This window comes from Pristimantibacillus sp. Z349TD_6 (assembly GCF_056173205.1).
Genome location: NZ_CM149662.1, coordinates 7,723,870 through 7,839,212 on the forward strand (window position 1 = coordinate 7,723,870; position 115,343 = coordinate 7,839,212).

General features: G+C 43.4%; 96 protein-coding genes and 3 pseudogenes (2 of these 99 only partly in view). 26 read left to right on the forward strand and 73 right to left on the reverse strand.

Features of this window, described 5'->3' with window-relative positions; translation table 11 throughout:
• A protein-coding gene (locus AC0VYE_RS33485) for an amino acid deaminase/aldolase (protein WP_475445158.1) crosses the window boundary here: on the reverse strand, window positions 1–125 show its beginning. Its footprint begins 1,207 nt before the window's first position; the window shows 125 of its 1,332 coding nt (coding positions 1–125); its start codon is at window positions 123–125; its stop codon lies off the left edge, out of view.
• A 70-nt stretch (window positions 126–195) separates the two neighbouring features.
• Window positions 196–1,053, reverse strand: a complete 858-nt coding sequence (locus AC0VYE_RS33490; protein ID WP_054025684.1) for a class II fructose-bisphosphate aldolase — start codon at window positions 1,051–1,053, stop codon at window positions 196–198.
• A gap of 411 nt (window positions 1,054–1,464) precedes the next feature.
• On the opposite strand from AC0VYE_RS33490, the gene AC0VYE_RS33495 reads away from it, so the two are divergent.
• Window positions 1,465–6,321, forward strand: coding sequence for an S-layer homology domain-containing protein (locus AC0VYE_RS33495; protein ID WP_475445160.1), 4,857 nt, complete (start codon window positions 1,465–1,467; stop codon window positions 6,319–6,321).
• Between the two features lie 309 nt (window positions 6,322–6,630).
• A complete protein-coding gene (locus AC0VYE_RS33500) occupies window positions 6,631–7,677 on the forward strand; it encodes a bifunctional transcriptional activator/DNA repair enzyme AdaA (protein WP_475445162.1) in 1,047 nt (348 codons plus the stop codon).
• 108 nt (window positions 7,678–7,785) lie between these two features.
• On the opposite strand, the gene AC0VYE_RS33505 is transcribed toward AC0VYE_RS33500, so the two are convergent.
• Window positions 7,786–8,085 carry a hypothetical protein gene (locus AC0VYE_RS33505; protein ID WP_339205687.1) on the reverse strand — a complete coding sequence of 100 codons (300 nt, stop codon included), beginning with the start codon at window positions 8,083–8,085 and terminating at the stop codon, window positions 7,786–7,788.
• A gap of 901 nt (window positions 8,086–8,986) precedes the next feature.
• Between AC0VYE_RS33505 and AC0VYE_RS33510 the strand changes: the two genes are divergently transcribed.
• Window positions 8,987–10,633, forward strand: coding sequence for a glycoside hydrolase family 19 protein (locus AC0VYE_RS33510; RefSeq protein ID WP_475445164.1), 1,647 nt, complete (start codon window positions 8,987–8,989; stop codon window positions 10,631–10,633).
• A 363-nt stretch (window positions 10,634–10,996) separates the two neighbouring features.
• On the opposite strand, the gene AC0VYE_RS33515 is transcribed toward AC0VYE_RS33510, so the two are convergent.
• From AC0VYE_RS33515 to AC0VYE_RS33545, 7 genes are all read right to left on the reverse strand, one after another.
• Window positions 10,997–12,136 carry an efflux RND transporter periplasmic adaptor subunit gene (locus AC0VYE_RS33515; protein ID WP_475445165.1) on the reverse strand — a complete coding sequence of 380 codons (1,140 nt, stop codon included), beginning with the start codon at window positions 12,134–12,136 and terminating at the stop codon, window positions 10,997–10,999.
• A 21-nt stretch (window positions 12,137–12,157) separates the two neighbouring features.
• A complete protein-coding gene (locus AC0VYE_RS33520; RefSeq protein WP_475449817.1) occupies window positions 12,158–12,991 on the reverse strand; it encodes a carbohydrate ABC transporter permease in 834 nt (277 codons plus the stop codon).
• Between the two features lie 52 nt (window positions 12,992–13,043).
• Window positions 13,044–13,940 carry a carbohydrate ABC transporter permease gene (locus AC0VYE_RS33525; RefSeq protein ID WP_475445167.1) on the reverse strand — a complete coding sequence of 299 codons (897 nt, stop codon included), beginning with the start codon at window positions 13,938–13,940 and terminating at the stop codon, window positions 13,044–13,046.
• On the reverse strand, window positions 13,933–15,333 hold the full coding sequence (locus tag AC0VYE_RS33530; protein WP_475445168.1) for an ABC transporter substrate-binding protein: 1,401 nt from the start codon (window positions 15,331–15,333) through the stop codon (window positions 13,933–13,935). Before AC0VYE_RS33530 ends, AC0VYE_RS33525 begins: the two co-directional genes overlap by 8 nt.
• A gap of 284 nt (window positions 15,334–15,617) precedes the next feature.
• A complete protein-coding gene (locus AC0VYE_RS33535; RefSeq protein ID WP_475445170.1) occupies window positions 15,618–16,385 on the reverse strand; it encodes a hypothetical protein in 768 nt (255 codons plus the stop codon).
• Window positions 16,382–17,821 carry a sensor histidine kinase gene (locus tag AC0VYE_RS33540; protein WP_475445172.1) on the reverse strand — a complete coding sequence of 480 codons (1,440 nt, stop codon included), beginning with the start codon at window positions 17,819–17,821 and terminating at the stop codon, window positions 16,382–16,384. The genes AC0VYE_RS33535 and AC0VYE_RS33540 overlap by 4 nt, the downstream gene beginning before the upstream one ends.
• Before the next feature lie 4 nt (window positions 17,822–17,825).
• Window positions 17,826–18,482, reverse strand: coding sequence for a response regulator transcription factor (locus AC0VYE_RS33545; RefSeq protein ID WP_076266487.1), 657 nt, complete (start codon window positions 18,480–18,482; stop codon window positions 17,826–17,828).
• A 165-nt stretch (window positions 18,483–18,647) separates the two neighbouring features.
• Here AC0VYE_RS33545 and AC0VYE_RS33550 point away from each other — a divergent pair, with 165 nt between their 5' ends.
• The 3 genes from AC0VYE_RS33550 to AC0VYE_RS33560 are packed head-to-tail and all read left to right on the forward strand — an operon-like array spanning window position 18,648 to window position 20,156.
• The gene (locus AC0VYE_RS33550) at window positions 18,648–19,355 is read left to right on the forward strand and encodes a hypothetical protein (protein WP_475445174.1); all 708 of its coding nucleotides are present in this window, start codon (window positions 18,648–18,650) and stop codon (window positions 19,353–19,355) included.
• 10 nt (window positions 19,356–19,365) lie between these two features.
• Window positions 19,366–19,917 (forward strand): RNA polymerase sigma factor, encoded by a 552-nt coding sequence (locus AC0VYE_RS33555; RefSeq protein ID WP_475445176.1) that lies wholly within the window; start codon window positions 19,366–19,368, stop codon window positions 19,915–19,917.
• On the forward strand, window positions 19,914–20,156 hold the full coding sequence (locus AC0VYE_RS33560) for a hypothetical protein (RefSeq protein ID WP_475445178.1): 243 nt from the start codon (window positions 19,914–19,916) through the stop codon (window positions 20,154–20,156). The genes AC0VYE_RS33555 and AC0VYE_RS33560 overlap by 4 nt, the downstream gene beginning before the upstream one ends.
• Before the next feature lie 69 nt (window positions 20,157–20,225).
• Here the strand turns inward: AC0VYE_RS33560 and AC0VYE_RS33565 are convergent, their stop codons facing one another.
• Window positions 20,226–20,759 (reverse strand): cysteine hydrolase family protein, encoded by a 534-nt coding sequence (locus AC0VYE_RS33565; protein ID WP_475445180.1) that lies wholly within the window; start codon window positions 20,757–20,759, stop codon window positions 20,226–20,228.
• Between the two features lie 150 nt (window positions 20,760–20,909).
• On the opposite strand from AC0VYE_RS33565, the gene AC0VYE_RS33570 reads away from it, so the two are divergent.
• Window positions 20,910–21,971 (forward strand): phosphatidylglycerol lysyltransferase domain-containing protein, encoded by a 1,062-nt coding sequence (locus tag AC0VYE_RS33570; RefSeq protein WP_475445182.1) that lies wholly within the window; start codon window positions 20,910–20,912, stop codon window positions 21,969–21,971.
• A gap of 112 nt (window positions 21,972–22,083) precedes the next feature.
• Here AC0VYE_RS33570 and AC0VYE_RS33575 read toward each other — a convergent pair.
• Window positions 22,084–24,869: pseudogene (locus tag AC0VYE_RS33575) on the reverse strand (glycoside hydrolase family 3 C-terminal domain-containing protein).
• A gap of 461 nt (window positions 24,870–25,330) precedes the next feature.
• Here AC0VYE_RS33575 and AC0VYE_RS33580 point away from each other — a divergent pair.
• Window positions 25,331–25,732, forward strand: a complete 402-nt coding sequence (locus tag AC0VYE_RS33580) for a RidA family protein (RefSeq protein ID WP_475445184.1) — start codon at window positions 25,331–25,333, stop codon at window positions 25,730–25,732.
• 115 nt (window positions 25,733–25,847) lie between these two features.
• On the opposite strand, the gene AC0VYE_RS33585 is transcribed toward AC0VYE_RS33580, so the two are convergent.
• Entirely contained in the window at window positions 25,848–26,498 is a 651-nt protein-coding gene (locus tag AC0VYE_RS33585) for an MBL fold metallo-hydrolase (RefSeq protein ID WP_076266496.1), read from the reverse strand.
• 69 nt (window positions 26,499–26,567) lie between these two features.
• Window positions 26,568–27,773, reverse strand: a complete 1,206-nt coding sequence (locus AC0VYE_RS33590) for a multidrug efflux MFS transporter (RefSeq protein ID WP_475445187.1) — start codon at window positions 27,771–27,773, stop codon at window positions 26,568–26,570.
• Window positions 27,774–28,021: 248 nt separating this feature from the next.
• Here AC0VYE_RS33590 and AC0VYE_RS33595 point away from each other — a divergent pair, with 248 nt between their 5' ends.
• Entirely contained in the window at window positions 28,022–28,630 is a 609-nt protein-coding gene (locus AC0VYE_RS33595; protein ID WP_475445189.1) for a TetR/AcrR family transcriptional regulator, read from the forward strand.
• An 87-nt stretch (window positions 28,631–28,717) separates the two neighbouring features.
• Here the strand turns inward: AC0VYE_RS33595 and AC0VYE_RS33600 are convergent, their stop codons facing one another.
• The 8 genes and pseudogenes from AC0VYE_RS33600 to AC0VYE_RS33635 all read right to left on the reverse strand — a co-directional run bounded on the left by AC0VYE_RS33600 (window position 28,718) and on the right by AC0VYE_RS33635 (window position 38,539).
• A complete protein-coding gene (locus AC0VYE_RS33600; protein WP_475445190.1) occupies window positions 28,718–29,662 on the reverse strand; it encodes a hypothetical protein in 945 nt (314 codons plus the stop codon).
• 45 nt (window positions 29,663–29,707) lie between these two features.
• Window positions 29,708–31,282 (reverse strand): sigma-70 family RNA polymerase sigma factor, encoded by a 1,575-nt coding sequence (locus AC0VYE_RS33605; RefSeq protein ID WP_475445192.1) that lies wholly within the window; start codon window positions 31,280–31,282, stop codon window positions 29,708–29,710.
• 95 nt (window positions 31,283–31,377) lie between these two features.
• Entirely contained in the window at window positions 31,378–33,792 is a 2,415-nt protein-coding gene (gene helD, locus AC0VYE_RS33610; protein ID WP_475449819.1) for an RNA polymerase recycling motor HelD, read from the reverse strand.
• 554 nt (window positions 33,793–34,346) lie between these two features.
• Window positions 34,347–35,006 (reverse strand): annotated as a pseudogene (locus tag AC0VYE_RS33615) (3-hydroxyacyl-CoA dehydrogenase); the annotation flags it as partial.
• Between the two features lie 177 nt (window positions 35,007–35,183).
• Window positions 35,184–35,603, reverse strand: a complete 420-nt coding sequence (locus tag AC0VYE_RS33620; protein WP_076266502.1) for a MarR family winged helix-turn-helix transcriptional regulator — start codon at window positions 35,601–35,603, stop codon at window positions 35,184–35,186.
• 68 nt (window positions 35,604–35,671) lie between these two features.
• Window positions 35,672–36,406: an SDR family NAD(P)-dependent oxidoreductase gene (locus tag AC0VYE_RS33625; protein WP_475445194.1), complete on the reverse strand. Its 735-nt coding sequence runs from the start codon at window positions 36,404–36,406 to the stop codon at window positions 35,672–35,674.
• A 115-nt stretch (window positions 36,407–36,521) separates the two neighbouring features.
• Complete coding sequence (locus tag AC0VYE_RS33630; RefSeq protein ID WP_076266504.1) at window positions 36,522–37,328, reverse strand: SDR family NAD(P)-dependent oxidoreductase; 807 nt, start codon at window positions 37,326–37,328, stop codon at window positions 36,522–36,524.
• Window positions 37,329–37,588: 260 nt separating this feature from the next.
• Window positions 37,589–38,539, reverse strand: coding sequence for an alpha/beta hydrolase (locus AC0VYE_RS33635; RefSeq protein ID WP_475445196.1), 951 nt, complete (start codon window positions 38,537–38,539; stop codon window positions 37,589–37,591).
• A 97-nt stretch (window positions 38,540–38,636) separates the two neighbouring features.
• On the opposite strand from AC0VYE_RS33635, the gene AC0VYE_RS33640 reads away from it, so the two are divergent.
• Window positions 38,637–39,359: a DUF4386 domain-containing protein gene (locus tag AC0VYE_RS33640; protein ID WP_475445198.1), complete on the forward strand. Its 723-nt coding sequence runs from the start codon at window positions 38,637–38,639 to the stop codon at window positions 39,357–39,359.
• Between the two features lie 5 nt (window positions 39,360–39,364).
• On the opposite strand, the gene AC0VYE_RS33645 is transcribed toward AC0VYE_RS33640, so the two are convergent.
• Window positions 39,365–39,949, reverse strand: coding sequence for a Crp/Fnr family transcriptional regulator (locus AC0VYE_RS33645; protein ID WP_475445200.1), 585 nt, complete (start codon window positions 39,947–39,949; stop codon window positions 39,365–39,367).
• Window positions 39,950–40,035: 86 nt separating this feature from the next.
• Complete coding sequence (locus AC0VYE_RS33650) at window positions 40,036–41,298, reverse strand: MFS transporter (protein ID WP_475445202.1); 1,263 nt, start codon at window positions 41,296–41,298, stop codon at window positions 40,036–40,038.
• A 135-nt stretch (window positions 41,299–41,433) separates the two neighbouring features.
• On the opposite strand from AC0VYE_RS33650, the gene AC0VYE_RS33655 reads away from it, so the two are divergent.
• On the forward strand, window positions 41,434–42,030 hold the full coding sequence (locus tag AC0VYE_RS33655) for a TetR/AcrR family transcriptional regulator (RefSeq protein ID WP_475445203.1): 597 nt from the start codon (window positions 41,434–41,436) through the stop codon (window positions 42,028–42,030).
• A 93-nt stretch (window positions 42,031–42,123) separates the two neighbouring features.
• Here AC0VYE_RS33655 and AC0VYE_RS33660 read toward each other — a convergent pair whose 3' ends face one another.
• Window positions 42,124–43,623: a DHA2 family efflux MFS transporter permease subunit gene (locus tag AC0VYE_RS33660; protein WP_475445205.1), complete on the reverse strand. Its 1,500-nt coding sequence runs from the start codon at window positions 43,621–43,623 to the stop codon at window positions 42,124–42,126.
• A gap of 229 nt (window positions 43,624–43,852) precedes the next feature.
• Here AC0VYE_RS33660 and AC0VYE_RS33665 point away from each other — a divergent pair, with 229 nt between their 5' ends.
• Window positions 43,853–44,464, forward strand: coding sequence for a TetR/AcrR family transcriptional regulator (locus tag AC0VYE_RS33665; RefSeq protein ID WP_076266511.1), 612 nt, complete (start codon window positions 43,853–43,855; stop codon window positions 44,462–44,464).
• Between the two features lie 107 nt (window positions 44,465–44,571).
• Here the strand turns inward: AC0VYE_RS33665 and AC0VYE_RS33670 are convergent, their stop codons facing one another.
• From AC0VYE_RS33670 to AC0VYE_RS33680, 3 genes are all read right to left on the reverse strand, one after another.
• Window positions 44,572–45,069, reverse strand: a complete 498-nt coding sequence (locus tag AC0VYE_RS33670) for a DUF2798 domain-containing protein (protein WP_475445207.1) — start codon at window positions 45,067–45,069, stop codon at window positions 44,572–44,574.
• Window positions 45,070–45,142: 73 nt separating this feature from the next.
• Window positions 45,143–45,715 carry a TetR/AcrR family transcriptional regulator gene (locus tag AC0VYE_RS33675; protein WP_475445209.1) on the reverse strand — a complete coding sequence of 191 codons (573 nt, stop codon included), beginning with the start codon at window positions 45,713–45,715 and terminating at the stop codon, window positions 45,143–45,145.
• 89 nt (window positions 45,716–45,804) lie between these two features.
• A complete protein-coding gene (locus AC0VYE_RS33680) occupies window positions 45,805–47,058 on the reverse strand; it encodes a helix-turn-helix domain-containing protein (protein WP_475445210.1) in 1,254 nt (417 codons plus the stop codon).
• 152 nt (window positions 47,059–47,210) lie between these two features.
• On the opposite strand from AC0VYE_RS33680, the gene AC0VYE_RS33685 reads away from it, so the two are divergent.
• Entirely contained in the window at window positions 47,211–47,966 is a 756-nt protein-coding gene (locus AC0VYE_RS33685) for an SDR family NAD(P)-dependent oxidoreductase (protein ID WP_076266514.1), read from the forward strand.
• Window positions 47,967–48,151: 185 nt separating this feature from the next.
• On the opposite strand, the gene AC0VYE_RS33690 is transcribed toward AC0VYE_RS33685, so the two are convergent.
• On the reverse strand, window positions 48,152–48,898 hold the full coding sequence (locus AC0VYE_RS33690; protein ID WP_475445212.1) for a glycoside hydrolase family 16 protein: 747 nt from the start codon (window positions 48,896–48,898) through the stop codon (window positions 48,152–48,154).
• Window positions 48,899–49,045: 147 nt separating this feature from the next.
• Here AC0VYE_RS33690 and AC0VYE_RS33695 point away from each other — a divergent pair, with 147 nt between their 5' ends.
• The 6 genes from AC0VYE_RS33695 (at window position 49,046) to AC0VYE_RS33720 (ending at window position 58,993) form a co-directional block, all read left to right on the forward strand.
• Window positions 49,046–49,966, forward strand: a complete 921-nt coding sequence (locus AC0VYE_RS33695) for an ABC transporter permease (RefSeq protein ID WP_475445213.1) — start codon at window positions 49,046–49,048, stop codon at window positions 49,964–49,966.
• Between the two features lie 18 nt (window positions 49,967–49,984).
• Window positions 49,985–50,869, forward strand: a complete 885-nt coding sequence (locus AC0VYE_RS33700) for a carbohydrate ABC transporter permease (protein WP_475445215.1) — start codon at window positions 49,985–49,987, stop codon at window positions 50,867–50,869.
• Between the two features lie 79 nt (window positions 50,870–50,948).
• Window positions 50,949–52,613, forward strand: a complete 1,665-nt coding sequence (locus tag AC0VYE_RS33705; protein ID WP_475445218.1) for an extracellular solute-binding protein — start codon at window positions 50,949–50,951, stop codon at window positions 52,611–52,613.
• Between the two features lie 144 nt (window positions 52,614–52,757).
• Window positions 52,758–54,596 carry a sensor histidine kinase gene (locus AC0VYE_RS33710; RefSeq protein ID WP_475445220.1) on the forward strand — a complete coding sequence of 613 codons (1,839 nt, stop codon included), beginning with the start codon at window positions 52,758–52,760 and terminating at the stop codon, window positions 54,594–54,596.
• A 3-nt stretch (window positions 54,597–54,599) separates the two neighbouring features.
• Window positions 54,600–56,171 carry a response regulator transcription factor gene (locus AC0VYE_RS33715; protein WP_475445221.1) on the forward strand — a complete coding sequence of 524 codons (1,572 nt, stop codon included), beginning with the start codon at window positions 54,600–54,602 and terminating at the stop codon, window positions 56,169–56,171.
• 194 nt (window positions 56,172–56,365) lie between these two features.
• Window positions 56,366–58,993: a family 16 glycosylhydrolase gene (locus AC0VYE_RS33720; protein ID WP_475445222.1), complete on the forward strand. Its 2,628-nt coding sequence runs from the start codon at window positions 56,366–56,368 to the stop codon at window positions 58,991–58,993.
• A 125-nt stretch (window positions 58,994–59,118) separates the two neighbouring features.
• Here AC0VYE_RS33720 and AC0VYE_RS33725 read toward each other — a convergent pair whose 3' ends face one another.
• The 4 genes from AC0VYE_RS33725 to AC0VYE_RS33740 form a co-directional block, all read right to left on the reverse strand.
• A complete protein-coding gene (locus tag AC0VYE_RS33725; RefSeq protein WP_475445224.1) occupies window positions 59,119–59,721 on the reverse strand; it encodes a hypothetical protein in 603 nt (200 codons plus the stop codon).
• Between the two features lie 151 nt (window positions 59,722–59,872).
• Entirely contained in the window at window positions 59,873–62,212 is a 2,340-nt protein-coding gene (locus AC0VYE_RS33730; RefSeq protein WP_475445226.1) for a glycoside hydrolase family 3 C-terminal domain-containing protein, read from the reverse strand.
• A gap of 24 nt (window positions 62,213–62,236) precedes the next feature.
• Window positions 62,237–65,002: a glycoside hydrolase family 3 N-terminal domain-containing protein gene (locus AC0VYE_RS33735; protein ID WP_475445228.1), complete on the reverse strand. Its 2,766-nt coding sequence runs from the start codon at window positions 65,000–65,002 to the stop codon at window positions 62,237–62,239.
• Window positions 65,003–65,145: 143 nt separating this feature from the next.
• A complete protein-coding gene (locus AC0VYE_RS33740) occupies window positions 65,146–67,419 on the reverse strand; it encodes a helix-turn-helix transcriptional regulator (protein ID WP_475445230.1) in 2,274 nt (757 codons plus the stop codon).
• Between the two features lie 246 nt (window positions 67,420–67,665).
• Between AC0VYE_RS33740 and AC0VYE_RS33745 the strand changes: the two genes are divergently transcribed.
• Window positions 67,666–68,517, forward strand: a complete 852-nt coding sequence (locus AC0VYE_RS33745; protein WP_475445232.1) for a hypothetical protein — start codon at window positions 67,666–67,668, stop codon at window positions 68,515–68,517.
• Window positions 68,518–68,655: 138 nt separating this feature from the next.
• Here AC0VYE_RS33745 and AC0VYE_RS33750 read toward each other — a convergent pair whose 3' ends face one another.
• From AC0VYE_RS33750 to AC0VYE_RS33785, 8 genes are all read right to left on the reverse strand, one after another.
• Window positions 68,656–69,096 carry an SRPBCC family protein gene (locus AC0VYE_RS33750; RefSeq protein WP_076266526.1) on the reverse strand — a complete coding sequence of 147 codons (441 nt, stop codon included), beginning with the start codon at window positions 69,094–69,096 and terminating at the stop codon, window positions 68,656–68,658.
• A gap of 4 nt (window positions 69,097–69,100) precedes the next feature.
• Window positions 69,101–69,541: an SRPBCC family protein gene (locus tag AC0VYE_RS33755; RefSeq protein WP_475445235.1), complete on the reverse strand. Its 441-nt coding sequence runs from the start codon at window positions 69,539–69,541 to the stop codon at window positions 69,101–69,103.
• Entirely contained in the window at window positions 69,538–70,044 is a 507-nt protein-coding gene (locus AC0VYE_RS33760) for a MerR family transcriptional regulator (protein ID WP_076266528.1), read from the reverse strand. The genes AC0VYE_RS33755 and AC0VYE_RS33760 overlap by 4 nt, the downstream gene beginning before the upstream one ends.
• Before the next feature lie 277 nt (window positions 70,045–70,321).
• Window positions 70,322–70,840 (reverse strand): DinB family protein, encoded by a 519-nt coding sequence (locus tag AC0VYE_RS33765; RefSeq protein WP_076266529.1) that lies wholly within the window; start codon window positions 70,838–70,840, stop codon window positions 70,322–70,324.
• Window positions 70,841–70,896: 56 nt separating this feature from the next.
• Window positions 70,897–71,907 carry a helix-turn-helix transcriptional regulator gene (locus AC0VYE_RS33770; RefSeq protein ID WP_475445237.1) on the reverse strand — a complete coding sequence of 337 codons (1,011 nt, stop codon included), beginning with the start codon at window positions 71,905–71,907 and terminating at the stop codon, window positions 70,897–70,899.
• 167 nt (window positions 71,908–72,074) lie between these two features.
• Window positions 72,075–72,758: a hypothetical protein gene (locus AC0VYE_RS33775; protein ID WP_076266531.1), complete on the reverse strand. Its 684-nt coding sequence runs from the start codon at window positions 72,756–72,758 to the stop codon at window positions 72,075–72,077.
• Between the two features lie 153 nt (window positions 72,759–72,911).
• The gene (locus AC0VYE_RS33780) at window positions 72,912–73,985 is read right to left on the reverse strand and encodes a phosphotransferase enzyme family protein (protein ID WP_475445239.1); all 1,074 of its coding nucleotides are present in this window, start codon (window positions 73,983–73,985) and stop codon (window positions 72,912–72,914) included.
• Window positions 73,986–74,074: 89 nt separating this feature from the next.
• Window positions 74,075–74,956: a helix-turn-helix domain-containing protein gene (locus tag AC0VYE_RS33785; protein ID WP_475445241.1), complete on the reverse strand. Its 882-nt coding sequence runs from the start codon at window positions 74,954–74,956 to the stop codon at window positions 74,075–74,077.
• A 244-nt stretch (window positions 74,957–75,200) separates the two neighbouring features.
• On the opposite strand from AC0VYE_RS33785, the gene AC0VYE_RS33790 reads away from it, so the two are divergent.
• The gene (locus tag AC0VYE_RS33790) at window positions 75,201–75,521 is read left to right on the forward strand and encodes a hypothetical protein (protein ID WP_475449823.1); all 321 of its coding nucleotides are present in this window, start codon (window positions 75,201–75,203) and stop codon (window positions 75,519–75,521) included.
• Window positions 75,445–75,647, forward strand: a pseudogene (locus AC0VYE_RS33795) (transposase); the annotation flags it as partial. The gene AC0VYE_RS33790 and the pseudogene AC0VYE_RS33795, both read left to right, overlap by 77 nt.
• A gap of 195 nt (window positions 75,648–75,842) precedes the next feature.
• Here the strand turns inward: AC0VYE_RS33795 and AC0VYE_RS33800 are convergent.
• On the reverse strand, window positions 75,843–76,304 hold the full coding sequence (locus tag AC0VYE_RS33800) for a phage tail protein (RefSeq protein ID WP_441910918.1): 462 nt from the start codon (window positions 76,302–76,304) through the stop codon (window positions 75,843–75,845).
• Between the two features lie 235 nt (window positions 76,305–76,539).
• On the opposite strand from AC0VYE_RS33800, the gene AC0VYE_RS33805 reads away from it, so the two are divergent.
• Window positions 76,540–77,262 (forward strand): YheC/YheD family protein, encoded by a 723-nt coding sequence (locus tag AC0VYE_RS33805; RefSeq protein WP_475445243.1) that lies wholly within the window; start codon window positions 76,540–76,542, stop codon window positions 77,260–77,262.
• An 87-nt stretch (window positions 77,263–77,349) separates the two neighbouring features.
• On the opposite strand, the gene AC0VYE_RS33810 is transcribed toward AC0VYE_RS33805, so the two are convergent.
• The 14 genes from AC0VYE_RS33810 to AC0VYE_RS33875 all read right to left on the reverse strand — a co-directional run bounded on the left by AC0VYE_RS33810 (window position 77,350) and on the right by AC0VYE_RS33875 (window position 91,621).
• The gene (locus tag AC0VYE_RS33810) at window positions 77,350–77,673 is read right to left on the reverse strand and encodes a hypothetical protein (protein ID WP_076266536.1); all 324 of its coding nucleotides are present in this window, start codon (window positions 77,671–77,673) and stop codon (window positions 77,350–77,352) included.
• A 296-nt stretch (window positions 77,674–77,969) separates the two neighbouring features.
• A complete protein-coding gene (locus tag AC0VYE_RS33815; RefSeq protein WP_475445245.1) occupies window positions 77,970–78,413 on the reverse strand; it encodes an SMI1/KNR4 family protein in 444 nt (147 codons plus the stop codon).
• 59 nt (window positions 78,414–78,472) lie between these two features.
• The gene (locus AC0VYE_RS33820; protein WP_475445247.1) at window positions 78,473–79,552 is read right to left on the reverse strand and encodes an ankyrin repeat domain-containing protein; all 1,080 of its coding nucleotides are present in this window, start codon (window positions 79,550–79,552) and stop codon (window positions 78,473–78,475) included.
• Window positions 79,553–79,576: 24 nt separating this feature from the next.
• On the reverse strand, window positions 79,577–80,326 hold the full coding sequence (locus AC0VYE_RS33825; RefSeq protein WP_475445250.1) for a hypothetical protein: 750 nt from the start codon (window positions 80,324–80,326) through the stop codon (window positions 79,577–79,579).
• A 72-nt stretch (window positions 80,327–80,398) separates the two neighbouring features.
• Entirely contained in the window at window positions 80,399–80,971 is a 573-nt protein-coding gene (locus AC0VYE_RS33830; RefSeq protein ID WP_475445252.1) for a hypothetical protein, read from the reverse strand.
• A gap of 293 nt (window positions 80,972–81,264) precedes the next feature.
• Window positions 81,265–81,798 (reverse strand): YceI family protein, encoded by a 534-nt coding sequence (locus AC0VYE_RS33835; protein ID WP_475445254.1) that lies wholly within the window; start codon window positions 81,796–81,798, stop codon window positions 81,265–81,267.
• 206 nt (window positions 81,799–82,004) lie between these two features.
• Window positions 82,005–83,192, reverse strand: a complete 1,188-nt coding sequence (gene deoB, locus AC0VYE_RS33840; protein WP_475445256.1) for a phosphopentomutase — start codon at window positions 83,190–83,192, stop codon at window positions 82,005–82,007.
• A 32-nt stretch (window positions 83,193–83,224) separates the two neighbouring features.
• Window positions 83,225–84,406 carry a NupC/NupG family nucleoside CNT transporter gene (locus tag AC0VYE_RS33845; RefSeq protein WP_475445258.1) on the reverse strand — a complete coding sequence of 394 codons (1,182 nt, stop codon included), beginning with the start codon at window positions 84,404–84,406 and terminating at the stop codon, window positions 83,225–83,227.
• A gap of 2 nt (window positions 84,407–84,408) precedes the next feature.
• Window positions 84,409–85,725: a purine/pyrimidine permease gene (locus tag AC0VYE_RS33850; RefSeq protein WP_475445260.1), complete on the reverse strand. Its 1,317-nt coding sequence runs from the start codon at window positions 85,723–85,725 to the stop codon at window positions 84,409–84,411.
• Between the two features lie 33 nt (window positions 85,726–85,758).
• Window positions 85,759–86,475, reverse strand: a complete 717-nt coding sequence (deoD, locus tag AC0VYE_RS33855; protein WP_475445262.1) for a purine-nucleoside phosphorylase — start codon at window positions 86,473–86,475, stop codon at window positions 85,759–85,761.
• Window positions 86,476–86,688: 213 nt separating this feature from the next.
• Window positions 86,689–88,125, reverse strand: a complete 1,437-nt coding sequence (locus tag AC0VYE_RS33860; RefSeq protein ID WP_475445264.1) for a helix-turn-helix domain-containing protein — start codon at window positions 88,123–88,125, stop codon at window positions 86,689–86,691.
• Window positions 88,126–88,463: 338 nt separating this feature from the next.
• Window positions 88,464–89,555 carry a toll/interleukin-1 receptor domain-containing protein gene (locus AC0VYE_RS33865; protein ID WP_475445266.1) on the reverse strand — a complete coding sequence of 364 codons (1,092 nt, stop codon included), beginning with the start codon at window positions 89,553–89,555 and terminating at the stop codon, window positions 88,464–88,466.
• Window positions 89,556–89,862: 307 nt separating this feature from the next.
• Window positions 89,863–90,951 carry a toll/interleukin-1 receptor domain-containing protein gene (locus AC0VYE_RS33870; protein ID WP_475445268.1) on the reverse strand — a complete coding sequence of 363 codons (1,089 nt, stop codon included), beginning with the start codon at window positions 90,949–90,951 and terminating at the stop codon, window positions 89,863–89,865.
• A gap of 100 nt (window positions 90,952–91,051) precedes the next feature.
• Window positions 91,052–91,621, reverse strand: a complete 570-nt coding sequence (locus AC0VYE_RS33875) for a TIR domain-containing protein (RefSeq protein WP_475445270.1) — start codon at window positions 91,619–91,621, stop codon at window positions 91,052–91,054.
• Between the two features lie 110 nt (window positions 91,622–91,731).
• On the opposite strand from AC0VYE_RS33875, the gene AC0VYE_RS33880 reads away from it, so the two are divergent.
• Together AC0VYE_RS33880 and AC0VYE_RS33885 are read left to right on the forward strand one after the other, a co-directional pair.
• Complete coding sequence (locus tag AC0VYE_RS33880; protein ID WP_475445272.1) at window positions 91,732–93,606, forward strand: SLOG domain-containing protein; 1,875 nt, start codon at window positions 91,732–91,734, stop codon at window positions 93,604–93,606.
• 15 nt (window positions 93,607–93,621) lie between these two features.
• On the forward strand, window positions 93,622–94,485 hold the full coding sequence (locus AC0VYE_RS33885) for a type II toxin-antitoxin system PemK/MazF family toxin (protein WP_475445274.1): 864 nt from the start codon (window positions 93,622–93,624) through the stop codon (window positions 94,483–94,485).
• 380 nt (window positions 94,486–94,865) lie between these two features.
• Here the strand turns inward: AC0VYE_RS33885 and AC0VYE_RS33890 are convergent, their stop codons facing one another.
• From AC0VYE_RS33890 to AC0VYE_RS33905, 4 genes are all read right to left on the reverse strand, one after another.
• Entirely contained in the window at window positions 94,866–97,010 is a 2,145-nt protein-coding gene (locus tag AC0VYE_RS33890) for an RNA-directed DNA polymerase (protein WP_475445275.1), read from the reverse strand.
• A 69-nt stretch (window positions 97,011–97,079) separates the two neighbouring features.
• Window positions 97,080–97,559, reverse strand: a complete 480-nt coding sequence (gene rlmH, locus AC0VYE_RS33895; protein WP_339205773.1) for a 23S rRNA (pseudouridine(1915)-N(3))-methyltransferase RlmH — start codon at window positions 97,557–97,559, stop codon at window positions 97,080–97,082.
• A gap of 201 nt (window positions 97,560–97,760) precedes the next feature.
• On the reverse strand, window positions 97,761–97,928 hold the full coding sequence (locus tag AC0VYE_RS33900) for a CxxH/CxxC protein (RefSeq protein ID WP_063847536.1): 168 nt from the start codon (window positions 97,926–97,928) through the stop codon (window positions 97,761–97,763).
• Between the two features lie 269 nt (window positions 97,929–98,197).
• Window positions 98,198–99,577 (reverse strand): S1C family serine protease, encoded by a 1,380-nt coding sequence (locus tag AC0VYE_RS33905; protein WP_475445278.1) that lies wholly within the window; start codon window positions 99,575–99,577, stop codon window positions 98,198–98,200.
• Window positions 99,578–99,736: 159 nt separating this feature from the next.
• Here AC0VYE_RS33905 and AC0VYE_RS33910 point away from each other — a divergent pair, with 159 nt between their 5' ends.
• Complete coding sequence (locus tag AC0VYE_RS33910) at window positions 99,737–99,958, forward strand: hypothetical protein (RefSeq protein WP_076266549.1); 222 nt, start codon at window positions 99,737–99,739, stop codon at window positions 99,956–99,958.
• On the opposite strand, the gene AC0VYE_RS33915 is transcribed toward AC0VYE_RS33910, so the two are convergent.
• The 13 genes from AC0VYE_RS33915 to AC0VYE_RS33975 form a co-directional block, all read right to left on the reverse strand.
• A complete protein-coding gene (locus AC0VYE_RS33915; RefSeq protein WP_475445280.1) occupies window positions 99,927–100,733 on the reverse strand; it encodes an MBL fold metallo-hydrolase in 807 nt (268 codons plus the stop codon). The two genes, AC0VYE_RS33910 and AC0VYE_RS33915, sit on opposite strands and share 32 nt — an antisense overlap.
• Before the next feature lie 33 nt (window positions 100,734–100,766).
• A complete protein-coding gene (gene yycI, locus AC0VYE_RS33920) occupies window positions 100,767–101,522 on the reverse strand; it encodes a two-component system regulatory protein YycI (protein WP_339205778.1) in 756 nt (251 codons plus the stop codon).
• A gap of 32 nt (window positions 101,523–101,554) precedes the next feature.
• Window positions 101,555–103,012, reverse strand: a complete 1,458-nt coding sequence (locus tag AC0VYE_RS33925; RefSeq protein ID WP_475445283.1) for a YycH family regulatory protein — start codon at window positions 103,010–103,012, stop codon at window positions 101,555–101,557.
• Complete coding sequence (gene walK, locus AC0VYE_RS33930; protein WP_076266553.1) at window positions 103,009–104,859, reverse strand: cell wall metabolism sensor histidine kinase WalK; 1,851 nt, start codon at window positions 104,857–104,859, stop codon at window positions 103,009–103,011. The genes AC0VYE_RS33925 and walK overlap by 4 nt, the downstream gene beginning before the upstream one ends.
• A complete protein-coding gene (gene yycF, locus AC0VYE_RS33935; protein WP_475445285.1) occupies window positions 104,856–105,611 on the reverse strand; it encodes a response regulator YycF in 756 nt (251 codons plus the stop codon). The genes walK and yycF overlap by 4 nt, the downstream gene beginning before the upstream one ends.
• Before the next feature lie 227 nt (window positions 105,612–105,838).
• On the reverse strand, window positions 105,839–107,413 hold the full coding sequence (locus tag AC0VYE_RS33940) for a M23 family metallopeptidase (RefSeq protein WP_076266555.1): 1,575 nt from the start codon (window positions 107,411–107,413) through the stop codon (window positions 105,839–105,841).
• 140 nt (window positions 107,414–107,553) lie between these two features.
• The gene (locus AC0VYE_RS33945) at window positions 107,554–108,228 is read right to left on the reverse strand and encodes a hypothetical protein (protein ID WP_475445287.1); all 675 of its coding nucleotides are present in this window, start codon (window positions 108,226–108,228) and stop codon (window positions 107,554–107,556) included.
• A 216-nt stretch (window positions 108,229–108,444) separates the two neighbouring features.
• A complete protein-coding gene (locus AC0VYE_RS33950) occupies window positions 108,445–109,731 on the reverse strand; it encodes an adenylosuccinate synthase (protein ID WP_076266557.1) in 1,287 nt (428 codons plus the stop codon).
• 190 nt (window positions 109,732–109,921) lie between these two features.
• Window positions 109,922–111,283, reverse strand: coding sequence for a replicative DNA helicase (dnaB, locus tag AC0VYE_RS33955; protein ID WP_076266558.1), 1,362 nt, complete (start codon window positions 111,281–111,283; stop codon window positions 109,922–109,924).
• 167 nt (window positions 111,284–111,450) lie between these two features.
• Entirely contained in the window at window positions 111,451–111,894 is a 444-nt protein-coding gene (gene rplI / locus AC0VYE_RS33960) for a 50S ribosomal protein L9 (RefSeq protein WP_076266559.1), read from the reverse strand.
• On the reverse strand, window positions 111,891–113,852 hold the full coding sequence (locus tag AC0VYE_RS33965; RefSeq protein ID WP_475445290.1) for a DHH family phosphoesterase: 1,962 nt from the start codon (window positions 113,850–113,852) through the stop codon (window positions 111,891–111,893). Before AC0VYE_RS33965 ends, rplI begins: the two co-directional genes overlap by 4 nt.
• 18 nt (window positions 113,853–113,870) lie before the next feature.
• The gene (locus AC0VYE_RS33970) at window positions 113,871–114,776 is read right to left on the reverse strand and encodes a DUF2232 domain-containing protein (RefSeq protein WP_076266561.1); all 906 of its coding nucleotides are present in this window, start codon (window positions 114,774–114,776) and stop codon (window positions 113,871–113,873) included.
• Between the two features lie 242 nt (window positions 114,777–115,018).
• On the reverse strand, window positions 115,019–115,343 hold the 3' portion of the coding sequence (locus AC0VYE_RS33975) for a CBS domain-containing protein (RefSeq protein ID WP_076266562.1). 104 nt of this gene lie beyond the right edge of the window; the window shows 325 of its 429 coding nt (coding positions 105–429); its start codon lies off the right edge, out of view; it ends in the stop codon at window positions 115,019–115,021.

Consider the following 115,343-nt stretch of genomic DNA (forward strand, 5'->3'; position numbering starts at 1 on the left):
TTCTGTTTAAGCATGTTTATTTTTACATTATATTCCTCGTTTCTAATTGAAATCCTTTTTATTTGCTGGCGCTTAGCTTGGCGGGAACGTGAGCAGCCTTGCGTTTGCCGCAAATCCGATAACAAAAAAAGAGCTGCCCTTCTCCCGCCAGCGGCGTTTGAAAGACAGCTCTTTTTTGTATATTCGAAAATGATCTTACGCTTTGTTGGATGAACCAAACTCACGCATTTTGCCCATAACTGTTTGTTTGATTCCTTCGCGACCTGGAGCAAGGAATTTACGCGGATCGAAAGCTTCGGAATCTGCGCTCAACACTTCACGAACGATTTTTGTGAATGTGATTTGGTTTTCTGTATTTACGTTGATTTTCGCTGTTCCTAGCGAAATTGATCTTTTGATGTGCTCAGTTGGGATACCTGTGCCGCCATGCAATACTAGTGGCAATTTGATTGTTTGGCAAATTTCTTCCATTTCTTTGAAGCCTAGGTTTGGTTCACCTTTGTAAGGACCGTGAACGGAACCAAGTGCAGGAGCAAGGCAGTCAATACCAGTACGTTGTACTAGCTCGAAGCACTCCTTAGGATCTGCATAAATAACGCCTTCAGCTATTACATCGTCTTCTTGTCCGCCAACTGTACCTAGCTCAGCTTCAACAGAAACGCCGCGCTCGTGCGCGTATGCAACAACCTCTTGAGTCGTTTTTACGTTTTCTTCAAATGGTGAGTGTGAAGCATCGATCATAACGGATGTAAATCCAGCATCGATCGCAGCTTTACATTTTTCAAAGCTGGAACCGTGATCCAAGTGGATCGCAACAGGAACTGTAATTTTCATTTCTTCAATTAGTGATTTCACGATTGCAGTTACAACTGTGAAACCTCCCATGTAACGAGCTGCGCCTTCAGAAACGCCAAGGATAACCGGGGATTGCTCTTCTTGAGCAGCGCCTAGAATGGCTTGTGTCCACTCCAAGTTGTTGATGTTGTATTGACCAACTGCATAGCCTTCTTTTAACGCTTTGTTCAACATTTCTTTCATCGATACCAATGCCATATTAAAATCCTCCTTAGAGTTTAACTAACTATTTTTAATCATGTAAATGCCTGATTATATTGTGACAATTATCACTAATGCATAGTCAGGACCATTAACATTCTGAATACCCGATACTTCTTTATCAATCACCCAACTATTGTACATCTTTATCCTTTAATAAATCAACTTATTTTGCCCCTAAATAACGAACACTTCCCAGCTGCAATCGCTTACACATAGGTTTTTCATCATTTTTTTCTCGAAAATAATATAGTGAGGCAATAAAGTAAATTTTATTCATGATTTACAAGTGCTGATCAACATATCAAGGGATGTTTAGAGTTTGTCCAGAATCGAATGGTACAATTAGGAAAGTTCTAATTAGCATATTTTTTTACAAATTGTTGACAACAACCAGGAGGAAAAATCATGCATGTTGATCATCTACACAAAGATTCATTTTTTAGAAGGATTTTATTAGTTGTTACTTCCTTTATTTTGGTATTTGCGGCTGCACCAATAACGCCTGTGCTGGCGGATTCCGAGCCTGACTCGCTTCCAATCTATGTGGGTTGGCAAAAGTTTACTCATACTGGTCCTACTGCAGTTGTATCTAATGATGCGACCAGAGTGTTGAGCTTCCCGGTTAACCCGGGCCGAAATAACAACGCAACAACAGCAGACGGAAGATTAAGAGTAGTGCCGGTAACGAATGATTCGAGCGGAATTGTCGTTCGAACAAATAAGATTAAGCTTGACGGCGGTTTTAGCACTTATTTTGTCATGCATTTGAATGGGAGCACTTCGTTAAATAATTTAAACTTTCCGGGACCCGCTGATGGTCTAACTTTTATTATTCAGGATAATCCGACTCCTGTTCTAGGCGGTGTAGGCGAAGGCGTAGGTTATGCCGGTATTCCAAACTCCGTAGGAGTAGAGTTCGATACGTGGAAAAACATCGGACCTCATAAGGGAATTCAATACAATGACCCCAACACCCCTTTTAATCGCTTAAATCAATATCATCCGGTAACGAATCCAAACGGCCCTACTGCCGATCATGTCGCTATTGTAATGAATGGCAACAACCATCATCAACAGGGCAGCGGCGATGTTATTGATAATTTGCAAGGCGCTAATTTCCGTTTGTACGATTACGGCGCAAGCAATGCTTACGTTCATGTTTGGGTTGATTATGACGAGAACGGCAATCTTACCACTACCTATGGTTTAAGTAATAATCGAACGAATGCGAATAACAGATCACTGACTCGTAATGTCGGCACATCCCTTATGAACAAAGAGGTATATGTAGGCTTTGGCGCGAGTACAGGGGGAGCCAACTCCCATCATGATATTCTGGCATGGTATTTCAAAAACTCCTACGTTGACGGAGGACTAAAACCCGACGGAAATTACAAACAAGGACCAAGTGCAGTTACAATCAATAAAGTATTATCCACAGGTGTTGGAACACAGACGGGTATTGATATCAAGGTCAACGGCATTAGCAAAAGTGATAACTTGCCTAATGAACAGGTTGATATTTATGTTAACAATCAATTAGTAGATGGCGAGTACAGTACAAATAGTGAGGGCGTGCTTGTTTATACCTTTGATGATTCGAGTCATCTGCAGGCCGGTACTAACAATATTACCGTAGTCACCCGTAACGGAGGCACTTCTGCGAGCAGCTCAGCGATTATGACTGAGGCGCCTGTAGCAGATAACATCGTATTGTCCTATACGGCTAAAGGTAATGTTATGATTACTGGCGTTCCGAATGGAGTAGCCGTAACCCTATATGACGACAATCATGAAGTCATTGCAACCTCGTCAATTGCAACGAACGGAACGGCCCACTTGACATTGACCGACGAAGGCAAGGATATACTAGCTGGCGCCAGCCAGATTGATATTTCATATGCAAAAAGTGGTGAAGTAGCCAGCAACGTAACAGCAGTATCTCCTATTTTACGGAGCAGTGCGCCTGAAAAAGAGAATATCACTACGAATGTACCCAAAAACACAGTAACCGTTAAAGACGTCCCACCGGGCTCGACTGTTAAAGTGTATGGTGACGATGACGAGCTCATCGGTACAGCGACTAACAACGGCGATGAAGAAACAGAAGTGGTAGTCACTATTGATCCGCCAACCAAGCTTCAAGAAGGTGACATCATTGAGGTTACAATTACAGAAGAAGACGGCAAGCCAGAAAGCGAACGAGTAACAAGCATAGCGAAGCTGGAGAGCGACCCGTTGGACGAGAAAAAAATCACAACAAACGCAACGAACAATACGGTAACGATTAAAGACGTACCGCCAGGTACAACCATCAACGTTTATGACAAGAACGGCGAGGTTATTGGAACAGCTACTAACACTGGCACGGAAGCAGATATCGTAGTTGAAATTAAAGAACCGCATACGCTTGTGGCAGGAGACAACATTAAAGTTACAGTTACAGAGACAGGCAAGCTCGAAAGCGAGCCAGTGTCTAGCGAAGCGAAGCTGGACAGCGTGCTTGACACAAATAACGTTAAAACGAACGCAACAAACAATACCGTAACCGTCAAGGATGTACCGCCGGGTGCAACCATTCTAGTATACGACGAGAATGGTGATGTTATCGGTAAGGCTACAAATACAGGCACATCAAAAACAGCCGTTGTCGTTACTATTGAATCTACAAACGCGCTTGCTGAAGGCGATATTGTAAAAGTTACGATCACAGAAGACGGTCATCTTGAAAGTAAACCGATATCGAGCGAAGCAAAAACGGAAAGCGCTCCGCTTGAGAGCAACAATGTGGAAACAAACGCAACGAAAAACGCAGTAACCGTTAAAGACGTACCACCAGGTGCAACTATCAACGTATATGACAAGAACGGCGATGTTATTGGTACAGTTACAAACACGGATACGTCCATAGCTACCGTTGTAGTTAACATTGAAGCCCCGCATGTACTTGGGGAGGGAGACTTGGTTAAGGTTGCAATTGCAGAAGTTGGAAAGCTGGAAAGCCCATCCACTTCTAGCACAGCAAAAATAGATAGTGCCTCACCAGAAAGTTCAATGGTTAAAGCAAGTGTATCGACTGGCAGCGTTAAGGTAGTAGAGGTGCCTGCTGGGGCGACCATTATTGTATACGACGAGAATGGTACAGAGTTGAAACGCGCGGTAAATGCCGGAGAAGAGACGGGAACCGTGGTCATCGAAGGACTTGACCTTGAGCCTGGAACCAAAATTCAAGTGACATTAACGGAAAAAGACAGATATGAAAGCAAGCCCTTGCTTATAACGGTCGAATTCACGACAGACGAAGCAATTGATGATGCACTGAGGGCTCTGCAGATCGGTTACCAAGCAAACGATACATGGGAGAGTGTTACGCTTCCTGTACTCATTGTAACAACAGGGGCAAATGAAACGATGATCGATTGGGCTTCCAACAAGCCAAGTGCAATTGAAATTTCATTGCCTGAGAATGGATCAATTAAGACACTTGTTCATCGTCATGCAAAGGATGAGAGTGTTATACTCACCGCTTCCGTTTCTAAAAATGGTGTAACGAAAACCCGCACATTCCTGTTAATTGTCAAAGCCGAGAACCTAACAAAGACAACAATCGAGAATTATCGACAAGTCCCTGTTGTTGGCGGCTCAGACAACGAGGTGAGTGAGCCGGTTGGCATTAATCGTGTTATGTTGTCAAACGGAGTAAAAATTGACAAAGCCATTTTTGATCCGGCAGCAGCAGCAAGGTTTATTAATGATCTTAGAACAAAAAACGGAGTATCAACTGTACTTGTTGATGAGGTTGCAGGAGACGAGCCAGGTGAGATTGCTGTCGAAATTCCTGGACAATCTATAAGACTGTTAAACACAAACCAAAATACGTTGGATATACGTACAGAATATGCAACTATATCCATTGCTGCAAACGTTATTGACCAAATGGCAGATCGTTATCTTGACTTGTTTTTCCGCTTAATTCCAGTAAAAGATGCTGGTCATCAATCGGAATTAAATACCAGCATTGTGAATGAGACAGTTGTCAGAGCAGCAGCTGGAAGCCGAAATGTTGCAGTGATCGGCTCCTCGTTGGAAATTGAAACAAACTATCGCGATTACACAACAACACTGTTCTTACCATTTGCAAAGAACGGAATCACCGTGCCTGCAAGCAACTACGACAGCTTTATAGATTCGCTGCGAATCTTTGTAGAGCATAGCGATGGAGAAAAAGTAGTAATGAAACCTGCCATTGTGTACAGCGGTGACACTCCAATTGGGCTAGAGATTGAAATTGACAAGTTTAGCATTTTCTCCGTTATTCAGTTAACAGAACGGTCGACAGGTGAAAGCACCGTCATACCCGCTCAGCCTGTGACGGAGCAAGTAAAGAAGACCACCATCGATCCAAAAGCGGGAACCATTGTTCTTGATCTAGTTGATGGCAGCGGTAAGGCGGACACATCAGGCTTTATAGTAAAAATTAGTGGCCAGGCAGTGGAAATAAAAGACGTTAGAATGGATGGCAATCAAGTTATTATTCAGCTGAAGAATCCTATTCCCGTTGGTTATGGAGCAACCGTATCTTATAAGCCGGGCAGCGGCTTCACAGGCACTTTGAAGTCTTTCACTGACCTGAACATTGCAAACCCTGGCCATCATAATGCTTATATTAAAGGCTTCCCTGATGGCACATTCCGCCCGAATAACACGATCACGAGAGCGGAGATGTCGGCTTTACTAGCACGCAACAAAAATTTACCTAATGTTTATGAATACCAAAAGCTCTACCCGGATGTTGCAAAAGGCTTCTGGGCCGCAGCTAACATCGAGCAGCTACAAGATATTGGATTAATGATTGGCGATAAGCAGGGCAACTTCCGGCCAAATGACCGCATAACGAGAGCCGAAATGGCAATGATTGCGGCCAAATGGTTAAATGCTGATCTTAACGGTCCATTCACGAACACATTTGAGGACGTATCTGATCAGCATTGGGCTGCAGCAGCTATTGCCGCTGTAAACAAAGCGGGGGTTATGATCGGTTTTGAAGATGGCTCGTTCGGTCTGAAGGAATATGTAACACGTGCGCAAGCAGTTACCATTATGAACCGTTTGCTAGGAAGAGGACCGCTTACAGGCGTGACAACACCATCTTGGCCGGATGCGACTTCTGCTCACTGGGCATTCGAGCATATTGAAGAAGCTTCAAAAGATCACTATTATACGTATCTTTCGGATGGTAAAGAGCTTTTATTTAAGCAATAGCACCATCCTGCCGCTATTGAAGTGGATTCATGCTCGACAATTTATTCATACTCAAAAGCCAAGAAAATGCTGGGTTATAACTAGCATATTTCTTGGCTTTTCTCTTACTGCGCAATCAACATGAAGGACTGTAAAGCCGTGTCAAAGCCAAGATAAGCGTCATCCGTTGTTGGATTGCATTCTGGTAATCAGATTACGAACTTCATCTGAGTACATGCGAATCAAAAAAATAAATGCCTGATTTTCGGCTACGTTATATTTCTGAAGGCTCTATAATAAGAGCATAATCTAAGATTAGGGCGTGCATACATGGTACCTGCAGAGCGTAACGAAGAATACTACAGGGCATTATTAGAGAAAAGAACGGAGTATGAAGGCGTATTTTATGTAGGCGTCAAAACGACTGGCGTGTTCTGTCGTCCAACTTGCCCGGCACGAAAGCCTAAATTTGAAAACTGCGAATTTTATGAGACGGCACAACAAGCGCTGCTTGCCTCCTATCGGCCATGCCAAAGATGCCGTCCGCTTTCCCACCCAAACCATGTATCGGAGGTTGTTCGCCAGCTTGTTGCTGCCGTTGAGGAAAATCCTGAAAAACGATGGAAGGAACAAGATTTCAAAAACCTTTCGGTTGATGAATCAACGGCGCGCCGTCAGTTCAAGAAGCGATTTGGCATGACGTTTGTTGAATATGCTCGCGCCCGCCGCATGGGACTTGCCTTGAAGAACATTAGATCGGGTCAAACGATCATTGATACTCAGCTATCTGCTGGTTATGAATCCAGCAGCGGTTTCAGAGATGCTTTCTCGCGAATTATGGGGGCCGCGCCTACATTAGTAGAGAATAGTAAGGTTCTGAAAGCTTCTTGGATCGATACAAGGCTTGGGCCGATGATTGCGATTGGGGATGAGAGTGCACTTTATCTTCTTGAATTTGTTGATCGGCGAGGGCTAGAGCGCGAAGTAGAAAGGCTTCGTCAACGGACAAAATCCGCCATCATTCCAGGTGTCACGGAACCGATCCAATCGATTGAAAGTGAATTGACCCGTTATTTTGATGGAAAACTGACCGAATTCAAAACCCCTGTCTCGTTGCTTGGATCACCTTTTCAAAAGAGCGTATGGGAGCAATTAATGAAAATTCCGCCGGGCGAAACACGTTCCTATTCAGACATCGCCGCCGCACTCGGTAAACCATCCGCCTATCGTGCTGTCGCTCAGGCCAATGGCGCAAATCAGCTCGCGATTATGATTCCTTGCCATCGAGTCATCAACTCAAATGGTGATTTAGGCGGCTACGGCGGTGGATTAACACGTAAAAACTGGCTATTATATCACGAGAAACAAGGAAAATAATATGACATTGGAAGAAGTGCGCTGTCCGTGCATAACCAACCGTACTTTTAAAATGAAAGACCGATCCCAGCGTTCTACACGAAGCTGAGATCGGTCTTTCATGACGGATTATCCTATAAGCTTATCCTTTTCTACAACCGTTACTTCAAGACCGCCAAACTTTGTCGCTAGCTTACTATAGATAAAGGCACTTAACATCCCAATCAAGCCGTAAACAAAAATAAGTATAACGGGCATAATAATATAAGGAATTCCTGCTGCCAGTAAGCCTGGCTTGCCAATAGCGAGTCCAATAATTGCGACTAAAAAGCCTAAAGCAACCATAATAGATAATGGAATAATAGCAAAATATAATGTCGCTTTAAAAGCACTCTTCGGCCCTATTTTTATAATTTCTAATTTTTTCATAGCACTTCCCCCTCCTTTTAATTTTATTTTTGATATATTTCCCACAATAACATAATGTTACATTATTTTCTTTTTATTTTTATTAAATTCTTGCAAATTTTCTTAAAGCTGCCCCTCACCAAATACTTCAGCCCGATACTTCTTAGGCGTTACGCCCAAAGCTCCTCACCGACAGCACCAACTAGTTTGGGAGCCTCCGTCGCATCAAGCAGTCAAATTAACTTGAGCTGGAACGCTTCCTCGGATAATGTGGGCGTGTGTTTTCTATTCGGGCGCCAGCGGCACTTCCGGCAGCCGCATCGTTTTGAAGGGTTGTGACCCAGCTAATCCCACTATATTGCAAGGACCCGCTACCAATGATGGTTCTTACGGCATTCATTTAACAGGCGACTATTGGGAAATTCGCGATATTAAAGTAACAAGAGCACAAAAGGGGATCATAGAAGTTCACCCTATATTAATAGCTTATAAAAAAAAGCAGCCTCTTTGTCGCTTTAATATGCGACGGTTTGTGACTTGCTAAATTTAGAGCAAGTCTTTTCGTTAATGATTATCAACGAAACTAGGGGGTTATCTGGCAATGGCCTGAGCTTACTTTTTGACCGCTTCTATACGGCAGATAGCACAAGGTCTACCCTAGGACCTTGGCTTGGCCTTTCTATCGCTGCACCAGACACCGAATAAATCGATCAAAGCCCCAGTACAATTGCACTGGGGTATTTTTGTATTATTTTACATAAAAATATTAATATCTCATAAATTTATCCCTAAAAATAGTTCGAATGTTGTAACAATCGACACGAACAAACAAAATAATATAGTTATTACCGTCTATATATTAAATTTTTGGAAGATTATATACTTGTTGTTGAAATTAACAAAATAGTTTAGGAGGATGTCTATGAAACGCAAACTGATAAGCAGAAAGCTCATCCGCATAAGCGTCATTGTATTATCCACTTTGTTATTATTGGCTCAATTGGAAGCGGTGTCAAAAACCGTGTCCGCCAATGCTGCTCAGCAGCAAGCTGCATTAACGGCCTCACCGTGGGTGTCCACCCAAGTGTATTTAACCGGCGATGAAGTGAGCTACAATAACAACAACTATCGAGCCAAATGGTGGACACAAGGCGATGTACCCGGTGCTGGCGCTCCATCGAGCTCACCATGGCTGCTGCTTGCGCCAGGTACGGGCGGGGGCAACCAAGATCCAACTCCGCCTACAGCTCCAACGAATCTTGCCTCGCCAGGAAAAACCGCTAATTCAGTCACATTAACTTGGAATGCTGCAACAGACAACATTGCTGTAACTGGTTACGATATTTACCGCGGCACTACAAAAGTTGGTTCCACAAACGCCTCCACATTAACTTACACCGATACTGGCTTGCAGCCTGACACTTCGTATATCTACTCTGTATCCTCAAAAGACAGCTCCAGCAACACAACAGCAAGTACGGCCATCACCATAAAAACCTCTCTTGCCGAACTAAATGTCGGACAAAGCCGCGTTCTAACCGATGAACAAATTACAGCACAATGGGGCGGAATTGATCCTCAATATTCACCAGCAAACGCAGCGGCAGCCGTACAAGCCGCACTGCCAAAAACAGAATATGAAGCACTGTTCCCGATGCGTATTGGTACACCTGCATGGCACACTTTCGCTGCTAGCAAAACGTATTATAAACCTGGTCAAGTCGACTATTATTCTTATGACAACCTAATCGCTGCAGTAACAGACGTTGCAAACATTAAGTACAAGCTTGAATACCGCCAAGGTGCTACATGGAACAACCGTGTATTCCGCTTGAACAAAACAACGAAAACAGAAACACTCATTTCTCAAAATGCAGATTTCAACGCTTCATGGAATTTGACCGTACCGGTCATCTCTAAAACGGTTGATTTTGGCACATTTATTAAAGAAGGTTCCGCTGTAAACCGCAAGCGCGAGCTGGCAGCCTTCCTCGCCAATATTGCGCATGAAACAGGCGGAGGCTGGGCGACAGCACCTGGCGGCGAGCTGAGCTGGGGACTATTTTGGAATGAAGAAGTCGCTTATATTAATTCCACAAACACAGGGTACATTCAAAGCCATGCCGAATTCCCTCCAGTTCCAGGCAAGTCGTATCACGGACGTGGACCGATTCAGCTTAGCTGGAACTACAATTACGGACTTATTAGCGGAATTATTTATGGCACTCAGAACACATTGCTCCAACAACCTGAATTAATCGTAAACGACGGCAAGCTAGGCTTTATGACAGCTATCTTATTTTGGATGACTCCACAACCGCCGAAACCTTCTGCACATGATGTAATGGTCGGCAACTGGACACCATCTGCGTCAGACATTGCCAAAGGGTTAACACCTGCTGGGTTTGGTGTAACCATTATGATTATTAACGGCAACTTTGAAGGAAACAAAGACGAGACGGACTACCGAGTCGGTCGCCGTGTTGGTCATTACCGTGACATTACGACAAGAATGGGCATCAGTATAACTGGCGAGAAAATCAATACAATTGGGATGAGCCCGTTCTAAAATTACATTAACTCCTATCAAGTTTAATAGCCATTGATGCAGCTGAAAAGACAGAAACAGCAGCCCCTACATGAGAAGGGCTGCTGTTTTAAGTTAAATGCAGGCATCTATCCTGCGAAATCCAGGCCACAGCTCTATCGCACTGCCGCACCCATTCACTTAAAGCTGTCGTTTTTCCGTATCCAGCCTGCGCAGAAACAAGCGTTAGCTTGGCTTCCATCCCCGCATTAAGCTTATGTATCAACCGCGGCCTAGATACTAAAAAATGATGCACGTGGGGGATGTGAAGTTTTATACTTACAATTAATGAAAGTCCCTCCGTATACATGTTGCAATAGATCGAGTAAAGCTCCTGCTTCCTACCTAGTGAACGCGAACCTTGTCACCATCCTGAAGCGGATCTCCGCTCTCGAATACAATGGACTGCTGTTCGAACAGCCCATCTGTAACGGCAGATTGTGTATCATTTGAATCAACGACTGTAATGTACGCTTTGCGAACGTAAAAGGCGTTGCCTAATGGTCCACTCCTCTCCTCCATGGCAAACACATATTTTTTGTCTCCCTCATCGTGAATCGCTTTACTCGGTACCAGAATGACATCATCTGTCTTCTGAGTCAGCATAACCTCGGCACGCTCTCCCCCCTGCAATTGATTATCCTTTATCGCAACAAGCAATTTCTTCATTGCCGTATGTGAGGCTGTGCTTCCGCCTTCACCTGCTGGGCTAAGAGCATCAGTGTCTTGAATTTCCACTAGGCTGCCCTCGATTTGTCTAGCCTGAGTGCCGCTCAATTGAACATCAAGCTTCGCTCCTTTTTCCAGAGGAGCCGCTGCAGCCTCGGGAACTAGAATTTCAAATTCAAAGCCAAGGCTCGTGTTGGCGATCATAACAGCAGGTCCTCCTTCGGATGAAGCCAAACCCTCGACCGCGCCAACCTTGGTTACAATCCCGTCAAAAGGCGCAACCAGTGTGCTCGTTTCTGCCAAATTCTCTTGCAGCTTCTGAATTCTCCGCTGCTGCATATCCCTATCTATCTCGTTTACCTTCAGCGCATGTTTGGCGCTTTCGACGCTCTTGTCATCTCCGCTTTGCGAGGCTTCGACATAGCTTTGCTGCAGCTCTTTATCGAGGAGCTGCAGTTTACTAAGAGCGGCCTGCTCATCTAGTATTTGATTTTTTGCAGCCTTCTGGTCATAAACAATCAATACCAGCCCTTTCTTAACAGGCTCTCCTTCCTTAACATTCACTTTGTTTACCCTTATCCCAGGCTCACCCGACAAAGCCGTTTGCACCCGCCATTTCACAATACCGCTGCCTTGAAAGTCATGATTAAGTTCACCTCGGTTTGGCGTGACTAACACGACCTTGGGTAAGGTTAAGGACATTAGCGTATTGCTAAACAGCGTAAATCCGATTAACAGCCCCATAAACAAGCCAAACAGAAGGCGAATTTTTCTTTTGCGTCCAGGCACTGCTTGGCCAGCTAGTTGTAATTCCATTAAAATCCCTCCGTGAATGGGCTAACCTTTAATTCCCGATAGCTGAACACCCTCAACAAAGTAAGACTCTGCATATAAAAATAACAGCACCATCGGAGTCATATACAAAACGGAGGCAGCGAAAGCAACGCCCCTTGCACCCTCGCTAATACGCGATAAATAGAGTGACAACGGCTGCTTGAATGTGTCCTCAAGAAATATAAGCGGCTGCTCAACCATGTTCCAATTATCAACAAATAACAAAACAATTAAAGCGGCGATTCCCGGCTTGACGAGCGGTACAATGATTTGATAAAAAATGGTTGCATGCCCTGCCCCATCTATTTTTGCTGCTTCAACGTACGTATATGGAATATGCATCATGAACTGCCTGAGCATAAACACGCCAAAAGCGCTGAATATCCCCGGAAGTATAATGGCGGAAGTTGTATTCATGAGCCCCAGCTTATCCGCAATAATATAATTGGGCACTAACGTCACTTGAAATGGCATAAGCATGGTCATCAAATATACGACAAACAGCTTATCCCTCCCCCAAAACCGCAGCTTGGCAAATGCATAAGCGGCTAGAGAAGCGATCATCACTTGCAGAACAATGATGGGTACAACAATAAACACGGAATTCCAAAACATATGGAGAAACATCGGTTTATGAACCAATACCTCCGCATATTGACCGAATGATACCCAATCTGGGATCAGCTTTAAATTGATATATCCGTCTTTTTCCCCTGCCGCAATATTAACCATCTTGCCAATGAGATTGTAGTTATAGTCAATTTCAGTCTCTGTCATGAATGAGTTGGAAAATGTAACAACAATGGGGAATAGCATTGCCGCAGCAAGCCCCCCCATGATAACTGACAACACAAGCTTTTTAAATAATGGCAATCCTTTCACCACCCTTTCACCCATCCATGGAATTCCGAAAACGCCGTTCGATGGAAAGCATGACCATTACAAAAGCAAGAATACAGCCTACCATTAGAACTGCAGCGGCTGTCAGCTTCTGTACATCAAGGGATAAAAACATATTATTCATATAATGCTGCAGCATATAGATGCGGTCATGAGGATAGTTGCCTGCGATCAGATACGTTTCACGAAATACTTTAAACGAATTAATAATAGAGATAAGGACGACAAAAAACAGGGTCGGAGTCAAATAAACGAGCGTAATATGAATCCATTTATGGAAAATGCCCGCACCCTCGATATCCGCAGTCTCATAATAGTCTTTAGGAATGCTTTGGAGCCCCGCCAAAAATAATATGATGTTGTACCCGATGTTTTTCCACGTATATACGATGGCTAACACACCGATTGACCATTCCGACTTCATCCAATCTATTCGATCCAGATGCAAGCTCTGCATCCAAGCATTCAATGTCCCATTCCAGTCGAACATGATTTGCCATATCATCACAATAGAGGCGACAGGCACGACAAGCGGCAGTACAAAGGCGGTCTGCAGCCAATTTCGAATAAACAGCTTTTGATTCAGCAAATGCGCAAACAACAAAGACAGAGCAATAATAAGCGGTACACTAACACCAGTGAACAGAAATGTATTGGCTGCCGCTTTCCTAAAGGATGCGCTGGCCTGCAAATCCTTGTAATTGTCCAAACCAACAAATGAGCCGTTAACGGTACTATCCTGAAAGGAATACACAAATCCCATGGCAAACGGGACAAGATAAAATAAGGAAAAACCAATCAGGCTCGGTGCCAAAAAACAGGCTGCCGCAGCACCATCCTTGCGCAGCAGCCTGATCAGAACAATTTTGATGCTTTTCCTATTCATTTAAAACAGTCGTCACTCTATTTTGAATTAGCTTTGCCACGGCTTCAGGCGTTTTCTGTCCGGCGAAATAAGCTAAGGACTCTTCTCTTACAATGTCATCAATATGAGTATTGTTGAACTGAACCGAATATTTGGCTCCAGTAAGGAATTTATCGAGATCATCAATATCCTTTTGGGTAATTTCAAACACTTTGCCTTTCATCGGTCCGATCGGTTGAATAGACTCAACCGTCCCTTTTTTTAATACATCCTGGACGACCCTGCTGTATGAAGCTTTACTGAGTGGGAAGCCAGCACTGCCTGCTCGATGCTGCATTTCATCAGAGTGCATAAATTTCAAGAAATCCCATGCCTCCTCTTTTACAGAAGACTTTGCGTTTATGCCCAGCGTTTGATACGTTCTGAAGGAGCCGCCTGCCTGCTGACCGCTTGCGATCGGCTTTAAGTATAGTTTTGTCTTGTGGGATAGACCTTCTGTCAAAAACTCGCTTTGTTTTATCTCACGAATATAATCGTCAGGCGAGTTAATTTGGGTGTCTCTAAATATAGGAAAGCCTTTATCTCCACTCATAATTTTGTCATCGAACACGGATTTTACTTCTTTCAGCAAATCAGTAAAGGCAGCAGAGTCAAAATTAGCCTTCCCGCTCTCCTTATCCACAAACGTCCCATATTGATCATTAACCAGCTGCGTAATCATATATTCCGGCTGACTTGTGCCTAATACCGATTGATTTTCATCTGTATGCTTGACGAGTTCTCTAGCCGTTTCTATAAACTGAGTCCAGTTCCAATGGCTGTCGTCAATCTTAACGCCACTTTTCTCGATCAACGTATTATTGCCGAAAAGACCATAAATAAAAAAGCCAAGCGGCATCCCATATAATCCTCCGTTCACTTTCATTCCGTCTAAAATATTGCCAAAATACTGTTCCTTCTTAAATGTTGGGTCCTTATCGATCATCTCACTCATATTGACCAGCAGCTGTTTTTTTATATAATCCCCTGATGGCAGCTGGTCCATCTCAATCAGGTCAGGCCCTTTACCGGATAACAAAGCCGTACCTGTCGTTTTGATAAACTTCTCCAAATTGACTTCTAAATCCGCATCCTCTGTATCGATGTATTTGAGATCAATGGTGATATTGGGATGCTTGGCTTCATATTTCTTTTTGGCTTCTACAAAGAAATCGTTCTGAAAAAAAGTCGAGAACACAATCGTTTTTTTCTCATTGCTGTTTTTCGGTTCAACCGTTTCTTCCTTAGGCGGATTTGTACTGGCCTGCCCCTCGTTAGGTGTCTGCGTACCTCCTGAATTTCCGCCTGCAGCAGAGCTGCATGCAGATACAACCATCATCATTATCGTCAACAAAATGAACAATGCTTTTTTCATAGGTTCTCTTCCTTTCAATTGCTATCATTGTCTACTGCTTGCACTTTTATCGTTCCGAGGCATTACTTCATCAGTATAGTGACTGGATATATGATAAGTGAGATAGAGTTGTATTGAAGTTGTAAAATATAAAAATGCAAGCAAAAACGCCTTCGGCGTCCTTTAGACGCTGAAGTAGCTTTGACGGTGAAATATAAGCCCTTTATAAGCTAACAAACTTATAAATTCTTATATTTCAAAAAAGCCAATTGCACATGCAATTGGCTCTCTTCATCTCACTCTATTTACAGTCTAGAATAGTAACTTAACAACGCCATAACGTCCTTGCTAAACCCGACAACCTTATTTTGCCTCACATTCACCGTGACACAATATTTCAGCTTCTCATCTTCCTTACTCGTATAAAACAATTCCACAACGCTGTCCCAGCGGGTAATGTCCTCATTCAGCGACAATTCAGATAAAGGGTAACTTCCTTCTATATCGATAAACGCATTTGCGAGAGCAATGATTTTCTCTCGTTCACTTTGACTGCTGGAGGAAGGGGCCCGCACGACGCCCACTTCGGAAAGTCTAATCACATCACCGTCTTTGGCGTTCAGCACGATGTCATATACTTCACTAGGATCAGACAATCTAGTCAGCGTTATATAATACAAGCCGCCAGAAATGTCATCCAGTTCTGTTTGATAATCCAGCTTGGCCTCAGCGCCCTGTTCACTCACCTGCGCCCTTTCCGGTCTGGGGTTAGTTCCATACTCCGCTTCATTTAGCAGCTCTCTAAATTTATGCTGGTCAATAGCCATCAGCTCAAATTGCAGCTCATCAATCGTTAGACTCTTTTCCAAATACTTATTGACTGCATTCAAACTAAGCGTCTTCACCGCCTCTTGGGACAGAACACCCTCGTATTCCACATCGTTGCTGCCCGTTTCTTTCGTTATTTTTTTAACCATTACCGTATCTTTGGGGGTCCTATCCAATACGTTTCCGCACCCCGTCGAAATGATTGCGAGCGCTGCGAGCACCATAACCAGAATGAGCTTGTTCATTCCTTAATCCCGCCTTTCGGATGACCCGGAGTGAACACAACTTCTACGGTTGTGCCCTGATTTTCATTGCTTGCAATATGGATTGCAGCATGATGTACGCCTGCAATACTTTGACATATCGCAAGCCCTAGACCTGCTCCGTTACTGCTTCTTGTTCTAGACTTGTCCGCCATATAAAAAGGTTCAAATATTTTGTCCTGATGTTCCTTGGCAATGCCGATACCCTCGTCCTGTACCTGCAAAATATATTGATTTCCGCGCCACAGAGCACGCAGTATAATGGTTTGCTGCGGGGCTGAAGCTTTCAGCGCATTATCTACAAGATTGGAGATCAACACCTTTATCAAATCCTTCTCCACCAGCAGCTCGCACGGTTCGCATTCCACGATCATTCCCACATGCTTCTCGCTCGCCATTACACTAAGCGTTGGCTTTAATTCAGCGAAAATCGCCCCTAAATCGTGCAGCTCCATCTGAAAATCGTCCTCCTGCAGCAAAATCAGGTTCATGAGCTTTAATGACAACGACTCTAGACGCTTTCCTTCCGAATAAATGACATTCAAACTATCCATAAACATTTCCTCGTTATATTTGGTTGTCCTCATAAAATTGGCGTAGGCAATAATGGAAGTCAAAGGCGTCTTCAATTCATGAGTAAAATTGTTGATGAACCGCTGTTTCTCTTCATTATTTCGCTCGAGAATCGTAATTTTGTCCTCAACAACAGCAGCCATATCATTGAAATTTTGAGCCAGCATGCCAATTTCATCCTTTGATTTTATCCGGACGCGCTCCGAGAAATCGCCTTGTGCAATAACCTGCGCGGTCTGGCTAAGCCGATCAATCGACCTCGTCAGCCCTCGGCTTACAAAAAACATAATCAGCATATAGAGGAAGCAGGCAGCCACATCTACTTTGGCAAAAAACTGATATTGATCCACGCGGTCCTGATACACAGAAGTAACATCGATCATATAGGTGAAAACATAGCTTTTATGGTTTATATTCGCAATATTTGATGTGAACAGTATCGTTCGCTGATCGATATCCCGCAAAATATAACTAATTTCGTCTACGGCCAGCTTGTCCAGTTCCTCACGCTGCTTTGGGATTTGAAAATCGGTATTGTTAAAGACTGACCGATTTTTCTCGTCTCTAATATCTAAATAAACGAGCTGCTCGTTATTTTTACCAACAAATTCGTTCGCAATTCTCGTTAATACCGTTTTTTCGTAATCAATGGAGTCATAGATTCGAAGGATGGGTACAATCGCATCGACGCTGGAATGGATGCTCATGTTCTGGCTTAAAGCGTTGTTGATTTCCTGCTTAAGCATTCGATTATGGCTCCGCTCAATCACCATAATAGAGGCAGCGTTAAAAATAATGATGAAAACTAGAATAGAGAAGACATAAATTTTTTGCCAAAATTTCATCCTCTTAATCCTCCAGCCGATAACCGAGTTTATAAATCGTCTTGATGTAATCCTGCAGCTCTAGCTTCTTGCGCAGCGATTTAATATGCATATCGACCGTTCTCGTCTCGCCATAATAGTCGCCGCCCCATACCTTACTAATGAACTGCTCTCTCGAGAGGGCAATGTTCTTATTTTTCAGCAAAACAACAAGCAATTCATATTCCTTCGGCGTCAGCTCGACTACTTCCCCTTGACTGGTTACTTCTCGTTTATCCATATTGACTGTAATAGATTGAAATTGTAATACACTTTCTTCTTTGCCGTATCTTCGCAATACCGTCTCTATGCGGGCAAGCAGCTCGATAGCCTCGAAAGGCTTAACCATGTAATCATCGGCTCCCAGTTTCAATCCATTCACTTTATCGTAGACAGAGTTTTTGGCCGTCAAAAAAATAACCGGTATCTGATACGGCTTAATTCGTTCCATCAGCGCAAATCCATCCAAATGAGGGATCATCACATCCAGCAATATAAGATCAACCTTTTCCCGCTGAAGCAGCTCCAGCGCTGCCAAGCCGTCATAAACCTCCGCCGTATCGTAATTCACAAGGTTGAGATTCATTTTAATAATTTTGGATATATGAATATCATCTTCAACAATCAAGATCTTTTTTTTCATTTCCCGAATCTCCTAACACGTATCCTTAATGTATCGCTCTTAATGCTACGATAACGAAGCAACGTTAAAGATGCAATGAATTAACTTATTTTGTTCTCTTCCAACACTTTTAAATGTCATACGTTATATTTAGTGTAATTAGAAAATGATGGGAGCGTGAAGCGTATGGAAAACGTGCAGCAAGCTAATGTTCAAGAAAGAGCTTTGGAGAATATGGGTCTTCTCGATTTGACTGGAGTGAAAGCTGAGGACTTGGCTAATGTGACCTCCATTAGCAACATTGGTATCATAATTGCCCCAGAATCACTATCTAGTGCTTTGAATCGCATACCCCAGCAAAATATTGGATGCGTTTGTTTAGTCCCTTCTACGGCAGGCAAAGTGAAAATCTTGTCCGGGCAAGTTTCATTGGGAGGCGAGTTTTTTGCCAACAGCAATGGCGCTCCTGAGGATATTGTTGTCATTGCGGGGCAAGCGGTCATCACTTCACCAGTGGAGAAGATCGGGTTTCAAGATGTGATTTTAGCTGGACAGCTGATACTGCCTAAAGGGAGCGAGGTCGTATTAGGAAGCACCATATCGCGCATGCTCGGTCAAATCATTTATTATTCCAATACGTCCTCCAATGTGCGGTTATTTCTAGGAGATGACACGTTCTCCAACAGCTTCTTTGAATTCGTTGAGGAAAAAATGTGCATGGTGCTGATTGGAAATTTTGAAATGGATGAGGATGTTCAACTCGAATTAATTAAAAGCAAAGTTTCCGAGATTGTAGTCATCGGCGATATAACAGCTTCGAAAGCAATTGTACCTCTACTCCAGTATCTTGCCATTTCAAAAACAGGAACGATCAAAACCAGAGATAATGAATGAGAAACAAGCTATGCCGATAAACGCAGAGGCTTTGTTTCAGCAAATGTATCGTACACATTCAAGGCAAATCTATTCTTATCTACTCGGACGAACAGAAAGTAAAGAAACGGCCTCCGACTTGCTGCAGGACGTATTCATGAAAATCTGGAACCGCAAAGATGTCGTCGAAAGCATACCCGAGGATCAACAATTGTATTGGATATTTTCGATTGCTGCCAATCGGGTCAAGGATTATTATCGGAAATCACAAAGCTATAAACAAGCTGTATCCAAAATCCAGCTGTATAGCTTTCCAAGTCCGAATGGTGACCTATCACAATTGTTGGCTGGCCGTGAGCAGTTTCACGAGCTTGAGTCAGCCATCCGCGAACTGCCCGAGGAGCTTCGTTCTATACTGCTCATGAAGGCTGTTGGCGGCATGAAAAGCGGTGAAATCGGCGCAGCGCTTGGGCTGCCTTCAGGCACCGTTCGCTACAAAATACTGCTGGCACGCCGTCAGCTTGCCGAAACGCTTGGTATGCTGCCCAAAGAAAAGGCTGTAGGAAGGAAGGGAAATGGATGAGCGATTACGAGTCAGATTTGAAGCTGCCTTCGGATGTCGAGCTACTGCTGGATGAATTGCTGGATACCTGGGCTCATCATGTCCAGCTCTCTTCACAGCAAACAGATGAAATCAACACACGACTTTTTACGGTTTCAGATGATCTAGGCTGCGAATGGTGGCATTCGTTATTTAATCAGATGCCATTTCATAATAAATCCTTTATCGTTTCACCCTATTTATATAAACGCTCTGGATAATCGTCTTAACATATGGAAAGGGACCGCCTTGAGCGGTCCCTTTTCTTGCTGTCATGCAAGTTTTAACGCCTAAAATGCCACTTCATTTACATCAAGAATAGTAACAAATCTTCTATTCCAAACCTTCTCATGATGTTCGATGATTTTTTGTGCAGTCAGGACGGAATTATCTAATGTACTATGGCTGTTTTTCGCTAAAATATTGTTCTTGTAACCACGACTGTAGGCTGCCCGAATGGTGGTGTCCAAACAAAACTCCGTTTGTGCTCCAGCAAATATAAGCTGCTCAATCGACATTTCCTCTAGCGTAGATGCCAGTTCGGTATCGTAGAACGAATCCCAGCTTGTTTTGCGTATCACTGTGTCTTCAGCCATTATGTCGAGACCATGATGCAGCTTCCAATCCGGTGAATCTACATAAAATTCATCATCTGCGTTGTCATAATCCGTATGCTGGATAAAAATAATGGGGACATTCCCCTCCCGCGCGGCAGTAATCCACTCATTGATTCGCGCTACCAACTCTTCTTTTTTGTAAAGATAATTTTCCGGCAACGAAAAAAAGGCTTCCTGTACATCGATAACGACCAATGCTTTTTTCATGAAAAATTCCTCCACATTCGTTATATTCGCAAGAAAAAAACCTAAAACATAGGTATTACTGGTATAATTTTTAACTATAATCTCTGTTTAATAGGAAGACAAATATTATTTCAGCTGGCTCCCAGAGACTGCTTACTTGGAGGCTTCACCATGATTGATATCAATTCTGAAGAACGTCTGAAAAATCTGCTTGAAAGATACGGCAATAACTCACACACGCATTTATACTACCTCGGTGATAAAGAATGGTTCTGGGATTCCGATTACGAGGCTTTGATCGTGTACCGCACAGCCTTAAATAGAAGAATTGTACTTGGCGACCCTGTTGGGAACCCCCGGTTTACTAGGCGCGTTATTGAGCAGTTTGTAGCAGACTGCAATGAGAATAAGCAAATACCCGTGTTCTATCAAGCAAAATCCTCATTTCTATCGCTGTATGAGAAGCTTGGGCTGCGCTGCTCCAAGATCGGAGAAGAAGCACAGGTCGACTTATCTACCTTTCAACTAAATGGAAAGCAATGGCTTAAGCTGCGAAATCGCATGAATAAATTTGGACGCTCCGGGTTTACGTTCGAGGTTCTGCACCCGCCATATTCCGATTCCTTCCTCCATCGTCTTCAAGACATTTCAGATGAATGGCTGGGTAATCGGAAAGAAAAAAGCTTTTCTGTAGGCTCTTTCGCAAAGGAGTATGTCATGCGTTTTCCAGTCGCGGTGCTCGTTGGGCCTGATGGAAATTATGAAGCGTTTGTCTCCATCGCAGGCGATCACCAGCCATTTATTAAAACAATGGAAGCAGAATCTGTTTGTCGGCGATTAACGGTTGATCTCATGCGTTATACAAAAGCATGCCCGCATGGCACAATGGATGTTCTATTTGTTTCCCTGTTCCTTTGGGCCAAAGAACAAGCCTATGATGTTTGCAGCTTAGGCATGGCTCCGCTTGCTAACGTTACTGATTCGCACATCATCAAGCTTCTCTATAAGTATGGGAACAAGCTGTATAACTTTAAAGGGCTTTATGAATATAAAAATAAATTCGCTCCAAACTGGGAAAATGTCTACCTCGTTTCGCAGGCTGCAGCTACTTCCATAAACGTTGCGCTGCTAGCATTAATCATTCATTCTAACGATTCCAATAAACAATCGCCCAGCCAAATTCCGCCTAAGCATTTTATACATAAAGTGCTGTCTTCAAAGAAAAGGGCTTAGCAGTAGAGCAATGAAGTCACAGCATTACTATACCGATTTTATAAGCAGGCAAAAATCAAGGGCACCCTTTCGGGTGCCCTCGTTCTTTCTGGTAAGATTACGCACAGTTGCATTACACTTTTTTAAATTCGATCCATTCAATCTGCAAGCCTGGCTTGATGAATTCCAGCTTCAGCTCATAAAGACCTGCTTCCAGCTCGACTTTCACAAGCTTCTGCTTGATCCATTTGCCTTCCGTTCCATTCGTCTGAATAGTCGTCATCAATTGATCGTTCAGTGTCACGTTGCAAGCACTTTGAGCTAGTTCAGGCTCAGGAGACATAATGCTGACAATAATCCGGTATTGGCCAGCCTGATCCACTTTCATAAAGCTTGATCCTACTGCAGCTGGTTTAACTTGTGCATTCTCGGAAAGTGCTTGCGCTTGCTCCGGAGATAGAGATGCATTCGCTTTGAATGTATCGACCTTCTCTTCAATGACTTGTTTTCTCGAGAATACCGGCGCATGCATAATGAACTCACAAATGTTCATCGCAGAGCGTTGAAGCTCGCCCCTTGTTAACGTTCCATTCTCCAGCGATTCAATCGTATTGTCATCCCAGCCATTGATTTCCGCTCCATAGTTAGGAACAACCATATATAGATCATTTTGTGCACGAACCATCCAGTTCGTATATTTACGATCCGCTGCTCCTCCATTGACGACATCGTTCATGATGGCCCACCAGTCTGTCATGACAATACCTTTAAAGCCCCATTCGCCGCGAAGCACGGTAGTGTTCATATCATAATTAGAAGCCGCCCAATGTCCGTTAATTGGATTATAGGAGGTCATAATTGAATTCGCGCCGCCCTCTTTTACCGCAATTTCAAAGCCTTTCAAATAAATTTCACGAAGAGCGCGCTCTGAGACGATAGCGTCTACTTTACTGCGATGCTTTTCTTGGTTGTTGCAGGCAAAATGCTTCAGCGTAGCGTTAGAGCCGCCTTTCATAATGCCTCGAGTACATGCAGCTGCAAATACACCGGAAATGAGCGGATCTTCTGAGAAATATTCAAAGTTGCGGCCATTTAGCGGGCTGCGGCGAATATTGAGGCCAGGCCCAAGCAGAGCATCTACGTTGTTGCTTAACAATTCTTGACCTTCCATAACGTAGAGCTCTTCGACCAGCTCTGCATTCCAAGTTGCCGCAAGCAAAGTACCAATAGCAACCTGAGTCGCTTTCTGCCCACTATCCATGCGAATACCTGACGGGCCATCTGCTGTACAAGCAACAGGAATACCGTAATTAAATAAGCTGTCGCTTACTCCGCCGAAAGCCGAAGCTGTACCCGGCGTAACAAGCGGACTGCTCATGCCTTCTCCTCTGACAATGGCAGCCAAATCTTGGTCGCTAAGCTGAGCGATAAAAGCTTCCATGCCAACCTGCTGCTCATAAACATCTCTTAATTTAAATCCTTTGTTTCCAGTTTGCTTAAGTGTTGCAGGAAGATTCTTCTCAATCCGTTCTGCTAAGGAAACGCTGCGAGTGGGTACTTCTTCCGTAATCAGCTCATATGAACCGTCTTCCTTCCGAGCGCCCGGCTTCATTCTGCTAAAGCCCTCTTTTGGTGCCATTGCCTCTTGCAGCTGCTCTACGACCTGAAGTGCTTCCACAACGTAACCGTCTTTACCTTGTACGCTTATTGCAATAAGGTTTTTAACGCTCGTTCCTACATAAAAGCGATACGTACCCTCTTCTAGAACATAAGCGGAAGCATGCCCTGTCACACCAGCGTCATCATAAGATGCCATTGTATCTACAGGAAAACTCACTGTTAGGCGCTCTGATTCACCTGCTTGAAGCACTTTGGTTTTGCCGAATGCAGCCAAAGCTTTAGCCGGTTGTCCCAATTTCCCTTGCGGTGCTTCATAATAAACCTGCACGACCTCTTTACCCGCGTAGTCAGCTCCTGAATTGGTAACCGTTACGTCAATTTCAACGTATTTCTTCCCCTCTTTAGTGGTCAGTATTGCTTGCTCAGAATCGACTTTAAATGAGGTATACGAAATCCCGTATCCGAATTCATATTGAACCTTCTCTGGACAAAATGTTTCAAAATAACGATAGCCTACATAGATATCCTCTTATAAAAGTTTTTAAATTCATTGCCATAGTTTCGAGTGGATGGATAATCATCGATGGAATAAGCAATGGTATCCGTCAATTTACCGCTCGGAGTCACTTCTCCGGCCAGAACATCGGCAATGGCGTTGCCGCCTTCCATGCCGCCCTGCCAAGAGTAGATCGCACTTGAAATGGGGTGGACATAACTTTCATCGTTCATCCAGCTCATATCAATAATGTTCGATACATTCAGCACCACGATGGTTTGCTCGAAATAGGCTGTTACCTGCTTCAGCATTGCTTTTTCGTCCGAGGTTAGCTGATAGCTTCCCGGTGCATCGGCATTATCCTGATCTTCTCCCGCTGTACGTCCGATCACAATGATTGCCTTGCTCGATTTAGCTCTTGCGCCCGACACTAGTTCATCAGTTAACGGCATTTCCTTCTGGTGCCATGGCTCAGCAGCCCAGCCGCCGCCGCCATTATCGAATGGATTTTGCTCTATCCACTTTTCATAGACAGCCGCAAGCTCTTCATTGACTGCCAGGTTCTTTTTACCGCGAAGACCGTCTAATAAATTCGTTGTATAAGAAACATGGACGCTCCCGCCTGATCCTGTACCGCTGCGGTAGTAATTCACTTGGGTTCTGCCAAAAACAGCAACGTTTTCGCCGTCTCGAAGCGGAAGCACTTGTCCTTCATTTTTTAACAGTACCGCGCCTTCTGCAGCTACGGTTCGACTAAATTCAGCAAAACCTTCTAATGGAACTCCCAGACTCTGTGTACTCATTTTGTTTCCTCCCGGTTGTCTATTCCACACATATGGCTGGTTCGATAGAAAAGTATTTATTCTCTTTCTACATTTCCAGTTTTCACGAACCCATGCATGTTCCCTATAAAATCCTTTTTTTTAAAAAAGATATACTAACAATATACAAGCACAGCTTCTAAAAAAGCAAAATTAACAGTTCTTTCCTCATCGGTGTCATGCAACAGCCATGCTATTCTTTTCACTTCAACAATGTTATTATTCTACTGTAAGTTATTTTACTTATAAATGAAGGAGGGATACTTGATGAAGAAGAGATCGATTAAATCATTATCTGTTGGAATCGGGTATTCTACTGCTGTTTTTTTCTAAAATTGATTAAGACGGGATAGGTCTGTCTTCAATTATAAAAAGATAAAAATACAGTGAAAATAAACTATTCATATTTGTTTATTTTCCATTCATAAGGAGACTTACAAACGATGAATTTAAATAATCAGGTTGTTCATAGATATAATCCGGAAAATATAGCGAAGCCGGTTGGCAGCTATAGTCATGTAACGAAAATAAGCAGAAATGCGGAGATGTATGTGTTTTCCGGTCAAATTGGCATTGATCAAAACAACAATATTCCTACCGATTTTAATCAGCAAGTAACCAATACAATGAGTAATATTGTTGATATCCTCTCTTCACAACAATTAACTCCCGATCATGTCATTAAAATCAACATTTGGGCTACGGAAGAAATAGATTGGGATCATTTCTATGCCATTTGGGATAAAGTGTTTGGCCAAACTCCCCCCTCCATGACGGTTGCTTATATCAAAGGATTAGGTTTGCCCGAATTAAAAATTGAATTAGACGTTTGGGCAGCAGGCTAGAGCCAGACTCTTTGCACATAAATCAAGCTAAAAGAGGCTCCGCAGATGACATGATCATCTCGCGGAGCCTTCTTTTGTGCATTCTAACCCTTAATAACACAGAGTTTTCCTTCTATTATTCATACTGCATCGTGACGACGCCAGCAAATTGGGACACGTTTTCTTTTGTAACTTCTAATGTATTCACTTCGGTCGTCCTATGTCCAACAGCCTTAATGAACTTATCCGCCTTGGCGAAAACAAATCTTCCTAAAATCCCTAGCGCCTTCGTACTGTAATGCATCGGAATCGCAACGGTCGCTTGTAATTGATGCACAACTTGAGCAGCTTCCGGTCCATCCAGTGTCATTCTTCCTCCAACAGGAACAATGGCAATATCTACTTTGCCAATTTCCTTTATTTGTTGCTCGGTCAATAGATGACCCAGATCTCCGCAATGGCAAATCGTTAGTCCATCCATCTGGAAGCGAAAAACGATATTCGGACCTTTTTTCGCACCATTTACCTTGTCGTGAAACGTCTTGAATCCTGTAATGCTCACATCGCCGCGACTGTATTCCTTAGGCTCATTCACCAGCAAATAATCGCCTGATGCGGCATTAATTTTATTATGGTCAGTATGATCATGCGTAACAACGACGATATCTGATTCAATGGGTACCGGCATGCGGTAGCCAAGAAATTTATAATAGGGATCGATGAGAACCCGCGTCCCTGCCTCCGAAGTCAGTAAAAATGAAGAGTGACCGAACCATTTTATGCGCATATTAAAAATTCTCCTCTCCTATATCTAACTTATTTCGCTGGCTAAACCCGAGAACGATCTCGCACTCGCTCACATCGTAAGCTTCTTTTGCCTATTAAGTTTTTTGTATACGTTAAAATAAACCCACACTGCGTTCAACAGCAACAATGCGCTCGTGATGAGAAATACATATTGAACACCGAACCAAGCGGCTACCTGTCCTCCTAAAATCGAACCTCCGAAGACGCCTAAATAGCCGGCCGACATGGCAAAACCGAACACTCTGCCCGTAATGGGGGCTGGCGTTATTTTCTTAATTAGAACATTAACGGAAGGCGTGAGGCCTGCTGCCGTTAAACCTAATATAAAGCGAAGGCCCATTAACTGCCAAGAATTACTCACAAAAGCTTGCGGTATAAAAATAATTCCTGCCGCCGCAAGAGCAACGAGCATCACCTTATGAACCCCGATTCGATCGGAGAGTTTCCCAAGCTTTGGCGCAGCAATGATGTTGGCCAGACCTGAAGCGGAGAATGTTAATCCGGCTATCAGTGCAATATGACTGGAATCATGGGCTAAATGAGTAATATAGACGGTAATAATGGGCTCCACGGAATATAAGGCCACTGTTAATATGAAGAAGGTAACGAACATCGTAATCGTTAAGCTTTTCTCAGGAATGAGCTGCCAGACCGCCTTGAGGGGAAGCACCTTTTTGTCCTCGCGAGTGAATGATTCCTTTACAAATAAGGCTGTCGTTAGGAATGCGATTAGCAGCAGCCCACTTGTTATAAAAAATACGTTTTGTAAACCAAATCCCTCTTCTATGAAGCCGCCAATTGATGGTCCAAGCAATGAGCCACTAATACTTGCTGTTGAAAGTGTGCCTAAAGCGTAGCCGGAATGCTCCTTATCCGTCTGCGTCGCAATTAAGGTTGTACAAGCTGTTGCATAACCCGTTATGACACCTTGCAATAATCTTAATCCAATCAGAACGTGCACATTCGTCGCAAAACCCATACAGCCTATAACAATCGCCATCCCAAGGCTTGCGCGGAGGAGCATCGGCTTTCGTCCAAACTTATCGGCCGCATGACCCCATATAGGTGAGAAAATAGCGGATATGATATAGGTGATACCAAACGCAATTCCAGAATATTGGGCAATGGAGCCTGTATCATGAACACCAAGCTGCTTGATATAGAGCGGCAATACAGGGGCGAGCATACTCATTCCTACGCCTGATACAAACATGCCAAACCAACAGACGATTAAATTTCTTTTCCAAATTGGCATGATGTTATGCCTTCTTTCCGCAGAGCCAGCTGCGGACTCCGTTTTTCAACCCTAGGCGACAATCCGAGCGTCGACGGTCAGCTCATGCATGAGCAAAAACACGGCATTATTTTGCTGATTGAGCTTAGGTTGTACGCTCAATTCGAATATGTTAGTATTAACCGGAGAGTTCTCCACTTGATATTAAACGGAGATGTCTCCGCTTGTCAAGAGCAGTCTGCAAACCTTACTTAGGAAGTGATGAAGTCATGAATGATACCGAGGAAACAAACGGCCGCTCCGAGCGTCGCGATGCTGCAGAAAACCGACAGCGTATACTGGATGCGGCTCTTCGGCTATTCGAGCAAAACGGCGTCGAACAGGTCAGCATGAATCAAATCGCCACGGAGGCTAAGATCGGGCCGGGAACGCTCTATCGCCGTTATCGCAACAAGGGCGAATTATGCCTGGATTTAATGAAAGAAAACATCGTTATCCTCTTCGAGAATATCGAAGCGTACTTGAAGCAAAACCGTACAGCCCCGCCAAGCCAACGATTAAAAGGGATCCTCACCTTATTCATCCGTTTCAGAGAAAAGAAATCCCAGCTGCTTGCAGGAGTTGAACAATCCACACCAACCAATCGGTATGCATCCCGGACACAGAGTCCCCTCTACATCGAGCTGCATGAACTATTAGTGCAACTGTTTGAGGAAATGGAAACAACCGGGCGCACTCAACCAAGCAGCGTCTTTAAAGCTGATATGCTGTTGATGGCTTTAAGCAGCGAATCCTATTCCTTCCAAAAAGAAGAGCGCGGCTATACACCCGAAATGTTTTTGGAACAAATCTGGTTAACCTTCAATACACATTCATGAGGATGCCGATCGTATATAGTTTCCTAAAATACAGCAAAAAAACGGCAACCCTAGACGAGTAAATACCGTCGTAGGTTGCCGTTTTCATTACCCGATAATGTATCGGAAGTTTTCCACTGCTTCAAGATTAGGTGTGGTGAGCCGGTTAATATGATTATAAAAGCTGTACGGGAATTTAAAAGTGTGACCAAAATCCCAATCCGTATGTTGAAAGCTTTGCAGCCAGTATTCTTCCTCAACAGGCAGCCAATCTGATCGACATGCCAGTGGTAGAGGCCAACGCTCTACTGAAGAGAACAATTTTGGCGGCTGCTCCGGATTTAGGTGATGACTGGTACGAAGAACTTTAACCAGCTTTTGAATAGAGGGAATTCCTTTTAGAAAATATTCGACATAACTGAGCTCATGCAAAATCGTTAATGCTTGCGAAAAAGTAAGCATATGTCCAATTAGATCATGATGAGCCTCTGATCTGTAAATGGTTTGAAAAGACGAAAGTTCATTTATGATAAATTCGGATAGCTGCTCAGCATTTTGAATAGCAGGAAAGCGATCACTCTCTGCCACTTCCAGCCGCTTCACGTCCGATGCCGAATACCCTAGCCATGACCTTCCGGGAATGGTTTTATTAAAAGATGCAATCAAGCTTGTAATGCCTTCAATATCATCCGCATGTCCCCAACCGTCAAGTTCTCTGATCGCCATCAAACTGATAGCTGCATAGATAACATTGTGTCCGACCCAGTGGAGCCCATCCATTGTAGGCAATAGAGCAGCCAGAATTTGTTTTTCGGCTGTTTCGGCATCCAGCTCTCCTCCGCTGCGAGCGATATGCTCGTATGCTCGACTGCGAAGCATTACGTCTGATTCTGCTGCTATTCGAGCTGACGTCTCGGCTGGCATCAGGTTTTCTTTCACGAAAAAATAGCTTGCGATAGCTGCCGCCCCGAAATGCGCCTCCCATATATCACCCGTTCGACCCTTGCACTGCGATATGATCGATAGGCCTCTTTCTAGGATGCGATTGTCCATCTCCCCACCCCACCTTTAAGCATAAACTTTATCTTTTAAATAAGGTCACGTTTCTGCGCCTATCTCAATGATCTTTTGTTCGATTGTATTCCAGCGCCACCGCGGAAAATATCCCTGCAAATGCACTCCGCCGTACCACTCATCTATTCCTTTATTCGCGATCCAGTCCTCTTTTCCATCCAACACCTTTTTTCCGAATTCGGTTAACGTAACGATACAATCGCGGAATGATAGCGATGAATCAAGATAAGACGGGAACGTCTGTAATCCGCCGATTTGTATTAACGGATACGGATCTCGAGACATTTCCTTTAAAATATGCCAGTATTGCAGATCACCCATACCCAAGGCGTTGAGTTTGTTTCCAACATGCTGAAATAATTCATACGGACCGTTTATTCCATCCTTGATCATCGCAAGCGTTGTCTGCTCTACAATACCAAGACCATTTTGTATAGATGGGAACCGCGATAAATGAAATTGAAATGCTTCTTGCGCAAACGGCAGCACGGACGTATCTTGAATTAACAATTGCTGCAGCTGCTGTGGATTCTGTGACGTATAGGCTTGCCAAAACGTTCTGCCTAAGTCCAGCTCTTCTGCCCCAATCGATTTCCAAGTCCCCGATAACGTCTCCATTTGCTCCCGAGAAAGCTGTCCCAACCCGCGAAACAGTTCAATTCCCGGATATTCCCCGATGCACAATAAGCTCAGCTTTGTTTTCTGCAAAGACTGCCCTGAGAACCAATGGAGCAAATGGCACAGCATCGTCTGATCGAACAAATCATGCTCAAACCAAAGCACAATCTCCTCATATTTATGAAAATCAGCCAACACTTTCTCCTGCGCTTCACTGCCCTGAACAAACTCAGAGCAAGGGATACCCATTGTTTGTTCCAAATATTGTGATCGTCTAGAACGATGGTCTAATGCAGCAGAATCTAAAAACACAGGACCATGAGGATAAACTTCCCGCCATACTAAAATCTCGCCCTGCACGATGCCTTGCCGCAGCTTCTCTGCTACTGAATCTCCATTTACAATATGAAGCACACCTTTTCCTCCTACATACAAATGATTATATACGGAGACCAAATCGGCTACTGGCAGAGCACCCTTCAATTTCCGACGAGCATCAAAGAGCCGCTTCTTTAATATCGGAACCGAAGTGCCCACAAAACTCGAAATTTCTTGAAGAGAATACCCTTGAATATAAAACAATTGAACCGCAATTCTCATATTCGGTGTTAATAAAGCTATAGAATCATGAACGGTCTGCTGCAGCTCTCTTTTCTCAATAATATCGGAGACACTAACTTGAGCCTCTGCCGATTGTGCAGCTTCCTCGTAAGGCACCATGGGATGATGCTTTCTACGTGTAATACGATAGCATTGCCGTATCACAATAGCTTTGAACCATCCCGGAAATGCTTCTCCTACTCGCAGTTTATTTAAATGCAGAAAGGCTTCAGTGAATGCTTCTTGTACTGCATCTTCCGCTAGTTGAAAATCGTGCAGCTTCTCGTACGCAACCGCATTCGCCATTGCTGTATAGTGCCGGACAATAGTTTCAAAAGCTTGCCGATCCCCTTGTTTTGCGTCTTCGATATACTGAAGCATGCTCCCGCTCCTTTCTTCCGTATGATATAGAAGTGCCAACGGATTTCTCAAAGGTTACGGGTTTTGGTTTTTGCACTGCAAATCACAGCAGCCCCTTATTGCTCCAAATCATACAAGGAACGATCCACGGCTTGAATATAAGGTGTCCAATCTCCTGTCGTGTAGAGGATAAGCTGGTGCATCGCACGTGTACATGCCGTATAGAAAAGCTTGCGTTCGCTTTCCCGATGATAGGTCTGCGAAGAAGCATCGTAGATCAGCACGGCATCGAATTCCACTCCCTTGGCAAGATACGCAGGAATGACATGCACTCCATTCTCGAAGGTAGGCGTCTTCTTCGTAATGAGCCGAAGCGCCTGACAACCCACGTCTGTCAACGCTTCGTAGGCATCACAGCTCTCGGTCGCTGTCTTTGTAATGACGGCGATAGATTCGAAGCCTTCAGCTTGAAGGGCAGCAAGATCTGCCGCGATTCTGTCCACTCGTTTCTCACTGCTATCCGTCATAAAGAGAAGCGGCTTCTTGCCTCCTCTTTCGAAGGGCACGATCGCCTCCCCGTATGGCAGCAACAATCTCGTAAATTCCACAATTTCACGGGTGGAGCGATAGCTGCGAACTAGAAAGAAGCGTTTCGTTTCTGTTTCGCCATAAAGCCTTATAAGCGGCGAATCCATCTCGTGCAAGTTCGTCGCCTGCGTAAAGATCGCCTGGCCGAAATCACCGAGTACCGTCATTTGAGCACGGGGAAACAGCTTTTTGAGAAATTCATACTGAAACATCGAGTAATCCTGGCCCTCATCAACAAATACATGCCGAACCTCCGTATTGGTCCGAATACCCTCAATGAGTTCTTTTAAATACAGGTATGGTGTCGCATCCTCATAAAACAATTCGAGCTTGCTCAGCTTCTCTTTCGTTTGCTTGCATATTTCTGTCCAATCACTAGGCACTTCGGTTTCATTCGTCATTTCCTGATAGGCGTTACGATCACTGAACAATTGATCATAAATACCAACCATATCTATAAATAACAACCGTCTCACACTTTGCCTCAGCGGTTTAAAGTTTTCTTTCACAACCATTCGGCGCAGCAGCTCTTCCTCCTGCTGGGCAAAATCAAATACATCGTCCTCTTGCTGGTGCTTATTGTTCATGATGTTATAGGCTTCGACATATTGCTCTGCAAACTCGAAGATCCCTTTGTCTTTACGCAAAAACTGATAGGCAGCCGCATATTGATCATTATCGAGGTAGTTGAGTTCCTCCTCCACCCAGCTTTCGTCCCGCTCCTTACGCTCCAGCATGGCCAGCTCACCCAGTATCCACTCCTGCAGCAAAACGACACGATTGACCAAGCGGATGGAGGGGTCGTAGCTGTAAAATTGCGATTTCATTTGCTCCGCGGTAATTAATTCACGATCTCGGAACTGAATCGCCTGAAATCGCATGCCTTTCTGGCCCAGCCACAAGGCATAGTTTCGGAGAGCTTGAAGGAAAACTTCCGACGACTTATATTGAATCCCCTTCATCCTCGCCTCGTATCCCAGATCGGATTCTTCCGTCAGCACATATTCGAGCTGATCGAACGGGTCCTCCAGACGAAATGTCCGTCCAAGCCAATATTCCAGATATTCCTGAAAGGTCGTCTGCTGCATATTTTCCTCGCCAAGCTCGGGAAGAACGGTGGAGACATAGCTGTTAAACATCGGATTGGGCGAGAAAAGCACGATTTGGTCCGCTTTCAGCCTCTCGCGGTGTTTGTACAGCAAGTACGCCACACGCTGCAGTGCCGCAGAGGTTTTCCCGCTTCCCGCGGCTCCTTGCACAATGAGCATTCGGCTATTATCATTGCGAATGATCTCATTTTGCTCCTTTTGAATAGTTGCAACGATACTTTTCATCTGTGCATCTGCGCCTTTACCAAGCACCTGCTGAAGCAGTTCGTCGCCTATAGTTAAGCTCGAGTCGAACAAATTCTGAATCTGCCCGCCCCGAATCTGGTATTGCCTCTTCAGTTCCATTTTCCCAGCGACATGCCCACCTGGTGTTTCAAAGGCGACCGCCCCTGGCGAATAGTCATAGTATACACTCGCTATAGGTGTACGCCAGTCATACACTAGGAAGCTCATACCATCTGCATCGACGAAGGACGATACGCCGATATAAACTTGCTCCTTGGATTCAAGACCATCCTCATGAAAGTCGATACGCCCAAAATAGGGAGAAGGCAGCAAGCGGTTCATACTCTTCCACTGCCTCTTCAGCTGCGCGTGGCTTCGTTCCCGTTCGGACAAAACCGCAGACTGCTGCTTAATCGTTAAGAAGGTCTCTTCAAAATCTTCGTCTGTACTCGTATCGACCGTAACCTCTTCCCAAAATCGTTTGCGGATGTCCGCCGCCTGATCGCGAAGCTGATCCACTTCAGGCTCTAGCTCAGCGATACTTGCTTGCAGCTGTTTCGTAACCATATCCAACCGTTCCTGCTCTTGCTGCCAATCTTTTGCATTCATCATCCTCCTGAACACGCTCCTTATTCGTTTGGTCTGGAGAAGAAAAAGAACATTTGACAAACTGTAAATCCATGTGATAAGATAAGAGTGTAGATAAGATGTAATAAATCTGCGAACTTCAAAAAAACTATTCAGTAGTTCATTAATATTATCATAGTCCTTCTTTGTGCGCAATTTATTTTATATAGTTGACCTCGGCAGCTTCTGCCGGGGTCTTTTTAATTTAGTCATAACATCCCAAGACCATTTCTCTAACGAACTGTATGATGCTTATTATGCAGAAAACGGCTTCCGTTCCATTTTAACGAATCTTATTAACGTTATTGCATGCTTTGTAACGTGTTATGAGCTGCTTTTCTCGAAATAATGATTCTGGAGATCGTTACAATTTTAATCCACTACAAATGGTTAAAATAAGACCTGCTAGGTTCGTAAGCTGTAAATATGCTAAGGGGAGGAGATCATTCTGCTTACGCTTCATAAAAAATAGGAGCTGCTCCAAGCGTAGATAAATCTACTTGGGACAGCTCCTTTTCTTTTGTAACGAAATAGAACTAACTTTTCAAAAAATCCGGTTTAATGAAATTAGGATTCGGATATTTATAAAATCCTTCTCCGGTAGCTCTTCCAAGCTTTCCTTTATCTACGTACTCTGACTTCAATAGCGTAGCCACTTTCTCAAAATTTTGATCGCCTGTAGCCTGCGCTTTTGCAAGTCCGATATTGTAAGCGGTATTGATGCCTACAACGTCCAAGATGGCAAACGGGCCTAGTGGCGCTCCTGTTGCTACCATCCATGTTTTATCAATCGTTTCTACATCAGCAACTTCTTTGACTAAGAGCAGCTGCGCAGCTTCCAATAGAGGAACTAATAAAGAATTCAAAATATAACCTGGCTGTTCTTTATGTAAAGGCAAAGCAACCATTCCGATGGCTTTCGCAAACGCAATAACTTCATCGAATACCTTCATATCTGTTCCCGGATGCCTCATGATTTCCGCCGTATTGTTTTTCCAAATCTCATTTGCAAAATGCAGCGCTAGAAACTTTTCCGGACGAGCTGTTGCATCCGCAAATTGGCTTGGCAATAAAGTTGAAGAGTTTGTTGCAAAAATCGTTTTGGCAGGAGCAGCCTCTCCCAACTTCTTGTAGAAATCAATTTTCATTTGTACGACCTCAGGTATAGCTTCAATGACAAGATCGGCATCAACGATCATTATCAATTTGCTACAATTAAAGAAATAAGCATAAACGAGAACATGCCTAAGACCGTCCTTTGGATCGTCTTAGGCATGTTTTAAATAATAGGCAGCTTGCAAGGCTTACCTATCCTCTTTTTAACAAACACCAGTACGATTCACCGCAACCACAATCGTGCGTAAACAGAAAATCTAGTCCTCACTATTCAGCTTACTATACAGGTTGGCTAGCTGCTCCCGCTCCTGCTCGGTCAATTTATCTAATAAATTTGTACGCAGCCTTTGCCCCTCCAGCTGTGCTCTTTTAAGAATATCTGCGCCTTTGTCGGTAATGCCCAAATAAATAATTCGACGATCAGACTCATCCATTAATCTGACGACTAATTTCTTGGCAACAAGTTTTTCCGATAAATAACTAAGCGTTGGCGGGGTAAGCCCTAATATTTTTGCAATGTCCGATGGCCTGCTCTTTCCGTTTTGTTTAAGATGGCCGAGCACAAGCACATGAGAAACACCTAAGTCCTCATTGAATGACTTGTTCCACTGAATAATCATTTTATTGGTGAACTTATCCATGTTATGTATGAGATTGAAGATGGTTTGCTCTTCCATAAAGACCTCCTTGGCGCACATAAATGACAGCCCTTAATTAAAATTAAGGGCTGTCATCATATTACACATTATTGAGCTGAGTATCCACCATCAATGACTAACTCAGATCCTGTAATATACGAAGAATCATCAGAAGCTAAGAACAGCGCTGCTTTGGAAATATCATCAGGTTGGCCTAAACGCTGTAGAGGTGTGGCCTGGATTAAGCGGTCCAACAGGTCCTTTGAGGTGCTTAAAGCTTGTGTCATTGGTGTTTCAATGATCCCAGGAAATAGTGCGTTTACCCGAATGCCTTGACGGCCAAAAGCTGTAGCTGCCGCTTTAGAGATCGCGCGAACCGCACCCTTAGAGGCTGAATAGTGATTAAAGCCTTGGCCGATCAAAGCCGTGTACGAAGAAATATTAACGATGGAGCCTTTCTTTTGGGCTGCCATATAGGGAGTGACATGCTTCATCCCGGCAAATGGGCCAAACCCATTAATGGAGAGCATTTTCTGCCAATCCTCGATATTGATTTGCTCGTATGGTTTTTCAGAAGAGATGCCTGCGTTGTTGACGAGAATATCAATTTTACCAAAACGATCATGAACATCCTTTGCAAGCGCCTGCCAATCATCATCAGAGGCAACATTCAATTTCATTCCGTAAACATTCTGTTTTTGACTTGCCATTTCAAGAGCTGCCTCATTAATGTCTGCGGCAATAACGATAGCTCCTTCTTGTGCAAATAGATTAACCATATGTTCGCCTATACCCGATGCCCCGCCAGTAATGATTGCTACTTTATTGTCCAATTTCCCCATATTGCATACTCCTCACGTAATTTGATTGATCTGCTATTTGTTCCTATCATTAATACCGCATCGCGAATTTCTATTATTCATGTCAGCATACTTTGGCTAGCCGCTTCAGCTGTTATTAATGCTGTGCCAATTTCATATATTGCTCAAAATCAGGGACGGATGGGTTTGCAATATAATGCCCTCCCTCAACCTGAATCGTCTGTCCAGTAATAAATCTGGATTCATTTGAAGCAAGGAACAGGACGGTATGTCCAATATCATCCGGTTCTCCGTGATAAGGCAGTGCGTTATATTTAGCGAAGATATCCAATACCTCCGAGGGCATATTATTTTTAGCAGCCGGCGTCAAAATCAATCCAGGTGCTACTGCATTACAACGAATGTTATTCTTCCCATATTGGGTAGCGATATATTTGGTAAGATTTATAACACCGGCCTTCGAAGCTCCGTATGCAACCCGAACTGCATCTCCATGAAAACCCGCCATGGAAGCTGTATTAATAATCGAACCTCCACCAGCTTGAATCATATGCGGGATAGCAAATCTGCAGCCGAGTAAAACACTCTTTAAATTAACATTCATAAGCCGATCCCACTCATCCAGATCAACATTAACAACATCTATATCCTTCTTCAGGTTTGTCGAGCCAACATTATTGAACAGGCTTGTGATTTTACCATATTGTTGCACCGTAAATTCAACTGCTTCCTTAATGGACACTTCGTCCCCGGCATCAAGAAATACGCTTACGGCTTCGCCGCCTTGGATTTTAATATTTTCGGCAGCTTCTTTTGCCCCCTCAGCATTAAAATCGGCAATGACTACTTTTGCTCCCTCTTTTGCCATCAAGTTAGCTGCGGACAAGCCTATGCCTGAAGCTCCTCCAGTGATAAGCGCCACTTTCTCGTTCATTCTTCCCATTATTCGTAAACCCCTTCCTTAGAGACACTCACGATAAAGTAATATGATCGCATTGTATTTAGATGTCTAACTATTCGATGTCTAAATACTATCAAATTAATAATTATCGTGCAAGGGTACAATTTGGTATCGAAAATACGCAAGAAAAATAGGGACAAACGCCATCGCGATAAAATCGTACAGCCTATAAACGCATATCAGCCCTTTTGCATTCCGCAAAAAGGGCTTTTTTAAGTCGATATGAATAGTTGTTTTACTTATTATTCGTTCTCTATTGTTTTCAAAAAAGATAGCACCGCAGCATTCATCTGCTCTAGCCCCGGCTGTTCAATTGGAAAATGGCCTGCCCCTTCTAAAGCTACATATTCCTTTTTACTTTTTATTTTTTCAAAAAATGGTTTGCTGAAGCTATACGGAGTCATAGGATCCAATTGAGGATGGACGAGCAAAACCGGACAAACATCAAAATGCTCAGGTTTTATTGCCGGTTTCATATTTAAGAACGTTCTTAATAAGCGCAAAGGGATCTTCGTGCCTGCAGCATGAGCATCATTCATAATAAGCTTGTTCAACTCGACATTGTTCGTAATTAATTTCATACGAGATACACGATTAACAGAGATATGTAAGGAATCTAACAGATTAGGAAAACTGTCCATCGAAAATTTCCCCAACCGACTAATGAGTTTGTTAGGAGCTAATTGATCACGAACGCTGGAATCACTCGTATCAACAAATGTTGTTGCAATTAATCCTTTCACTTGCTTACTCTGTACAGCGGTGTGATAAGCTAACATGCCTCCTATGCTAGTACCTAGCAAGATAATCGGTTTACCGTCCCGCTTCAATTCCTCATCAATCAATGCCGCAAGTATGTCAATCCAAAGCTGATAATCTAATTGTTTTGCAGATTTTGCATAGCTTAAGCCATACGGCGGCAGATCCGGCGATACCACTTCATAACCGTATGTTTGCAGTATTCGTGCATATGGGGCCAGCAATCTGCCATTCCCGCCAGCGCCATGGATGAAAATAATTTTTAATTTTGCATCCGGAGCAGGCATTCGATCCAAATGAATATGAACATTGTTCCAAGTCATCCATTCTTCTTTTGGCAATCCGTTTTCATTTATCTGCATTTCTTCAGGAAAAAACTTCTGATATTGCTTCCAGTAATCCACCAATTGATTATAGGTTTGAGGCGTATTCATGAATTTAAAAATCCCTCTTCCTTGATTTAAGTCAATGACCGGTCATAATCCTCCTAGTTAAAATGAAAACAATACAGGATCTATAGGAGGCTTTCTTATGACTATCACCTTACAAGAAAAATCAAATCAGCGAACTGCTGCACTAACGGCTGGCATTTCACTCATCATCATGACTCTTGCCTCATTTTTTTCCTATGGCTTTGTCCATGGGAGCCTTGTTGTGGAAGGCGACGCCAGCGCGACATTCAACAACATCGTATCATCAAATAACCTCTTCAAAGGTGAAATCTTTGGCTGGGTCATCATTATGATTTCTGACATTCTTGTCACCTGGGCTTTTTATGTGTTCCTAGAGCCATTGAATAAGAGCCTTTCATTGCTAGGCGCATGGCTCCGTCTTACTTATACGACAATACTCGGAATTGCCATTCTAAACTTGATCCTTGTATGGCTGCTCTCGAAAAATACAGACCAGTTGGTCTCATTTAATATCGAACAGACGCAATCTCTTATGATGCTTTTTCTTAAGGCATTCCAATCGATTTGGTCTATTGGCTTGGTCGTTTTTGGCGGGCATTTGTTCATTGTGGGCTATGTGGCTTTAAAATCAAACCGTATTCCTAAAGTGATCAGCATTCTACTGCTGCTTGCTTCAATGGGCTATATCGTCGTTCACCTTAGCAAAACGTTTCTTTCACAATACGATGGGGTAATTGATGTACTTAACGTCGTATTTATGGCGCCAATGATTGCAGGAGAGCTAGGCTTTGGAATTTGGCTGCTGCTCAGAGGAGGGAAACTTCCCAGAAGTGAAAGATAGCTTCCTTAACTATCGCTGGTGTTGACCCGTTTCTTGATTCTGCTTAATGACTCTGGCGTTATGCCAAGATAGCTTGCCAATTGATGTTGGGGCACACGATCAACGAGATGAGGCCTTTTTCGTAATAGCGCTTTGTAGCGTTCTTCAGGTGCAGAGGCAATGAATGATGTCAACTCATCTTGTACCTCACCCAGATTTTCTTCTACCATTATGCGTACCATTGATTCAAGTTGTAAGTGTTTATTAAACATGCCTTTTTCATCACCGAGCTCCCCAACCACCAATACACAATCTTCAAGGCAAGTTAAGGTATACGCGGACGGTTTATTTTGCTGATGACGATTGAAGATCGATACGGCTTGCTCTTCTGTGAAAAAATTCGATGTAACCTCTTTTCCCGCTTCATCTATTAAGTACTGTCTGACAATGCCCTTCAGCACGAAATAACACTTTGTGGGAACATCTCCTTGTCTAAGGAGTACTGTTCCCTTTTTATATTCCTCGACAAGGATGTCATCGACGATAGCCTGTTGTTCCCCATCGCTAAGAGACGTAAATTTAGTCATATACTTAAACAATATGCTTTTCATTTCGTTATCCTTTCATCAGTACCGCTTTACGGTTCAGCATATCATCTAGAAAGTGAATTTTAAAGCGCACCTTCCCTCAAAATAAGTCAAAGCGCCTCGCTTGCTGCAACCTTATTATTGGGGATTCGAAGCTTCCGTTTATGGGTCGTAAATAATATGAAGTACCCCAGCGTTACAAGGATACAGATTAGAATGTCAACGGCAATCAGGTTCTGATAACTTCCAAAATAATCGAAAGATAAGCCTCCAATTAAAGCTCCCACTATACCGCCTCCCTGGTGGAATAGAAGAAGGACTCCCGTATGTTTTCCTTTCCCTTTCGCAAATTCATTAATGACAAGGATTCCTCCCGGTACTGCGGTTAAATAAGTAATTCCAAACGCGATTGCAAATACAATGGGCGAGCTTCCCAAGTGCATAAAGAGGAAAACAAAACCCAAAATACGTATGCCATACAATATGGACATCATCATTAATTTATTGTATCGATCCAGAAAATAGCCGCAAATGAGAGCCCCCGTAATTTCCATAATTCCAAGTATACTCATGGATAAGGCGATCATGCTTGGTGACACTTCTGCCAACTGATGTATAGCTACCAAGTTCATTTCGACGGAACCCATATTAACACCGCAGGTGAACAGCGCAATAGCGACCACGACAAAGATAGGAAGATGGACAAATTTCTTGGGTGGTGTTGTTTCTTTAAGCGGCATATCATGCTCCTCGATCACTACTGGACGATCGGTTTGAGCTTTTTTTATATTTTGCTGTTGAGAGCTCTTAATTCCCAGCCAAATAACAGGTAATGTCACAACAATTCCTAGGGCAAAAGAAGCCATAAAGGCATCCTTCCAAGTCAGCCATCCCGCGGATACAAAAATTGGCGTAATAATCGCTAATCCTACAGAGGAAGCACTCCCAAGCAGTGCCATTGCTTTAGCACGATGATGCTTAAACCATTCAAACATCAATATATAACTTGTCGTCAGCCCAATACCAGCTAAACCAGAGATTACACCATACCCAATGAAAAACAAGATAGGCTGGTTCCCTAACACGACAACGCCAGTACCCAAAGTACTCAAGACTGCACTTATAAACAATATCCTTTTTGCACCGTAACGATCTACAAGCCAGCCTCCCAAAGGGGCACATATCGCTGTAATTAATAAATTTGTCGACCATGCCATCGAAATAAATCCCCTGCTAATCTGTAAATCCATTGCTATTTGTACCTGAAAAAAAGACATGCTGAACCTGGTCAATGCACCAATAAATCCAATAATCCAAAGACACCCTAATCCAATCCATGCATAACTGGATTCCTTAAACCATGTTGTGCCCATTATCGTTTCACCCCTGTCGCTCATAAAAGATACCGTTCGGTATCTTTTATGATAACATAGATGGTATGTTTTGCAAGAGTGCAAATCCGTTTGATATACTACGTGTACAAATACAGTTACGAACGGGGGATGACGATGGAGAAAGGTGAAAAGACACGCCATTACATCATAACGAAAGCCGCTGAACTTTTTAACCAAAAGGGATATTCGGGCTCATCCTTATCTGATATAACAGAGCTGACAGGCATTAAGAAAGGCGGCATTTATCGTCATTTTTCCAGTAAAGATGAGATTGCATATGAAGCCTTTAGTTATGCCGGGCGTATTGTTGGTGCTCAGCTTGCTCATGCAATCAGTCAGCAGGAAACGGCCTCTGGCAAGCTGCTGGCATATTTAAATATATACGAGAAAGTCGTTGAAGCGCCTCCCTTCATCGGGGGCTGTCCGCTCCTCAACACCGCTATCGAAAGCGACGACAGTCATCCAGGCCTACGCGAGAAAGCCCAGCAAGCATTGCAAGGTACGCTGGAAGCCAAAAGAAAAATTATATCCGAAGGTGTGCAAAGCGGTGAGTTCAAAGAAGACCTTGATATAGAGGCGCTGGCTACCTTCTCCCTTTCCATCATGCAGGGCGGCATTATGATGAGCAAGCTTGAAGGTAATAATCGGCATATCCGGATGAATATTAAGAGCTTTGCTGCTTATTTAAAAACCTTGCGCGAATCCAGTTAGTTGATTTCAAGCCAAAAAAGAGCCTCGTGAGTAGTCACGAGGCTCTTCTTAATAATTTGTAATGAGCAAACATTTAGGAACTACCGTTATTCCTTACGCCTCAACAGCCGTTTTTCGGTTCAGAGCTATTTTAGTTTCTTCTACTTCCTCAGCTTGCCCTACACGCTTAATGAAGAAGGAAAGCACCAGACCTACTACTCCGATTCCAATGATGACAAGATAAGCATCATTAATACCTTGAATAGAAGCCTCCATCATAATATGCTCCTTCGAAAAATTAGCCGCGTCGCCTGCTGCAGACATATCTATAAGATGTGCTTTTGTACGGCTAGCCATAACCGTAACAAGCAGTGAAGTACCTATCGCGCCAGCTACCTGCTTGATGGTATTGGATATCGCAGTACCGTGCGCATTTAGTCTTGCTGGCAGTTGGTTGAGACCAGCCGTAGTGATTGGCATCAGGAACATTGCCATACCGAAGCGGCGTCCTGTGGACATCAGCACTAAATACGTATAACTAGTCGAATCGGTCAAATTAACGAAGCCGATCGTTGTGATAATCGTAATAGCCATACCGATAATGGACAGCCATTTTGCTCCAAACCGGTCGAATAGCTTTCCGGTTATCGGCATCATTAGTCCCATTAGAAGCGCGCCAGGGAGCATAAGCAAGCCTGACTCCAAAGCGGTGTATCCACGTGCACTTTGCAAATAGAGTGGAAGCAGCATCATATCTGCATACATGACCATGGTTACAGCAATATTAATAATGGTGGTTAGGGAAAACATGCTGTATTTAAAAGCTCTTAGGTCCAGAAGCGGATCCTTCGAAATCAGCTGTCTCCATGTAAACAAAATCAAGGCAACCACACCCGTAACAAGCGATGCAATCACTTCCGCGCTTGACCAGCCTTTGCTTCCTGCACTGCTGAAGCCATAAAGAACGGTACCAAATCCAACTGTTGACAGAATGACACTCAAAATATCGATTTTAGGATAAGTTCGTTCAGCTACATTTTTCAGGAAAATATAAGCAACTACAATAATGATGGCGACAATTGGTAGCATTCCATAAAACATCGTACGCCACGAATAATGCTCCATGACATAACCAGCGATTGCAGGTCCAATTGCAGGAGCAAAAATAATAGACAAACCAACCATTCCCATAGCAGCTCCGCGCTTATCCGGAGGAAATACAGTCAGAATAACATTCATTAACAGCGGCATAATAATCCCCGCTCCAGCGGCTTGAATAAGGCGGCCAGTTAGCAAAATGTCGAAGTTAGGCGCAACTGCCGAAACAATCGTACCGACGAGAAAAATGATCATGGAAGACTGAAACAGCTCACGGGTCGTAAACCGCTGCATTAGGAATGCAGTGATTGGAATAAGCACTCCGTTAACCAGCATGTATCCGGTTGTCAGCCACTGTGCTGTAGACGCCTCAATGTTAAAGTCAATCATCAACTCCGGCAGCGCAACGCTCATTATCGTCTGATTCAGAACTGCGATGAACGCACCCAGTATCATGACAAACAATAAGGGACCTTTCTTAATTGAATTACTGTCAAAAGCTAAACTTGTACTCATGATGTTCAATCCCTTCAAATTGTTCGTGAATTTAATTAACACTTTGTAGTATAATAAACTCAATGTAAAAGATTATAATTACATCGCGCCTAATTTACAAACTACAGATTTTTTGAAAATGTTTATTAGTTTACAGATCATCAGATTCTGTCGTCTATACCGAGAATAAACTACATAAAGAACTATACTTGTAGTTTAAATAATCTGTAGGGAAAGGAAATGAGTACCTATGTCAACTACCTCACCGCGAATGGATCCACGTGTACTTCGCACGCGTCAATTGATTCGAGATGCCTTTGTAGATTTGCTGCAGGAGACGGACCTAGAAAAAATAACTGTGAATCGTATTGCAGAACGCGCGACCATCAATCGTGTTACTTTCTATCTTCATTACCGAGATATTCCGGAAATGCTTGAGAGATTATCAGACGACATGATTAATGAAATACATACTATTCTTCATGATATTCGAAATCAGCCTCGTTCTACTGATTTGGATTGGTCCATTCTACTTAAAGTGCTCGAGCATATTGCTGAGAATTCTAAGTTTTATAAGGTTCTGCTCGCTTCGCAGCGCATACCAATCTTCACGGATAAGCTTTCGAATTTAATTGTTGATCTTATCACCAGCAGAAGAGAGTACCAAAACACCAACTCATCTAAACCGGCGGTAATCGTATCCAAAGATATTGCAATCTGGTACGGCTCCTCCGCCTTTATTGGTACAATTGTCTGCTGGCTTCGCAATGATATGCCTTATACGCCGCTTTTTCTTGCCAAGCAGCTCTCTCAGCTGTTCCGTTTGCATCAAAATACGGACCAGCGCGTAGATCTGGAATAACTTCTCCGAAAACATAAATAAGCTCTCAGTCGAACGAATCAGTTCTACTGAGAGCTTATTTATGTTTTCAGTATTGTTGCTTTAATTGCTATATGGTTGCGGTGACATCAACATTTCATCATCTTTTTGTCTTGGACAGCATGTAGCTTTACCATCGCTAATCGCGCAATCGGTTGAATAACTAAGCTCTCAGCGATTAGTACAATTAAGAAGTTCCTTGGCCAGTTGGTTAAGAAGTTGCTAAAAATTTCTGAACTAAAACCGTTTCCTACAATATGACCAATAAGCGTCATACAAGCTGACATTCCTAGTACAGTAAATAAGATACGGAACATAATTTTGGAATTAAAGCTGTCCGTAGGTTCAGTAAATTTATCAACCAATTTTTCAGCGATACGGCCAATAAACACAGGCTCCAAAATCATGACAATAATCCACATGATCGGCAGCGTTTTAAGAATCATGAAGGCAACTTCTGCATTAAATTCTCGGGAAGCTAAAACTATATTTAATGACGTCATAAACAGAACGGTCATTGTACAAATAATTGCACCATACAATGCTCCCTCTTTTCCGTTTCTCGGCAATCTTGTTTCTAAGTTCATTCTTTTCTTCCTTTCAAAAAACTTTTCTTTGTTTAATCATTCGATAAATACAGATCAGGTACAGTCAACATAACTAATTTTCTGTATTAAAGGTCTTCAATACATTTGGCAACATTTTAGCGATCGTTCTTAAGGGAGTCGATGATTTTTGCGTTAAACAAAGCAGCATAGCACCTTCGATTGTAGCAGTCATCATCAATGCAATAGCAGCAGCTGACTCATCAGAATAATCTTCAGCTACAAGTTTCGCATAGTAAATATGTTGAATATTTTCATACAGCACACTGCATGCTTTTCGGACAGGCTCACTCACTGTGCCCATTTCACTGACAATACTGCTAAATGTATAACCGGTAATCGTACCGTCCGTTTCTAAGTTGTGAATTAGTTTTTCGATCATGCCTTGTGTGGCTTCTATGGTTGATGGATACCTTCTAAAAATATTTTCGATATCTGTCGTAATGGCTTCGTTTAAAGCTTGCAAACAAGCAATTAACAGCTCTTCTTTACCATTTTGAAAATGATGATACAGCGCTCCTTTTGTAACGTTGCAGACTTTTAAAATTTCATTTAGACCTACACTTTTGTATCCCTTTTGCTGAAATAGGACGGTAGCCTTCTCGATGATTAGCGATTTTGTATTCAATTTAAAACACCTCCCCCAAAAACATACCGACTGGTCTGTTTGGTATTATAACAAAATATTTATCCCCGATGTAAGTGTTTTTTTACACTTCATTCCGAATATTTTTGCGCCGGACGCCTTTCGCTCTTCCGATATGCCTTCGGCGACATGCCATTCCACTTTTTAAATACCTTGTTGAAATAGCTTTGATCGTTGAAGTTCAGCCATGCTGCGATATCGGCAATCGGGTAATCGGTCAGTGTGAGCAGCCTCTTCGCTTCCTCAATCCGTTCACGCTGGACATACTCGGAAATAGTCAGTCCAACCTCCTTCTTGAACAAGCTCGACAAGTAGTTGGGGCTAAGATTCGCACTCTCGGCTAGCCGTTCAAGAGTAATGTCACCGTATAGATGGTTAGCGATTTCGTGAAGACTATCCTGTATTGCGGGTGAGTAGTGACCCCGGCGAACCTCCGAGACCCGGTCAACGAAGTCGAACAGCACCTCGGTCATGATGGCGCTTATCGCTTGCAGCGTATCCTTCTCCTCCAGCTGCTGAATATAGAAATCACTCAGCGTAAACGCATCCTCCTCGTGCATTCCTCCTTCAATTGCAGCTCGGCAAATCAGGGCGATTCCCGTAATCATCAGGTTCTTCTCGCTTCGAATCCTGCTCCGCTTGGCCAGCACGCCAAACTCGTCCTCGGCAATGATGGATTCCATGACGAATGTTCTTATTCTCTCCCGCTCTCCGCTACGCACATAATGCAGCATGACACGCTCATGCGACAGGTTGGCGTGCAGCATACCGCTTCGACGTCTTCGCGACAGCTCAGCATCCGGCTCTTTCTTCTCCACAACCGGTTCCTGCATCGACATTGCATCCGCTAGAAGACTAATCGACGAATCAACGAGCTGCCTGCGAAGCACATAATAAATCATTCGGCTACATGCGGCTATGCGCTCCGTGGAGAGCAGAGCAATCTCTTCGTACAACTCCAGTAAGTGCCTCCGGTTATCAATGGGTAGGGAGCTTATTGTCTCGTTCCATTCACCCTCTTGCGGCTGTTCATTCATGTACGGACCAACGACAAGCGTACCAGTAAGCTGGTTCTCATCCATCGCATTTACAAAAAAATATTGGAGCCGTGATCGGGTAAAATGAACCGGCTGCTCTGCAGCATAAAGCGCATAAGCGTAGCCCGCCACCTGTTCACGAATGGACGTAAAGTAAGGATTAGACTGAAGCGAACGGTCAGCATATTCCGCTTCAATTGTCCGACCCGGATGAATGATAAATACAGGGATTCCAATCACATCAGAGAGAAGCTGGCCAAAAACAACCAGTTCAGAGAGCTTATTCATACGAACCTCCATAGGGTACGATTAAGGTTAAAAAAGAAGATGATAAGAAAGTACTACAAATCGTTGATAAATACAATTTTCATAAATGAAAGCGCATTACAATGAAGAAGGCAAAGATCCTTTGCTATTACACTCGAAAGGGATGAACTCATATGTTGGAAAATAAAATAGCTATCGTTACTGGAGCAGGAAGCGGCATCGGCCGTGCAAGCAGCTTGAAAATGGCCAGCAACGGCGCAACGATTGTCGCTGTTGATTTTAATCAGGAGTCCGGTCAAGAGACGGTTCGAATGATTCAGGAACAGGGCGGCGAAGCCATCTTCGTACCGGCCGACGTGTCAAAAAGCGAGGATGTTCAGCGTTATGTAAAAGCGGCCGTCGATACTTACGGACGTATCGATATTTTCTTCAACAATGCCGGCGTTGTACAGAAGTTCTCGAAGCTCGCTGATATTGATGAGAACGAGTTCGACCGAATTATGAACGTTAATGTCCGGGGCGTCTTCCTCGGCATGAAATATGTATTAAAGGTAATGGAGGAGCAAGAAAGCGGAACGATCATTAATACCGCTTCGACAGCTGGAGTCAAAAGTGAGCACAGCGCATCCGCTTATTCCGCAAGCAAACATGCGGTTGTCGGTCTTACGAAAGGTGCGGCAATCGAGTATGTGAAAAAAGGTATCCGTATCAACGGCATTTGTCCAGGTGGCGTGGAAACGGCTCTGACGAAGAGTGTAGAACAGGCTTTCATGTCCGGTGGATATGTACCAGAGGAAGTCGGAAATATGCGTATGGGTCGCTATGCTAAGCCGGACGAGCTGGCGGAGGTCGTCACATTCCTTGCTTCCGATCGCTCCAGCTACATGACGGGCTCCATCGTACTGGTCGATGGTGGGCTGACGCTTTAAACGAATGAAAATGCTTCTTTACTGAATTCAAACCGTTCTAAGTATACGCGAGTAAAGTTCCCCCCATCCAGACTATAGCGAAAATAGGGCATTCCCAATACGGGTATGCCCTATTATTCTTGGCTTTACAGTTGTAACTCCGTCTATTCTTCTTCCCCCAAAAATGACCCCAAGCAGCTATTTTTTCAACTTTGATACAGCCATATGTTTGAAACCGTCATGACCGCTGGCAGCGCTGTTTCATCCACAGCTACATCGTCATACCAGCCCCCAACAGCAAGGTTAAGCACCAAATAAAAAGGCTCGTCAAAGGGCATAATGCCCGGCTCCATAGGGCGCTCGGCGAAGCAATGCCCATCTACCAGCCACCTTATGGAGCCAGCATCCCATTCCAGTGAATAATCACGGAATTCGTTAATGGTTCCCTGTTCAAGCTGGTAGGAGAACTCATCGGTAATTTTATGGTCCCAATCCTTCCCGTAGTGCAGCGTTCCGGATACTTGCCTCGGCAAGCGGCCTTTAGCTTCCATAATGTCAATCTCGCCAGAGGCAGGCCAAGGACCGTAAGCCTGATGCTGCGGGAGCAGCCATATGGCTGGCCATAACCCCTGTCCTACTGGCAGCTTTGCGCGAACGATAAGCTTTCCATAGCAGAAGGAGAGGTGGTCTTTTGTATCTATGCGGGCCGAGGTGTACGCAAATTGCCGACCGTCTTTTTCAATGGCTTCACGTCGCGCGCATAGGTTTAGCCCCAATTCATCGATATATAGATTGTTAGCATGTCCGGTATAAAACTGCTGTTCCCCATTGCCCCAGCCCGGGTCTATTGGTTTGCCATCGTTATCAAGCAAATCGTTGCCAAGTCGAATGTTCCATGCGCTCAAATCGGTATTTCTATTTATAAAATCCTGCTCCCATAAAAGTTTGCCCATCCCATGCACACTCCCTTCATTTATTCACAGCATACTTAATTTTGACACCCAGTCAAACAAATCCAAAAAAATGGGATAGGGTCAAAAATCATGGCCTTTTTTTCCTAGGTCTATTTTCATACGATGAAAAGGAAGGGGGCGCAGAACATGTTTCAAAACAGGACGGGACAAATAAAAACTTTTTTTAGGCAATGGCAATTGCAAAGCATGGTAATCCCAGGCATTATATGGATGTTCATCTTTTGTTATATTCCAATGTTTTGGCTGATTATTGCATTTATGGACTTCAGTATCGCCAAGCCCATGCTGCAATCACCCTTTGTAGGGCTGAAACACTTTCAAGATTTTATTACGGATGACCGTTTTTGGCGCTCGATCCGCAATACTCTAGGGATGAGCAGCATCAAGCTGCTTCTAGGTTTTCCCATTCCCATCTTTTTCGCCCTGATGCTTAATGAAATACGGACGATTCGATTTAAGCGCACAGTACAAACCATTTCATACCTTCCGCACTTTATTGCCTGGACCATTTTTGGCGGCATTATGCTCAATTGGCTGGGCGAGGGCGGTGTCATCAACCAACTGATGATGGCGCTCGGATTGCAGGATCGCGAAATTTTGTTTAATAGTGACGCTAAATATTTTTGGTGGATTACCTATTTCTCCGATACGCTGAAGGAAACGGGCTGGAGTGCCATCATTTATATCGCTGCAATCGCTGGCATTGATCCAGGGCTATACGAGGCAGCGGAGCTCGATGGCGCCAACCGTTGGCAGCGGATGTGGCATATTACCATTCAGAGCATTCGTCCTACCATCGCTATTTTGTTCATCCTCGCTGTCAGCGGGATACTCGGCAGCAACTTTGAACAGATCTTTATGCTGAAGAACAACATGAACATGAAGATGGCCGAAAGCCTAGATTTGTACATCTATAACATGGGCTTGGTATCTGGGCGCCATTCCTTCTCAACAGCCGTCTTATTTGTCCGCTCCATTGTGGCGTTAGGGCTATTATTTTTGGCCAATTACACATCCAAGAAATTAACTGGCGACAGCATTTTTTAAGAAAGGGAGGGCAGATACATGGAAAGACGCAGAAGATTGCGGCGAATTGGCGTATTTGAGGTGTGCAATGCGCTGCTGATGCTGGCAGTTTGCTTCATTACGCTGTACCCGATGTGGTTTGTATTTATGAATTCGCTTAATGCACCGGAGCAAGCCATGCTGGGCACCGTAAACTGGTTTCCAAAGGAATTTTCACTAGCCAGCTACAGTGTTGTATTCAATGATAAAAGTCTAATGCACGGCTTCTACATTACTACGCTGCGCACGGTGATAGGAACAGCGGTACATGTGTTATTTACCGCCATTGTGGCTTATGGAATGAGTAAATCCAACTTAATCGGCCGCAAAATCTATCTCAAAATCGCCTTGATTACAATGTTGTTTTCAGGCGGCTTAATCCCTTCCTTTATTCTGATGACAAAGCTGGGCCTTTACGACAGCTTTTGGGTATTCATCATCCCGGCTATGTACACTTTTTTCAATATGGTTATATTCATGAGCTTCTTCCGCACGATTCCCGATAGCCTAGAGGAATCCGCAAAGGTAGACGGTGCTTCGGATTATGGCGTTCTGTTTCGAATCGTATTGCCTAACAGCATGGCCGTACTGGCTACCATATCGCTTTTCTCAGCCGTCTATCACTGGAATGATTATTATCAGGGCGTAATCTACATTCGCTCGCAGGATCAGCTGCCTATGCAAACCATACTGTACAAAATCATTGCAGAGAACTCCATGTCCTTCATGCAGCAGCAAGCCATGGCTCAATTCGGCGCAAGACTGCCTGGCAACTCCATCAAATTTGCATCGATGATGGTGGCAACGCTGCCAATTCTCGTGTTCTATCCCTTTATTCAGCGCTATCTGGTCAAAGGCGTAATGATTGGCGCGATTAAAGGGTAAGTGCTGTGCGTTTCTCTAAGAATCGTTAGCGAGGCGTATGGGGCCTATAAAAAAACAGTAAAGAAAGGGTGTTCATGTCATGAAGCACAACCTCATCAAGCTAAGCATGGTAATTGTTTTAGCCGTAATACTTACATTAGGCTTGGCCGCGTGTACCAAATCGGAGAATAACGAAAATAAGCCGACCTCAACCCCTGCGGAAAGTACCGAGCAGCCACAAGGCGAATCAACGCCAAGCCCCGAACAGCCTGCTTGGCAGCTGGATACCAGCCCAGTCGAGCTATCTTGGTTCGTAGGCGCATCCTGGTATGCCCACAGCTGGGGAGAGAGCTTGACTTCCAAGTACGTAACCGAAAAAACAGGCGTCAATATTAAGCTCGAAGTACCTTCTGGTGAAGCAAATGAGCATATTACCTTAATGATGACCTCTGGCAAGCTGCCAGACTTAATTTCTATGGGCTCTTGGGAAAACGCTGTCAAGAAACTATGGGAAGGCGACCATGTATATGCTTTAAATGAATTGGCAGAACAGTATGATCCCTACTTCTTCAAGGTGGCGGGAGACGGCACCCTGAAGTGGTATCGTCAAGAAAATGGCAATACGTATGGCATTCCGAATGATTCCTACAGCCCTAATCTCATGCATGAAACAGGCATGACAGCCGCCAACCAAACCTTTTTGGTGAGAAAAGATCTGTATGAGGAGATGGGCAAACCAGATTTGAGTACGCCGGAGGGCTTTCTAAATGCACTGCAGCTGCTCAAGGATAAGTATCCCGAGTATAAAGGCCAACCGATTAGTCCCTTCTTTGCACAGGGGAATGTTCCTTATGGGATGAGTGAATACCTGCAAAATCTACTCGCTGTTCCGCATGAAAAAGACGGCAAAGTCTACGACCGCATTACCGATCCAGATTACCTCGCTTGGCTGAAAACCTTCCGCACAGCATACGAGCGTGGACTGATCAATGTGGATTTCCTAGTGGACTCCGATACGCAAGTAGAGGAAAAAACGAACAACGCCCGCTACTTCATGATGATTCGCGAGTGGACGGGAATGACGGCTGTCAATCCGATGCTGGCCGCAAGCGGGAACCCGGATTCCAACTATATTGCAGTAGATGGACCGCAGAACAGTAAGGGTGATTCTGCGAAACTGTTCCCTGGCAACATGGACGGCTGGATGGTTACAATGATCAGCAAATCAACTAAAAATCCTGAACGTGCTATCCGCTTCCTGACGTACCTAGCTAGTGAAGAAGGTCAACGAGACTTATTCCTTGGCAAGGAGGGCGAGACGTGGGAAATGGTGAGCGGCAAGCCGCAGTTAAAGGCTGACATGGTTAAATTGCTTGAAACGGATATTGAAAAGTTTGAAAAGGAATACGGCATTATGGATACCTACTGGATGATGCGGAACCCTGTTATTATCAACCAATGGAGACCGGAGAAAGCACCCGTCATTAAGCAAATGGAGGACTTCGCCAATGCGCAGGCCGATATTGACAGCGGCATCTACAAAGGCTTAGATCCACTGGGTGATTCTGAGGTAGCGGTAGCCTGGTCACGCATCTCACAAAATTGGGAGGAAGTGCTGCCTGAGCTGATTACGGCTAAGGATGAAGCAGCTTTTGATAAAATATTTGATAATTTTCTTGCCCGCCGCGTGAGCTACGGTTTCGACAAGGTGATGGAATATCGCCAAGCCGAGCTGGATGTACGAAAAGCAAAAATGGCGGAGTAATTACATCTATACGCTATTTACTGCCGGCTGCCGAAATGGTGGCCGGTATTTCCGGCTTTGCTTACACATTTGTAAGTAACGCCTTGTTACCTACCAGCCGGTTTGTAATATATGGTATATTACGGAGGTAGGGAGGACCGTTAAATGAAGTATATGCTGACCAAAATGAGAAAGCTTTACCGTAATGCCCGCATATCCCAAAAGCTGTTTCTGGCCTTTAGCCTAGTCATTGCGATCCCTGCCATTTTGGTGTCCTTTTTATTTATCCGTATACAGGAAGCCCAGTTATACAAAGACGCTATGGCCACCGGCAGCAGCCATGTCGCACGGCTGAACGAACAGCTGCGCAGCAAAATGGACATGTTTGAAAACGCTTCCTCAACAGCGCTGACTCAGAAGGCATTCGTGGATTTTATCCACTCCAATATGCGCGGGGATGGCCTCCGCCTCGTGAAATTTAAACAAAATCAATTTGAGCAGATGCATAATATCATTGAAAGCCATGAGATGATCAGTGAGCTCAGCTTTTATGTCGATAACCCGAACCTGTTCGAAATTTGGCCCGAAATCTATCATTATGACAAGTTTTGGCCGCAGGATTATTGGGAGACCCTTCGAGATGAAGGCGGCGCAGCATACCGTCTGTTTGCTTTTAAGGATGGCGAGCATACGCTAGCCTATTATCGATTGGTACGGCTTCAGGGTCAACAGAACAAGTTTCCTACCATTATGGAAATCCGTGCCGAGCACAGCGTATTTTTCAACGACCTGCTGGAGGAGAGCGGAGGGGATTTCTTCTCGGTTGTCATGGACGGAACAAATCCTTCCAAAAATATATATAATCCGCAGCATCTATTTTCTCAAACCGCTGGGGAGGGGCTGAATAGTATCCTTGGCAGCATTCATCGGCAGCTGGATGTACTTCAACAGGATAGCCCTATGAAGGTCCAAGTGGGAGATCAAACCTACTACGCGCTTTACCGTTATATCGCTCCACTGAACGCTTATGTTGTAGATATTGCTTCCCATCAAGCACTGATGAAGGGTCCGCGCAGCTGGTATGCCTTTGTGGTAGTCATTGCTTTATGTGTATTGCTCCTGATCATGCTGCTCGTATCCCATACGACCCGCCGCATTTTCCGCCGATTGGACAGCGTGTTATCTTCTATGCGTCAGGTGCGGAAAGGCCAATTGGATGCGAAGATTAATATCGGCCTCGATGAACACGAGACCGGTGATGAAATCGATGAGGTAGCCATCAGCTACAACAAAATGCTGGACGAAATTAGTCGTCTGATGACGCAGGTGGTGGATAAGCAGCTCGTTGCCAAAAACGCACAGCTGCACTCGCTCCATTCGCAGATCAATTCACACTTCTTGTATAACGCGCTGGAATCCATTCGGATGCTGGCGGAAGTTCAGAAGCAGCCTGCAATCGCCGATGCGCTCGTATCGTTAGGCTCACAGCTGCGCTACAGCATGCAGTGGCGCAGCGATACCGTCGCCCTCCGTGAGGAGCTCGCCAACATCGAAAGCTATATCAAATTCATTAACTTTATGGAGGGTGGCAGCATCGTATTGACGGCGGATCTCCCGCAGGAGGTGCTTCACTATGCTATTCCTAAAATGTGCATGCAGCCCATCGTTGAAAATGCGGTTCATCATGCGGCACCTTTAGGCGGCAGTGTACACATACAAATGACCGTACAAGTGGAGAATGACAGCCTATTACGAATTGAGATACGCGATGACGGTGCGGGTGTTGATCCGAAGATGCTGGCTAGTCTGCAAGCTGTGCTGAGCGGCGATTCAGATACGCCAATTGTGACCAGCAAAAACGGCCTCGGCCTCGAAAACGTGCATAAGCGCCTGCAGCTTCATTATGGCAAGGGCTGCGGTCTTTCAATTGACAGTGTACAGGGTGCTTATACCTGTGTAACCTTACGTTTGCCTTGGGAAAATGTGAATCTTGGAGGATGGTAGGGCATGATCAATATTCTAATTGTAGATGATCAAAAGCACATACGCGATGGCCTGCAGGCCATGCTGCGCCAATTTCCACTGCAGCTTGATGCTATTTATTGTGCCGCTAACGGAATTGAGGCGCTGCACTTATTGCGTCAGCATAACATTCATCTGGTGATTACCGATATTATGATGCCGGATATGGACGGACTGGCGCTAATGGAGCAAACCAAAGAAGAGCATCTCAACGTGGATTACCTCATAATTAGCGGGTATAGTGATTTTGCTTATGCCCAGAAAGCCATTGGGCTTGGGGCAAAAGGCTACCTGCTCAAGCCGGTAAAACGGGAGGATCTGCTTACCGCAGTAGAGCATATTGGTCAGGAAATACAGGCGCGGCAGGCCCTTTCCCGCAATATGGAGCATATGTCCCGCCGCGCTGAGGAGACAGACCGTAAAGAGCTTTGCATGTTTATGCAAGGCGCAGTGAACGATGAGGCATGGATTCGGCAGACTCAGCAGAAAAATTCAAAACTTTGGGATAATTACCGACTGTGCTTGCTGCGGGAAGAGTTGTGGATCAACCAACCGGGGGCAGACAGTGCCCATAGCATCGAATCTATTGCTTACCGTGTCTATGGCAGCCAAGGATATATATGCCTGCAGCACCGCCCATACCTGATTCTTGCGGTTGATGCGGCCACAGATACGAATGCTTTGCCTGCTGCACTTAAGGCAAGTCAGATTGATGCCACAGCGGCTATCACAGGACCTCAGCAAGGCTTAAAAGGGCTTCCCGGCAGCTATACACAGGTACTTGAACTATATCGCCATAGCTACTTGTTCCCTGATAAGAAATGCATCCTACCCGCGCATATAGATAGGCTGGAGTCGCAATGGGAAATTCCCTATGAAGAGCTATATGCCCTGTTTCAGCTTATTGGCACCAAAAACAGCGGGAAAATTGCCCAAGGCATTTCTACGCTATTCCACAAAAATGTGCTGCAGCGTTACCATATAAGGTACACACAGCAGTTATGCAGCGCAACGGTGCAGATGCTAGAGGAGTATGAGCGGGTGATCCGTCCCTACATGGGGGAAGAGGCGCTTGATATCGAATGCTTGCGGAATCTATTCGATTATCCGGGGATTCGAGATTATATTCAGGCGCTGCAGCAGCAGCTGCTTCGGCTGAACCAGTTTTATTATGATTACAAGTGCAGCTATCGCAAAACGCAGGACTTAAATGAAGCCATTCGTTTTATACACGAGTGTTACCATAAGCCGCTGGATCTAGCGATGGTTTCCAACCATGTGTCGCTTAATTACGCCTATTTTTCCAACCTATTTAAAAAGAATATTGGCAAAGGCTTTGCAGAATACCTGCGCGATGTGCGCCTAGATAAAGCCCGCCGCTTGCTAGCCGAAACCGATCATAAAATTATCGAGGTAGCCACCATGGTTGGCTATGAAAGCTACAAAAGCTTTACAAGAGCATTTCGCGATGTTATGAATATGCAGCCCACGGAGTACCGGCAGCTGATGCGGCGGAAGCTTGAAAGAGAAGGAAAATATCAGGGCAAAGCACTATAAGCCTTCAAAAATAATCAAAATCCAAAAAATTGGGTCATAACAAAAACAAATGGACCTTTCCAGCTGTTTATTGTATTCGATAGAATAAAGGTGCACTCCAATGTAAGCGGTTTCCTCCGAGAACTTACACAATCAATTGCCTCAAAATAAAAGGAGCCGCAGGAGTAACCATATTTTATTGAAGGAGGACAATAATGAAGGTACTTCACCATTCACAGAAACGGTTTAAGCAGAAGGTACTGAGCTTGTTCTTGGCGGTAGCGATGATGGCGAGCGTCGGGCTATTGCCATTTTCGAAAATTCAAACCGTCGATGCAGCAGGCACCACCGTTACCTCTATGGCTTACTTTTCAGCAGCAGATGGACCTGTCATTTCAAAATCAGGGGTTGGGCAAGCAAGCTACGGTTTCGTTATGCCTATATTTAACGGGGGCTCCGCCACATGGAACGATGTTTCCGATGACGTAGGCGTAAAAGTGAAGGTAGGGGGCAACTGGGTCAATATTGACAGTGCCAGCGGCTACGTCTATAACCAAAACTGGGGGCATTGGAACGACAGCGGCACGTATGGCTACTGGTTCACTCTGTCCGCAACAACAGAAATTCAGCTGTATTCTAAAGCTAATGGAACGACCCTTAACTACACGCTTGTGTTTCAAAATATAAACAAAACAACGATTACGGCTATGACCCCTACCCAAGGGCCACAAATTACAGCAGGCTTTACAGGAGGTGCAGGCTTTACTTATCCTACCTTTAACAATAATCCAGCCATTATTTATGAGGCCGTAGCGGATGATTTGAAGGTGTTTGTAAAACCCGTAAACAGCAGCACTTGGATTGATATCAACAATAATGCTGCCAGCGGCTGGATCTATGATAGCAACTTCGGTCAATTCACCGAAGGAGGCGGCGGCTTCTGGTTTACGGTAACGGAGTCGATCAACGTAAAACTTGAATCAAAAACCTCTTCGGCTAACGTCATTTATACGATAACCTTTAATCAACCCGTAAGAAATTCATATGTCATTACTCCCTACGATGGAACAACCTACACAGCAGATGCGAAAGGCGTCATCGGCATACCGCTGCCTAAAATCGATGGTGGCGCGCCAATAGGCACCGAGCTTGGAAAATTCGTATATCAAATTAATATCAACGGGCAATGGGTGGATATGGCGAATTCCAGCCAGAGCGGATTTTCATATTCCGGCAATGGTTACAATAACATGTCCGACGCCAATCAGTGGGGATATTGGGCCGACTATATCTATGGCCTTTGGTTCCAGCCTATCCAAGAAAATATGCAGATCCGTATCGGCTACCCATTAAATGGGCAAGCGGGCGGAAGTGTCGGCAGCAACTTCGTTAACTATACCTTTATCGGCAATCCAGATGCTCCACGTCCAGATGTATCCGATCATGACGATGTGGCAATCGGAACGCCAAGCGACCCAGCCATTGCGGGCATGAATCTCATCTGGCAGGATGAGTTTAGCGGTACAGCGCTCGATACGAACAAGTGGAACTATGAAACCGGCTATTATATCGGTAACGATCCCAACAGCTGGGGCTGGGGCAATGCAGAGCTGGAGCACTATACCAATAGTACACAAAATGTATTTGTACAGGACGGAAAGCTGAATATTCGGGCGTTAAACGATCCAAAATCGTTCCCGCAGGATCCAAGCCGGTATGCTCTATATTCCTCAGGCAAAATAAATACCAAAGATCATTTATCCTTCCAGTACGGCAGAGTGGATATTCGCGCGAAGCTGCCTACAGGCAATGGTGTCTGGCCTGCGCTCTGGATGCTTCCAAAAGATTCAGCTTACGGTGCATGGGCCGCATCTGGTGAAATTGATATTATGGAAGCCAAAGGACGTTTGCCTGGCACAACTAGCGGCGCTGTGCACTTTGGCGGACAATGGCCAGTGAATCGATATATTGCTGGGGAATATCATTTCTCGGAGGGGCAAACCTTTGCCAATGATTATCATGTGTATACGATGATCTGGGAAGAGGATAACATTAAATGGTACGTGGATGGGGAATTCTTCTTTAAAGTCTCCAGAGACCAATGGTACTCTGTAGCTGCACCAAACAATCCGAACGCTCCATTCGACCAGCCTTTCTACATCATTATGAATCTCGCGATCGGCGGTCATTTTGATGGCGGTTTAGCACCAAGTCCATCTGATATTCCTGCGACGATGCTGGTGGATTATGTGCGGGTTTATAAAGAAAACGGTGGCCAAAATCCTACGAACGTGCCTGTTACCGGTGTAACTTTAAACCAGAGCACTGCACAGCTGCAAGTAGGACAGAGTGTACAGTTAAACGCCAATGTTGCACCCTCTAATGCAACTAATAAACAGATCACTTGGAGCGTTTCGGGCAACAATATCGCTTCCGTAAATCAGAACGGTGTGGTGACAGGGCTCGCTCCAGGAACAACAACGGTTACGGCAACAACGGCTGACGGCAACAAAACAGCCAGCTCTGCCATCACGGTTGTACCCGCGCCATCAACCGTTATCGTCATTGGCGATGCGGTGCGCGGCCTGAAAAAAGCGGGCAATAACTTGACGTTTTATGTGAATGGCGCCACCTTTGCCGATTTGCACTATAAGATAAATAACGGCGCGCAGCAAAATGTAGCCATGACCTCAGCAGGAAACGGCAACTATACTTACCCTGTAAACAACCTGCAATCTGGGGATACCGTCGAATACTTCTTTACCTATAATCCGGGACAAGGCGCGCTGGATACACCATGGCTCACCTATATTCATGGGGTAACTCAAGGGACACCAGAATGAACTTGGCTTAATCCAGAATAGCAAGCGAGGCAGTAATCTCAAACAGGCGAGAGGGAATGTTCCCCCTCGCCTTTCCTATTTCTTCAACCATAAAGAGTGTCATACTCACACTACCGTGACTATCTCTACTTTGCAGGCTCTTGTTTAAAAATAATTTTAAAAATAGGGTAAAATACTAAAAATGAAATTGCACTATTGATAACCATTGTAATAACGTCAGCGGCTGTTTCACCAAATGAACCCATTCCCCAGGTATTCATGAATAAGTTATAAATAGGAGCTTTATAAAATCCTTGAGCTGCTGCAGCGCCAAAGGTTATCACAATGTACGCTAATACATACCAAAAAGCAGCCGTCCAAATATTGCTGTTCGATTTAAATGTAATATTTCTTTGTGCGAAAAAATTAATAATCTGTGCAATGCCGAGCGTTATTTGAACAGCAAGGAAATAGCCAAGACCGCCTCCGCCTTCTGACGCAAGCGATCCAGCTGCATAATCGAATACATAATAAGCACTTCCATCAAAGTTACTGCCGAGCTGTAAAACTTGAAAGCTTATCGTTAGTAGGGATGTCTGCGCGAATATAAGTTTAATTAAAGGCATCAAAATAAGCTGCAATGATGTAATCCCAACACTCAATATTAAGAATACGATAAATTGTGTAATATTAGGATGCCGTTCCTTCTGTTTATTCCAAAAACCGATTATTCCTTTATTTTTTTTCATCTCTATTACGCTCATATTATTCGTTATCTCCTCTGTCACGCCTGTTATGTTCTTATTTATCTATGCACAAAATAATTCTGTTGGAAGTGAAAAAGGAGATACCATAGTATCTCCTTTTTCATTCTCTATTTAATTGACGCTTAACCGCGCGTTATCGGTTTATCCATTTCAACAGCTTCAAAATTTGCTTCCGGCTAATTTTTCCGCCAGTAAAACGATCGATTTGACGAAACGGCATATTCAGAACAAAGTAGACATTATTTGCTAATAGCGGCCTATTAACGGCGTCAAAAAACTTTTTAAAGAAAAACACAACATGATAGATGGTTTTCCCCAGTCCGTTCTTATATTTAGCTTGAGCGATGGTGTCGTTTAAACCCAGATCATGTTTTGGGTTCCAGGTAGGCGATGGAGGCTCGTATCCCAAAAGCCGCTTATATTCCGCTGCCGTTACTTCATGGACATGTCCGCTAAAATAATGCGGGAATTGGTCCTCCGTATGCTCGCAAGGAACGGAATCCCCTGCAAGCGTAATCCGTTCACTTAACAGAATGGATTGAATCGAACTGCCGATTTGAATGTCATAAGCCCCCGGTTCAACTGCCCATTCATTAATTGTTGGATTGTAATAGGAGAAATCACGTTCCTCCAGCGTTATCGTAACCCTTTTGCTTTCGCCCGGCTCCAAAAACACCTTTTCAAAACCTTTTAATTCACGTTTTGCTCTGAATATGGAGGTATCATGCTTCTGGATGTACAGCTGTGCAACCTCTTCACCAGGAACAGCACCTGTATTGGTAATCGTAAACGAAGCTTTATACTGATCAACCGTTAAATCTGTATACTCAAAGGTTGTGTAGGACAGCCCGTAACCAAACGGAAATAGTACAGGCTTCTCCACGGTATCAAAATAACGGTAACCGATAAAAATACCTTCGATATGCTCTGCCGTTGCTTCCCTGCCCGGATAATAAGGAGCAGAAGAAACATCGCCGTATGAGATCGGGAAGGTTTCGCTAAGTTTGCCGCTTGGGTTGTATGCCCCAAGCAATATACTCGTTAACGCTTCGGCGCTACCTTGTCCGGATAAATAGGTATGAATGATGCCTTTCACATCGTGTACAAACGGCATTTCAATGGCACCGCCGCCAGCAACAATTACTACAACATTGGAATTAACTTTCGTCAATGAACGAAGCAAGTCCAGCTGGTTCTCGCGCAAGCTGAGATTCTCGCGGTCGACGCCTTCCGCTTCGCTGCCTTCGTCCAGTCCCAAGAACAACAGAACGGTATCGGCTTGGTCAGCTAACGTTACGGCTTCTTTTACTAACCGATCATTATTTCCGCCCATTCGATTGAAGCCTTTTGCGTACCCAATAATCGGCAAGCCAGATTGACGGAGCACATCGCAGGCATTGGACAGCTTAGCAGGATTAATAAGCGAGCTTCCAGCACCTTGGTAGCGAGGGTTTTTGGCAAAATCGCCAATAATCGCAATCTTTTTATCCTGCCCAAGCGGCAAAATATGACCCTCATTTTTCAATAGCACTATTGAACGTTTGGCAGCTTCTATCGCTTTGTGATGATGCTCCTCATAGTCAATGCGCGGCGCGGGGCTATCGTTCAACTGGGTGGTAAAGACCAGCTCTAACAGTCGATGAACGGCTCCATCCAGCACCTCTTCAGCTAATTCATTGCTTCTAACCGCTTGCACGATTTCTTTATCCGTAATCCCATTGGTTGCGGGCATTTCCAATTGATTGCCTGCTTTTAAGCCCGCAACACGGTCATTATTACCGCCCCAGTCGGTAACGACTACGCCATCAAATCCCCATTCTCCGTAAAGAATATCCTGCAGCAAATAGTCGTTTTCATTCGCGAACGTGCCGTTTACTTTATTGTATGAGGTCATGATTGTTTTGGGCTGACCCTTCTCCACTACACGTCTGAACCCTTCCAAATACAGCTCTCTTAACGAGCGTTCATCTACAACCTCATCAATCGTCATTCGCATATGCTCTTGGCTGTTGACCGCAAAATGTTTTGGGCAGGCAGAAATGCCGTTGTCTTGAATGCCTTTCACCATCTCGCTCGCTAATTCGCCCGTTAGATAAGGGTCCTCGGAAAAATATTCAAAGTTGCGGCCGCATAACGGATTCCGCTTGATGTTTAATCCAGGGCCAAGCAGCACGCTCACTTTTTCACTAGCCGCTTCTTTTCCAATCGTTTGGCCCACTTCATAAATCAATTGCCTATCCCAACTATTAGCCAAGGTTGCCGCTGTCGGAAAACAAGTGGCAGGCAGACTTTTATTTAAGCCCAAGTGGTCTGCCTTTCCGCCTTGCTTCCTGAGTCCATGAGGCCCATCTGTCAGCATAATGCTTGGAATATTTAATCGATCGATCGCTTTTGTATTCCAGAAATTTGCGCCAGACATTAAGGACGCTTTTTCTTCTAAGGTCATGCTTTCGATTAATGCTTTATACTTCATTTCATTCACCCTGCTTCCAAACGCTTATGATTTGAATAAGTAGGTTTGCAGGATCGTGTACAACACATGATGAACACTTGTGCGAACTCCGTTTGCAATACCTGAAGGATCCTTCTTGTATGCTTCTTTCAACAATTTAACGTTTTTACTCGGCGTCATAATATCCAACATGAGGTCATTGCCAGCTACAACAGCATCCGGTGCTTTCATAAAGCCAAAAACTGCATCGCTTGAAACAAAACCTTCGAAGCCCCATTCTTTGCGCAAAATATCATTTAGCAAGACGGAATTCGCTCCGGCCCACTTTGTTCCGATGATGGAGAAGCTGGACATTGCGCCTAGAGGGCTGCTTTCTTTCACCGTAATCTCAAACGGCTTCAAGTAGAGTTCGCGAATCGCTTGCTCATTAGCCCATATTAAATTGCCTGAACGAGCGTTTGTTTCTTGATCATTTAAAGCAAAATGCTTCATGAAGGCAATAATGCCTTGGTCTTCTGCACCATTTATCATAGAAGCTGCCATTTTACCTGAAAGCACGGGATCTTCGGAGAAGTATTCAAAGTTGCGGCCGCCTTGTGCCGTACGGTGAATATTCATACCCGGTGCATACCAGCCTTGAATGCCATACGCACGCGCTTCTTTGCCGACCGCTTCTCCCATTCGATACGCCAAATCATTGTTCCATGTTGCTGCGATGACGATTTCAGACGGATATGATGCTGCTTCGATTGGCTTAAAGAAGTAGCTGAATCCAGCCGGTCCGTCCATCAACAGCGTTTTTGGAACGCCCAAACGGTCGATAGCCATCGTACGATAGGCGCCGTTTGCTACATAATCGATCATTTCATCCATGGTTAACTGATCCAAGAAGGTAGCCCATTTCGGATCATCAAAAGCTAAACCTTTCAGATCCTCCAATTTCAAGCCATTATCGGCACCGATCGTTGGCATTTCCATAGTTGAAGCTTCTTTCTTTTTCGAGAAGGCATCGAGCACGTATTCCGGTGCTTCATGACTAATATTCTCATCAGAAGGATACGTCTTCTTCCAATCATTTCGCGACAAATAGGTGATTTCACCTTTTGCTAAGTCAAAACGATTCTCGTAAGCCGTCTTAGTATCCTTGTCTTCTTTATAGACCTTTTTCTGTGCCAGCTCAAGGTCATAGCTTGCTACAATATCATGGACGTTGCGAGCTACTTTAATCGAATAGGTACCCGGATCCAATACATAAGCTTCTTCTACGTTCATATCATAAGAAGCCATCTCTTCGGCAGCAAACGAAAGCGTGAGCACTTCGGATTGACCAGCTTCCAGCTGAGACGTCTTTGCATAGGTCGCCAATTCAATTGCCGACTTTTCAGTACCGCCTGCAATATATGGCGCCGAATAATAAACCTGCACCACATCTTTACCGGCTCTGTCGCCAACATTTTTCACTTCAACTTGCAGTTCAATCTTCTCTTCCGATAAGGTTTGATTAAGAACCTTCCATTCGAAATCCGTATAACTTAACCCATGTCCATAAGGATATAACACCGCATCTTTATAGCCTGCTTCATCATTTAAAAAGTAGGTTTCATAAAACCGGTAACCTACATAAATGCCTTCTTGATAATTGAGGAATGAATATTTCAAATTATCGTATTTATAGTCTCCAAAGTTCACGCTTGCCGGAGAAGTTGAATTGTCATAAACATACGTATCCGTAATACGGCCAGATGGATTGACATTCCCTGCAAGAATATTTCCTAACGCATTCGCTCCGTAAGGACCAGGTGTTCCAATCCACAATACAGATTTAATGGATTCGTATTCTTCTACGAAACCAAGCTCCAGCGCATTCCCTGCATTGACGACAATCGTCACATTTTTAAAGCTATTTGCAACCTTTTCAATCAAGGCACGCTTGTTTTCTGTTAATTTCAATTGTTCAGCAGTTGCATCGCTAGCTTCTGTACTCTCACTCGCAATAACAATTAGCGCATTTTCTGAATATGCCTTTGCTTGTTTGATTGCTTCGTCAGTCAAGTAATCTATTTTTGGTTCATCACTTGAATTCATGCCCAGCATACCTTTGACAACTTGAACGATGCCCGTGCTTGCCTTGGCACCCACTCCCGCTTCTGCACCAACTTCTTGATACAGATCATGAAGCTCCGTATTGTAAGCGATACCGGCATTTTCTAAGCCTTTAAAGAGATTAACCGCACGGGAAGTATCCCCCGCACCCGATCCGCCGCCGCCATAACGCAGCTCTAATGCTGCTAATCCGAAGACGTTAACTTTTTTATCGTTCAACGGCAGCTGTTTATCTTCATTCTTCAATAGAACAATGCCTTCATTCGCGATTTCTTCAGCTATTTTCCCGCCATATTCACGTGCTGCAATTCCCTCAGGTGAATCGGTAACAGCCGTAATATGTTTTCCTGTCAGCGCATCGATGAGGCCAGAAGCAATGGGACCGAATTGTACAAATAATAATACGACAATAACTGCCACAATCGACCAGCCTGTAAAACGCCTTGGCCTGTTTTTGATTTTCTTGTAACGTTTTGCTTCCTTTTTCATCGCCCTGCGATCTTTGCGGTTTAACGCTTTCAATTCCATTTTTCTTTGTTGCTTTTGCTCATGCTGTAATTGTTTATCGTGATCTATCGCAGCCTTGCGTGCTGCTTCAGGCAGAGCCTTAATTTCTTGCTTTCTTTCTCGCAGCTTCGCTTTATCTTCCTTCACTTTTCGTACAAGTTCACTTTTTTTTGCTTGTTTGTTCTTAAAATAGTCCCACACCGTGATCCCCTCCGGTTTCATCTATCTTTTTTGCTTAATCTTAATACAGCGCTTACATTAAAACTATGAGGATCTTGTCGAAAAAAAAGCTAAATATTGCGATCCTCGGATTTTTCACGAAATCCAAAGCGCAACATTTAGCATTAATCGTTTGTTTTTTCTAGGTCAATCATAACGATTCCGAATAGGGGGACTTCGAATTCAAGTGTATGATTTCCTTTTATTTTCAGCTGTTCGACGCTTCTTGAAGGTCGATTAATCGCATTCCAATAGGCAATATCTTCGGAGGACAATTTTTTGCATTTCCTTAATTCGGCAAGATCCAACCGCTGATCTACCTGCTCAGGTGTTAATCGTTGCTTTATCAATCGGTAATTTCCTTCAAGGCTTGTAAGTTCAAGATTCACATAAACATACGGACTTTTTGCCTTATGCCAAACCAATTTGAATGGTTCATGATTTTGATTGATCATCAGATGAAGCTCTTCCTCTGGATAAACAATTAAAATGCGGTAATTTTCTTGCCGCTTGGTCACGATACAAGATTTATTTTGAAATACAAGCTCGTCAAACAGTCGGTTCACAAACTCTGTCGCATACCAGTTGTCCTTGTAACGACCATCCAGCGTACATAATGACAGTTTACTTGCCAGTTCATCTGGAAAATATTCAAACAGCTTCGCCGAATCGAGCGACAACGGAGAGAAGTAGTGGCCTGCTACTTCATTTTGATTCCTCAGGCTTATGTACTGCCAAATATTTGCGCTTGCTTGCGCTAACTCCGAATAGGCGTGTAGATCATCATCGTGTTCGTAAATCTGCATACGGTCTAAAATACGGTCCTGAGCTTTCATATTCGTACTCGAGCCAATGACCCGAATAAAGGCTTCATCGAACAAATAATTAAGCGCAGACTCAAGCGGAATCTTGCGCATATGTGTCCAATCATCGATACAATACACAGCATTACGACAATCCATATCAAGCGATACCGAACCTTCAGGCCGCATGGGAAAATGAATGATAACGTTCAGGTAACCTTTAAATATTGAAATAGCATTTACAAGCGGCATGCATAGCTCCCGGCTATTCTGCTGTTCATAAAAGCAGCGAAACTCATACATCCAGTCCTGGCTTGTCCCGTAATTTTGCTGCAGATGGAGACTTAATTCGGTCAGTACCGTTTGAAACCCTTTTTTGTTAGGAAAACCTCGCATCTCCCAATCATCAAAATCGATGGATTGGAATTGAAGGTAAGGCACCATACCGACAGAAACAATCTGCTTCAGCTTTCGATCCAGCTCTCTAAATGAACAAACGAGCTTGCCTTCAATTAGCTGTATGTCTACTTTTTTAAAAATATGGGCAACGGCTACCCACTTCACACCGAGGCGCTGGCGCACTTCAAGCAAACGGCTATCCGTAAGCTCTCCCTTTACTTTCAGCACATGATTGACCTTTGAATGCCGGCCAATCGTTTTATGCAAATCTATTTTAACCTCGATACGATCGGGGGCTGAAGCTGAAGCAGTTGGCAGATCGCCTATAGGTACATAAGGTGATAGTAGCGCTAATACATCTTGAGACAGTGCTCCATCTGCATGATTCTGCACCGCTCTAATTTGACGCTCCTCACGAAATTCAGCAGGCGTTAGATTATACCTCATTTTAAACGCCTCGTTAAATGAGCGTACATTGGGAAAGCCACACTCTAAAGCAATCGTAACTATTTTGTTGTTCGTACTTTCCAGCATTCGAAAGCTATGAAATAACCGCACTTCTTTGATGTAGTTTCCGATTGAAATGCCTAACTGCGTTTTAAAAGAATGCGCCAAGTAGTACTTGCTGCTATAGAACTTTTCAGCTATCTCATCCAAACTGAGCTTCTCAGCGTAATTGACATTAATATAGGATACAATTTCTTTCACTTTGTCCGAAGCAGCATGCGCTTGCTCCTTATCATCTGCCGCCCCAAGATATCTGTAGAAAAGTCCAATTAATCGTTTCGAATACCCCTCAATCATGTAATCAGAACCGTCTCCGGGATAAATCATTTCAAGGTACAAATATGCCATACCATTTTTCACAAGTTCATAGCCATCTTTTTTGTAAACCATCGATAATGGAATATTAAGCTTAAATGGCGGAAACTCCTCTTGATACTCACCCGTTAAGAATTTCACTGTGAGCGTCGAGTTCTCTTTACTGCCGATCACACGAACAATATCACCTTTATTTAGAACAAATATATCGCCTGTCCGAATCAGAATATCCGAACCGTTACGCATAATTTCCAGATAACCAGAAAGAACAAACCATGCCGTTAACTGCGTGATGAGCAGAAAATCCACTTCCTCAATCGTTTCGATTGAGGCTTGGACGATCTTATCAGGTCCATTTTCCTTCTTATTCAACATCAACAATCTCCTCTACAGATGTGAAGACTATATTGCTCTAGCTTAGTACAAGACAATGTATTTATCCCTATTTATTATAAACCATTCCTTCACTACTCCAACTGATAAAAACAGGATAGGTGAACTCATAAAACTCCCCATTACTTTTTTGCCCAATTATATAAAAAATATGGAAGAATATTTCGATATTATGAATAGAAGAGTAAAGCTTGAATGAAAAAACGACATAGGAGCAGGTGGTTAAAGATGAAAATTTACGGATCAATTCCGCATGACTTGAATTTATATATGAACTCGAAACAGCAAACCGATAAACCAGCCTTGGTTACAGGAACGATACCCGAGCTGTCACATGACACTGATACAGTTGAAATCAGCCCGACCGCCAGGCAGCTGGCGGCATCGGATATTGTGAACCATTCAGCTGTATATTTTGGAACCGTGCAAATCAATGATTCACTGAACCGCCTTCTTAAAGATCAGCCTTCAGAGGTGAAGGAAGCTGTTTACGGCATCATTCAATCCAATTTCATTACAGTCATAACCGATGAAGAGGAAAGAGCAGCATTGTTAGAACTCGGACTCTCTCAAGCTAAGTATATCGCAGACAACTACTTAAAGGATGACGGAGCGGCAGAATTTATGAATACAATTCATCAGATCGGAGCCATATCCAAAACCAGAACCATAGACCCTGAAACGAAACAAATCCGCTACGAAACACCGCCGCAAAGACCTATCGGAGCTCCTGACGATTATATTAAATTAACCGATATGATGCAGAAATTTGAGCCGGAAACGCTGGACAAGCTGCAAGCAGCTATTGTGAGCGGAAAAGACTGGGGCAACATCTTGCTAAACTTCGCTGAGAAAGTATCGACTCGCAAGGATTGGGTGCAGGAATATAGAGAAGGAGCAGCCAACCATATTGGGGATATTGCCGGCGAAAATAGATTTGAAAATGTCTCTACTGCTAGCTTGAATGAGTTTGTCAAAAATATTAGGGACATCATTGCTAATACTGGGTTTGAAAAAACTAGGTTATTGACAGATAATCTAGAGGCTTTTATGCGAACGTTGAAAAACCCGAATTCATAAGCTGCCTGGTTTCAACTACCCTTATCCAAAAATAAAATCGCCGTCTGGTTCCCAATAGGGAGCTTGAACGGCGACAATTTTAGAGTCATCACGTAAGTACTAGTTCTTTCAACTAAAAGCCGATATAACTTAGCAACGCTAGTCGGTCAAATTCTCCAGCAGCTCTCCAAGTTTATCAAGCAACTGCTCATTAGCTTCTATACAGATCGGCTTGGATTTTTCAAACTCTTCTTTTTCCTTGAAACGTTGACGGAAGGTGACTCTGGTGCTGCCTTCAATGCTCTCAAAAGTAGCCGTTATCCGAAATTCGTGACCGGACACATGATCAAGCACAATTCGCTCTGACGGTACGATTTCAACAAAGACGTTATGGTTAGGATAATCCGCTCCATCCGGTCCATGCATGATGAACCGCCATGTGCCTCCCGGCTTGATATCACACACTTGATTCGTATTCGTGAAGCCTTCCGGCCCCCACCACTGGGCTATCAAATCGGGGGTTGTCCAAGCTCGAAACACGAGCTCCCGCGGGAAATTGTATTCGCGAGTAGCCATAAGTTGATTTTCAACTATTGTCATGTTCCTACTCCCCGTCTACTGTTTTTCCAAGTGCGTCCAACATGATGTTTGTACCATGCTCCCGTATTTCTAGCGTATCGTGTCCGTCAAAGAACGCACCTTGCTCCGTAAAAATCAGCTTTGTACCGTCCTCCACTTTAATAAGCTCTATCGTTGTAATCGAGACGGAGATGCGTGTGCTTCCTGAATCCAGCGTGTACGTGTAAACAATGCGCTGCTCTGGAACAAGCTCCTGATAGTAGGCGTCAAAGGTAAAAACGGGTCCTTCCGGCGGCCCGCCGCTGCTGTACTCACGCCCGCCGACCTGAAAATCGAAGATATCTGGCTTCGAAAACCACTTCGCTTTGGCAATTGGATCGGCCCATGCGTGATAAACCCTCTCCGGCGAAGCTGCATAAGTCCGCTCGACGACAAAAGTTCCATGTTTGACAAATCGTTCGTTCATTGATTTTCCTCCTTATGTTCTGGACTTCCGCTCTCCTCGATTAGAAAGTCCCCTAATAGATTCAAATGTCGCTCCCAACTCGTTTGCCGTTCAATTACCGGTTTCTCGAATTCCATTTTCATCGCTTGCAGAAGGCTTGTGAAATCTTCAACCGTTAATTCCGCTTGACCTTGCATTAGCTTGGATACATGCCTGAGCTGCTCCAATAGTTTTTGCTGTCGTTTAATCTGTTCTTTGATTTGATTGATCTGCAGGTTGACGATCTCAAGCGGGCTGATCTGCCCGCCGCTTAAGGCCAGTTTAATCTCCTCGAGAGATAACCCCAGCTCCTTAAGCGATAATATCTGGTGCAAGCGTGATAAGTTCGATTCACTATATAGCCGGTGACCCGATTCCGTCTGGTCAGATGGCGATAACAAACCGATTTGATCATAAAAGCGCAGCGTTCTTACGGTCAGCCCCGTCAGATTGGCGAGGTCCCCGACTTTCCAATGTTTCTTCATTAACCATCTCCGATCTTTGGCGCTAGCTATATACCGGTAGCTCTATTGTAAAACATTACGTTACGTAAGGTGCAAGTGGAATTGTATCTCTCTCCCAATTTTTTTGCGTCGCTAATTTTGAACACAAGTTATTTTGTCTAATGGCGCAAACTCCGCCGCGGCGCTATTTTATGCAATTGTAATAAAAAAATACGCTTGGGGTTCCAAGCGCATTTTTGAGTTTTTTTAATTTTCTCCCTGCTTTAGACGAATATCGTCCCCGCTCGTTTCGCTCGATTTACCGCTGACTTTCCTGTTGGTTCAACAAATAAAACAGATAATCGGTCGGGAACCCCGCATATCCTTGCTGCCTCAGCATCGCGGTCACATTGCCCCTATGATACGTCCCGTGGTTAACCACATGCTGCAGAATCTCAGAGAACCGAGTATTGAGACTACCGTACTTCGGATGCTCGATCGTCATCTCCTTGTCTGGGCCTGGCGTTCGCTGCAGCAAATCTCGGTACTGTTCGGCGACGCCGGCGAACAGCTGCCGTGTCTCGTCCACTGTTTTGCCTTGCGCTTGCTCCGCCCAGACCGGCATCCTCGGAAAAATGTTCTCGTTCGGAACTCCCGCGAGCACGCACAGATAAAGCTGTTCGAACAAGTACATATGCCCGAACGTTTGTGACACGGACGGGAAAACGCTCGTTACTTCCGCATGGAACACATCTTTCGGAAGCTGCTCTAGATGTCCGAATAAACGCTCGTTCGCCCAAACGTGATAATCGTACAATTGATGCGTTTGTTTAAGCATGGGTGAATCCACCTTCCTTTATTCATCGTCGTTCGGCTGCTGTAGCCTTTCCACTATCATACACCGGGTTTGTTGACAACTGTTGTCAGCGAAGTACAATCGGAATCGTCTGCATAATGTTTTGCAATTCCTATCGCTAATTCCTGAATGCGATATTTCAGATCCAGCGGCTCCCGAATGCGAATGGCCGTGCCAAACGTCATCAGATACATTGGAAGGTACTTGTTCATAGTTGGGGTATCGAGCAGGAACTGCGCCTCCCGGTCGGTCCGTTCCGTCAAATAGTGGCGCATATGCCAGTGCCCGCAAACTGCGTTCAACGTGACCGGGTCCCCCTCGATGCGAATGACCGTCAACGGTCCGTCCGCTTCTCGTTCCCGCTTGGACTGGTCATGGAAATAGGCGGACGCTGAGAAGTGCTCCGGTTTTTCGAACCGCATATCGGTCGGCTCCAACCGTGAGATACGGTCCACGCGGAACGTTCGAGCCGCTTGTGACCGATGGCAGAACGCGACAGCGTACCATTCGTTTCGGACATAAGCCAGCCCGTAGGGATCGATGTTACGTTCGCCCGACTGTTCCGCATTTGGTTTACGATAGGTGATGCGCATTGTTTGTCCGTCATCCGCCGCCTGCTCCAGGTCTCGCAACAACGGAACGACGGAAGGCGGACGCGACAGAGCAATCACATCCATGCCGCTCGTCTGACGGGTCAGATCGTGAAGCTGATCTTCGTGCAGCCCGTTCTCCACCTTCTTCAACGCGCTTTCCAGCTGTTCTGTATAGGGGTAGCCAGCGCCTTGCGTAAATTTAAACGCGTCTACAAGCGCCTTTAGCTCTAAGGGATTGAAGAACAATGGTGTCTCCTTGAAGTTTTCCATAATGCGAATGCCGCCGTCATGGCCCGATTCAGCGACGACCGGCACTCCGCTGGCGCATAGTGCGTCGATATACCGGTACACGGTGCGAACGCTGATCTCCAAACTGTCTGCAATCTGCGCGGCGGTGAGCTTCCTTCCGGATCGCAGCATCCACAGCATAGACAGCATGTTATCCCATTTTGCCATAGTGGCCGCCTCTTTTCCTCGCGTAATTGAACCTCATTTCGCCGTCACTTATGATACGGTTCTCCGCAATGTCTGTAACAGCAAGTTTTATTAAAAAAACGGGCGCCCAATCCGGCGCGCCCGTTAATTTATATTGATATTCGACTCATGATTCTATGTCCCAGAGTCTATTGAATGTTGAAGCTGGCAATAATTTTGTCGTATTCCTTCAAATCTTTATCTTGATACCGAGTCTTATCGACAAAAAACATCAGGGTTGCGAAATTAGAATCTTTTTGGATGAAGACCAGCTTGCCGACCGTGTCACTTGTCTCGTAATCGATCACCTGCGCTTCTGCTCCGGCGATCTTTGTGTTCGTTTGCTTGTTCACTTTAACGTAATTGTACCCATTCTTTAAAGCCTGCTTGGCATACTCGTCCAAGCCCAAGCCTTTCTTTGACTCCAATTGGAAGTCCACTCCCATATAATAGTTGCTGTACAACTTCCGATTATCAGTCATTACAGAGGGTCTCCAATTGCCATTAATGACAATCTGGAAGAAGTTCGCGGTGTCATGATCAGACAAATTCACATACATAGGACCACCGATGATTAATTTATTTGTCTTGTTGTCGAAAACGAGCTTCGAAGTTAGACCGAAATAATCGGAAACACTCTTGGCTGGCAAATATAAGCTTCCATTGTACTGTAATGCTTTGATACCATCGATTTCCTGACCGTTCATCTCCACTTTAATTGAAGGATTAAAGAGCGCCTTTACTTCCTTCCAAGCAGATCCTGCCCATGCTCCAGTTGCGTTGCCAAGCAAGAACATTGCTGCAATAATCCCCACCCAATATTTCTTCTTCATTTACCTTCCCCCTACTATTCAACAATAGCCTAATTCTACCATATCTTTTCAAAAAGGGGCGTTTTAAGAGGATGCCACACCTATCAAAATGGATAAAAATCTAAATAATTGATGTCGACTTCAGCCGTCTACAACACGGTTTCTCTGTAAAAACTAAATATTTCGTTCCTCATACTCAAAGGGTTCTTCACAAAAGTACATTTCATGAAAAAACCCTTTGTACGGGATATCGTCTTCCAAACATTTTATAAGATACGACAGCTCCTCATCACACTTTGGTTCCTCACCGTTGTTCTGCATGACCTCGAATGCGTCAATAATATTTTCCAAGAGATTTACTTTGATAAATAAAGGCACCTTATCCAACGCCGAATCTTCGAGCTTGGTCTCGGATCTGTATCCCGCGAGGATTGTTTCAAAATAATCATCCATAAACTTTTTACGTTTAACGGCGTCTGGCTCAAATTGTATCCAGCCCACTCCGCTTGTCCAAAGGCCTGCCATGTCAAACATATACCAACCGAAACATGAATTATCGAAATCATATACGGTTATTTGTCCGGTATCAAAATCGATGGAATAATTCCCATCGTTGTAATCAAAATGGAGCATTCCGAAAGTATCCTGGTTGCTGTCCAATCCTTTTAAGGTATTAAGGAGCTCTACCAGCTTTTCCTTAAGCAGAGATAAGGAGTCGGGGATCAATTTATCAATATATTCGGCATTGTATTTGTCAAAAAAACTATGCCGGCGATGGACAGGCGTATACCCTTTCGATATTTGATGCAGTTTTCCCAAGACTTTGCCGCAATTGTAATAATATTCGGTAATTGGAGCTCCTTCTCGGTACTGATAATTATTTTCTACAAGCATTTTTCCTTTAGCCTTTTCAAACAGACAGACAAAAAAGGTGTGGTTATTATGTGTAATCTCCTCCAGCAGCTTCCCTTTCCGGGAGCTAATTACATTTGAGACACTTCCCCCATGCTCGAATAAATATCTAACATACTCAACTTCTCCCAGAAAATCTTCCCGGCTTCTGTCAGGTAAAAAAGCGATTCTAAGTATTTTTGCGTCGACGCCCTCTTTCACACAGGTATATACGACATTCCTTCCTCCAGCATGTGCCGGAATCAGCCGAATTTCATAGCCTTCTAATCCGAACAGCTCCGATACTACTGTAAGCAAATAGGTATCACCGATTGAAACAACCTCGTTATAATTCATACAAGTTCCTTTCCGCACAAACATTTATTTTTTCTTACGCTATAAAAAGAACGTACCACAATAACGGCACGCTCAATGGACTTTTTTGATCATTTTACTCTAATGGGCGCAAACCATTCCATCTGACAGTACTCGCCATCGTATGCATCCGTGTCGATTTTTTCTACGAAAAATTCGCTATCCAGAAGCTCATATTTCCCTTCGTGCTCCTTTGCAAGCCTATCGATAGCATGATATAGCGCCTCTGCGCGCAGTTCACTAATCTCCTCATAATGATGGTTCCCTATATAACGAAAGCCGACGCATAAGGAAGCAGGGACGGTGTCGCCTGAAAAACCGTCAGGAATATCGTTCAGATTCTTTACGCGTATAGACGGTAGATAGTGCGTCCAACTAAGCGATGGATCATGTGTCTTTGTTAGACCATAATATATATTGGGTTCTACTGGACTTGGCACCTTATGCCGATTGTTCCACCAAAACTGCTTAGCAGCTTCGGGCGCTTTTGTCGGCGCTTCAGCAATTTCAATTCGATACATTTGCCCAATTAAATGAAACGATGGCATCATGACCATATTCGGCCCGTATACCAAGTTTCCGCAAACATTGTTTTTAGGAAACAGATGAAGAGGTGCTGTTATATGAATGTTTTTCCCGGAATGTCTGCATTCGCCAGGCGTAAGCCCATATTCGCGTTTAAACGCGCGTATGTAGGTTTGCTCATGTTCATAACCGCATTCGATTGCAATGTCGAGAATTCGTTTCTCGGAAAGCATCAAATTCTCCAAGCTGGCGGCAAGCTTTCGAGAGCGGATATAGCTTTGTAGCGGCACGCCAAAAGCGAATTTGAATAGTCGACGCAAATGAACAATGGAAATCGGGAGGTCGACCAGATATTCTGCCTCCCTTGTACCAGAAACATTTTCTTCTATTCGTGATAGAAGCTCAGACAAAAGCTTGTATAATTCCATGCAACGCTCCTAGAATATTATTGTTCCTTATCATTAAAATACATAAGGACTATTAGCAAAATTATACCATGATATGGAAAACGTTGTTGTTTTCTGCATATAAAAAAGGGGCTGTCTCAAAAGTCATTTTGCGATTTTTTGAGCACTACTTAGAACTTATTTTCATCGAGAAAAAGAACCTCAAGCTCCACTATACAGTGGAATTTGAAGTCCTTTCATTTGAAAATGGGGACGTTCCCCTGTCATGCAAAGACTTTTGCGGCAGCGTCTGCAGCAGCTTCATCTAAGTGCAGAAATGCACTTATTTAACCAAATCTTCTTCAAATCTGCTCAATTAGAGGTATTTGTACACCTATTTGCAACATTCCAATCTTGTTTGTTAAAAACAGGTGCACTTTTACACTTATTTACTCTCCACTATTGGTTCGCGCACATTACAATCATACGACGATCATCGCTGATGCTGGATATGGTCAGTTTGAGTTATTATGCGCTACAAGCAGCAAGCAAGGGAAAAACTAAGCTGCGAGGAAGGATATTCGCTGTCGGTAAGACGAATGATTAAACCCGAAATTGTTTTAGGGCAGATAAAGAATAACCAAGGATTCCGGCGTTTCTGCTTCGCAGCTTACCTAAGGTAAGTCTGGAGGTCGGGTGGCTTTCGCTTGCCCATAATCCTATGAAACAAGCAACCATAGATCAGAATAGAAAAATAGCAGTACAGGATAGCTCTCCTGTACTGCTATATATTTACCATTACACCCGTTCAAAGCGAGCTATTCCTCAGCGGGCTTGATGCTTATGGGTCAGCCCCTAGACATTCTTATTACGATTCGAGCTTACAGGCCTCAAGCCCTCTACAGTCCAAATTTTCGCTGTTGCTTATTTAATATTCTTTTTTAATTACAAAAAACGAACCTCGTATTGTTCCAGCTAGTTTAGACTTCTGCCTCGCAAACTTAAACTTTTCTTCTAACTCCTTTGGTATCTCCATCCCCTCGGAAAGCTTAAAGCCAACGGCTCGCTTCTTAGCGTCATCAACTGTATACATGACGTTGATTCCAAGACCATCCTCATAAAAGACGTAAGCAAATTTAATATTCTCCACTTGAAAACGCGACGTTTCTAAAGGCTTGGCCGCAAACGCAATATCACGCTCTTTCAAAACTTGGTTCACATAATCAAGTGTATCCTGACTTTCGCTAGCTGGCACAACCGTAAATTCATGTTTGTATTTATTCATAAAGTAACGGGCTTCATTAGCGCGCAAACCAGCAAGCGCTTCTGCTACAGGTGAAGACTCTAAACCAACCGTAGACACATTTTTAAAATCAACGATATAAGACATGTCCATCTCTCCTTTTATAACATTATTTCCAACAAAACTTGTCATTATTTATAATATCATTCCTTATCCCCACCATTCTACTACGCAAAGCGGAGAAAACAGAAATGATAGGCGGTACGGGTTCAAAAGCCTTATTTACCTGCTTCGGTTTATAAATATGGACGAATCGTCACTTATGCTGATCACTAATTTGACTTAGAATTACCGTATAAGATTGAAAAAGGCTGTGATTCTAATGTTAATCAAAAGAGACAAATGGCTGCAATATCGCATCTTTCGCAGCAGATCCTCTCTCGCCGGACGATTGCCACCAACACAGTTACTTAAGAAGAATACCTTGTCGAAAATGCTCCTTCAATATCAAAGCGTCGTACTGAAACCTCGCAATGGGAGTTATGGAAGGGATATCGTGTTCATCAAACGGAACGGTACGAATGGCTATCGCATTCATAACGAACAGAATGCAGTTACCATGAGAGACACTGATAAAATACTCAAATGGCTCCGTAAAAAAAACAGCACTCATGGATATATTGTCCAAAGACGTCTTCAGCTTGCTCAAATTGGGCATAAGCCGTTCGACATTCGCATAATAACTCAGCGGAAAAAAGGCTCTTCTTCCCCTTGGAACGTGACAGGTTCATACGCAAAAGTAGCGGCGCAAGGATATCTAGTCACAAATGTGACTAGCCGCACCATTCCAGTGCTTGAGGCGTTAAAATTAGCCCGAATCGGAGATCGGAGCTTGCTTGTCAAAGCTGAAGGGATCGCACTATTGGCTGCCAAAAGACTTGGAGAGCGTTACCCCAAGCTTAGACAAGTCGGGTTCGATATAGGCATCGACAGAAAGCATCGAATTTGGATCATTGAAGGCAATTATCAACCGGACTTGCGCCCTTTCCGGCTCTTGAAAGATTCCTCGATGCAGCGCAGAATATCATGGTATAAGAAACATTAGAGCGTAAAAAGACGACCAGCCTTTTATCCTTGGCTTGTCGTCTTTTCATTTTTATAACCTATTCTTGATCATGCCCCGTTTGGGATGTTACTTGCGTCTGCTTGTACTCACAACACGCGTCACTTGGAACTTATTTACCCCTACTTGTATAATGGCAAACTTGCTGAAAGAAGTGCCGGAAGAAGTATACGGTTCCGCTTCAATATTTCCACTCGGTGTTCTAACCGTTGCGGTGATTCTAGTCACCAAGCAAACTCCACGGCTAGAAGCCGTCCAAGTCTCGTCACGCTGAACCGCATAATTGTCGTCACTACAAAAGATGGATGCATATTCAACTTTTCCAAATGCATTAAACGATGTGGAGTTAAATATCTGAACAGGGTCGTAACCCGTAGGTCTTCTATTTCCCATCTCCAAAACCTCCTTGATATTGGTATCGTTCATTAAATGCAAATTAATAGATTTTGGTAAGGTATAAATGTGGACAAGGAAAAAAAAGCACGTTTGTCCAATGGTCACGAGGATACGGCAGCATATGATGATGCTCCTCAAACAAAAAAAAGAACCACCCTCGTAGTTAAACAGGTGGTTCGAGACTATAGGTTTAATACAGCGAGCGCTATTACTATGCTTCGAATGGCTTTTCGAAAGGATTTTGCCCTACTTATGTTACGGTTCGCCTTAATGTGTCTACCGAGTTGGACTAATCACCACTCATAAAAGTTTTCCTCGACCAGCAACTCAAATGAATCCGCTACTAATTTGAACTCCCCGGTATCGTGATAACAGATGTGTACCTTTCCTGACCGATCGATGATTATCGGGTCGCCGGAACCATCCATAGAAATAACATAACTAGTTCGTAAAACCTCTGCGCAGGGAAGCTCCTTGAATTGCTCTCGGAACTCCAACGTCAAATCAATAACCGTTTCATTTCCGAAACTAGAACCGTTAGAGAATGCATGTACCGCAAGACCTGCATATGCTCCGCCAAACGTCCTTATAAAATGTGCGTAATCTTCATGAAAGCTTACATTCAGCCGTTGCTGTGCCTTAGCAATTTCCTCTTGGCTCGCCGGAATGCCTACTAGTGTGCTATTATCCTCCCGATGAAGGAAATTCTTTAATCTCTCCATTAACGCATCCTTCATAAGTTAATCTCCTTTGTACACTTTCTCCTTTACTAATGTGACCAATAGCGATTCTTTATTTATAACTCTCCCTCAAGAAACTTAATGAGGTACATTTCAGGCTGCACGAGGAACTCTGTAAAGCTGCACAAATCCGCATACTCCTGGTGCTCCACGTCATAACAGCCTACCAAGCCTTTTTTCTTCGGATTCCATACTAGCTGCAGATCAGAGTAATTGTCGATATCGGCTGACAGACGCAACAGCTTTTGCCTGCCAACTTTCATCTCGATCGTATCAGTTAATGTAAAAAAATCGATATACCCGATTTTATATTCATTTTGCGCAAGCTCAAGGCGCAGCTTGTCTCCAATAAGAAAGCTGACCAGTTCATCGGTCAGTTTATATTTTTTTAGCTCAAACTTTTTATTTTCCATATTATGAAGCTCTGCCGGCTCCAGCGATTTCAAATAGTCAGCCAAGATTGTATTCTTATTGCTGACCGCAATCGTATACGGGCGCTCGCCGTCCTTTTCCGCAAAAGTCACGTCCGCACCGCGTTCGATCAAAAATTTGACCATGGCCAGATTACCCATACGCGCTGCAACGGTTAATGGAGTCGCTTGATAAGGATAGACCATATCCGGTTTATTATAGTTGATGTCCACCCCATGATCGAGCAAATAGGTGAGTGACTTATAGTCATGATCCGATACAGCTTGACGCAATACAGCACCGCCATGCAACTTTATATCTAATCCCAGCTCATGAATGAGCGGGATATTGTTTTTGTTGCCATAGTAGGCCTGTGAATAAGCGCCGGACCCGATTCGATTGAGCTTGTCCAGCTTGGCTCCTTGCGCTGCAATGTAGCGAATGATGTCTTCCTTGCAATAGCGAACCGCTCGCAAAAAGGCCGGATTATGATTGACATTCAGGTTGACGCCATGCGCTACCAGCAGCTTTACAACATCCATTTGCTGCAATATAAGCGCCAGATCAAGCGGACTTAAGGTGGTATGCTTGCTGAGTATGATGCCAGCTTCAATATCCCAGCCTGCTGTAATTGCAGCTTGCAAAGCAGGAATATTCCCTTTGTAAATGTGCATCGCGATTTCCGGCAGATCCTCGAACTTCCCGATATCTTTTAGATTTATCATTTATTAATCGCTCCTACACCTAGTTCAACTGTTATTTTCTGAAATTGCTTCGCACCCTTTTGACAAGAGCCACTGCTCCATAACGGCAAACGCCTGCTTTACATCCTGTTCATAGAAAACAGCCACCTCTTGTTGGTAAGCATAATTCAATCGTACATAGCCACCTAGTTGCCGGTAGAACAGGAAGCATGCATATGGGGTCTCAATGGACAAATCCGGTGGAAAATCTGCTTGGCACATCCCAGCCAAATCGGGTAGCGAAAGCTGATCCTGCCCTTGTGGCAAACGTAAAAAGAGATGGCTCCGAGTACCTGTCCACGGTTCATAATAGACAGCTTCTTCTTGACTGATTCCATACACCTGACGATATATTTCGTCCAGCACCAAGGCGTACATCCCTTCGTCTTTTTGCTCCCGATCCTGCAGCGAAATCGCCTTAACGTGCTCCGCATGCCGAGGTAGCCAGAGAAGTAAAGCCGTCTGGGGATGCACGGCCAGAAAATCACCGTCCACTGTTGTGCCTATAACGGTACACTCACCGATCTGTTGCTCAGTAATGGGGCTGTCTTCGTCATGCTCCCATAACCCGTACTCAGCAAAGGGTTTAAGCACCTCCGTATCCGGCAGCTGAACATTCAACCAACCTCTGTAAGTCCCTTCGCCAAATCGCCGCAAAAACCGGAGGTAGCCCGGTGGATAAACAGCGGCGTCTTCCTTTGCAAGTGCTTGGTTTTGACCATCTGACAGCGGTTTTGGCCGAGATACAATGTACATGAATACTCCCCCTATTTGGACTATTAAGTCTGCCGCTGTTGGCAGTCGGATGTACTTCATGGAAAATTCTTTTCAAAATTCATATTTCCCAAATTGTTTTCTGAGAGATTCTTCGTGCGGTATCCACTCCGAATCACTCCATAAAGACATTTTCACGTGTTCTGACAGCTTATCTACAGCTTGTACTGGACTCGTAATGCTAATGAAGTCGTCAAAATCCTCATTACGGATATCCAATGCTTTCCGCAGGTAGTCATCATTAATACGCTCTTCTTTGAGTTGTTCATATTCATCCCTCATCCACTGTTCACAAAAGATTTTTTCGGCCCTAATATCTCCATTCTCGAACAACGACAACTCAAATAATTCCTCATTCATATATCCGGCGGTCATCACTGGCTCTTCGATAAGCCGGGACAATGTTTTGCCAACCTCCTTCACCGTACCCCATACAAAATAATCGTGCAGCACGCTAATCCAGTTTTCGTTACTTTTGCTAATGTACATGACGACTTTGATCTCTTGAGCCTCATTATTTGGCTTGCCTAATACTGTGTCATGCCCTTCACTTAGCTCTCTTAATGCATCGACAGTCTTCTCAAGGTTTTTCGACTTAATATGCAAATTCGCAAATGATCTTCCCACGAGATCGCCTCCTCTAATCACTTTTTTACTCAACCTGATTCTTGTTTATATCTTATAGATTGGTTCTATAAATGTATCTTATTTCCATTATAGTGATCGCTTGTCCTGAGTCTACCTACTTTTCACCTGAATTTTGGAATTGACGGTTGCAATGTTAGAGATATAGCCTTGTTCTCTCCAACTTTTCACAACAAAGCTTTTCGCCGTCACATATGGCATGGTTCTCCGCTTTGTCTGCAACGGCTAGCTTTTGAACAAAGACCATCCCGATAAAAGGATGGTCTTTGGGATCTCTAATTTATTTTAATTGCCTCAATATAAAGTTCGATTATCACTTCATTTCCGATAATAATTCCACCCGTTTCAAGAGGCGAGTTGAATTTCAAACCAAATTCATTACGATCAAAACTGGCTGTTGAATGAAAGCCTACACGTTCCCGGCCGCGAGGGTCTTTGTTTAGTCCTTCAAAAACGGTATGAAAAGTGACAGGTTTGGTGACTCCATGCAGAGTTAGATTGCCCGTAAGTTCATACTGCCGTTCGCCAGCATAGATGCAGTTGGTGCTTTGAAACACAATAGTTGGATACTTGTCAGCATGAAGAAAGTCGTCGCTCCTCAAATGTTCATCTCGTTGTGCTTGACGAGTTGTGATACTATTTGCTTCTATGGAAGCCTGAATACCCATGATTGTTAACTCGTTGGGATCAAAACTTAAAATCGCTTGGAAACGCTCAAATACTCCTTTAATTTTATTAATTATTAAATGCGTCACCGAAAACTCGACGGAGCTGTGGTCCGGATCCACTTCCCATTTGATATTACTCATGAATAAATTCCACCTCTATAATAAGATTATGAGAAAGGTCACCCTATCTCCAAAACACTGCGCTATTCGCATACACCTAATATACAAAAACGCTACTGACAACGTAATGTCAGTAGCGTTTTAGCGTTTTTTCGGTTCGCAGATGTCGGTCATCTGTAGGGTAATACTCCCTTAAGTTAAAATGGGCAGGCGGTTCCAGATCAAGTTTATTTAAGCGCCCGTAGGAGACTCTGTCCATACTGCGGCATTTTCACATCAAAGTTATCTGCAACCGTTGCCCCAATATCCGAAAATGTCTTACTTACAGGTAACTCACTTTGCTGAGTGAAACTCTTGCTGTAGAGGAGTAAAGGAACATATTCACGGGTATGATCTGTACCCGCATGAACGGGATCATTGCCATGGTCTGCTGTAATCATGAGAAGATCATCTTCGCTCAGCTCGGCAAGAACTTCATTTAATCGATCATCAAATTGTTCTAGCGCTTTCCCATACCCGATCGGGTCTCTACGATGTCCATATAGTGCATCAAAGTCAACAAGATTCAAAAAGCTAAGTCCTGTAAAATCAGTATGAATGGTCTCCATGAGTTTATCCATGCCATCCATGTTCGACACTGTGCGCAAAGACTTGGTGACACCTTCACCATTATATATATCTGAGATTTTGCCAATCGCTAATACATCGAACCCAGCATCCTTGAGCTCATTCATCACGGTTCTTCCATAAGGCTTCAAGGCATAATCATGACGGTTCGATGTTCTCTTGAATTTTCCAGGCTCTCCGAGGAATGGCCTGGCGATCACTCTGCCTAACATGTATTCCTCACGTAGCGTAATCTCTCTAGCTATCTCACAGATTTGATATAGTTCTTCCAAAGGAACAACTTCTTCATGAGCGGCAATCTGAATTACTGAATCTGCTGAAGTATAGATAATGAGCGCGCCAGTGTTCATATGCTCTTGCCCAAGTTCATCCAGAATAGCTGTACCGCTAGCTGGCTTATTCCCAATAACCTTTCGTCCCGTTTTTTGTTCTAATTCGTTAATTAATTCGACTGGGAATCCTTCAGGGAACACTTTGAAAGGAACATCGATTTTTATGCCCATAATCTCCCAGTGTCCAGTCATTGTATCCTTCCCGTTCGAAGCCTCCTGCATTTTGGTGAAATAAGCTAAAGGCTGCTCTACTTTGGGTACTCCGGGTATTTGGTCAATATGGCTTAACCCTAACTTAGATAAAACAGGAACATGCAGCCCATTCATTTTTTCTGCAATATGCCGTAATGTATGTGATCCTGTATCCCCAAACTTTTCAGCATCCGGAGCTTCACCGATGCCTACAGAATCCATAACGATGACGAAAATCCGCTTAAACCGAGGTGTTTGTTTCATGTTAATGCTCCTTCTATTTTAGCTGTACTCAACTAAAATATGATTCCGATAACGATGGCTGATAAAACGCTTACAAGTGTCGCGCCATATAACAACTTTAATCCAAACCGAGCAACCACATTCCCTTGTTTTTCATTCAAGCCTTTTACGGCACCCACGATTGTACCAATGGACCCAAAGTTAGCAAATGAGATTAGAAATACAGAGACGATGGCTGTCGTACGATCACTAAAGCCGTCTTGAATTTTTACAAAATCAAGCATAGCCACAAATTCATTCGCCACTAATTTGGTCGCCATGATACTGCCTGCACTAACAGCCTCAGACCATGGCACACCCATAACAAATGCGATTGGTGCAAAGACATAACCTAATGCTTCTTGGAACGAGATACCGAATATTCCAGCGAAAACGCCGTTAATTAAAGCAATTAACCCAACGAAACCAACCAACATAACCCCAACCACGACGGCTACCTTAAAGCCATCCATGATATACTCACCCAGCATTTCGAAAAACGTTTGTTTTTCTTGTTCTTGAACTTCAACAATATCCTCTTCAGGTTTAACCTCATATGGGTTGATGATGGATGCAATAATAAAACCGCCAAATAGGTTTAGTATTAATGCAGCTACAACATATCTAGGCTCCAGCATCGTCATATAGGAACCAACGATTGACATGGATACCGTCGACATTGCTGATGCACATAATGTGTACAGACGCTGCTTAGACAATAATCCGAGTTGATTTTTCACCGAAATAAACACTTCATTTTGTCCGACAATGGCAGCCGCAACCGCATTATAGGATTCCAATTTTCCCATACCATTTATTTTACTTAGGACCAGACCAATATACTTTATAATAAACGGCAGTATTTTATAATGTTGCAGAATCCCGATAATCGCTGACATAAATACGATAGGCATCAATACAAAGAGGAAAAACGTGTGTGCCCCTTCGTTTGCCATTCCACCAAAAATAAAGTTAATCCCTTCATTTGCATATCCCAGTAATTTATCAAAACTATTGGCAAAGCCCTTAATTAATAATTCCCCTATACTCGTTTTTAGTAGAAGTATTCCCAAAACAATCTGAACCACAATCATGACAATAATTGGTCGATATTTAATCTTTTTCTTATCATTACTTGCAAGCCATGCCAGTATTAGAACAAGAATTAGACCAGCAACAGAGATGAGATAATGCATCTTTACCCCTCCAAATTTTTGTTTATTGTTTTTACTTTACTCCGCTGTTTTTCCCTCCACATGAACCCCTGTTCCAGAATAATCGCCAACAGGCTTCCGCATATTAACCCGTTATTTAAAATGGCGATCACGATCGGAGATAAATGGATTGTGGCTGATGAAGGGATAAACATTAAACCCACACCCACTAGCAGGGAAACTCCACTAACAATAAAAGGTCGCTCTTCATGAATGACCTTTCGCAATTCCCTCAACGATATTCCAACCATCTTCACAAAAATAACGAATGTAACAGCATAGCCAATCGGAGCTGGAATGCCGGATATGACATTCATAATTGGCGGAAACAAGGATATAACGATCACTAAGCTGCACCCTATTAAGAACAGCCTACGCTCTCTCATACCTGTCTGTTCAACATATCCCGCTGCTCCCGAGATAGGCACCGAGCCAATCGCCCCTAAAGAGCCGCCAACAAAATGTGTAATTCCGGATATAATTCCAGCACGCCAATAACGGCGATGATCCGTGGATTGCTTTTGCTCTATCACGGTTTCCATCAACCGGATGGATGCAATCGCATTGGTTATTAACAGCAGTGTTAATAACAACGCTGTAGTGATGGTCCCACCGTCAAATCGCGGCCATCCAAATGGCAACATTTCGGGTAGATTAACTAGGTTTTTTGCTTGTGAAAAAACCGGTGTGTTACCAAAAACTATAAATAATAGCCAACCTAACAATATACTAATGATCACAGAAAATTGTCGAAGTAACGCAATGCGGCAGCTCCCTAACCAAAAGGTAATGCAAACCACAATCACACTAAGCAAAAACACTTTAACATCTAACGTCGTATGGCTAGATGTAATTCCCATCATCCCTTTCATAAAAGAACCGCTTAATTGAAAGATCAATAACAGTAAATATATAAAAGTGATGGTTGGTGTAAATAATCGGGCTATTTTATCCATTAGCTTAAAGGCTGAAATGAGGATAAATAAGACACCGCTAATGATCATTCCTCCACTTAAAGCTTGCAGAGCATCAATGTTAGAAGAATATAATACCCCCACTAAACTCGCGTAAATGGTAAAAATGCTCCACCATAACCCTGCCGGACCTTCATGAATAGGAAGTTTATGACCAATCAGGCCTTGTAAAAAGCCCGCTATCCCCAAAGTAATAATGGTACTCTGGATGAGTCCAGCAGTCTCAATGGGTGTTAAGTTATATAAATCTGCGATAGCAATTGGTGCAGCAATTGCGCCTGCGATCATAAAAATCATCCACTGCAATCCGGACAGAATTACTCTCATTTCTTTCTCACTCTCTTTTCCTAACCCTTAAACCTATAAACTAGTGTCATCAATGATTGTATTAAGAGCTACTTCTACCATTTCATAAAAGGACTGTTCACTTTCTTGATGAGTTAAGTGCTCCTGCGTTAATAATTGACTGCCCACGGTCAAAATGGACAGTGCTTTTACACCATATTTAGCAGCCAAAGTATAGAGCGATGTGCTTTCCATTTCTACTGCTAATACGCCAAAGTCCATAAATTTGTGAAGTCGATCCAACGTTTCACGATAAAATTCATCCGAATTATAAATGTTGCCAACAAAGACTTTCGCTTGCTTACCTTGTGTGTGTTGATATGCTTTCATTAACAATGAGAAGTCGCCCGTAGGCGCATAATTGCAGCCATGGAAAATTTTATCCGTCAGATTGCTGTCTGAAGACACGGCTTGAGCTAATACAATATCACGGATATTTACTTCTTCTTGCATCGCGCCACATGTGCCAATGCGAATCAATTTCTTCACTTCGTAATCGATGATCAGTTCCGTTGCATATATGCTCATCGATGGATTGCCCATCCCTGTCCCCTGAACCGACACCGGCACACCTTTGTATAACCCAGTGTATCCATACATACCTCTTACTTCGTTATAGCAATAGGCTTCCTCTAAAAAATTCTCTGCTACAAATTTTGCACGCAAAGGATCTCCTGGAAGCAAAACACGTTCTGCTATTTCTCCTTTTTTTGCACCTAAATGCCTGCTCATATGGTTTCCTCCAATAATCTGAATACTGCACTCAGATTTTCCGAAATCGCTTCCATTTTACCGACGGAAAAATAGATGCTTTAGTATTTTCCAAACGAATTTCCTTAAGGAAGATCAGCCTTAATCGTTTAGAACCTGCTTTGAGCATAAGGTTTTTTATCATCGCAAACTAGACCAAAATCTTACGTAGGGTACGGAAAATAATTGGTCAAATTATAAAAGTAATTCTTTACGAATATTGTCCAGGTCTCTTTTAGATGGAATCGTAGAAATAGTAACAACAGGTACTGTCTTTAATGAAACCGGGAAGTTACTAATGACGAAATCGATTTGATGCTGCTGCACCATTTCGTCGGTTAGTCCTTTCATAATGGAAGTATTAACGATCAACTGATCCCCAATTTCCTTTTTAATCAAATCCGCTATGTAATGGCGAATCGAAAATTCTTCACCGATCACTAAGAATGCCTTTTTTCTTTTATACCGTAAGCTTGAACGAACAATTAAGGTTAGTTTTGTTAAATGGAAATCATTATACAGGACAGAAGGATAAGCTTCATTCCACGTTTTCATGCAGTCTTGCAATTCTTGATATATCTGCTGGCACTCTTTTTGAACATATGTCGATAAATTGCTTTTTGAAATCATCATCCATTCAGGAATGGCATTATCCATTAAAAGCTTGTCAATGAAGTCATATACCTCCAATGTAAATCGTTCTTCCATATCCATATTCGGATATACCTTTGCCAGTAATGTAAAAAGCAGATTACCCATTTGATACTCTTCTTTATCCTTGTATAATTCGAATTCTTTTATCGGTGTCATTTCCGATCCTTCGTAATAATGGTATTGGCTGAGTCTCACTCGTGATTGCATAAAAAATATTTCACTTTCAGGAAATGCTATAGAAAGCTGTTCTTCTAGGCTCTTTGCAAGAGCTTTCACCGGCAAATAAAACATCCCTTTTTCCCAGGGATAACTGACCTCGTCGACTTTTACACATTTCCCTCTCGTAACTCTATCGACTACAATCGCCAGCAAAAAGGATAATTTCCTTTTGGAATTGATAAAATAAACTATATTTTTCTCATTCTCTATAGTTGTGATTAACTCATTAATATAAGCAAAGTCAATATTCTCAAAGGGCCATCCAGTAAAGTCATAGGCATCACAATACAACTTCCAATAAAAATACCGTATATTCATTTCATTCCCTTTGATCTTAGGGCTGGAATAAGTAATGTGCAGCTTATACGGCTTCAGATCATTATTATTTAAATTTACAATCAACTTCTTCAAAGACGAGGTGCTCATAAACATTTCACCAGCAAGCTCCTCTACTGAGAACCGTCCGTCAGTGGTAAACAATAGATTCATCAGCCGATAAAAGGTGGTTTGTCTGAGCATAAAAGAAACCACCTCACTAATCGTCTTCCCTCGTCCATCACGTCGAAGAAATACTCCCTTTCCTCTAGTCACCTCAATGGTAATATCAGGTGGCAGCCGCTTGCTTATCTCTTCAACCATCTTACGTATGGTTTTATCTGAGATTCCTAGACTTTTCTCAACTTCGGCCAAGGTAAACCATCTTTGTTCCGTATCAAGAAGTGTTAATAATTGGCTAGCTAATTTATATTCTTTATCCATACTCCCACCCTATTTCAGTTTAGTTTGAATATTATTCTTTTTGAAGTTCTTTTTCCGTAATTCCAACAAGCCCCTTTAACGAAAAATCGATTCTCCCAGAAGGAAGAATCGGCTTTTTGATCTGTTTGAATATTATCTATGTTAAGTCTCACCCTAACCCAATTGTGCTATTCAGTGTCAAATAAGAATTTTGTTCAAAATAGTTCACCTTATTTATGATATGGTTCACCTTATCATTCTTAAGGCGAAATTAAAAGGCACCCAAAATAGCAGTTTAATATAATTCAACATAATTGTCCCGATCTTTAGAATCTATTCATGCAATCCAACTAGCTCGATCAAATCTTTCTCCAAGGCTTGTTTTTTTGAATAACCACTACATCTATATCATGCTCCCCAATTTCACTAACATGTCTAAAAATTAATTCCTGCTTTAATATTTTATATTCAGGCAATGGCTTAATTCTCCGATTCTTTTCGTCAAATACAGCAGGCATTAAAAAATATTTTTTATGATTTTGATAACGTGCTTTAAACATATTAAACATTTTAAAATTATCCGTAGGAATAGCTCGCTGCATTCTTGAAATTGACAATAGTAGGCTTTCGTCAAATTCAAATCCCTGTACTTCCATTCTCTTAGCCGCTCGATCAATATTAGAGCTAATATGCATTGTATATCCCGTTCCTTCACCAGGGATATCACCTTCAATAATAGCTACCCTCAGTTCGTCATTCTTATCTTCCTTACCATAAATAGATATCCAATCTTTGAATATTTTCTTTGCGTAGTATTCTTTTTCATATGGTAGTAATAAACATGGAGGCTCCTCATCATTAACGTCCATGAGAAATGCAGCCCCCCTCCAGATAGCCTTATCCCATGATTCTATATCAATTGGCGTAGTAATAAATAAGGATTTTCTTTCTTTTGCTGGCAATGGTCTTAATTCACCCAGCTGAGGTTTCTTATTTTTACTTGTCCCTCTTAACCGCCAATACAAACTATCATATTTTTCAGACTTTGAGACATCGTAGTAGGTAACTCCTTGAAGAGGCATTGGAATAAAAGCAATATCAATTGACTGAAATACAACCGGAATAAATCTATCATTTAAAGTATCATCATTATATAGATGCTGGTAAATAATATTACTTTCCCACTTAACGCCTTTACCTACTCCATTTTCTGCTTTGCCCGATAGCCTATTTAGGTACTCTTGGGTGAAAATTAATATTATATATTCTGATTCATTAATTGAATTCTCCATCCATCTTGGCCACCCTTCATTAGGGGATTCTTCATATTGATCCAAGATTGTATCTATACCTTCATTCCTTAGTTTATTTGAAAATTTAAGAACCTTATCTGAAAATTCAATACTTTCTTGGCAATAACTTATAAATACCTTTGGATTATTTTCAGCCATGCCAAACCCTCCATCATGGGATTAACCCATATATGATTAATGAACAATACTAACTAGTATACATATAGAAACAAATTGCCAATAAACCCAGACCCTTTTGCTTACTTAAAATAAGGCTTAGGCAAAATTACTTCTGGTACTTTTTCACCATATAATTTGTAGGGCGAAATTCAGACAGTGTTTATTCCTGAATTAACAACTATCTCTCATTTGATATATCATTGATAGAAATCTAGCCTTAAATTGAATGATCCTTCATTACAATATGGTCTCTAAGTAATGTATTTCAAAGGTATCGTAATTCTTTTTAGAAAAAGTCCATATTTTTTAATTCAACACGCTCAAGGTTTGGATTCGACTTTTTTGTATCTATTTCGTTTAATAGATCATTAAAGTTCTCGAAAAAAATACGACCATTACTAATAATTGTGTCCACTCCTTTATTAAGTAAATACAAACTCTGTTTTAAATCTTTAAATTTACTCAGCCCTTCCATAATAATTAATTCCTTATATTCTAAATCTTTTAAAGTTACGCAAAACACTTTGTCACTGTGATATTTTTGTTTATTTATGTAATTATCAAACTCTTTCTGTGTGGTAAATCCATAATTAGCAGTACCAACAATAGATTCAGAAATAATCTCCTGAATCGGCTTATAAGATGAGCAACTGTCTACCCTCCCATGCAATTGAGCTACCAAGTTGTTGTTCTCATTCTTTATGCAAATAAAAAAAGCATCTCCCCTACTAGGCAATTCTTCAATTTTTTTGGGGTAATTGGCCATAAAATTCAATTTCATTGGTGTTTCTCTCAATGCACCATTTAACCAATCCAGCCCATACTCTCTATTAAGTACTTGTAGATAGGTGTTTTTATTGTGCTGACTATACTTCTTAGAAGTTTCACTTGTGTTATCATTAAATTCGTCATTTTTTACCAAAAGACGAATTCTATCTCTTATTCCTTCGGCTATATTTAAATATGCCTCATCTTTATTTACCCAAGTTGTTATAGGCTTCCCTTCCTTTGGAAGTGCCTGAATATCTCCAAATGGTGCTGACTTCCACTCGCAAGGTCTAACTATAATTGGAATAACGCAAGTCTCTCTCAAATTATGCCTTTCTAAGGACTTTAACATTTCCTTATGCCAACAAAACTCCGAACTGATAAAACTTGAGCTTACTAGTAGTAGAATAATTTGAGATGTTCTCAGATTTTCATTTATTTCCTTGTTCCAGTCCTCTCCAGCTAATATGTATCTATCATTCCATTCACGAATAAGATTCTCCCGTTTAAGTAACGAAAGGTGCTCTAATAATTCATTCTTTATTTCCTCATCTTTATGTGAATAAGATACAAATACTGTTAATGAAGTATTCATTGCTTCAAACATTTTATTCGCCCCCGAAAATTTTAGTAATAGTTCATGAGTATGTTGTTCTTCAGAATAATTAAATTAATCAAATTTATAATTCTAGTATTTTCAATTGATGTTATAATATCCAGCTAGGGAAGTTGTTGTATCCATCATCATTAACCCAATCATAGACTGAATAATTTTTGGACAATCTGTAGAATTTCCCTCTATGCTGTGAACTTACTTGTTGTATGGAATATGTTTCTATATCACCATATTTGGCCCACTTACCATTTACAGCTTCAAAAAGGTATAATTTTTTCCCATCTTCACTATATTGATATCCTAAATAATCAAATGGATTTGGCCCCAATATTTTTGTCTTTTGATCTTTTCCTACGATTCCATTTATGTGGATACCAATAAGTTTATTGCCTTTACTAATACTTTTCATGATCTCATATCTAACCCATCGTCTTGAATATGATTCACTACCTATTAATACTACAGTTATAGAGGTATTATTCAACTCCCCATTGATTAATCTCTTTAATGATACGTCCCCCGTCTTTTTTGCAGTCTCCCATATTGAAGCATCAAAATAACCTGCATTCTGAGTTTTTGTGGTTCGATGTAATCTGACGACATTTGCTCGAAAATCAGCTACATCTTGATAATGGAAACTAAAGAATACCCTTTTGTTCATTAAGTTTATCCCCCCTGACTGTATTTCTAAAGACCTCATTACTTATTGTTGTATTATACCAAAAAGTGATAAGATGTGGATATGATACGAATAAGTGGGAGGATTTATGTGTGCGTGCCATTATTATTGAATGTGGGTTAACGATTGGGATTGATCCTATAAGTGAAGACTTTTGCCAACACTTTCAGAATGAAATAGAAGAATATGTGGATACTACTAGATTGCGAAGCGTAATGAGTTTGCAATCCACATCATTAACAAGCGATGATTTAATAATTATCTTTAATAGAGTAGACCAGGAATACTCTGATAATGTAAAGGACTTCATTGAGGACGCTCTTAAAATTGGTAGCGAGATAATTCCAATTGCGCTAACAGAAGCTGCAAGATATCCAATGACCTCACTAAATCAATTCCAAAGTTTTGAAGTTGTTGATCAGCTTAGACAAAGACGATTAAGTTATGAAAATATTTCAACTGTGGCATTCGCTCTTGCTCGCCTAGTTGTATTTAAACTCAAGCCTACTATGGCAATGGATAGAATCGATTTATTCATTAGTCATCGACGAGTTGATGGAGAAAAGATAGCAGCTGCTTTAGATAATGAATTTAGAAGACGATCAATGGATGTAGAAGTATTCAGAGATTTAATTAATATCAGAGCAGGTGAAAATGCTCAACAAAAAATAGAAGAAAACCTATATAAAAGCGATGTTGTTGTTTTTATTGATACTCCTCTCGCAGGAGAATCTGAATGGGTTGCAAAAGAGTTAAGGTTAGCTTTAGTTCTGTGTCTTCCTATCGTTTGGGTTAGAATTGGCCGAGATGATGAGTCTAGAGTTAAACTTCCAGTAATTCCCGCATTTAAGCCCCACTTTGAATATCCAGATTTACTGGAGAAGGAACTTATTGATACACCAGACATTGTTGATAACATTATTCATAAAGCATTTCAATTATCAAGTTATAATGCTTTAGGAGTTATGGATCAATTAAGAAGAATCAAAAAGATTGCTGCGACCAATGAAATTTCTATTACAGAAGTTAATAAAAAGTCTATGATTTACCAAGTCAGCATACCAAGAAAGCCTAAAGGGTTCTGGTATCCGGAGCGCCCCCTCACTCATCTGGTTCAATTCTTTGGAAGAAATCCCAAAGAAAATGATTATACAGGATTTGATAACTTGGTACGAGGGTTTGGTTTCCATCCACATCCCACACTAGGACACTACTTCGATTCCGCTTTGTTGCTAGGACCATTATCCCCAAAGGATCATGACAAAACCTTGCCATTGTATATTGATTCTTTAGATAAATATGTAACCTCTTTAGAGAGATACTTGACTCCAGATCCAATAGTCACTAAGAAAAAAGGTATTATTATTTCTGGTGCATTCCCAGATTGTGAACCGGATTATCAACAATACATAACCAATGCAGTTCATGCATTTACAAAATCTACCTTTGATAAGGGGGGAACTGTTATCTTTGGAAGTCACCCAACCTTTCAACATTTAATATTAGATTTGGCAAAACTTCAGCGACCTGATGACTTTGTTGATGCAGTTCATATGTATATCTCTAAATTTTTTATTACTCAGGCTACTGTTAGCGAATTAACAGGCCAAGCTACTATTTTATCAACTGAGAATGTCGATGATTCAAGAGCTAAAAGCTTGACTAAGATGAGAGAATCAATGATGAATGATAAGGATGCAGTTGCATTAGTAGTCATTGGCGGTAAAACACCTAGTGATCAGAAACCAGGTGTGGACGAAGAAATAGAACTTGCTAGAAAATTAGGCATTCCTGTATTCTTAATTGGATCTGTCGGAGGACGCTCGTCAGAAATTGCTAGTAAGATGAATCAAAGTAATTGGAATGATAAAATTAATGATTTCTCGAAAGATCAAAACTATAATCTACTGACTAGTTTAGATTATCGCACAATGGCGGATGAGATTCTCTCCTCCTTGGGCATTTAAAGAAGGCGGGATGATATGCAAAGAGGTTCAATCTATTTATCAAAATTCGGTTCCATTGATGGATTAGAAAAATTGCGACCTGTCCTCATTTTAAATGTATCACAAAGCGGGCTAATAGTAGCCCCCCTCACAACTGCTATAAATGAAAAGAAAAATGCATACTTTTTATCTAATAATTCCTCTGGCCTCCAACATGACTCGATGGTTTTATTATCAAAGACAGTATCAATTCCACAAAAATCAGTTAGAGATAAAGTTGGAAGCGTAGAAGATAATTTATTAAATGAGATTCTTAATCTAGTAACTAACATGTATGAAGGGACAATTAACACTCTTGAACTGTACCAAAAAGCTGAAGACTATCTCAATGACGAATCAGCGAGCAGTTATATTAATCGGGATGAAAAAAAGGAACGACTAAATTACTATGATATATTCCTGTCACATAGCTATTTAGACCAACTAGAGATAATCGGTTTAAAGCAAGAGTTAGAAAGATTAAACTATACCGTTTATGTTGATTGGATCGTAGATCATAATTTAAACCATAAGGATGTAACTAAAGAAACCGCACAGATAATGCGTCAAACTATGGATAGTTGTGGTTGCTTAATTTTTGCAGCTTCGTCTAATTCCAAAAAGTCTAAATGGATGCCTTGGGAACTCGGTTACTTTGATGGTAAAAGAGGTAAAGTAGCTATTATCCCCGTCGCAAGAACTCTTAGATCGAAAAATAGACTATATAAAGGTCAGGAGTACCTTAAACTATATAGCCATATTGAACGAGAGAATTCCTCTGAGAAAACTTCTCTTTTTGTCTTATCAGAGGAAAATAAAGCAGTCGTGTTTGACGATTGGATAAATAAAACTATTAACTAAATATACAGAATGGCACCATAGTTCATTCCTTACGATAACTTTCACACTAGTTGATAGTGATGAGGTCATACTGATAACATGGCTCTCTTTAGCAAAAAGTATTGAACCCTTTACAATGCCTGCTATAAAGCTCCTAATGGAGCTCTTTGTTGAATATCCCTTAGGTTCAATACAATAACAATACAAATATTCCACCTTACGTATGATCGCTCGTATCCTACGTAAGGTGGAATTATTTGTGCTACTTTTCACCGTAACATATTAGAGCGACTTTCTAAGTTCAGCAAAACGTTAATACCAGAAATTTCGCCCTACTTATGATAAGGCTCTCCGTAACATTTGTAGGACGAAAACATGACAACCCAGAGTACATAATTCTTCTAATATTCTCGCTCACTTCTGAATGATCTTATTCTAAGTGTCTTATTTATATTTGTCGTCAGGAAGTTTGATATCCAGTTCTCCTCTATCTCCTCCTCCGATTCTTGATCCTCTTCTGTCTCTTCTTCCGATTCTTGATCCTCTTCTGTTTCTTCTTCCGATTCTTGGTCCTCTTCTGTCTCTTCTTCCGATTCTTGGTCCTCTTCTGTCTCTTCTTCCGATTCTTGATCCTCTTCTGTCTCTTCTTCCGATTCTTGATCCTCTTCTGTCTCTTCTTCCGATTCTTGATCCTCTTCTGTCTCTTCTTCCGATTCTTGATCCTCTTCTGTCTCTTCTTTCGATTCTTGGTCCTCTTCTGTCTCTTCTTCCGTTTCATTAATTTTTATCTCTAAGAGATGAAGTATTTCTTGGAATAATTCGTTTTCAAATGAAAAAGCGTACTCCCTTATAACTTCCAATAAAACCTCATTTGCAGATAAAAGTTTATCTTTTGATTTATAATATTCCATGCATAATGTAATCATGGATTTCTTAAGATACTCCAACACTATTGAATAATTTGGGTTAATAAAAGAAACATTATGCTGTATGAGTTGCTCAAAAAATTTATCATCCTTTATAAAAACTGTATTCTTATCTTTACCCAGCCAACCTTGGTTGCAACACTCATATGTAAAGAGCCAGCTACTCTCATAAAGACTCTCCTGAGTTAATAGACTCTCATAGAAAGAAAAGTCTAAAACCCCATCCAAAAGCCCTTTAGTATGTAAAATCATAACGAGAATATTTATTAATGCATTATCATTTTTCAACAAAAGATTGCTTACATCTTCAACAATACGTAAATTAAATTTGCTAGCGAAGCTAAGTGCCCATGACACCTCAAATTCATTTTTTAGTTCTATATTATCCTTAATAAGCACATTTATAAAATCTGTAAGCTTAGCAATATCTATAGGGTATCCTCTATATTTATAACCCTCAATAATTTCAAAAACAGTTGGAATAATTGATGAATCTACGAGAATTGATTGCAAAACTAGGGATTCAAATAGATCCCAATTATCTTTACTTATTACAATTTTTCTGAGATTTTTTATTGCATAATTTAATATACCTTTTTCATTAGTCTCAATTTTAAACTTAAATGCTTTACCAAAATACTCTTTCAAATCATCTCTTTGCATAGCTATAGCAATTTGCTTGTTATCTCTTATATATCTAAATTTAAATTTTCTGAAATAATATAGCCATTCTGGTTCTAAACCCTGGGGAATTTTTATAATTGCTGTCTTCTCTACATTTAAATCTAATTCATACCTTTTTAAAACTTTATGTAACACATTAAGTGCTTTCTCTGCTTCTTCAGAAGAACTAAAATAGTATTCCATATCATCCGTATATCTAAACCCTCTTAAACTGTCACCGATTTCCCTCTTAAATTCATCATCAATTGCGGTACCAACTATCTCTTGAATTATCAAAGAGGTAACTGGACCAATGGGTATGCCGATAGTTTGTCCATCCTGCATATTCCTAACTAATGTATCTATTTTATTGCCAATTAAATTTTCATCTTTTGTATTTGATTTAGCCACTTCTTTAGTATGTAGTGCCCACGGAATTGAATGAGTATAAATGCTTGGGTAGTATCTTGTAATATCAGCCTTCAAAATGTATTTTCTTGTCACCAGATTAGTTATTCTTCTATTTATTTTTTCTTCCATTTTAAATTTTGGTTTAATAGGCTCATTGTCATTTACCTTGGGAGTAGTCAGTGAGTATTGTGATTTATTAAAATGATCACTTAATTCGCCCCAATTTTCTTCCAGCAGTCTAGCTAGTAATATATAGTGTAAGGGATGTGGTACTGAGATTGTTCTTCGAAAATTATCAGTTTTAGGGTAAGAAATATCTATTAATTTACTCCATTTATTAAGCCCCCTTTTTGTTAATTTTTCTTTTGATAAGTCAAACGTATTAACATGCCCACCTATATCAAGAGAAGTAAATTCTTTTGGCATTTCTTTAGGAAAATACCCTTGCGAAATTATTTTTTCTGCAATTCCAGTTACTACTGACATATTCTCACGTCCAATTATATTTATGATCCAACTTATTTTGAATATTTTACCATTAAGCATTCAATCTAACACCTAATTATCTTTAAAAATAACGTAAATACCTTAAGATTCCGATGCTAACTTTTCGCCCTACTTATGATAAGGCTCCCCCCGATTTATCTTCACTCCGCGATAAATCTGCTCAATCAGCACCAGACGCATCAGCTGGTGCGGCAAGGTCATGCGCCCAAAGCTCAGCTTCTGCTGGGCGCGCTTCATCACAGCGGGAGACAATCCCGTACTCCCGCCAATAACAAAAGCCACGTGGCTGCGCCCATACGTGGCTAATTTATCGAGCTGGCCCGCGAGATCCTCGCTTGACCAGAGCTCGCCATCCAGCGCGAGCGCGACAACATGCGCATCAGGCTTCAGCTGCGCTAGAAGCCTCTCGCCCTCTCGCTCGCGCACAATCGCTTCCTCCGCCGCACTCATCGTCTCCGGCGCCTTCTCATCGGGCACTTCCGTGAGCGTAAGCTTCACGTAAGGCCCTAACCGCTTGGCATATTCCGCTATGCCAAGCACTAAGTACTTTTCCTTCAGCTTACCAACAGCAGCTATCTGTATATGCAATTCTTACACTTCCCTTTATCATCTCGGATCTATTTTTCAGTCCGCTACGCTTTTGTCCTTTAAATCCTCTATATCTCGGATCTTCTCCTCAGTCCGATAAGCTCTTCGGACATAAAGTCCTATATACCCTCAATATTCGAGTCTTTCTTATTACCTTCACACTATTCGGACATAACTCTTTAGATCCTGCTCTACGGTCAGTTAAACCACCAAAAAAGTAGCTGGTTCTTCACAAAAATCACATTTGCGCGGTGGATCCCAATCTGCGAATTGTGTTTCCTTCAGATCTACTACGTCTGGTGCATCCTCATACTCATCTACAAAACGGTCCAATGCTTTTTCAATATGCTCTTTACATACACAATACATCGTCTGCACGCTTCCTATCCCTAGTTGATGGTCGTCCTTATTGTCTATACACAGCATATCAGAAAACGCCTCTCCATGTGAAGACGACAATTTTCGTATTATCTCCGCACGATCCCTATCCCAGTATGCTCCCCACATCCACGCACAAAAAAAACCGCAGCACACAAATGGGTTACCATTTGCATACCGCGGCTCCTTCGAGCTATTCCTAAGATTCCAGCTCAATAAGCTTGAACTAACCAATCTTTATCCAGCTTATGCACTCGAACTTATTCCTCATCTGTCTTCTCAGCCAGCTTAAACTTCGTAACCTTCAACTTCCCATCACGGTAAAAGCTAATCTCAATCTCGTCACCAATCTTCTTCTGTTGGTACAAATATTTGCGAAGGTCCATCGTACTGCTGATCGGATGACGATCCAGCTTAACGATCACGTCATTGAACAGCAAACCTGCATCCTTAGCAGGACCAACCGCTTCAAGCACGATTACACCATCGTAAACCTCGTCTGGCAGCGTAAGCTTCTGTCCGCCCTCAAGAATCTGATCATCGCCTGGGTCAGCCTCTTCTTCGTCATGAGGGACATCGCCCTCCGGCAAAATCCCGCCTTCGCCAGGATTGCTGTACGCATCCTCAAAGTCCTGCTGCTCCCAATATTGCTCCAAATCCATCGTGTATACGCCAAGATATGGACGCGGCACATGGCCCAGCTTAATTAAGCTTTCAACAATCGGCATAGCCAGATTGATTGGGATAGCAAAGCCAATGCCCTCTACGCCAAGATCAGCTATTTTCATACTGTTGATGCCAACTACACGTCCATTCAAATCGATAAGCGGTCCGCCGCTGTTTCCTTGGTTTATGGATGCATCTATCTGGATAACCTCTTGTTCCCAGTCGTATACTCCATCTTGATTAAGTGATACCGGCACAATTTGTCTTGTCTTGCTCACGCTGCCCGTTGTCACAGACTCTCCGAGTCCGAGCGGGTTGCCGATCGCAATAATATATTCAGCAGGGCGAAGCGCAGACGAATCGCCAATTTCTGCAACGACTTCGATTCCTTTTGCGTCAATTTCCAGCACTGCAAGATCCGTAATTTGATCTTTACCGACAATACGTGCCTCACGCGCTTCTCCATTCATCAGTACAACCTTTACCGCTTGTGCCTGATCAATGACGTGATAATTCGTAATAATAATCGCTTTGCCATCCTTCTTGCTAATGATGACACCTGAGCCCACACCCGCTTCGCGAAGCGTACCTTTGCCTTCTTCTTTTTCCGGCTGCGATTTGTCTTTTCCAATGCCAAGAGAGAACATTTGCTGATTAATGACGCTTACGACGGCCGGTCTTACTTTCGCTGAAGCCTGTATAGGACGCTCAAGCGGATCAATCACTTGTATACCACCCGTTACCGGTGCGCCGCCCCCGCCGCTGGTCGTACCACTGCCTCCGCCGCCAAACACAGCACCGAACAACAACGTTGCAGCTACCGCGCTCGTGATAGAAGATACAAATGCAATACGAACGTTGGACCACTTGCGTCCACCGCTCTTATATCGAAATGCAAAGTCTCCTTTCTTACTCTCGCGAGCAGCACGCTTGGATACTTTGGTTGAATAAAAATCGTCGTCGAATAAGCTCATTACTATCGCCCCTCTCAATGCCTCGGACATCAAGACTATTTTTTTGAATCTAGGAATGTTTTCGGAAGAAATGACTAAAATAATAATAGAATCATGCGATGCTTATCAGAAGTTTTTTGTTGCGCTTCAAAAGTCGTTCCACTAAAGGAGAAATGATATATGAAATCCAAAACGCCTGTCGCTTGGGAACATGTTCAGCTTGCTGCAAAGCTAGCGGATTTAAAGGATGATCACTACCGTACCGTTCTCACCTTAAGTGCGATGCTAGAATTGTTTATCGATAAGGGCATACTTACTAGAGAAGAGCTAAGTGCTAAAGCGGATGCGCTTGATGCACAGCTGGAATCCCTTATTTCTGCTTCACTACATCCCATGACGTAGGTCGGTCGTGATAGGTTGCGCGTAGAGGGTGTTCTTCTTTCTTATAAAATATTCCATGGTCCTCTAATATAGTATTCACGGTCAGCATTGCCAAATCCATTAAATTATGGTCAAGGCTCAAATGAGCCAAATAAACGCGTTTTGTTCGATCTGTCATGAGCTCTAGCAGCGCTTCGCCTGCAGCCACATTGGATAAATGGCCAACATCGCTCAATATCCGGCGCTTCGTATTCCACGGGTAACGCCCCATGCGAAGCATTTCCGTATCGTGATTGGCCTCAAGCACAAGCACATCGGAATCAATAATTTGACGTTTGACCTTTTCACTTACATACCCAAGGTCAGTAGCTAGGCTCAGCTTCTCGCCATTCTCTACAAAGCAATAACCTACAGGCTCTGCCGCATCATGAGAGATCGGGTACGATTGAATGGCCATTGAACCGAGGTTCACCTCTTCACCTGTCTCCATATACACTCGCTTCTCTGGAGCAATCGTGCCAACATGCCTCTCCATTGCAGCCCACGTTGCCTCATTTGCATAAATGGGCAAATCATATTTCCTTGCAAAAGCTCCCAATCCCTTAATATGATCGGAATGCTCATGTGTGACGAACAGCCCGTCCAATTGATGACCCATTACTCCGCGCTCGCGCATGAGTTCATCCAGCTTCTTCGCGCTCATACCGGCATCTACAATGACCATCTTGTCATTCCCCTGCACGATGGTTGCATTGCCGGTCGATCCGCTTCCTAGTACTGTAAATCGAAGTCCCATAATTGCTTTTTCCTGTCCCTTCTCCTGCTCCCGTTAACGTAAACCGTTCGCTGCCGCTTCCCCTTGCTCATCATCCGTTGCAACCTCGCCGCTGATGGCATGCACGTAAAACAGATGGCCGTCCTCCAGCATAACACGCCATGACGGCACCGACACTTGACGCTCCGAATCAAAGATTTGTCCTTTATAGCCAAGCTGGATATCGGTAATGACCGCACCATCGGGTAAATAAGTTTCAATCAAGCTCGCTACCACCTTGGCAGCTGGCAGTACCTGCTTGGCTTCACCTGATCCAAGCAGCTCTACGCGATCCTGCAAAAAAGAAGTAATCTTCTGATCTTTAATATAAAGTTTCAGCTTCACATCAAACATCGGACGTCCTTCTACTACTCGATAAAAAACAGACTCGCCTACACTGCTGTTCAGCAAATCAAATGCATATTGATCAAGCTCAGGAATACGATCTCCCAGTGTCTTTATTAATTCTTTTTTGGAATAGATGATCGTACTATCCACCGGCTCTTTCAATATAACTGGCTCCGCATTTTTGCGGCTGTCAGAGTGGAGCAAATAAGTTAAGTCCTTGAGCTCAGGTGTTTCCAGCGACAGATTGGCTTCTAACGAAATACGCTTCTGCTGCATGAGCAGTAACTTATCCTGCGGCAGCTCCGCCGTATTTACATTAATGTTCAACTGTTCCCTGATATCCAGCCATAGCTGATAACCAAGTAATACATTGAGCAGCAAAAACGAAATAATAAGCACGTTTTTCGCTCGTCCCCAATCCAATCGCCTTCACCTCCTGTTTTCGTATCCTATTTCTATGGTCCATTAAGCGAACGAATCTGGCTCGCACCTGCTGATAAGCTTACGGCTCCTGCAGCATTAGCTGCTGTAGCTGTCGTATCATTTGGCTTATCTGAATTGCCATCAGCCTCACCTTGCACAGCGTCCTCATCCTTCTGCTCAGGCGGTGTAAATCCGCTTCGATAAGCCTCTACCAATATTTCTTCCGTACCGTCTTTCAAGCGAACAGCCCATACCGGGATGAACCGAAGTCTGTTCTCATCGATCGGAGCTGCTTGCAGCGCTGGGAACAATGCTGTCACTTCACTGCGTCTATCGTAATTACTGAGCATTTTCTCCAGCTCTTCCCCGCCTGACAACCAACGAACATTCCTCGATTCCGACTGCGTTCCAAGCGTAATAAGTGTTCTCGAATATTCAGTTACGACACCTTGCTGAAGCCTCAATCTCATGTACCCATAGCGGAACGGCTTCGTGTCCATAACAGGATACTGCTCGACATATTGCTTAAATCTAATATCCTTGCCTTCGCTGCCTGGCATAGCATTCACAAAACGATGTGTGCCGTCCCATCCGCCATGCTGATTGACAAAATCTACTGAGGCATACACATTGTCGCTAAGCAAGTTTTCCGTAATTTGCGGAGCGCTTGGATCTGTATAGCTGATCCACTTGCCGTTCTGTTCTACCTGCAATCCCCGCTTGCCGTCTGTATAAATTTGCGAACCGCCTCGGTCTTCAATTGCTCTTGTTGTGCTTTGATCGAAAAATAAGCTTCGTTTCATCAAATCCGGCGAATACGTCTCGTAAGGAAATACGATTTCCGTTGACTGAATCGGCGCAACCGGAATATAAAGACCGTCTGCTGTCATGGTGTACTTAGGCTGGAACTGACCGAACCCCACATAGTCCTGCACATCGCGTACCGTTAGATCCGCTCGAACGGACTCATAAACCATCTCGCCATCAGCGCTAAAAAAGAACGTTCGAATTTCCTCGGTGCCCGACGTCTTGAAAATCCAGATGCGGTCAATCGTTTCGTTCAAGAACAGCAAATCGCCTTCCAGCTTAAGCAGCTTCTGCAGCAGCTCTACTGGAATGCCGTTATCAAAGCGAAGCTCGATACCGATATCGTTTTTGCGAATTTCTTCCCAGTTGAGCACATCCGAAGGGCTTCGCTGGAACCCTTTAAATTCTCTACCCTGAATGCGCTGGTTAAGAATCATCTCGTAGAACTGTGTCCCCGGATAGATGATGGTATGCTTATTGCCGCCTAAGTGGATAACTAACGCCTCTGGAAAAATAACACTCTCTACGCTTGTCGGTTTTCCTATTGGTTCCGAATTCACATAATCCTGATCGCTTCTTACTGTAGCGCCAAGACCAGGCATGCTGTATGCAAGCAAATAGCTTTGAAGGAGACTAAGCACAACCAGCAGGATAAGCGTTGTTGTCTTTATTTTTTCTTTCATGCCAGCTCGCCCCCTTCCTGTAGAAGTGGAAGAGTGAATGTAACCGTAGTTCCTTCATTTAGCTCGGAATCAAGTGAAATCGTACCGCTATGTGCCTTCACAATTTCCCGGGCAATCGAAAGCCCAAGGCCTGTACCGCCCATATTGCGTGAGCGTGCTTTATCTACACGATAGAAGCGGTCAAAAATACGATTCAAATCCTTTTTCGGAATTCCTATGCCAGTATCCTTCACACTAATTGAAAGTGACGCCGAATCGGCCGGCTTCTTCGCCGTTAATTCAATCGTTCCACCGTCCAGCGTATATTTGATTGCATTGGAGAATAAATTATCAAGCACCTGATCGATCTGATCGCGATCCAGCCATGCGGACTCCAGCCCTTGATCAACGCTCACTGCGGCTTTAATCGACTTCTGCCTAAGCTGAAATGAGAAACGATCAGCCACTTCATCAAGCATGTCATGAACATTTGTCTGTCTGCGGCGCAGCGGTGCTTGGTTTGAATCGAGCCGCGACAAATGCAGCAGATCAGTAACGAGCCGAATCATCCGCTCCGTTTCATTGCGAATAACGCCAACAAACCGTTCGGATAACTCCCGTTCATCCAGCGCACCGTCATTAAGTGCTTCTGCATAACTCTTAATTGTAGTAAGCGGTGTACGCAGCTCATGCGATACATTCGCGACAAACTGACGCCGCGATTGCTCAAGCTTCTCTTGCTCTGTCACATCCTGCAAGACAGCTATCGTTCCGGTAATGCCCTTATCCCGACGATGAATAGGCGTAAATGTCACTTTAAGCAGCCCTTCGTCATTATCGTTCATCTCCTGCCCATCCTCATCACGTTCAATAAGCAGTGTCTGACCGCGCCCTTGCTGCAGCTCTTCGAGCCGCTCCTCGGATAGATCGAACAACTCGGATAACTCAAGTCCTTCACAGGAGCGTACATCGAGCAGTTCTAGCGCTCTCCTGTTCCATACGATGACCTTGCCGTTCTCATCCGCAGCAACAACGCCATCGCTCATGTTGGAGAGAACGGAATTCAGCTTTTCATTTTCCTCTTCATTAACCGATAGGGCTTCTTTAAGCCGAATCGTCATATCGTTGAAGGCAACGCTCAAGCTGCCAATCTCATCATCGCCAAGCACGGGCACCTGCAGATCGAATTTCCCTTGTGAAATCGCCTCTGCTTGCCTCGTCAGACCTTGAATCGGGCTCGTAATGGTATGAGCAAGCAATATGCCAAGCACACCCGTGAGACCAAGCGCAATAAGCGTCCCTGAGAAAAAGATCTGATTGACCCTGTTGACGGTCTCATACAGCTCGTTCATCGATGCAACGACATATACAACCCCAACCACCTTGTTGTCATTAATCGTCACTGGCTGGGCAATCATCTTTTTGCGTGTATTATCATCATCTATAATTTCTTGCTCATTGTCTGTAATGTTCTGAAGTGCCCGGCTTACAGCAAGCGACTTGTTCTTCTGACCAATATAGGTCTCGTTGCTTTGAACGGACGTCGCTACCATCTTCCCGTTCGAATCAAGCACCTGCACCTCGGCACCGCTAATGCTGAACAGATTGCGAACGACCAAACTAAGATCCTCTGTCGTGCTTTCCGCAGAATCACCCTCAGTATCCGGTTTAGCCGCTAAGCTCGGAGCTGCAAACTTAGATAAAATATCCGCTTGCTCCTTCAAATTTTTCGTGAAGCTGTCAATTAAGGAGTTTTTGACCGTACTTATAAAATAAACCCCGATCAACTGCATAGCCACTAATATAAGCAGCAAATAGATGATGACCAGCTTTACTTGGATTGTGCGAAAAAAACTTTTGCCCTTCATCCTGGGCCGAAGCCTCCGGACTTGGAGTTGCGCATCATATAGCCAAGACCGCGCCGTGTCATAATGTACTCAGGGCGACTTGGATCATCCTCAATCTTCTCGCGCAATCTTCTAATCGTAACATCAACCGTTCGCACGTCTCCGAAATACTCAAATCCCCATACGGCTTGAAGCAAATGCTCCCGCGTCATCACCTTGCCGCTGTTGCGGGCCATATAATAAACGAGCTCATACTCACGATGTGTCAGATCAAGCGGCACGCCGTCCTTATAAACGACATACATATCTGTATCCACAAATAGGTTGAACAGCTTAAAGCCCTGCTGCTCCTGCTCGGCGGAATGATCGGCATTGCCAGAATGATCACCGCTTGCAGCTTCTTCTGTCTTTTGCTGCCTGCGCAGATGCGCCTTCACTCGCGCGAGCAATTCCCTTGTGCTAAATGGTTTTGTCACATAATCATCAGCGCCCAGCTCAAGCCCAAGCACCTTATCAATTTCCGTATCCTTGGCCGTCAGCATAATGATTGGCATTTGCAGCTTGGCACGAACCTCGCGGCATACATCCATACCGTCCTTTACAGGCAGCATCAGGTCCAGCAAAATAAGATCAGGAAGCTCCTCGAACGCAAGCCGAACCGCCTCACCGCCATCGAAAGCGCAAATAACTTGATGCCCTTCCTTCTCCAAATTAAACTTTATAATATCTGCAATCGGCTGTTCGTCATCGACCACTAATATTTTTCCGTGCATCGCTACACCCGCCCGTCGCTTGTCCTTTTTATTACCTTCTATTTTAACACTGTTATCCCTTGCTTCACAATGAAACTTCCCTCATGTTGAAAGGTTTTTCCTCAGTCCGCCATCACTGCATGAATAAGTTAAATACTCCATGTCCATACACATCATTTTATACGCAAAAAAAAGAAACACTTCGCTTATAGCAAAAGTGTTTCTCTCTAGTAAATTATGGGTATATGTTATAAGTACTTTAATGGATTTTGCAAGACGCCGTCCTTGTGTACTTCAAAATGCAAATGAACGCCAGTAGAGTTTCCTGTACTGCCCATGATAGCAATCTTTTCACCCTTCTCAACAATATCCCCTACTTTGGTATTGTAAGAGCTAAGGTGACCGTATACGGTTTTGTAGCCGTTCTTATGATTGATAATAACCGTTTTGCCTAGACCCGGCTTCGTTCCAACAAACTCAACTTTTCCTGTATCGGATGCAAGAATGCTCTTGTTGCCAGTAAGGTCAATACCGTTATGCATGCGTCCCCAACGTTTCCCGAACTTACTAGTCATTCTAGATCCGGAGACAGGCATTGCAAACCGTCCTGATCCTTCGCCCAAAACAACCTTCGTTCCTCGTTCAACAATTTTTGGAGTCGCTTCTTTAATTACTTCTTTCGTGAGTAGCTCTTCGGATACGACGTAACCATTTTGCTTCACGATTCGATAAGTCATTCGTTTAGAGCCAGCCGTACCATTTGCTATCGTCTTCGACTCGCCTACACGCATGCTCGCATTTTTCTTAATTTCAACAGGTGGTTCAATCGTTTCAACTTCAACTAAATTCTCGGTTGTCTTTACTGTGAGCTCCGGTTGGAGCACCGTTAGATCAAGAACATCACCAATCGTTATCTTATCATCTTTAATCCATGCGTTATTCTTATAAATAACCTCTGGGGAAATATCAAATTTCTGTGCGATACAGCCGACGCAATCGCCTGCTTGTACCGTATATTTAGTTGGTTGAATACTGCCTTGAACCAGCATCTTATAAATAGCTTCTGCTTCCATGATCTGTTCTGGATCGGTATCGATTGATTCCATCATTACCGCTTCAATGAATTCAACTTCTGTCACTTCACGCCCAGGCTGCTTAGAGGCTGCCTTCGAATCAAGCGCTGGCGGCTTTGCATCCTTTGCATTGAACGAAAGCGACTTCACTTCCTTTGCTTCCTTCTTCGCTGCGGCAAGCTTTGGTGCAAACTTGCTTTGCACGCGCAATAAAACTTCATCTGCTGTCTGTTGGTCTTTTACAATGCCGATGACTTTTCCATCAACCTTCACTTCGACACCAACCGCATGAGAGGTAAACAACCCTTCAAGCTTGTCCAGCGTACCAGCAGTTTCTGGAGTTCCTTTGAATGCATGATCAGGCTCATAGGTAATTGTTCCTGTATCAAGCACCATGTTAATTCCCGGGTTAGCTTGCTGAACCTCTTCGGTTTCCAGCAAAACTAGCTGCTCTACTTCTTGTGGATCACTTACGGTTCCAACGGCTGTTCCATTCATATATACGTTATAAAATTCGACTGTGTTTGCTTGAACATATTGGATTCCGCTAAATCCGGCTACTGTGAGGAGTACGAGCGCCCCGCCCGCTAACTGAACCGGCTTTTTTCGCCAAAACGGCTTGTTTGCCTGATCACTTGCGGATTGTTGCTGTGTCTTGCCATCCAGTTGTTGCGATCGGTCATGCCGAAAGTACTGAATCGCTTGATTCCATACTTTCTGAATCCGACCCTTGTCCCTGAAAACGGTCATGATTGTCTCCTTTTCGCGCTAATGCAACTTTTTTTCCGATTTCCGACATAAAAAAAGACGAATTATCCTGTCGGATCGTTCGCCTAATACTGTAACATATGCCCAACAATTGGAGCAACCTTTACACCCTATTCACAATATTAATATTTTTTCAGAATCTCCATCATTTGCCCATATTCGGTCTTGTCGAGGTGTTGTGCCATTATTTGTTGAATCTCTGTCAACTCTTGTTCTGTCAGCCCATTTTCGATATATTGAGAGATTGTTTGCCACGATTCTTGCGGTAATTTTGTCATAAGCAGACTGAATAACTTTTCCTTATCCTCATCGCTCATTTGATCCTTTACCTCAGTTAAATCATCCGTTGTCATCGCTGTCTCAGTATCATCAACACCTGCTGTTCCCTCTTCAACACTGCCATCTTCAGGTTTTGCTCCACTTCCTGCTTCGGTGCCCCCGCCAATGCCCATATCGGTAAGCGGAGCATCCGTTGCTTGTCCAAAGGCGTCGATGGCTGCCGGTGGATCAGCCTGCTCATTTTCACCTGTATCTGTTGCTGGAGTGTCCTCACCATCAACTATAGTCTTCTTCTCTTCTTTATCTGCAATATCCGTCGTTACCAGCGGATCTGCTCCCCATAGTTTGCCCCATACGCCTGACATCGCCATCGGCGGCACTTCAAGCGGTAAATTGAATTGTTTTAATATCGTTTCCACATAGCTGGTTACAATATATCCCGTCGTCCAAATGGATAAGAAGCTTACGATTAATCCTGCTGCTACAATTTTCGCCAGCCATTCTACTTTTTTCAACATTGCCGCACCAATCCCTTCGTTCAGCAGCTGAAAAATTGTTATTTAGCAGCTGCAATTGCCATAATCTGTTATATACCATTATGGTCAACATTAGGGACAACCATTCTTCTAAACTCTATTAATTTCCTATAAATTGCGTGTTTTAAAGCGAGTTTTCAACATTTTTATATACAAAAAAAAAGGATGGCCCGCAGGCCACCCTTTGTAAAAAACGTTTTATTCGTAAATCGGACGAACCGGATTTGTTTGCTCGCGGTTACGGCCTACGGAGAAAATCGCAATTGGAATCCCTGTAAGCTCGGATACACGGTTCAAGTAATTGCGTGTATTCACTGGAAGATCCTCAAGTGTTTTCGCGCCAGAGATATCCTCTGACCAGCCTGGGTGCTCCTCGTAAATCGCTTCGCACTCTGATACCATTTTGAGGCTTGCTGGGTAAGTATCAATCACTTCGCCGCGCAATTTGTAGCCTGTGCAAATTTTAACTGTTTCAAGGCCTGTAAGAACGTCTAGCGAGTTCAGAGAAAGACCTGTAATACCGCTAACGCGGCGTGCATGACGAACAACTACCGTATCGAACCAGCCAACGCGGCGTGGACGACCTGTTACTGTACCGTATTCATGGCCTTTGTCACGAATCATTTGACCGATTTCGTTGTCTTGCTCTGTTGGGAAAGGACCATCGCCTACACGAGTTGTGTATGCTTTAGCAACACCAATAACTTGCTGGATTTTTGACGGGCCAACGCCAGAACCGATACAAACTCCGCCAGCTGATGGGTTGGATGATGTTACGTACGGATAAGTTCCTTGGTCAATATCAAGCATAACGCCTTGAGCGCCTTCGAACAAAACCTTCTGACCAGCATCGATAGCATCGTTTAGAATAACAGAAGTATCTGTTACATATTTGCGAAGCACTTCTGCATAACCAAGATAGTCCGCAACAATGGAATCCGCATTAAGATGCGCTCCGCCATATACTTGCTCAATCAATTGGTTTTTCTCGATGATGATGCTGCGAACTCTGGATTCAAATTCCTCAGCATCCATCAAATCAGCAATACGAATGCCGTTGCGTGCCGCTTTATCCATGTAGCAAGGGCCGATCCCTTTGCGAGTTGTGCCGATTTTATTATCGCCTTTACGATCCTCTTCAAGACCGTCAAGCACAAGGTGATAAGGCATAATGACATGAGCGCGATCGCTAATTTTCAAATTATCAGTAGAGAAGCCATTTTCGTGAATATAGTTAATTTCGTCAATCAGAGCTTCCGGATTAATAACCATTCCGTTACCGATGACGCAAGTTTTATCATGATTGAAAATACCCGATGGAATCATCGTCAATTTATATTTTTTGTTATCAATAAGGATGGTGTGTCCGGCATTGTTTCCTCCTTGGTAACGAGCGACGACGTCGGCTCCCTCTGCCAAGTAATCAGTGATTTTGCCTTTACCTTCGTCTCCCCACTGTGTACCAACTACAACAACCGTAGACATAATTATACCCCCGTCCGGTGTTTATAAGCACCGAAAATTACCGTCCCAATGCTTTATACACCAGCAAACCTTTTATAAAAGGGCCCGTGTCACAAGTCAAAAGACAGCATTAATAGTGTAGCAGTCCAACATCGAGAAGTCAAACGAAAAACGAACAATTGCATAACTACACATGCAATTGTTCGGATATTCACGACGCTTGCATCGGATCTTGATGCGCGCGATCGATACTTACGAATTTATTGTACTTTTTGAGAAACACGAGCTCAACCGTGCCTACCGGTCCATTCCGCTGCTTAGCGATAATGATCTCGATAATATCTTTTTTCTCAGACTCTTTGTCGTAATAATCATCCCGGTAAAGGAACGATACGATATCAGCATCTTGCTCGATAGATCCCGATTCCCGAAGGTCGGACATCATCGGACGTTTGTCTTGCCGCTGCTCAACGCCCCGGCTCAGCTGAGAAAGTGCAATAACGGGAACTTCTAGCTCACGCGCAATTTGCTTCAGCGTACGTGAAATTTCGGAAACCTCTTGCTGCCTATTCTCGCCCGCTTTGCCGCGGCCGGAGATGAGCTGCAAATAGTCTATCATGATCATGCCTAACCCTTTTTCCTTCTTCAAGCGACGGCATTTGGCGCGAATTTCTGCGACTGTAATGCCCGGTGTATCATCAATAAAGATTTGTGCCTCCGAAAGCGATCCAATCGCCATCGTCAGCTTTTCCCAGTCATCGCCTTCAAGGTGCCCTGTCCGCATCCGCTGGGCGTCTACATTTGCTTCTGCGCAAATCATACGCTGTACAAGCTGTGCCGCTGACATCTCGAGACTAAAGATCGCGACGGTCTCGCGTGCGCGAACGCCGACATTTTGTGCTACGTTAAGCGCGAATGCCGTTTTACCTACAGAAGGACGGGCAGCAACGATGATCAAGTCGCTTCGCTGGAAGCCGGCCGTCATCCGATCCAGATCGGTAAATCCGGATGGAATGCCTGTTGTGCCGCCTTTATCCTGGTACAGCTGCTCTACCTTCTCGAATACCTCCATCAATACGTCTCTAATGGAGATGAACCCGCTGCCGGAGCGGCGATTCGATATTTCGAGAATTTGTTTCTCTGCATCTCCGAGAAGTACACCTACATCCTCCGAATTCGCATAACCATCGGATACGATGTTTGTTGCTGTGCGAATAAGGCGCCTCAGCATCGACTTCTCTTCTACAATTTGTGCATAGTAGTCAACGTTTGCTGCGGTTGGCACCGAGTTGGCAAGCTTCGCCAAATAGCTGACTCCGCCAATTTCCTCAAGCAAATGCTGATCCTGCAAATGCGCAGTCAAGGTCACGAGATCAACCGGCTGGTTGTTCTCCGCGATTTCAACCATCGCCTCATATATTTGTCTGTGAGGACCGCTGTAGAAGTCTTCACTGCGCACGCGCTCCATCGCTGTAATCAAGGCTTCTGATTGCAGCAATATCGCTCCGATAACAGCTTGTTCCGCTTCTAAGTTTTGCGGTGGAACACGATCAAACATCAATTCAGTGCTCATGGGCCCCTCCTAAAAGGTTTGCGTAGCAAACCTACTTCGTAAGCATACACTTAGGTTTTCGAAGAAAACCTACATCGTAAGCATATAGCTAAGTTTTTCAAAAAAACCTACTTCGTAAGCATAAGCCAAGGTTCTGTAACAAACCTTGGCTTATACTTTAGACTGCTCTATTCTTCAGACGCCTGCACGTTCAGCTTTGCTTTCACTTCAGGGTGAAGCTTCACAACGACTTGTGTAACACCCAGCGTACGGATTGGATCATCAAGCTCGATTTTGCGTTTATCTACTTTAATGCCTTTCGCCGCTAATGCTTCGCCAATTTGTTTGCTCGTAATGGCACCAAATAGTCTGCCGCCCTCGCCTGCTTTTGTCTTAATTACGATGGTCATCTCTTCAAGCTTCTTGCCTAGTTCTTGCGCGTCCTGCTTTTCCTTATCCTTGCGCTTCTGTTCAGAAGCATGCTGTACTTCAAGCGTCTTCAGGTTGCCGTCGGATGCCAGCTTCGCAAGCCCTTGCGGCAATAGAAAATTACGTACATACCCTTCGGACAGATCCTTTACTTGCCCTTTTTTCCCTTGCCCTTTAACATCCTGCAAAAAGATTACTTTCATTCAAATAACCCCTCTTCCTTTTCAATTTCTTCTAACACTTGTTTCAAACGCTCCGCTACTTCCACCACAGAGCCTTCCAGCTGAGCGGCAGCATTCGTCAAATGTCCGCCTCCGCCCATTCTCTCCATGACGACCTGTACATTCATATGGCCTAGTGAACGCGCACTAATGCCAATAAGTCCATCTTGGCGCTCTCCGATAACGAAGGAAGCGAGTATATCCGTCATATTCAGCAGCGTATCCGCTGATTGTGCGATGAGCAGCTGCGAATATTTACGACCGCTTTCGGTTACTGCAATGGCGACATGCTCATAAAGCACCTCAGCATGCTTAATAATTTCAGCCTTGCGCACGTATTCTTCAAGATCCTCTTTCAGCATCCGCTGAATCATCATCGAATCTGCCCCATTGCGGCGCAGGAACGATGCCGCTTCAAACGTTCTCGCACCAGTGCGAAGCGAGAAGCTCTTTGTATCTACCGTAATACCGGCAAGCAAAGCTGTTGATTCCCGTACATCGAGTACAACTCGATCATGGATGTATTGCAGCAGCTCCGTTACGAGCTCACATGTTGATGAAGCGTAAGGCTCCATATAAATTAATATCGCATTCGCGATAAATTCCTCGCTGCGGCGGTGATGATCGACAACAACAATGCGTTCTGTCTGTGTAAGAAGCTTAGGCTCCTTCACCATCGATACCTTGTGCGTATCAACAACGACAGCGAGCGTCTGAGGTGTAATCAATGCCGAGGCCTGCTCTGGTGAGACAAAGCGTTTGGACAGCTTCTCATCTTCGCGGATGAGCTCCATCATTTTCTGAATGGCTGGATTTACGCCTTCTAACACAATATAAGCTTCCTTGCCGAACAGCTGCGCTGCCTTCATAACACCGATAGCTGCTCCAATCGCATCCATATCGGGCATTTTATGCCCCATAATGACTACGTTATGGCTCTCGCGTATCAGATCACGTAATGCATGTGCGACCACCCGTGCGCGCACGCGTGTCCGTTTCTCCACCGCATTCGACTTGCCGCCGTAAAAGGATTGCCGACTGCCAACCTTCACCGCTGCTTGGTCGCCGCCTCGTCCGAGCGCGATATCAAGACTCATATGCGCCCATTGACCGAGCTCGATGATATGCTCAGCCCCTGCCGCAAAACCGATGCTCAGCGTAACCGGAATTTTGTGATCGCCGGTAATATCTCTAACCTCGTCCAGCACGACAAAACGAGACTGCTCAAGCTGCTTTAACGTTTTTTGATCCGTCACGAGCAGAAAACGATCCGACGTGAGCCTCTTCAAATAAATATGATATTTTTGAGCCCACTCGGTAATTTCCGTCGTCACCTTTGAGAGCATAGAGCTGCGCTGGTGATCGTCGAGACCCTGCGTAACTTCTTCAAGATTATCAATCATTACAATACCGATAACGAGCTTCTCATCATCGTATTTGCGACCAAGCTGCCACAGATCCGTAATGTTCTTCACATAAAGAATGCGTTCCTTCTGCTTGAAAATCAGCTGGTAAACTTGCGAGCCTACTGTAGCTTCAATCGTTCCTTCGCGTTCCTTCACTTGCTGCAATGATGGGAACAGCTCCGCAAGCGGAACGCCAATGACGGTTTCCCGCTCCACCATATTAGCAATATAAGGATTATGCCATTCCACCATACGATCTTCGTTATATAAAATAATTCCGAAAGGAAGCTCGCTGACGACATCGTTTCCTGCCTTTTTAACCCGGTAGGACAACGTGCCTAGATACGATTTCAAATCTTTGCGGAAAGCACGTTCTGCCATTATGGTATAAAACAATACCAAGGCCGTGAGCAGTAATCCGAGCAGCCCAAGCAGCCACTCGAACCATGCAAGTCCCACTGACATGAGCACCATCAATGCAAAGGCCCACATTTGATGCATTCCGTGCCATCGTGTAACCAAAAACTTCGGCATTTCCTATCCGCTCCTGTGCTATGGTTTCGTAAACGACTTGCGGATTGGAAAAGCAGTATCCAGCACGCCGATCAAGCTAAGCGGCGGGATCAATAGCACCGGAATCGCAATAAGAATCGGTACCGCTTTGTTCCATCCTCGCTGATGAGCAAGGAAAAAGAAAAATCCGACAGCCTGAAACGCAAAAACATAACTAAGCAGAGGTACCAAGTTCATCAAAGCCACTGCAAAAAAAGAATCGCTCGTCGTCGACGAGAACAGCTCGATTACATAAGTAATTAAATAAAGCACAACGAGTATACGAGGCAAACGCCAGTCTTTGGCACGCGTAAACCTAGGCACTTCCGGGCCGCCGCTCCACTTTACAGCTCTGCGAGCTATAAATTGCGATATAGCAGTGAGTACGAAAGCGATAATAATAAAGGTTACAGGAATAGAATTGACCATCGTACGAGCAACAACCTCAGTTAGATCCGAATTCCATTCTGTAGGAAGCAGCTGCTTCGTCATCAGTTCATCGACTGTTGACCTTATAAATGTTCTGAGCTCTTTAATGAGCGAAATATTCAAGAACGCCTCGAATATGATCAACTCAAGCATCAACTGAGCAAGAACGACGACGCTGACCGTCCGAAGGACTTTTGAGGCAGGCGCTTGTTTCATATACAAGTGGCCCATCACAATAGACGGTATGAGGAAAAACAATCCGATAATAAGTGTAGCTGGCCCGCCGATAATAAATGCCAGCGCCCATACCGGAAGCAGATGCAGCACAAATGACTTTGGCGACAGTATCGTATACAGCACGACATACGGCACCATAAGCAGCAGCATGGTAATTACATTAAATAGCGGTACTAGAAGGGACAATAATAAAAGGAGTGCCGCAAAGCTCCACAGCACTGGTTTCAAGCCGGTTCTCAAACCGTTCACCTCTTGCTTATATAATCTGGTTTCTTACGAAACTTTTACAACTCATTATAGCATAAAAGCTAAACATATCACTCACATTCCAGCAGGCACACTCTTTAGTCGAAACGTCCGCTTAGGCGCTTCCTATAAAAGAAAAAGACGGAACAGCAAGCTTATTCCGTCTTATTGCTTATTATATTGCCCTGCCTAGTTTGAAAATAGTACCTGAAGACGATCCCAATCGCTGCCGTTTCTTATTTATCCTGCAGCACATTATGCTGCTCCATAATAATTTTTTGGCAATAATCAATGATCTCGCTTCTGCGTACAATGCCAATAAAACGGTTCATATCATCGACAACCGGTACAAAGTTTTGCACCTTCGCCAGCGAGATCAGATCATCCATATTGGCATCAATTCGTACCGTCTTGTTGTTCATACGAAGCGGTACATCAATTAGCTTCACCTTATTGGTTTGTTCCAGTGATAAGTCAGCATGATTTTTAAAATACCATAACAAATCGCCTTCCGTAACCGTACCTGCATAACCGCCATCATCATTAATGATAGGAACCGCC

Excerpts from the sequence above, each read along its gene's own strand:
- AC0VYE_RS33520 (WP_475449817.1), bottom strand. The coding sequence starts at position 12,991 with ATGGGGGGGCTTGCTGCGGCAATGCTATTCCCCATTGTTGTTACATTT.
- AC0VYE_RS33665 (WP_076266511.1), top strand. The coding sequence starts at position 43,853 with ATGTCAACTACCTCACCGCGAATGGATCCACGTGTACTTCGCACGCGT.
- AC0VYE_RS33550 (WP_475445174.1), top strand. The coding sequence starts at position 18,648 with ATGGAAAACGTGCAGCAAGCTAATGTTCAAGAAAGAGCTTTGGAGAAT.
- AC0VYE_RS33540 (WP_475445172.1), bottom strand. The coding sequence starts at position 17,821 with ATGAAATTTTGGCAAAAAATTTATGTCTTCTCTATTCTAGTTTTCATC.
- helD (WP_475449819.1), bottom strand. The coding sequence starts at position 33,792 with ATGAATGCAAAAGATTGGCAGCAAGAGCAGGAACGGTTGGATATGGTT.
- AC0VYE_RS33875 (WP_475445270.1), bottom strand. The coding sequence starts at position 91,621 with ATGAACAAAAGGGTATTCTTTAGTTTCCATTATCAAGATGTAGCTGAT.
- AC0VYE_RS33500 (WP_475445162.1), top strand. The coding sequence starts at position 6,631 with ATGGTACCTGCAGAGCGTAACGAAGAATACTACAGGGCATTATTAGAG.
- AC0VYE_RS33865 (WP_475445266.1), bottom strand. The coding sequence starts at position 89,555 with ATGGCTGAAAATAATCCAAAGGTATTTATAAGTTATTGCCAAGAAAGT.
- AC0VYE_RS33670 (WP_475445207.1), bottom strand. The coding sequence starts at position 45,069 with ATGAACTTAGAAACAAGATTGCCGAGAAACGGAAAAGAGGGAGCATTG.
- AC0VYE_RS33825 (WP_475445250.1), bottom strand. The coding sequence starts at position 80,326 with ATGTACATTGTATCTCGGCCAAAACCGCTGTCAGATGGTCAAAACCAA.
- AC0VYE_RS33625 (WP_475445194.1), bottom strand. The coding sequence starts at position 36,406 with ATGGGGAAATTGGACAATAAAGTAGCAATCATTACTGGCGGGGCATCG.
- AC0VYE_RS33915 (WP_475445280.1), bottom strand. The coding sequence starts at position 100,733 with ATGGGACTTCGATTTACAGTACTAGGAAGCGGATCGACCGGCAATGCA.
- AC0VYE_RS33815 (WP_475445245.1), bottom strand. The coding sequence starts at position 78,413 with ATGAAGGATGCGTTAATGGAGAGATTAAAGAATTTCCTTCATCGGGAG.
- AC0VYE_RS33690 (WP_475445212.1), bottom strand. The coding sequence starts at position 48,898 with ATGGGCAAACTTTTATGGGAGCAGGATTTTATAAATAGAAATACCGAT.
- AC0VYE_RS33760 (WP_076266528.1), bottom strand. The coding sequence starts at position 70,044 with ATGAAGAAACATTGGAAAGTCGGGGACCTCGCCAATCTGACGGGGCTG.
- AC0VYE_RS33495 (WP_475445160.1), top strand. The coding sequence starts at position 1,465 with ATGCATGTTGATCATCTACACAAAGATTCATTTTTTAGAAGGATTTTA.
- AC0VYE_RS33650 (WP_475445202.1), bottom strand. The coding sequence starts at position 41,298 with ATGGGCACAACATGGTTTAAGGAATCCAGTTATGCATGGATTGGATTA.
- AC0VYE_RS33705 (WP_475445218.1), top strand. The coding sequence starts at position 50,949 with ATGAAGCACAACCTCATCAAGCTAAGCATGGTAATTGTTTTAGCCGTA.
- AC0VYE_RS33555 (WP_475445176.1), top strand. The coding sequence starts at position 19,366 with ATGCCGATAAACGCAGAGGCTTTGTTTCAGCAAATGTATCGTACACAT.
- AC0VYE_RS33740 (WP_475445230.1), bottom strand. The coding sequence starts at position 67,419 with ATGTTGAATAAGAAGGAAAATGGACCTGATAAGATCGTCCAAGCCTCA.
- AC0VYE_RS33515 (WP_475445165.1), bottom strand. The coding sequence starts at position 12,136 with ATGGAATTACAACTAGCTGGCCAAGCAGTGCCTGGACGCAAAAGAAAA.
- AC0VYE_RS33775 (WP_076266531.1), bottom strand. The coding sequence starts at position 72,758 with ATGAAGAAGAAATATTGGGTGGGGATTATTGCAGCAATGTTCTTGCTT.
- AC0VYE_RS33965 (WP_475445290.1), bottom strand. The coding sequence starts at position 113,852 with ATGCCGAAGTTTTTGGTTACACGATGGCACGGAATGCATCAAATGTGG.
- AC0VYE_RS33600 (WP_475445190.1), bottom strand. The coding sequence starts at position 29,662 with ATGGACAATCGCATCCTAGAAAGAGGCCTATCGATCATATCGCAGTGC.
- AC0VYE_RS33800 (WP_441910918.1), bottom strand. The coding sequence starts at position 76,304 with ATGTCTTATATCGTTGATTTTAAAAATGTGTCTACGGTTGGTTTAGAG.
- AC0VYE_RS33605 (WP_475445192.1), bottom strand. The coding sequence starts at position 31,282 with ATGCTTCAGTATATCGAAGACGCAAAACAAGGGGATCGGCAAGCTTTT.
- AC0VYE_RS33950 (WP_076266557.1), bottom strand. The coding sequence starts at position 109,731 with ATGTCTACGGTTGTTGTAGTTGGTACACAGTGGGGAGACGAAGGTAAA.
- AC0VYE_RS33890 (WP_475445275.1), bottom strand. The coding sequence starts at position 97,010 with ATGCTTAATGGTAAAATATTCAAAATAAGTTGGATCATAAATATAATT.
- AC0VYE_RS33785 (WP_475445241.1), bottom strand. The coding sequence starts at position 74,956 with ATGGAATTATACAAGCTTTTGTCTGAGCTTCTATCACGAATAGAAGAA.
- AC0VYE_RS33720 (WP_475445222.1), top strand. The coding sequence starts at position 56,366 with ATGAAGGTACTTCACCATTCACAGAAACGGTTTAAGCAGAAGGTACTG.
- AC0VYE_RS33900 (WP_063847536.1), bottom strand. The coding sequence starts at position 97,928 with ATGTATTGTGTATGTAAAGAGCATATTGAAAAAGCATTGGACCGTTTT.
- AC0VYE_RS33885 (WP_475445274.1), top strand. The coding sequence starts at position 93,622 with ATGCAAAGAGGTTCAATCTATTTATCAAAATTCGGTTCCATTGATGGA.
- AC0VYE_RS33640 (WP_475445198.1), top strand. The coding sequence starts at position 38,637 with ATGACTATCACCTTACAAGAAAAATCAAATCAGCGAACTGCTGCACTA.
- AC0VYE_RS33790 (WP_475449823.1), top strand. The coding sequence starts at position 75,201 with ATGCAAAGACTTTTGCGGCAGCGTCTGCAGCAGCTTCATCTAAGTGCA.
- AC0VYE_RS33685 (WP_076266514.1), top strand. The coding sequence starts at position 47,211 with ATGTTGGAAAATAAAATAGCTATCGTTACTGGAGCAGGAAGCGGCATC.
- AC0VYE_RS33580 (WP_475445184.1), top strand. The coding sequence starts at position 25,331 with ATGAATTTAAATAATCAGGTTGTTCATAGATATAATCCGGAAAATATA.
- AC0VYE_RS33715 (WP_475445221.1), top strand. The coding sequence starts at position 54,600 with ATGATCAATATTCTAATTGTAGATGATCAAAAGCACATACGCGATGGC.
- AC0VYE_RS33940 (WP_076266555.1), bottom strand. The coding sequence starts at position 107,413 with ATGACCGTTTTCAGGGACAAGGGTCGGATTCAGAAAGTATGGAATCAA.
- deoB (WP_475445256.1), bottom strand. The coding sequence starts at position 83,192 with ATGAAACAAACACCTCGGTTTAAGCGGATTTTCGTCATCGTTATGGAT.
- AC0VYE_RS33710 (WP_475445220.1), top strand. The coding sequence starts at position 52,758 with ATGAAGTATATGCTGACCAAAATGAGAAAGCTTTACCGTAATGCCCGC.
- AC0VYE_RS33925 (WP_475445283.1), bottom strand. The coding sequence starts at position 103,012 with ATGAAAGAAAAAATAAAGACAACAACGCTTATCCTGCTGGTTGTGCTT.
- AC0VYE_RS33845 (WP_475445258.1), bottom strand. The coding sequence starts at position 84,406 with ATGCATTATCTCATCTCTGTTGCTGGTCTAATTCTTGTTCTAATACTG.
- AC0VYE_RS33700 (WP_475445215.1), top strand. The coding sequence starts at position 49,985 with ATGGAAAGACGCAGAAGATTGCGGCGAATTGGCGTATTTGAGGTGTGC.
- AC0VYE_RS33745 (WP_475445232.1), top strand. The coding sequence starts at position 67,666 with ATGAAAATTTACGGATCAATTCCGCATGACTTGAATTTATATATGAAC.
- AC0VYE_RS33505 (WP_339205687.1), bottom strand. The coding sequence starts at position 8,085 with ATGAAAAAATTAGAAATTATAAAAATAGGGCCGAAGAGTGCTTTTAAA.
- AC0VYE_RS33780 (WP_475445239.1), bottom strand. The coding sequence starts at position 73,985 with ATGAATTATAACGAGGTTGTTTCAATCGGTGATACCTATTTGCTTACA.
- rplI (WP_076266559.1), bottom strand. The coding sequence starts at position 111,894 with ATGAAAGTAATCTTTTTGCAGGATGTTAAAGGGCAAGGGAAAAAAGGG.
- AC0VYE_RS33870 (WP_475445268.1), bottom strand. The coding sequence starts at position 90,951 with ATGTTTGAAGCAATGAATACTTCATTAACAGTATTTGTATCTTATTCA.
- AC0VYE_RS33595 (WP_475445189.1), top strand. The coding sequence starts at position 28,022 with ATGAATGATACCGAGGAAACAAACGGCCGCTCCGAGCGTCGCGATGCT.
- AC0VYE_RS33660 (WP_475445205.1), bottom strand. The coding sequence starts at position 43,623 with ATGAGTACAAGTTTAGCTTTTGACAGTAATTCAATTAAGAAAGGTCCC.
- AC0VYE_RS33525 (WP_475445167.1), bottom strand. The coding sequence starts at position 13,940 with ATGAATAGGAAAAGCATCAAAATTGTTCTGATCAGGCTGCTGCGCAAG.
- AC0VYE_RS33570 (WP_475445182.1), top strand. The coding sequence starts at position 20,910 with ATGATTGATATCAATTCTGAAGAACGTCTGAAAAATCTGCTTGAAAGA.
- AC0VYE_RS33560 (WP_475445178.1), top strand. The coding sequence starts at position 19,914 with ATGAGCGATTACGAGTCAGATTTGAAGCTGCCTTCGGATGTCGAGCTA.
- AC0VYE_RS33755 (WP_475445235.1), bottom strand. The coding sequence starts at position 69,541 with ATGAACGAACGATTTGTCAAACATGGAACTTTTGTCGTCGAGCGGACT.
- AC0VYE_RS33765 (WP_076266529.1), bottom strand. The coding sequence starts at position 70,840 with ATGCTTAAACAAACGCATCAATTGTACGATTATCACGTTTGGGCGAAC.
- yycF (WP_475445285.1), bottom strand. The coding sequence starts at position 105,611 with ATGCACGGAAAAATATTAGTGGTCGATGACGAACAGCCGATTGCAGAT.
- dnaB (WP_076266558.1), bottom strand. The coding sequence starts at position 111,283 with ATGAGCACTGAATTGATGTTTGATCGTGTTCCACCGCAAAACTTAGAA.
- AC0VYE_RS33910 (WP_076266549.1), top strand. The coding sequence starts at position 99,737 with ATGAAATCCAAAACGCCTGTCGCTTGGGAACATGTTCAGCTTGCTGCA.
- AC0VYE_RS33565 (WP_475445180.1), bottom strand. The coding sequence starts at position 20,759 with ATGAAAAAAGCATTGGTCGTTATCGATGTACAGGAAGCCTTTTTTTCG.
- AC0VYE_RS33630 (WP_076266504.1), bottom strand. The coding sequence starts at position 37,328 with ATGGGAAGAATGAACGAGAAAGTGGCGCTTATCACTGGAGGAGCTTCA.
- AC0VYE_RS33860 (WP_475445264.1), bottom strand. The coding sequence starts at position 88,125 with ATGGATAAAGAATATAAATTAGCTAGCCAATTATTAACACTTCTTGAT.
- AC0VYE_RS33835 (WP_475445254.1), bottom strand. The coding sequence starts at position 81,798 with ATGAGTAATATCAAATGGGAAGTGGATCCGGACCACAGCTCCGTCGAG.
- AC0VYE_RS33945 (WP_475445287.1), bottom strand. The coding sequence starts at position 108,228 with ATGTTGAAAAAAGTAGAATGGCTGGCGAAAATTGTAGCAGCAGGATTA.
- AC0VYE_RS33620 (WP_076266502.1), bottom strand. The coding sequence starts at position 35,603 with ATGGAAGAGCAAACCATCTTCAATCTCATACATAACATGGATAAGTTC.
- AC0VYE_RS33645 (WP_475445200.1), bottom strand. The coding sequence starts at position 39,949 with ATGAAAAGCATATTGTTTAAGTATATGACTAAATTTACGTCTCTTAGC.
- AC0VYE_RS33905 (WP_475445278.1), bottom strand. The coding sequence starts at position 99,577 with ATGAGCTTATTCGACGACGATTTTTATTCAACCAAAGTATCCAAGCGT.
- AC0VYE_RS33725 (WP_475445224.1), bottom strand. The coding sequence starts at position 59,721 with ATGAAAAAAAATAAAGGAATAATCGGTTTTTGGAATAAACAGAAGGAA.
- AC0VYE_RS33585 (WP_076266496.1), bottom strand. The coding sequence starts at position 26,498 with ATGCGCATAAAATGGTTCGGTCACTCTTCATTTTTACTGACTTCGGAG.
- AC0VYE_RS33770 (WP_475445237.1), bottom strand. The coding sequence starts at position 71,907 with ATGGCAAAATGGGATAACATGCTGTCTATGCTGTGGATGCTGCGATCC.
- AC0VYE_RS33695 (WP_475445213.1), top strand. The coding sequence starts at position 49,046 with ATGTTTCAAAACAGGACGGGACAAATAAAAACTTTTTTTAGGCAATGG.
- AC0VYE_RS33810 (WP_076266536.1), bottom strand. The coding sequence starts at position 77,673 with ATGGGAAATAGAAGACCTACGGGTTACGACCCTGTTCAGATATTTAAC.
- AC0VYE_RS33805 (WP_475445243.1), top strand. The coding sequence starts at position 76,540 with ATGTTAATCAAAAGAGACAAATGGCTGCAATATCGCATCTTTCGCAGC.
- AC0VYE_RS33490 (WP_054025684.1), bottom strand. The coding sequence starts at position 1,053 with ATGGCATTGGTATCGATGAAAGAAATGTTGAACAAAGCGTTAAAAGAA.
- AC0VYE_RS33545 (WP_076266487.1), bottom strand. The coding sequence starts at position 18,482 with ATGAAAAAAAAGATCTTGATTGTTGAAGATGATATTCATATATCCAAA.
- AC0VYE_RS33730 (WP_475445226.1), bottom strand. The coding sequence starts at position 62,212 with ATGAAGTATAAAGCATTAATCGAAAGCATGACCTTAGAAGAAAAAGCG.
- AC0VYE_RS33635 (WP_475445196.1), bottom strand. The coding sequence starts at position 38,539 with ATGAATACGCCTCAAACCTATAATCAATTGGTGGATTACTGGAAGCAA.
- AC0VYE_RS33510 (WP_475445164.1), top strand. The coding sequence starts at position 8,987 with ATGAAACGCAAACTGATAAGCAGAAAGCTCATCCGCATAAGCGTCATT.
- AC0VYE_RS33850 (WP_475445260.1), bottom strand. The coding sequence starts at position 85,725 with ATGAGAGTAATTCTGTCCGGATTGCAGTGGATGATTTTTATGATCGCA.
- deoD (WP_475445262.1), bottom strand. The coding sequence starts at position 86,475 with ATGAGCAGGCATTTAGGTGCAAAAAAAGGAGAAATAGCAGAACGTGTT.
- AC0VYE_RS33820 (WP_475445247.1), bottom strand. The coding sequence starts at position 79,552 with ATGATAAATCTAAAAGATATCGGGAAGTTCGAGGATCTGCCGGAAATC.
- AC0VYE_RS33655 (WP_475445203.1), top strand. The coding sequence starts at position 41,434 with ATGGAGAAAGGTGAAAAGACACGCCATTACATCATAACGAAAGCCGCT.
- walK (WP_076266553.1), bottom strand. The coding sequence starts at position 104,859 with ATGAAGGGCAAAAGTTTTTTTCGCACAATCCAAGTAAAGCTGGTCATC.
- AC0VYE_RS33530 (WP_475445168.1), bottom strand. The coding sequence starts at position 15,333 with ATGAAAAAAGCATTGTTCATTTTGTTGACGATAATGATGATGGTTGTA.
- AC0VYE_RS33590 (WP_475445187.1), bottom strand. The coding sequence starts at position 27,773 with ATGCCAATTTGGAAAAGAAATTTAATCGTCTGTTGGTTTGGCATGTTT.
- AC0VYE_RS33680 (WP_475445210.1), bottom strand. The coding sequence starts at position 47,058 with ATGAATAAGCTCTCTGAACTGGTTGTTTTTGGCCAGCTTCTCTCTGAT.
- AC0VYE_RS33535 (WP_475445170.1), bottom strand. The coding sequence starts at position 16,385 with ATGAACAAGCTCATTCTGGTTATGGTGCTCGCAGCGCTCGCAATCATT.
- AC0VYE_RS33750 (WP_076266526.1), bottom strand. The coding sequence starts at position 69,096 with ATGACAATAGTTGAAAATCAACTTATGGCTACTCGCGAATACAATTTC.